The following is a 115,343-nucleotide window of genomic DNA, read 5'->3' on the forward strand; positions in this document are numbered from 1 at the left end:
TCCTGCTCCAAAATAATAAATTGACATTTCATAAAGCAATTTAATAATTACTAATGCAGGAATTGCAGAAATAATTAAACTTGTACCATTAATTGCTGAATCTTTTCATTTTTCTTTATTTTTAGCGGCCAGAATTCCTAAAGGAACTCCTAATAAATATGATAATAATACTGCTAATCCTCCCAATTTAAATGATACTGGGATAGCTTCTTTAAAAGCGTCTTGTACAAGACTTCCTTGTTGTAAACCTGTAGCTTTTCCAAATATTACTCCAAGATAAAATCACATAGTTGTTGGATCACCAGTTACATTACCTGCTGAATCAATTACTGGATTTAGAATAATTTCTTTTGGAATAAATGGTGTAATATTTCTTAAATATATAAATATTTGAGAAATTAATGGTCCATAAGCTCCATATATTTTTTTTCTATTATCAATTAAAGTGTAATACTCATCAGAACCAACTTTAATACCTAACTTACCTAAATCTAAGTCAGAAATATAAACAGTATCTGGAGTTACAAATCTTAGTAATGCATACATAACAATTACTGCAAGGTAAAGGGTTACAAATGCATACAGAATTCTTTTTATTGAATAGCTCAATAAAGGTGTTTTTTGAAGAAATTCAATTCTTGAACTATTAAACTTTGAAAAATTATATGAAATAGTTTCAAAAATAGATTTCTTACTACTTTTAACTTCATCGTCTAGCGATACGCTATCCATTAAACTTTCGAGGTCACCTGGAATTGCGTTTTTTGAATTGTTTTCCATAACAAGTCCTTTCTACTAATCATATCTCACCAATTTCTACTATAATATTTGTATAGAGGTGTAACATGAAACGAAATAATAAAGATTCTTTAAATAAACAATTGAAAGATCTTTCAAAACAGAATCGACTAGCCCATAAGCAAGAAGTTGAAGACATCGTAAAGGATGTCCAAACCGACTTTTTAAATCGTGAATACGATTATAATAATGCAAAGAGGCTTAACCTAATTGATTATATACTAATTGTTCTAATCAGTGCAACACTCGTTGGGTTGAGTTTTATCATCGCAATCTTTGGGTTGAAAGATATCAGTAAAACAGAGTATTTTACAACAGCTAGTGGAGCAATCTTATTGTTTACAGCACTCATTATGGGATTTATCAGAAATAATAATTCTGCTAAATTCTATAATGATTCACGTAGAAGATATCAACCAACTTTTACTGAAGAAGAGGCGAGAAATCGCCGTATTTCTAAAATAATTCTATTTACTAGTTTGATATTATTGATTGTAAGTATTATTTTTTGAATAGTATTATAAAAAAACAAAACGTTCCAATTTGAATAAGTACTCTTGCTTTGGGCTAGGATACTTATAAAATCAGAACGTTTTTATTATTTTTAAAATAAACTTATAACTAAATATCATTTTAAAATAGTTTCTTAACTTTTATAAATACCTATACTCTCATTCATAGTGTACTTTTTATCTGCTTTTTTAGCAAACATCATATTTGTTCAGTTTGTACGAGCTAAAAAATCATTAAAAAACTTATTTTTTAATGACAATGTAGGCACAGCAAAAAAAGGAGTTGAATTATTAAAGTTAATTGCGCTTAATAATTTTGTCATTTTTTTGGTCCTCCATCGCCTATTTCCATAGTAGCAAATAGAGTCAATAATTGCAATAGACAAAAAACCTTTATTTAAAGGATTAAATTAAACACTTTAAATAGGCCCCTTATTTAAAAGGTTTTATTGTCCCCAAAAAAGTGTATTTTTTTTAAAAAAATACAAAAAAACTTAATTTTTTTAAAATATCTAGTATTTATTGTTATTTTTCCTTATTTTATAGATGCAATTATTTATAAAAATCAAAATTCAGTGATTTAAACTCAATCAAATTACAAATACAATTGTTATTAAAACCATATATCCAATTATTGATGAACCCACAAATAAATTATCAAAATCTAAAAATGGATAAGGTCACTTCATTATGTTGATATTATCAGCACCATAGATCTTTCCTCTCGTAAAAACATAAATCATATATAAAAAAGAATAAATATATGTAATATAAATATCTCAATACTTTCACATATTTAAATATTTATATTGCTCATTTCCAGATGTAAAAAAATAAATTAATATTAATGATAAAGGACAAATAAAGTGGGTTACAACTGTACATATAATTTGCCAGTTAGTATATAGCTTCAAAAAATTAAGATCCTCATTCATGTAAACAATAATCCCTATTCAAAATATAATAAAAACTACTAAATTTAAATTCATAATTGTCATACGAAATCTATTAGAAGTTATGCCCCCCCCTGTTCTCTTATTAAAATTTATTAAATAAAAAAGTAATCACACAATTGTGGCTATATTTACTTGGACTGAGTAGAAACTCATTAAAATATCATAGTTTATTAAGGCTTCAGGCATATTATTGTTTTTAAAATATCAATGTTCAACAAATACAGCTAGATATAAACCTCATAGTAAAAATCCTAAAAACACACAAAATAGTAGAAAATGATAGTATCAAATTCATTCTTTATATCAGACTTGTTTTTTCATTCTTTCACTCACTTTTATTAACACTATAAGTTTATTAAAACAAAAATAAAAAAAATAAGCAATTACTCGCTTATTCAAAAATAATATACATTTGTATCAATTTTTTTATAATCTCCATTAAGTGCATACATTACTCCCAATAGAAAATCAATTAGTCTTCTTTTTTCTGATTTATCAATTCTTGAAAGATTGATTGTAACATGTCTAAATTTTAATAAACAATCTGCAATTTTGTTAGTTTCAGAATTATCAAGTGGTAAAAAATGAGTTACATGATTTGTATCAAAAACAACTTGGTCTGCTGTTGCTACATCACTTTGCTCATCTCGAATTTGATATACTTGTTCAGACTCGACATTTTTATTTTTTTTATTAAATAATGCCATAAATTATCATTTCTTTCTTAAGAAAGTTGGAAAATCACCATCTTCATCGTCAAGAGTTTCTTCAATTTTTTGAGCAACAGCTGGTTGATTATTTACGTGTGCTCCCTCTTTTCACTGTTCTACTCTATTTGAAACATTTTGCATTTCATTTTCTGATTGTTTCACATAACTTGGTCTTTTATCTTGGCCTTCCATAAAACTTGTTCTTTTTTCATAAGCAGTTTCTAAAGGAACAGTTAATTCATCATTACTTGCAAAATCATAATCTTGAATTGGTTCATTGTGAGTTTGTTCATTGTGACTATTATTTAAAACTGGGGGAACATATTCATCATCAAAACCAGTTGCAATAACTGTGACGATTAATTCATCATCTAAGTGCTCGTTTATAGCAATCCCAAAAATAAAGTTTACATCTTCTCCACTTGCTTGTTGAACGATATCAACTGCATCATATGCATCGTTCATAGTCATTTTAGATCCCCCAGTTACGTTAATAATGGCATCTTTTGCACCACGAATTGAAGTTTCTAAAAGTGATGAAGTAATTGCTTTATTAGCAGCTTCGATTGCTTTGTCTGGTCCTGAACCAATTCCAATTCCAAATAAAGCATTTCCTTTACCTTTCATAACAGTTCTTACATCAGCAAAGTCTAAGTTAATTACTGCAGGAACAGCAATTAAATCAGTAATTGTTTGAACACCTTGTTTTAAAATGTTGTCAGCTTCTCTAAATGAATCTTGAACAGGAATTCCACCAATTATTTCTAATAGACGATCATTTGAAATAATAATGATTGAATCAACATATTTTCTTAATTCATTTGTTCCTTGAACAGCATAAGAATTTCTCATTCTTCCTTCAAATCTAAATGGTTTTGTTACAATTGCAATTACAAGTGCTCCAGTTTCCATAGCAATTCTTGCAATTTCAGGTGCAGCACCAGTTCCAGTACCTCCACCCATTCCAGCAGCAACAAAGATTAAATCAGACCCTTTTAATGCTTTTCTAATTTCGTCTTCAGATTCAATTGCAGCTTGTTTTCCAACTTCAGGATTTGCACCAGCTCCTAAACCTTTTGAAAGTTCTTTTCCTAAAATTAATTTAGTTGGTGCAGCTGATGCTGCTAAAACTTGCGCATCAGTATTGGCAACGATAAACTCAACACCCTGTACGTTATCGTCAACCATTCTATTTACAGCGTTACACCCACCGCCACCAACTCCAATAACTTTAATATTGGCAAATTGGCTAAATTCTAAATTGTCAGACATGTTTATTTCTCCTTTTAATAATTTTATCTATTTGTTTGCGTATTTATAATACCACTTTGTTGTAAAAATTGATTATTGTTTTGTAAATTTTGCACACTCATTTGTTGATTCATTGGTTGAGCTGGAATGTTTTGATTAAACATTCTTGGATCCATTTGTTTTTGTTGATAAGGAGCAACTCCATTATATTGAGGTTGAACCATTGTTGGTATTGGTCTTTGATGAACAGGTGCTTGTTGTTGTCTTTGCATTTGTTCATTTTGTTGGCGTAACATCATTTGTTTTTGTTTTTCTATTAATGTTAATTTATCAACTTTTTCTGTACTTGTTGCAAGAATTGGTGCTATTTTATTTGCCATATGCATATATTTAATTGAACCGCATAATGCTGTTGTTCAAATTTCACTTGCACCAGTTACATGTGAAAAGTAAACAAATGATTGACTGTAATATTTACTTCTCGCTAAAAGTTTTTCAAACCCAGAAATGTTTGTAATTTTTCCATTATGAATGATTTTAAATGCAGATTGTAGTGATTTAAACTCATTGTTAATTTCTCAATCAACTTTGTCCATAACAGAATAAATCAATTCTTGAACCATTTCTTTAATTTGTTCAAATGTTAATTCAAAATTAATTTTTTTATCTGATAGATATTTGCGATAAATAACATTTTTATCTGTTTTATTACCATTAAAATTTATTAATTTAAATAAATATTTGCTAGCAACTTCTGTTTTACATTTCATTTTAATTGCTAACTCTTCAACAATATTTTTAACACCATATTTTAAATTTAATTTTTTCATTAATGTTTCTTTTGCAAAGAAACATAAATCGATGTTATCTCATTCTCAGTTTAGAATTACAAATGGATTTCTCAATTCACTGTCACCAACACATTGACGAGCAACAACATAGGCTTCAACATTTTTGGCCAGAATTTCTTTTTTGCATTTTTCAATTACAAGATTATGTGAATTAAAAACATTGTCTGGTACAGCATATACTCGTGACATCATCCTAATGCTTTTTGCATTAATTCCAACTTTAATTGTTGATTTTTGAATAGTTTGATCAATTACATATTGGTAAGGACGAATATTAATGATTTTATATCCATCTTTTTGACTCATTAATTTTGTATTATGAAGCAACATTTTGCGATCTTCATTTTCAAATCTTCCGTTTGTTGTTAAAACTTGAGCAAATCCATCAATAATTGCTGTTGATGAAGAAGGATAAACTATTAAAATACGTTCTAATTTTTGATTAAAGTTTTTTTCATAGTTGGCAATAAATTTATTAACATACCCTGCAACTTCAGAAATATTAATAACTTCATTTGCTTCATTTAATCACGCATTTCTTCCTGTTGCTTTTTTTCTATCTTTAGAAATAACAATTAAACCACGTTCATTTCTGTATTTTCCAACAATAAAACGAATTTCTTTTTTTGTTATTTGTAAAGCTGCATATACTTCATTTTTAATCATTTGCCTTCACCCTTTTAATTGCCCATAATTTTGCACTATGTGCCCTTCTGTTTTGTTCTAATTCTTGCTCACTTGCAACTATTGGTTTTTTTATTAATAATTGATATTCCTTTTCAATTTCCATGTTATTAAATGGAAGTTGTCTTAAAAATTTATCTTGATCATTTTGTGTTTTTGCCTTAAAAAGATCCTTAATTATTTTTTCTTCTAATGATTGAAAAGTTATTACTACTAATCGTCCATTAGGATTTAAAAGTTCTAATGATTGTATTAAAGACTTTTTTAAGACTTCAAGTTCATTGTTAACATACACTCTTAAAGCTTGAAATACTTTTTTAGCTGGATGTTTTTTTTGTTTTAACACTTTTTGAGGTAAACTAGCTTTAATAATATCAACCAATTCATAAGTTGTATTAATAGGTTGATTTACTCTAAATTTAACTATATTTTTTGCAATTAAAAATGAAAATTTTTCTTCACCATATTTTCAAAAAATATCTGCAAGTTGTTTTTCATCATATGTGTTTACAACAGTTTTTGCTGTTAAAAGATTGTTGATATTGTCCATACGCATGTCAAGAGGTGCATCATAGCGATAACTAAAACCTCTTTGTCCATTATCAAATTGAGGAGAAGAAACTCCTAAATCATATAAGATTCCATCCACTTTTTTGACATTTTGTAATGCCAATAGTGCCTTTATATCAACAAAATTACCTTCTAAGATAGTAAAATTTTTAGAAACTTGTTCTAATTTTTTTTGACTACCCTCGATGGCTTCAACGTCTTGATCTATTGCATATAAATGACCATTTTCTAATTTTTGTAAAATTTCAACACTATGTCCAGCACGGCCCATTGTGCAATCAACATATATACCATTTTTATTGATATCCAGCATTGCGATAGATTCATTTAATAAAACTGATATGTGCTCTTGTGCCATTTTACTTTACTCCGCCCAATTGTTCTGCAGCTTCATAAATTTCTGCTTCATCTTGTTCTTCAAGCAGTCTTTCATATGAAACTTTGTCTCAAATTTCAACTCTATCTCCTAGCCCTAGGATATAAACTTGTTTTGTGACTCCGATTTTTTCTAATAAGTTTGCAGGAATCTTAATTCTTCCTGCATTGTCGATTGATAATTCATCAGAATTTGATAATACCAATCTTTCTATTTTACGTGTGGCAGCATTAAAACTACTTTTTTGCCCTAAATCTGAAAGTAGTTTCTTAAATTCTTCAGGAGTTCTTAGTTCTAAACAATTTTCAATTCCTTTAGAAACAAAAATCATATCTCCTAACTTATTTCTAAGTTTTGAGGGTATTGTAAGTCTAGATTTATCATCTAAGTTATGTTCAAATGTTCCTAGTAGCATACAAGTCCCCCCACTTTCTCCCACACATTTACAATTATATACCACTTTTTTATATATGCAACCCCTTTTTCAGTTTTTTTCTCCCACAAATGTAAATAAAAAAATCAGGAATAATCCTGATTTAATGTTTTATCTTTGTCTCAAAATGTTTAGCAAGATCTAAATATAATTTTTGTTCTTTAATTCTTATTTGCTTTTGCATTGGTTTTGAAAATAAACACTTTAGTTCATTTGAAAAATTTGTGTAATGTAAATAAATTGAATTAATTAAATTTAAATTTGTAACTGGATCTAAACTATCTAATAAGACATTTAGTTTAAGGTTATTGTTTTTATCAATTGCATGTTCATAGTCAATATTATGTTCAATAAAAGCCAAACCAATTGATGAAAGTAGCACTTTATGTTGAATATCTTCAAAAATTCTTTCCATTTTATTCACCCCCTATTATAGTTATCGTCAAAAAAAATACGATTTTTACCGTATTTTTGCCTTTTTTAAATATTTTTAAGTTCATTTTTATTAAAATAATTACTTCCTATCATTGAGGAAATTAATAAGATTGGTACCATATAACAAATAATCAAAAAACCACTTAAGATTAAATTAACAATGGTTGCCAAATTATATTTTCTAGTATTAAAAATTATAAAACTAAGTGATAAGCCAATAATAAGTAACGATAATCCAATTGCCATAATAGTATAAAAAACAAAAATTGAATCATACATTTTTAAATTTTCATCAATGAATAATAAATTTCCATTAATAAAAATTATTTTAATTAAATATGCAATTGCTATTAAAGCTGCACATATTTTAATTAATTCTAAAACTAGTTCAAATATGGTTAATCTTTGAAAAAATTTTGGTTTATTTTCATAAATTTTAAATTGGCGATTAACAATATAATTTGATACTTTTAACCACATATATTGAACACTACTAATTAATAATAAACAGCCAATTGCTCCCCATAAAACCATTTGATTACCATGTGCAACATTTCAATTAAAGAAAAAATAAGGAGCAGCTAACAATTCTACTGTAACAAAATCTTCATTAATCCAAGTGGGTGCTTTTGAAAAATCAAGATTTTCATTGACAAAATATTCTAAGCCAAGTTGAGACATAGTAATCATTCTAAGCAATACAAATAAAACATAAAATAAGGGATATCATCACCCAATTAATAAATTTTTTTTATATCAATTATTTTCATTAATATGTTGTTTCTTAACAATAACTATAAAAAATATTAAACTAAAAGCAAAAGTATATAAATGAGTGTTACAAGTAATAAATCATTTTAAAAAAGTATCGTAATCATTTGAGTAAACATTTAATGGATTTTTATAGATATCTTTTTCTGAAATAACTCCTACTAAGGCTACTCAAAATAAAGCCATTGTTAATGTCATATAACTTAAAAAATAAATTCAAGCTCTAGCATTGGGTTTTCAAACTCCTCATTTGCCATCTAATGCTACAAATATAAAGAAAATATAAAACATTAAGTTAGTTTGAACTGTTCAAAAAGAAAAGTTTGCAAAAAATTTATTGATACTATCAAATATACGATATCTAGGAGCTGGATCAATTTGTGAGACATACTCTGACAATATTAAAAATAGTGTAAAGTACACAAAAAATAGAGTCCATCACATTCTCCTTATAATTATTTTATTCATCATTTCATTCACCTAATACATTAATTTTAGGTTTTTTTTTTTTTTTTGCAATAGTTAACACTTAAAAATGTACTAAAAATAAAAAAATAGGCTTTAAACCTATTATTAATTAATCAACTTTTTTAACTTCTTTATTTTTGTAATATCCACATTCACGACAAACTCTGTGTGGTTTGATCATACTTCCACAGTTTGGACATGAGATAATAGCTGAACTTACTAACGCAAGATGACTTCTTCTTTTGTTTTTAGCAGCTTTACTGGTCTTTCTAAATGGTACAGCCATGTTTACACCTCCGTTTATCTATTTTTCAAAATTAAATTCCTTTAATTTTTCCCATCTGGGATCTATCTTGTTATCTTGTTCTTGTTGGTATTCATCTTCTGACATTAATTTAAAGTCATTACCTACAAGAGAAATTTTACCATAGTTATTTGTTAAATTAACAGGAATATTTAAAACAATTTGTTCAATTGCATAGCTATAAATGTCAAATTCTTCACCCATTACAATATTGTGTTGGTCATCAATTTGAGATTCAAAGAAATATTCTTCATCTCAATCAAATGTTTGCTCTTTTAATTCAATTAATTCACCATCTCGTGCGTCAATTGCTTTAATGGTTGCTGTAATAATTGCATTAACATAAACACATTTGATATTTTCTTGATAATCAATTGTTCCCTTAACCTTTAAATCTAAAATTTGTTCAATTAAGTCATGAGCAAAATCATAGCGATCTTGATTTTCAAAACTAATATCTAAATCAATATGTTGTTTTAATTCAATCTCTTTTTTTAACATTATTTAACCTCAATCTTTGATTTTCCAATGTTATTTAACAATTTAGTTCACTGTTCACTAACTTCACTGTCAGTTAATTGTTTTTCAAAACTATTAAATTCAAAACCAACAGACACAGCACTACTATTTTTAGCTTTTAATTGCTCATCTTGATAAATATCTACTAGTTTCACATTAACAATATAGTCAACATCAATTTTAATTTGATTAATAATATCACTATATTTTTGATCTTGTTTTAATAACATAGTAACATCTCTTGAAGTTTTTTGGAATTTTGACAATTCTTCACTCATAACTTTGTCATTAAAAATATTGGCAATTCTTGTTAAACTCAATTCAATGACAAATGTTGCATCAATTTTATTTGCTTGCTCAAATCTTGGATTTAATTTGAAAATAAATCCAATTATTTGATTTTTATATTTAATTTCTGCATTAATGTATGGGTGAATATCTTCATTTTTAGTAGTAATATTATTTAATTCAATATCTAAATAACTAATTTGATAATGATTTAAAATATTATCTAAAATTCCTTTAATATAAGCATAATTTGCTTTAATATCTAAATCATATGCTTTTTGATTTAAAACTTCACCACTTGCAAGTACAGATAAATGTAATTCTCTAACATTGTCTAAATTATAAACATCAGCAAATTCATATAATTTAACATTTTTATTTCCTCTTGCATAGTTTAAACTTGCAGCTTCAATTGCACTACGTGCAATTGATAAACGATAAGTTTCACGCAATTGGCTTAATGGTGACATTAAGTTAATTGGCTTTTTAATATTAAATAAATCTCATTTTTCAACTTCGCTTGAATTCATTAATGAATAAGTTTTGATGTTGTTATACCCCATTCCAATTAAATATGATTGAATTTGGTTTTTTAAATTAAAATTCAATTGCTTTTCATTTGGAGTTGACTTAATTACTGGAGCCACTGCTGGAATATTGTTGTATCCATAAAGACGAGCAATTTCTTCAACGATATGTGCAGCATGACTAATATCAGTTCTGTATTTGTCAATTTTAAATGAAATAACTTCATCTTTTAAAGTTAATTCAAAATCTAAATTTGTAAATAATTCTTTAATTTGATTAAAGTTTAATTTTAATCCTAATAAATTATCAATAAAATCTTTTTTAACTTCAACAACAATATCTTGTTCTTGACTTTCAACTTGAATCTCTAAAGTACTTGAAGCCCCATAAATGTTGTATTGGTCAAATCAATACATGGTACGCAATGATGCTAAGTTATATAATCTTGAACTAATTGGTTTCATTCAACGTTGTAAAAAAACACTACTACTATTAAATGATTTTTGTTGTTGTCTCATTAAGATTGGATCTAATGATAAATAAACAGCAACAACTTGTTTTGAATCATCTGTAGGTAAAAATTGATCGCTAATATCAATTCCTAAAGTAGAAATAACTTCACCATTTGACATTAATTGTCAGTTTACTTTATTTTTATCTGTTGGATTATTTTTAATTTCTAATTGTGATTTTAATTTATCTGCATCTAAAAAGATAACTGGTTGACCTGTTTCAATTGCAATTGCATTAGCTAAATCTTTTCAAAAATTTAAAGTTGATTTTGATTGACTAAATTTTAGTCAAATATCTTGGTTTGAATAAATTTTATGTTCAATTTTTTCAATTGCCAAAACTTCTTTAATATCAAATAATTGCATCGCACAGCTGCGCACTAATTTTTGACTATCTTGATCTAATTTAATTGAAACTGGTACATTTGATTTTGAAACAATTTGTTCATAGCTTGTTGATAAATCATTAATATCTTTATTAAAGTAATTTGCCAACTCTTTTACCAATTGCATTGCTCCTAATGCATCACTTCTGTTTAAAGTTAAATCAACTTCTCATGTTGAATCTTTAAAACCAATTGCATCTAAAGCATCATTGTGACCAATTAATGAATATGTATCTGTTTTTGTGTGAACTGGATAAATTCAATCTTTTTCTTGCTCACACAAAGCGCTTTCTTCAAGGCCAAGTTCTGTTAAAGCACAAATCATACCTTCACTCATTTTGCCTTTAATTTCACGATTTGATAATGTTAAACCATTAGCAATTGTTTTTCCAGGTTCTGCAAGAATAATAAATTGGCCTTCTTTAACATTTGAAGCCCCGCAAACTACTGGTGAAACTAAATCTTCACCTTTATCAACAAAACAAAAATTTAAATGTGTCCCTTCAATTGGACTAACATTACCCACATGAGCAATTGTTAAATCATCGTTTAATTGGTTATAACTTTTATAAGCATCAACTTCAAATCCTAATGAATTAAGTGCAACTGTAATTTGATCATCAGTTACTCCAGTTAGGTCTAAAAAGTTTGCTAGTCAATTTCTTGTAATTATCATTTTTTTATCTCCTAACTAATTTCCAAAGAATTTAAATTGATTTAAGAATCGCACATCATTTTCATAGAAGTCACGAATATTTTTAATTCCAAATTTTAACATGGCAACTCTTTCGATTCCAATTCCAAAAGCAAGTCCCCCAACTTCATTTGGGTCTAAACCATTTAGTTCAATTACTTCTGGGGCAAGCATTCCAGATCCCAAGATTTCAATTCAACCTGTTAATTTACAAATCTTACATCCTTTTCCTTTACAAGTTATACAAGTAATATCAACTTCAACTGAAGGTTCGGTGAAAGGAAAGAAACTTGGGCGCATTCTAATTTGAGTATCTTGTGAAAATAAACGTTTACACATGTATTCTAAAACTCATTTTAAATTAGCAAAGCTAATTTTTTTACCAACTGCAAAACCATCAATTTGCATAAATTGATGTGAGTGAGTTGCATCATCATCATCTCTTCGATAAACGTTACCAAAACTAATTGCTGCAATATGTTTATCTTTATCGTTGCTTTGTGCCAATTGAGTCAACATTCTTGCTGTCATATTAGTTGAATGAGTTCTTAAAACTGTATTTTGATCAATATAGAAAGTATCTTGCATATCTCTTGCAGGGTGCCCAATTGGAAGGTTTAACTTTTGAAAACAATATTCATCTGTTTCAAATTCAGTTCCATCAACCATTTCATAACCCAATTCACGGAAAATATCAGATACTTCTTCAATTACCAAGTTTAATGGATGTTTAGAACCCATTTTAAAGTCCATTCCTGGCATTGAAAGATCAACTTTTTCATTTTCTAATTGTTTTTTTAATTCTTCAATTTTAAAGCTTTCAAGAGTTGTATTAATTTGAGCAAAAATTTCAGATTTAATATTATTAGCAGTTATTCCAACTTCTTTTTTTTCTTCAGGTGAACAAGATTTTAAGTTTTTTAATACTTCATTTAAGGGAGAATCTTTTCCAGCATAAACTTTTTTTAATTCTTCAATATCTTGTTTAGTGTTGACAGTTTTAATTTCTTGATTAAACTGCTTTAAAATCTCATTTAATTTGTTTACCATGTTTTTTCGTCCTTTTCTGTTAAAAAAATTAGTATATTTATTATACTAAATTATTATACTATAGTGGTATTTCTTTATATTAGATTTAAGAACAGATAATTGCTGTTTTTTAGCAAGAATCATTAAGTCAAATCCGTTAACTTTTCCATTAGCAGAAGTTAACATTTGAATATATAACTTTAAAAACTCAATTTCTAATGTTTTAAATTGTCACAAATAAAAGTCATCAATATCATATAAATTATTTTTAAATTTAATATCTTGATGAATATGTGAAAAGAAAATGTAATTAAATAATGTATTATTTATAAAGTTTTTAGTTAATGAATAGCTTTTAATAAAAAAATTATCCAAATTATTGTCAATATCTAATTTGTATTTTTCAATTTTGACAGTATATTTATCAAATAATTCTCTTAGTTGATTAATTTTTAAAGTCAAATCATCTTCTTGTACTTTATTTAAAGTAGCATTTAACTGATGATTTACAAAAGTATACAAATCATTAATATTGATAATATTGGGAAAACCAATAAAATGTCAATTAAATTTTAGATGTTCAACTTTTGTAGTATTAATTTTCTTTGTATATTTATTGTTGAAATGTAAATATTGCATTGTAAATTCTCTCTCTTGTTATTAATAATTATTTGTTTATATAAAACAAACACCAATTAATATTCTATTATAAATTGACGATATATTCAAAGAAAATCAATGTTTTTTAATAAAAAGTAATAAAAATAAAAAAACAATTCCCTAGGGAATTGTTTTTTTCTACTAAACTGGCAGCGTCCTATTTTTGCATTATACTATCGTCGGCGCAGCTGATCTTAACTTCTGTGTTCGACATGGGAACAGGTGTGACCTCAGCGCTATGACCACCAGATCTGTAGTTTTTTTTGAGAGAAAAGCTAAACAAGTTTAGCTAAATCATTCTCTCAAAACTGAATACTAGATGTTCTTTATATACTCTATATACAATATTGTATTGGATTCCCTTTTAGAAAGACTCTCGATCTATTAGTATTGGTAAGCTGAACACGTCGCCGTGCTTACACACCCAACCTATCAACCATGTGGTCTACATGGGATCTTACTTCTAAAAGAATGGGAAAACTCATCTTGAAGGAGGCTTCTCGCTTAGATGCCTTCAGCGATTATCCTTTCCGCACATAGCTACCCTGCTGTGCCACTGGCGTGACAACAGGAGCACCAGGGGTGCGTCCATTCCGGTCCTCTCGTACTAGGAACAGCTCTTCTCAATTTTCCTACGCCCACAACAGATAGGGACCAAACTGTCTCACGACGTTCTGAACCCAGCTCGCGTACCGCTTTAATGGGCGAACAGCCCAACCCTTGGAACCGACTACAGCTCCAGGATGCGATGAGCCGACATCGAGGTGCCAAACCTCCCCGTCGATGTGAACTCTTGGGGGAGATCAGCCTGTTATCCCCGGGGTAACTTTTATCCGTTGAGCGACGGCCCTTCCACACGGGACCGCCGGATCACTAAGTCCTGCTTTCGCATCTGTTCGACTTGTAAGTCTCGCAGTTAAGCACCCTTCTACCTTTGCGCTCTTCGTACGATTTCCAACCGTACTGAGGGTACCTTTGAGCGCCTCCGTTACATTTTAGGAGGCGACCGCCCCAGTCAAACTACCCACCAAACACTGTCCCTGGCCCGGATAACGGGTCTAGGTTAGAACCTCAATGTAACAAGGGTGGTATTCCAAGGATGACTCCATGATCACTAGCGTGACCACTTCAAAGTCTCCCACCTATCCTCTACATGTTACACCAAAATTCAATATTAAGTTATAGTAAAGCTCCACGGGGTCTTTCCGTCTAGTTGCGGGTAACCAGCATCTTCACTGGTACTAAAATTTCACCGAGTCTATAGCCGAGACAGCGAAGGGATCATTACGCCTTTCGTGCGGGTCAGAACTTACCTGACAAGGAATTTCGCTACCTTAGGACCGTTATAGTTACGGCCGCCGTTCACCGGGGCTTCAATTCAATGCTTCACCGAAGCTAACATCTCCTCTTAACCTTCCGGCACTGGGCAGGCGTCACCCCCTATACTTCGTCTTACGACTTTGCAGAGAGCTGTGTTTTTGCTAAACAGTTGCCCCTCCCTCTTCACTGCGGCTCACATAAAGTGAGCACCCCTTCTTGCGAACTTACGGGGTTATTTTGCAGAGTTCCTTAGCTATAGTTATCTCGCTTGCCTTAGGATTCTCTCCTTGACCACGTGTGTTCGTTCTAGGTACAGGCACCTATCAAATTAGCGCTAGAAGCTTTTCTTGGAAGCGTGGAGTCATGGACTTCGCTACTAGCCGAAGCGTTCACTCCCCATCATACTTCAAGGTTATAGCACGCGGATTTGCCAACGTACACCTCTTTGTATTTAGACCGGCATATCCAGCAGCCGGCATCCACTATCCTTCTCCGTCACTCCATCACTTTGATAGGTGGTACAGGAATATCAACCTGTTGTCCATCGACTACGCCTTTCGGCCTCGCCTTAGGTCCTGACTAACCCTGGGTGGACGAACCTTGCCCAGGAAACCTTGGTCAAACGGCATGGAGGATTCTCACCTCCAAACGTTACTCATGCCGGCATAATCTCTTCTAAGCGCTCCACCAGTCCTCACGGTCTGACTTCATCGCCCTTAGAACGCTCCCCTACCACTCACATTGCTGTGAATCCTAAACTTCGGTAATACGCTTAAGCCCCGGTACATTTTCGGCGCAAAGGCACTCGACTAGTGAGCTGTTACGCACTCTTTAAATGGTGGCTGCTTCTAAGCCAACATCCTAGCTGTCTGTGCACCTTCACATCCTTACACACTTAGCGTATATTTAGGGACCTTAGTTGTAGATCTGGGCTGTTTCCCTCACGAGCATGGACCTTATCACCCATGTTCTGACTGCCGAGTATGAAATTATGGCATTCGTAGTTTAATTGTAATCAGTACCCCTAGGTGGGGCCATCATACATTCAGAGCTCTACCTCCATAATCCTAAACCTCGACGCTAGCCTTAAAGCTATATCGGGGAGAACTAGCTATCTCCAGGTTCGATTGGAATTTCACCCCTAGCCACAAGTCATCCGCGGTCTTTTCAACGAACGTCGGTTCGGTCCTCCATTAGGTTTTACCCTAACTTCAACCTGCTCATGGCTAGATCACCTGGTTTCGTGTCTACGACATCATACTAAACGCCCTATTAAGGCTCGCTTTCACTACGGCTCCGCGTATTCCGCTTAACCTTGCATGATATCGTAACTCGCCGGCTCTTTCTACAAAAAGCACGCCATCACCCATTAACGGGCTCTGACTTCTTGTAAGCATATGGTTTCAGGGACTATTTCACTCCCCTCTCGGGGTACTTTTCACCTTTCCCTCACGGTACTGGTTCACTATCGGTAAAATGGTAGTATTTAGGCTTACCCAGTGGTCTGGGTGGATTCCGACAGGGTTTCACGTGCCCCGCCGTACTCAGGATACTCTCTCGAGGTTAGTGCATTTCGCATACGGGGGTATCACCCTCTACGCCGCTGCTTCCCAACAGCTTCTGCTATACACTAACTTTGTAACTCTAACAAGAGTCCTACAACCCCTGCCCGTAGACAGGTTTGGCCTGTTCCGCTTTCGCTCGCCGCTACTCACAGAATCACATTCGTTTTCTTTTCCTCTAGGTACTAAGATGTTTCAGTTCCCTAGGTTCCCATCACACAACCTATGTATTCAGTTGTGGACACTATGAGATTAATCATAGTAGGTTTCCCCATTCGGACATTTCCGGATCAAAGCTTACTTCCAGCTCCCCGAAACTTTTCGCAGGTAGTCACGTCCTTCATCGGCTCCATTTTCCAAGGCATTCACCATATGCCCTTACTATACTTTCTTAAAAAGAAATCCTATTGATATATAGATAATCTATAAATATATTGAAATTTTAGTTTTTCTTAGTAAATTTTAAAGTTACTAAATACGTTTAAATAATAAATTATGAAACGTAAGAAAAATAAAATGTCTATTTTCATCTAATATTCAGTTTTCAAAGAACGATTTTTCTTGTTCAGAAATTATCAGGGCCCAAAGGCCCGAAATAATCTCTGAAAACTAGATAGAACCAAATATAATCAAAAGCTGTTTTATCGATTCGCTCAGCTTTCTCTAATCTATGTTAACTCCATAGAAAGGAGGTGATCCATCCGCACGTTCCCGTACGGATACCTTGTTACGACTTCACCCTAATCGCTAGTCCTACCTTGGTACGCTCTCTCCTTGCGGTTAAGATACATGCTTCTGGTATTACCAACTCTCATGGTGTGACGGGCGGTGTGTACAAGACCCGAGAACGTATTCACCGCGACGTTGCTGATTCGCGATTACTAGTGATTCCGGCTTCATGAAGTCGAGTTGCAGACTTCAATCCGAACTGAGACTGGCTTTTTGAGATTAGCTCCCCCTCGCGGGATTGCGACTCTTTGTACCAGCCATTGTAGCACGTGTGTAGCCCAGGACATAAGGGGCATGATGATTTGACGTCATCCCCACCTTCCTCTAGCTTACACTAGCAGTCTCATTAGAGTCCTCAACTGAATGTTAGTAACTAATGATAGGGGTTGCGCTCGTTGCGGGACTTAACCCAACACCTCACGGCACGAGCTGACGACAACCATGCACCACCTGTCTCAATGTTGGCCTCCACTACATCTCTGTAGCTTTGCACTGGATGTCAAGCCCTGGTAAGGTTCTTCGCGTTGCTTCGAATTAAACCACATGCTCCACCACTTGTGCGGGTCCCCGTCAATTCCTTTGAGTTTCACTCTTGCGAGCATACTACTCAGGCGGAGTACTTAATGCGTTAGCTGCAGCACCGACTTATGCCGACACTTAGTACTCAACGTTTACGGCGTGGACTACTAGGGTATCTAATCCTATTTGCTCCCCACGCTTTCGTGCCTCAGCGTCAATAACAGGCCAGTAGACCGCCTACGCCACTGGTGTTCCTCCATATATCTACGCATTTCACCGCTACACATGGAATTCCATCTACCTCTCCTGCATTCTAGTTTGCCAGTTTTCAAGGCGAACCGGGGTTGAGCCCCGGGCTTTAACCTCAAACTTAACAAACCGCCTACGCACCCTATACGCCCAATAAATCCGGATAACGCTTGCCACCTATGTATTACCGCGGCTGCTGGCACATAGTTAGCCGTGGCTTTCTGATAAGGTACCGTCAGACTAAAAGCATTTCCTCTTCTAGCTATTCTTCCCTTATAACAGAGCTTTACAATCCGAAGACCGTCATCACTCACGCGGCATTGCTTCATCAGGCTTTCGCCCATTGTGAAAAATTCCCTACTGCTGCCTCCCGTAGGAGTCTGGGCCGTATCTCAGTCCCAATGTGGCCGATCAACCTCTCAGTTCGGCTACGTATCATCGCCTAGGTGGGCCATTACCCCGCCTACTAGCTAATACGCCGCATCCTCATCTTCTAGCGACCCAAACGGGCCTTTTAACATCTTCTCATGCGATAATGATGTCGTATGCGGTATTAGCAGTCGTTTCCAACTGTTATCCCCCACTAAAAGGTAGATTAGATACGTGTTACTCACCCGTTCGCCACTGGGTGCAAGCACCCCGTTCGACTTGCATGTATTAGGCATGCCGCCAGCGTTCATCCTGAGCCAGGATCAAACTCTCATTAAAAAATTAATGCGAATATTTTGATTCTTGACTATATCTGTTTGTATTCTCAAAAAATTGAACTTGTATATATTGTACAAATTTAATTGGTTGTTGTTGTTCTATCTAGTTTTCAAAGATCATTTCGCCGCTTCAATTAACGACATATAAAAATATAACTCAAATAAATTCAATAATCAATAGTTTTTTCAATTTTTTTTAAACTTTTTAAAGATTTGTTTCAGTTATTTTTAATATATCAATTCACATTCTGTAAAGCCCTATTTAAAGGCCAAACTTAACGGCTTTTTAATAATAGCATAGATATATTGAAAAAAACAAAAAAAAACAAAAAAATTTAAATTTTTTTGTTTTTTAATCATCTCAATCAATTGTTGGAGTTGCTGTGATATTTTCTTCATCACGAGCATTAATTGGATCAATAATATTGTCAATATTTAATTCCATTGTTTGAGTTTTTTCTTTTTGTAAACTATTTACAATATTTGAACTACTTACTAAATGATCTGTTGGTGCTTGTTTTGGTGATATTTGACGCTTTTGTTTTTTCATTGCTTCTCAAATACGATCACTATCTCCTAAAAACACTTTTCCTTCATAATTTGGATCATAACTTGCATTTCTGCGCTCTTTTTGAGTCATATTTCCATATTTACTTGCAGCAATATTTCCAATTGGTTTGTCATATGCTTGTGCCTTATTTGCAGCTCTTCTTGGCACAATTGTTTGCTTATAAGGATCAACTGGTTCAAGAACTTGATTATTATTATTATTATTATTATTATTATTATTATTTATTGGTTCATTTGATACTGCCTGAGCAGAAATATTTAATTCTTGGCTTAAAGTTGGGTCTTCATTTTGAATGTAATTAATTTCTTCTTCTGTTAAAGATTCAGATAAAGTTGCTTCATCAAATACTCCATTTGCTAAATCTTCTCTTAATTTTTGCAATTTATCTGCAATATTAAAAGTTTCATCATTTGGCGTTGAAGTAAATGAAGGATCATCTTCTGGCATTCTTTGATTATTATTTAATTCAATAGTTTTGTGATTTGCATTATTTTCTTTAGTTCGATAAGTATTTTCATTAAATTCTTTTGCAGCTTTTTTAAAAGTATTAATTACTGTTCCTAACATAAAGAAGAAATACAATCCCCCTATTATTGTTGAAGCTAACAATAAATAATATTCAGGTGTTATATTAACTGAATATCTATCTTCATCATTGCCATTTCATATAACATTACCATTTACAGCTGGAATTACTACAACAAATCATGTAAACAAAATTGATGCAATATAAATTAACGGTATAAATATTGACACAATTCCAAGTATTTCATTTTTAATAAAAATATTTCTCATTAATGCTATAAATGCTGCAATAACTATAAGTGTAAAGAAAATACCTTGGTGTGCTCCATATGGTTTAATTCAGCTTCCTGAGCCATTAATTCCTTGACCATGAAGTTTTATAACTCCAATTGTAAAAAATTCTTCTGTAGTCTCATTGTCAACATAAAACATACCAAAAGTTGAGAGAAATCCCATTACTAATATTAATATTATAAAAATATATCCAAAAAACTTAATTTTTTTCATAAGATTTACCCCTATCTTTGAAAGCCCTAAAATACATAACTATTTTAGCACAAAAAAATAAAATGCAATACATTTTATTTTTTTATTTTTCAAGATTTTTAGTGCGTTTTAAAAGTTTTCCATAAATAATAATTTGAGTTAAAGCAAATCAACCAATTACGCCAATTCCAATGTATGAGATCGGTGTAAATCCTAATGTAATTATACTAAAAAGTAAACATGGTACTAGAAGTAGACGTTTCTTTTTTATATATGCAAAAATTGAAAGAATAAAATAAGTAAAATATACAACTACTAATAATAATGAATAAACTAAATATTGCATTCCTGTAATAAAGTGAAGACCACTTATTAAAAGTATTAGATCAATTGAAAATGTGACAAAAAATAAGAAAAAAATCAACATTGATAAAATAAATGAAGCTTTTCATAATTTAGCACTTGATTTCACATGCATTTGATTTGTTTTAACTTTAGAATCTAATTTTTGTGCTCTTTTATTTTCTCTTTTATTAGCTTTTCCTCGAGCAATATACATAGGTCCTGCATTAGCATTTCCATGTTTATTGCGCTTATAAACTTTAGTTTTATTTGCATAAATTGCGCTTTTACCTATAGCAATTGTTGGAAAATAAATAATTGCTCACAAAACTGGAATTCAAATAAATAAATTCATTCAAGCAAAATGCTCTTTTCATTCAAAATATTCTTGATTAATTGATGAATGAAAATTACAAAAAACACCCATATCTTTGGTTTTGTCATTTTTTTCTCTTGTTAAAGTCATTGTTGCCATATTGCGACAATGACTTTCAAGACAAATATATTCTTCATCGTTTGCTAAATCAATCCTTTTTAAAACATACTTACTCATCATTAATTCTCCAATGTAGAAATTATAACAAATAAAAAAAATAGTTGTAAATTAGTAATTTACAACTATTCCTCTATATCTTGTCATGCTTAATAGTGACTCTCTAATTCCTTGAACCCCTTCTCCTGAATCTTTAATTCCTAAGAATGGAAAGCAATCTGGTCCTCTTTGTGATTTTGAATTAATATTGATAGTTCCAGTTTGAATTTTCTTTGCTACATTAATTGCTGTTGAAATATCTTGGCAAAATACACTTGCTTGTAAACCAAATTGAGATTTATTTGCAATTTCAATCATTTCTTCAACTGAATCAATTCTTAAAATTGGTAAAACCGGTCCAAATGGTTCTTCTCATGCAACTCTCATATCAACTGTTACATTATCAATTAATGTTGGTCACATTAAGTTTTTTTCTCTTTTATCTCCAGTTAAAATTACTGCTCCTTGTGCTTTGGCATCATCAATTAATCCTTGAATAAAATCTGCAGATTTTTCATCAATAACAGCTGTAATATTGGCATTTTCTTGAGGAGAACCTACAGTTAATGCTTCAACTTTTGCTTTAATTAACGGAATTAATTTATCTGCTATTTTATTTGGCACTAATACTCTTTTAATAGCAGTACATCTTTGTCCAGAATATCCATAAGCTCCAGCTACAATTTCTGATGCATATTTTTCAAGGTTAAGATCATCTAATACTAATGCTGGATCTTTTCCTCCAAGTTCAAGTACTAAATCTGTTGAACTTCCCATTTTTCTAATTTGATTTCCAACACCAACACTTCCAGTAAATGAAATCATATTGATTTCTGGATTTGAAGTAATGATATCTCCAACTTCTCTTCCTCTTCCAGTTACAATGTTGAAAATTCCTTTAGGTAAATCTGCATTAATTGCTAAATTTGCCATGAATGCACCAACTAAACTTCCAGCAGTTGCTGGTTTAAATACAACTGTATTTCCCATCACTAATGCAGGAATAATTTTTGCTAATGCTAAATTAAATGGATAGTTAAATGGTGAAATTGCCAAAACTACTCCTTTAGCAACTCTTGAAAAGACACCAATTTTGTTTTTAGCACCCATTCCTTCGCCTGTCATTGCTAAAGGATCAATTCTTTTTGCTTCTTCAAAAGTATAATCAATAATTTCAATTGTTCTTTCAACTTCTGCTAAAGATTCTTTTAGACCTTTAGCAATTTCTTCACTCATAATTTGAGCAATTTCTTCTTTATTTTTTTCAATTTCATTTCTAAAACGTTTTAGAACTTCAATTCTTTGTAATAGTTCAACTTCTTCTCAATTCTGTTGAGCAGATCTTGCAACTGAATATGCTTTATTAATATCATCAGCAGTTAAAGCAGTTACTTTTCCAGCTACTTCAAGAGTGGTTGGGTTAATTATTTCCAATCATTGTCCATTATCAATTAATTGGTTATTTATTAATGCTTTGTATGTTCTCATTATTTCCACCTCACATAAATTATATACAAGAATTATTTAAATAAATTTTTAGTTTGCTAAGTTATACATCAAGATTGAACCAGCAATTGCAACATTTAAACTTTCCACTTGTGAATCTAAATTTAAAATGCAATTATAATCACTTAATTGATAGATTTCTTCACTGACTCCATTGCCTTCATTGCCCAAAACTAGAGCATATTGATGCTCTTTTTGTTGATAAATAATGTCTAAATCATTTTTTTGACCTAATTTTGTTGTAATAATTTTAAATTTTGATTTAAGATTATTTAACATTGTCTTAATATCGCCATATTCAATGTGCATTCCTAAATGGTTTGCTTGAACAGCACGCAATACTTTTGGATTATATAAACTTACAGTATCTTGGGAACACAAAATATTTTTAAATCCAAAAGCCTTTGCGCTACGAATTAAAGTCCCAAGATTTCCTGGATCTTGAATATTATCTAAAACTAAAAGATTATTTTGTTCAAATAAACTGGTATTTTCAAATCGACAAATTGCAAATACTTCTTGATTTGTTTTAACATCACTTAATTTTTGAGCAACATTTTCAGAAATTAAATACAGATTTTCAAAATTTTTAAAGTCATCAATATGTTTTTTAGTACAAAAAATAACTTCAACAACATTGTGGTCAAGTGATTCTTTGACAATATTTAACCCTTCAGTTAAATATTTTTGCTCACTAAATTGCGATTTTTTTTCTTTTAATTTTAAAGTGTCAATAATTAAATTATTTTTAATTGAAGTAATTTCATTCATAATTTATTCTGCATATGCAAACCCAATTTCATACAATTTATTTTCAGGTTTGTCATATTCCTTCCCTTTATATTTTGGATTTCTTACAGGATAGCCAAAAACAAATTGTGCTCTTCTTGGAGGATCTAAAAGTTTAGCTTGAATTCCTGCTAATGGATTAATTGCTTCTCCTGCTGCACGTTTTGCTTTTGTTTCGTTCATAAGATCTTCATAATCTCTTACATTATCTTGTTTTACAAGAATACGAATTTTATTGCTTTCTCATCATTTAATAATTTTTTGATATTCTTTAAATTCAAACTTCTTTGCAACGTCTCCTGCAATAAAACGATTAGTTTTTTCATTTCACCCAGTCACAAAGTCTTTTCAAACAATATCTCCAGTTCTTCCAAATTCCATTAAATCATGGGCTTGATTAATTGTTTCTTCTAAAGTTGGGTGACCATAACCTATAAAAGTATTACCACTTCAAAATGAAACAAAAATAGTTTTTTTAGGATTTCATATTTCTTCAAAACATAATGCTGTTACTCATCAACGATTATCAACATTATTAAAATAAATTTCAAAACCATATTTTGAATTTTTCAAAATTACTTCTGTTTTTGTGATTTTGACAACTTTATATTTAAATTCATTTACAATTTTTTTTACCTGTGCTTCAGTTAATTTTTGACGTGATTCACGATTAACATTTAACATTTTAGTTTTGGCATCAATTTGTACTTTTGACTTTGGTGCTAAACTTGGGCGCATTCCAAATCTTAGACGATTTTCACTATTTGGATCAGGCATTACAACTGTAGTTTGGCCTTCATCACTTTCTTTAGTTTTTGTTTCATTTTCTTCTTTTTCTAAAACTTGTTGTTTTAATTTAGCAATTAAACTCTGAGCACCACTCTTCTTTTTCTTAGAACCATTTGTTAAAAGTTCTTCAGTACGATCTGGTTGAAAATCCATAAAACTTGTTTTTGGATTTTGACTATCTATTGATTCTTCAATTGCAATAGTTCTTGTTGACGATTTAAAATTATCTTCAAATTCTTCATTATTATTTGTACTATTTGAAAAACCTATATCATCACTTAATTCAAGTGTTAATGATGGCATCTTTGGATCTCTTGGATTTGATGGTTTATATTTAAATAAATCATTATTTTGATTTGATTTTGCCATGATTAACACCCCCTTTTATAAATCTTGGTTTAATTAATAATTATTATCTTGTCTTTCAAAATTTTTTTCATTTTTTTTATTATAAGCTGCAATTAATTCATCTTCTTGAAAACCAAGATTGTAGCCCATATTTAAAAATGAATTTAAAACATCACTATATTTTTGTTTTACTTTATCTTCATTAAAAATTGATGCATCACGATAAGTATCTAAATAAATTTGAATAATATCGCCTTTTTCTTTTGCTTTAAATGTAAATTGATCAAATTCAAATTCAATATTGTTTCCTAAAGAAACAATAAAATGAAGACCATCAATATATTCTTCTAATAAAATACTTTTTTCACTACTTGCTTTATTAGATCAATATTTAAATGAGCGTTCTTCATTGATAAATTCACCCAATTCTACTAAAAAAGCGACCATTTTCTTTTGAATAATATCAGTTGTATCTGTAAAATTCTTTGCTTTGCGAATATAATTATCTAACTGTTCTTGTTTTTGTGACAAATATATTAAGTGTTTTGTTTGTAACATTATTTTTATCCCTCTTACTCTAATTTTAAAATAAAAAAACAATAGTTCAACTATTGTTTTTTTATTTTTAATAACCAGGTTTTTTTAATAGTTTAAACATATTTTCTTTATAAACTTCAACCCCTGGTTGATTGAACGGATTAACTCCTAACAAATATCCACTAAATGCACAAGCTTTCATAAATCAATAGCCTGCATAGCCAAACATTTCTGCATCCATTTTATCAAATTCAAGAATAATATTTGGTACATTTCCTGTATTTGAGTGAGCATCAATTACCCCCACTAAAGCTGTTGCATTAATTTCATGGAATGTTTTTGTTGTTAAATAATTTAATCCATCTAAATCTTCTTCAGTTGAAGGAATATTTAAATCAACTGTTGGATTTTTAACATCAATTACAGTTTCAAATAAAACATTTTTTGTTCCTTCTTGAATAAATTGTCCCAATGAGTGTAAATCTGTTGAAAATACTACACTTGTTGGAAATAAACCTTTTCCATCTTTTCCTTCTGATTCACCAAATAATTGTTTTCATCATTCAGTAAACATTTGCATTTGTAACTCGTAAGATACTAATGTTTCTGCTTTATAACCTTTTTGTTCGTGGAAAATATATCTTGCAACTGCATATTGGTAAGCTTGATTATCTAATGATTTTAGATCATTTAAAGCTTTTTGTGCACCTCTAAACATTGCATCAGTATCAATTCCAGCAACCAATAAAGGAAAAATTCCAACTGGAGTAAAGACACTAAATCTTCCTCCAATATCATCTGGAATTGTAAATGTTTGATAACCTTCTGCATCCGCCAATTGTTTTAGCGCTCCGCGAGCTTTATCTGTAACTGCAACAATCCTATTTTTTGCAACTTCTTTTCCTTTTTTATCAATTAAATGCTTTTCAAATACTCTAAATGCGATTCCAGGTTCAGTTGTTGTTCCAGATTTTGAAATATTGGCAATGGCAAATTCTTTATCAGCAATATAATCTAAAACTTGTTTTGTATAAGTCGAACTTATAGTATTTCCAATATAAATTAATTCAACTTTATCATTTGGATAAAGCCCTCTGATCATTTCATCAGCAGCTCTTGCTCCTAAATAACTGCCCCCAATTCCAACAACTAATAAAACATCAATTTCTTGTCTTAATTTGTTGGCAACTTCTTTCATTTTTTGATATTCATCTTTATTGAAATCTTCAGGTCAAGTCAATCACCCCAAAAATTCATTCCCTAATCCTGTTTTGTTTTCAATAACATCGTGAATTTCTTTCATTTTTTCTTTACTAAAATTTTTAATATCATTTTCTATCTTTGAATTTGAAAAATTTATACTTATCATATTACTATTAGCTCCTTTTGGATTTGTTTTATTTTGATTCTACTATATTTTTTAAATTATCAAAACCATCACCAGTCTCTTTAATTTTTGACTGATTTTCTTTTAATAATTCTGGTCGGATTTTTTTGTAACTTAATTTTACTTGATTTTTATCTGTAATAATTTCAATTACTTCAACTTCAACTTCATCTCCAACATTTACAAATTGCGAGATATCGCTCACAAAATAGTCAGAGAATTCTGAAATGTGAATTAAACCTTTGATAGTATCATCGCCATCAACAACTTCACAAAAGGCACCATAGTTAACTAAGCTTGTAACTTTAGCTGTAACTTTTTCACCTTTTTTTACCATTTTTCTTGCTCTCCTTACGTATTTATTTTAAACTTATTTTGAAAAGAAATGAATATGTTTCAAAATAATTTTCACAATGAGGAGAAACAAATGGAAAAAAATACCTTAGAACAAAAAGTCAAAGAAATCATCGCACAATTGCGCATGTATGTAACTCAAGATGGTGGTGACATGGAATTTGTGGCAATTAGAGATCGTCATGTTTACATACGATTATTAGGAAATTGTGTTGGTTGTGGCTTAACAGAATTAACATACAAAGAAGGTATTGAAAGTATCCTTTTAGAAGAGTTTCCCTACGACATCGATGGTGTTGAATTAGTAATGTAATAAATAGATAAAAAGTGGGTGAAAAATAATGTATTTAGCAACTTGAACAGAAGTTACAAATACAATTATGACTTGTATTTCAACTGTCACAATTGTAAGTGCTTCATTAATTATTCCTTTTTTATTAAGAAGATTTAATGATAAAAAAATGAGAATGGAAAGTGGCGAAAAATTACTTGCAGATGCCTTTGATAAGTATTTTTCAGATGAATATCCAAAAAATAATTTTGAATGATATGTAGCAGAAATAAAATCAATTCAAATAAAGTTTGATATTAACTATGTACACTGCAAAAATTGTAATAAACATTGTAAAACAGATAAATATATGGAGTTTTTTAAAGGTTATCCAAAAAACATTCCTGAATTAAATAACTTTTATTTTACTACAAGTAGATTTTCATTTAAATTTGAAATGAATGTCTTAATGTGTTACAAATGTGGAGGAAAACCAAAAGTTAAAAAAATAAAAAAAGAGAAAACTAATTAGTTTTCTCTTTTTTTAAACGTTAAATAGTCGGTTCAACGTTTAGTGTCATAAACTAGATTAATCTAATTTATTTTCCCGACTTCTTGACTATACAAAAAAAAAAAAAAAACAATCAAGTGTTTTTTTAAGAAAAATAATCATTTTTTCAAAAAAATGATTATTTAATTATCCTACAGAACCTTCCATATCCATTCTAATCAATTGGTTTAATTCTACAGCATATTCTAATGGTAATTCTTTTGTAAATGGTTCTAAGAAGCCCATAACAATTAATTCTAATGCTTGTTGTTCATCAATTCCACGACTCATTAGATAAAATAATTGCTCTTCACTAACTTTCGAAACAGTTGCTTCATGTTCAATTTGACTTTGATTATTATGTACTTTATTTTGAGGAATAGTATCTGAATGTGATTGGTTATCTAAAATCAAAGTATCACATTCAACTCTTGCTTTTGAATTAATTGCATCTGGTCCAATATATGCCAATCCTCGATAATTGGCAGTTCCCCCTTGAAAAGTAATTGATTTTGAAATGATTTTTGATTTAGTTTCTTTTCCCAAATGAATCATTTTACTTCCAGCATCTTGATAAACACCTTTTTTGGCAACTGCAATTGAGATAGTATCTCCTTGTGCTCGATCACCTTTTAAAATACAACTTGGATACTTCATATTAATTTTTGAACCAATATTGCCATCAACTCATTCCATTCTTCCATCTTCTTCAACAAGACTTCTTTTTGTAACTAAGTTTAAAACATTATCACTTCAATTTTGTACAGTTGTATATCTTACATGACTTCTTTTCCCAACATAAATTTCAACAATTGCTGCATGTAAATTATTTTTTGAATATACAGGAGCAGTACATCCTTCAATGTAATGTAATTCTGCATCATCTTCAACAATAATTAGAGTTCTTTCAAATTGTCCTGATTGTTGATAATTAATTCTAAAGTAAGCTTGTAAAGGCATTTCTACTTTAACACCTTTAGGAACATAAATAAAAGTTCCCCCTGATCAAACAGCACTATTTAAAGCAGCATATTTATTATCGTCATTATCAACAATTGATGCAAAGTATTTTTTAAATAGTTCAGGATATTTTTTTAATGCAGTATCACAATCTGTAAAAATTACTCCTTGATCTGAAATCTGAGTTTGCAATTGTTCATAAACTGGAGTTGCATCTCATTGAGCATTAATTCCTACAAAGAAGTTTTTTTCAGCTTCAGGAATTCCTAAACGATCAAATGTTTTTCTAATATTTTCTGGTACTTCATCTCAAGATGATGCAATACTATCTGTTCCTCTTGTATAGTAATAATAATCTTGAAAATCCAAGAAATTCAAATCTGGTCCAAAACTTGGTTGAGGTCTATCATTAAATTTTTTTAAAGAATCAAGTCTAAAATTCAACATTCATTCTGGTTCTTCTTTAATTGCAGAAATTTGACGAATTGTTTCTTCTGTTAAACCTTTAGGTACTTTATAACTTGAAACTTCTCCTTCGTTAAACCCATATTTATAGGTACTTATTTCTTTAATTTCTTCTTCTTGTTTTAACTTTTTCATTATTTCACCTCATTTTCTAAAATATGTCTTAATCCATCAGCACCTAATAAAGCACATTGGATTCTATTTCCTTGTTTATTAATTTCTCAAAAGGCAATTAATTCATCCAACATAGCTTCATCATAATCATTGCCAATAATCATTGCATGATAATTTGTTAATAATTTTAATGCTTCTTCCTTAGTTTTATTTTCAATTTGGCCACATAGTATATCAATTGCAGCTCCAGATATCGCACAAGTTACTCCATCAAAATTTGATTTTTCAATTTTTTGATGATCATAAATAATTTGGACATTGATTTCATCAGCACATGTTGGTGAATCTTGATACTTAATAAAACTATTATTTTTATCTTCTTCTAAGCCTTTATGTTCTGGTTCTGTGTAATGTTCCATTATAATCTGTCTTAATTGAATTCTGTCATTTTTATCTATCATTTTGTATATCACCTTTTAAATCAATTCATCAATTCAAGCATCACTATCGTTTAATGCTTCAATAAAGTATTTTAAATCTTTTTTTGTTGTATAAATTCCAAAACTTGCTCTAATTGTTGAATCAACAGCACTAAAATCTTTTGCTAAACGTGCACAATGTTTTCCAACTCTTACTGAAATATTGTATTTTTTATTTAAAAATATTCCAAAATCTTGAGCATTAACTTTATTTACATTAAATAAAACAATTGGTTGATTTGATTCTAAATTATAGAATTTTATTTTATTTGGATCTAATGTTTTTGTTAATTTAACAAAATATTTTTTTAACATACTTTCATAAGTATTAATTTTTTCAATTGAAATTTTATTAATAAAATTTAAAGCTTCTTTAAAACCTGCAATGGCACTTAAATTTAAAGTTCCTGCTTCAAATTTATATGGGATTTTAGCTAAACTATATTCATTTTTTAAAATTTTTGAATTATTGCCCCCACCATAAAAGATTGGGTCCATAATTTCTAATCAATCTTTTTTGGCTCACAATATTCCTAATCCAAATGGACCATACATCTTATGAGCAGAAAAAGCTAGAAAATCAATATCTCAATCTATAACATCTGTTTTAATATGAGCAATTGACTGGGCACTATCCACAACAACTTTAACATTTTTGTTAATTTGGCGAATATTTTTGACAATAGTTTTAACATCGTTTCATCCCCCATAAGTATTTGAAACTGAAGCAAAACTAACAAATTTAGTTTTTTCATTAATAACATCTTTAATATGATTAATATCAATTGTGCCTTCATCTTTTAATTTAAAATATTTAATCGCTAAACCAAGTTTTTCAGCCAAAACCATTCAAGGTAATAAATTTGATGAATGTTCCAATTCATTTAAAACAATTTCATCTCCTTGTGATAAAGTTTTTTGCATTCCAAAAACAATTTGGTTAATTGAATGAGTTGCTCCACTTGTAAAAATTATTTCTTCTTTATTCTCAACTCCAATAAAAAAACCAGTCAATTTTCTTGTTTCTTCTAAGATTTGATTTGCTTTATAAGCATTGTTAAATAAAGTATTGTGTGTATTTGCAGCAATTTTCACATTATATTCATATTCGGCATCTAAAACTGACTTTGGTTTTAAACTTGTTGCTGCTGTATCTAAATAAATTTCTTCTTTATTATATTTAAAATATGGAAAGTTTTCTTTGTAACTCATTTAAATCATTCCTTTTAACATTTTTTTCATTTCAGTTTCAAGGTATTCATTTTCAAAATTTAAAAAGATTGGTTCAAAGTATCCATTAACAATTAATTCTTCTGCTTGCTCTTTTTTTAACCCTCTTGATGAAAGATAAAATACTTGATCTGGGTCAAGCATTCCAATAGCATTGGCATGACTTGCAACAATATCATTTTCATCTATTAATAAAACAGGATCTGAATCTGCTTTTGCTTCTTTGTCTAATACTAATAAACGCAGTTCTTGATGAGCTTCACTTGAACTTGAACCATGACGAATGTCACTTACACATCTAATAAATCCTTGTGATTTATTTTTTAATACCTCATATGCTTTAATATCCGAAGTTGTTGCTCTTTGTAAATGGCGAACTGTAATTACAGAATTCTTTTTTAAAGTTTGATTTAAAATTGAAGCACTGTAATATTGAACTCCTGAGTTTTCTTCATTTAAATTAACTGTGATATTGTCATCACAATTATAATCTCCAAGATTGGCAATATATAACTTTAATTGAGCATATTTTTTTAGATTAAAATTAATATCAAATTTCTTATTATTTTGTTTATCTTGTAAAAAGATAATTGTTAAATCAATTGCAGCATTTTCTTGAATATTTATATCCATTTGACCATCAACTGATTGTAAAAGAATAATTGTCTTTTGAGTTTGTGACAAATCAATATTTGAAAGTGGTTGTTCTCTTAAATCAATAAGGTTATTAATTTTTGATGTATCAATCATTAAATTAACTCCTTAACTCAGTTATAACCTTCACTATTGATTTTATCAACAATCTCAACACCCCCACTTTTAACAATTTTTCCATCAATTATTACGTGTGCATGAGTTGGTTTAACTTTTTTAAAGAAACGATCATAGTGACTTACAATAATCATTCCTTGATCTTTAAGTTCTGCATCATTTAAATTTTTTGACACAACTTCAAGGGCATCAACATCAAGTCCAGAATCAATTTCATCAATTAAACTAAATAAAGGATTTAGCATTTTTAATTGTAAAATTTCATTCTTTTTCTTTTCTCCTCCAGAAAAACCATCATTAACAAATCTTTTTAACATATGTAAATCAAAGTCTAAATCAATTGCCTTAGCTTTAATGTCTTTAAAAATTGCTTGTAATTTTTGCTTTTCTTCACTGTGAGCATTAACAACATATTTTAAAAATTCTAAATTACTTACACCAGGAATTGTTTGTGGATTTTGCATTGCTAAAAATAAACCAGCTTTACTTCTTTCATCAACTGACATTTCTAAAATACTTTCTCCATCCAATAAAATATCTCCTTGTGTAATTTCATATTTTGGATGACCCATAATAGCCATAAGAAGAGTAGATTTACCATTTCCATTTGGTCCCATTAGAGCATGAATTTCACCTGAATTAACAGTTAAATTTACTCCTTTTAAAATTTCTCTTTCCTCAATATTTACATGTAAATCTATTATTTCAATTTTATGCATATTCTCAAATCTCCTAACTAAATTTAATTATAAATAGTTAATAATGAAAAAACTTTTTTTTGTGAATTAAATTTAATTAAAATAAGAAAAACCTATATTTTTCTTTATAATTATTTTGATAAATGAAAATTCAAGGAGTGAATAGTGTGAAAAAGTTAATAACACTACTAGGTAGTTTGTCTCTAACAGCTAGTGCATCAACAATGGCAGTAGCTTGTGGAACAGATTATGATCAAAAAAAAGACGGGAACTCTATTTTAATCAAATTCTTGAACTCTTTAAATGGTACTGCAGAAATTGACGCGTCTGACGTGTTATGACAATTAATTAATACAGATGGTCCAGCTAACAGAAGTCAATTCTTATTAGAAATGCTTCAGTTATTTAATGTTTCACTATTAGCAAATAGTGAAACAAACTTTGCTGGTGAAGATAATATTTTAGATGAAGATAATGAATATGTTAATAAAGAACTAGGAAATAACTTAATTAATAAATTCAAAGCTTTAAATACTGCAGTCGATTTACAAATTCAAAGAGAAAAAGATGATTATAAAAGAACAAACGGAAAAAAATGAGAGAAAAAATGAAAACAAATGCTTGTAGATAAGTATTCAGTTTACCAAGAAGACACAGACGATATGGATTACGCCTTCTTAGAAGCTAAATATAAAGCAGATATTTTGATGACAGATTCTACAAACAATGCAACAAAGGCAATTTTAGACGTATTGTTAAATACAGACAGCTATGGAGTTGTTTGAACTAAAAAAGAAGATGTAAGAAAGAAATATACAAATTTAAATAACGTAAAAAGTGATAATACAAAACTTATCCAAGCATATAATGCTGATAAATTAGCACTTGATCAAATTATTAACTCTACAACAGATGAAGTTGATTCATGAGATAAAAAATATAACAATATTGATACTTCAGCAGAAAATGTAGAACAAGCTGCTAAAGAAATTAAAGATGCTTTAGCAACAATTACAAAATTGGAAGACATTGCAAATGATGTTCCAGAAGATATAACTCAATGATCTACTTTAGGTAGTGAATCAAGAGCAGGAATGTTAAGTAAATCTCAATTATTTTTCTTAAACAAATATTTTCAAACAAATGCGCCATTAGCAATCAGTGAAATCGTTGTTTCATTTTCAGATAATGGTAAATTTGATGATGGAATAAGTATTGAAGATTTTAAAGGTGATCAAAGTATTGATGCGAAGGCTTTAATAAAACTTTATAATACTATTTCTTCAGATACATCAGGATGATGAACAACAGCTTTAATAGATTCTTCATTAGCTACAGGTCTTGCACCAAAAGCAACTGTTAAAAAATATGATAACCTTTTAACACTTTCATCTAGTTCAGAAACATTTTCTGATACATTAAAAACTGTTGTTTATGACCATGTATTAGGTACAGAGACAGGAAATAGTATTGAATTAGCTAAAGATTTAAATGATGAAACAGCGTTAGAAACAGTAATTACTAATCTTAATAGAGCAGCAACTAATACAACTGCTTTCTATGGTACATTAGGCGAAAATAAACTTGTTTATATTGATACTGATGGAATGCATTTTGTTTCTCTTGATGGTTATAGTAAATTTAACACAACACGAAGTGAAACTGATGAAACAACAACTGATAGTGATACTCTTAAACAATTAAAATTATTCAATGAATTTCACTCTTTAACAGATAGACAAAAAGTTATTAAATTAATGACTGATTCAAGTAGTACTTATATGACTGACTTAAATAGTTCAATTAATAATGAGTATTTACAATATCTTGTAAATACTTCACTTTTAAAAGGTATTTCAAGTAGTCCAGTTAACTATGATATTATGAGTGAAGTTAAAAGTTGAGCAACAGTTTCAAGTTCTACAGAATCACAAACTTATTGAACAACAACAGTATTTGATTACTTTAAAACTACAACAAATTTAACTAAAAACAACGAATTATTATCTCAGTTTATCATTTTTGGTGAAGGTGAAGAAGCACATAATCCAAATGGAGAAGAAATTGCTATTGCAATGCAAGGATGAACAGTTAATGCAATTGGATCATCACAAGAAAATACTGAAGATAACCCTTCTATTCTATTTGTTGAAAATCATAAAAATTGAAAAGAAACAATTGAAAAAAATACTACATTAAATTATCCAATAAAAACAATGACAAATACTAAATTTAATGCAGATACTCTTTCAGGTACAATTAGTGAAAAGTGAAATCCAAATTCCACTTTAATTAAATATGATTTAAGAAATAGTATGAGTTATACTTCATACTTGTTTAATACATTAGGAGGTGAATTGTAATGAAAAAACTACTTAGTTTATTAGGTTCAGTTTCTCTTCTTACAACTGCTGGAAATGCTGTTGTTGCATGTACAAATGACAGAATTACAAGTCCTAAATTAGATCCTGATTTAGCAAAACAAATTATTGCAAAATTAGCTGGAACTGATGTGGCAAGTATTGATTTTGGTGATTTATTTTCAAGTGCTGATGTTACAACAGTTGTTGTAAATATTATTAATGACTTAATATCAAAACAATATAGTTATGATTCAACAAATAAGTTATTATCTCAATTAGGGCTTAACCAATATGCAAAACCTGGAGAATCTAATCTATTACCTGAAGATTTCTTAAATTTCTTTAATCAAAATGCTTCTACTATTGCAGAAGATATACTATTTACAGAATATACAAAATCAATTTCTTCTGGTATTAGAATGGACTTTACACAAGCAAATTCTTTATATGCTTTAAATCCAATAAGAGAAACTACTGTTAAATCATTTGATGGTGAAAGCGATATTAAAGTAAATATTCAAGATAAAATTTGATTCAATGGTAAGATCTGAGCTAAAGGTTCAGAAAGTGTTGATGGAAATAAAGAACTACCAAAATTAGAAGATTTAACTGAAGAATATGCTTCTAAAAAAGCAATTTTTAAAATTGGTGCCACTGAAAGTAGCGCAAATGAAATAACTGCAAAAACTGCTTTAAAATTAAGATTCCAAGATTATTTTGAAAATAAATTAATGAAAGATATTATTTCTAACTTACTTACAACTTCATTTATTGAAGCAAATATGTTCAATATTTCTTCACAAGCTGGAGAAAATTCAAATAAAAATGGGGCATATTTAAATATTTCTAATACATTATTTTCAAAAACTCAAAGTTGAAATACATCTTCAACTGCAGATTGAAAAACAAATGTAAAAATGGTTTGAAGTTATAAAATTGATAATACAGATCAAAAAGCAGCAGCACAAATTAAAACAGCTTTTAATGCTTTAAATAGTTTTATTGATACTTCTACAGGTGAACTAAAAGACGACACTTCATTATTTAAATTAATGGAAGATTTTAAAACTAATTTAGGAAGCGAAACACCTATTTATAATGGTGATGGTTCAAATGCTTATGATTCTTTCTTTGGAAAAGAAGGATTTAAAGGAATAACTATCTATGAAAATGGTGTTAGCATTGGAACTAGTCCAATTGCAAATAAGGCATATGAAGATGCAGTTAAAACTTCAACTAAAGCTGGAATATTATTAAATAGTAATACACTTCCATTCTTTAATGATACAGATAACTCAAACATTGCAGAAGTTGTATTTGTGTTACCAATTTACATGATTGAATTATTGGGTGCAAGTATTGGTAGTGAAAATGATGTTTACAAAATTAATGGAGCCCCTTCTTCAACAATTGATGAAGAAGAAAATTCAGTTGCTATTAATTTTGGTCCAACATCTCAAAGTTCTACAAGATATAGTGATGTTTGAAATAATTTAAATAACATGAAATATCATTCAACTGATGTAAGAACTATTGCAAGTAATGAGGCAAATAGACAAGCTATGATAAACCAAATAAAATATGTGGTTTCTCAAGATACTTCAGTTTCAGATCTTGCAAAAACAGTATTGTATTCACAATACTTAGATGTAGATGAAATCTATTATGCAGGTTTATTTGACCAAATTGGTAGATACATTAAATCGGATGAAGACGAAGATGATTAAAAACTAAAACTATGTTTTAGTTTTTTTATTTATTTTGTAAAATAACTATGTGAGGTAAAAAATATGGAAAATTGTATATTTTGTAAAATTATTAATAAAGAAATTCCTTCAAAAGTAATCTATGAAAATGAATTTACAATAGCATTTTTAGATGTATTTCCAAATTCTGATGGTCATTGCTTAGTAATTCCCAAAAAGCACTTTGAAAATTTTGAATTAACAGATGATCAGTATGCTTTTGAAGTTTTAAAAACTAAAAAAGAAGTTATCAAAATTTTGAGAAATAAACTACCTGTTGAACCAACTGGTTTTAACTATATTTCTAATCAAGGAGAACAGGCTTTTCAAACGGTATTTCACTATCATGAACATATAATTCCAAAATATGTCAAAGAAGAAGGATATACTTTTGTTATTAAAAAAGATGAAGCAAAAATGACTGATTTAGAAAAATTACATCAATTATTTAAATAAAAAACTCAATTTAAAATTGAGTTTTTTATTTATTAAAATGTTTTAAAAAGCTTTTACCCTCTTCTGTAAAGATTTTTGAAGTTCACCCTTCACCCTTTACTTTAGATAATTCATCATTGATTTTATAAATTCGTGCATCAAGTGCATCTAATGAAGAGACAATTACTCCTTCGATCATAATTGGTTCAATTGGTGAACCAAATTCATTTTTACCATGACTTGATAAAATAATATGTTGTAATTTAACAGCTTCATTTCTTTGTTCTTCATTTAATTTTAATTGCTCAATTAAGCTTGCAATAAAAGTATTTCCAATTGAAATGTGACCCAATAGTTTACCTTCATCAGTATATTCTGTTGCAGTTTTACCCTTCATTTCAATTACTTTTCCAATATCATGTAATGTAGCTCCACAATAGATCAATTCTCAATCAATATCTGCATAATTGTAAACTTCTTTTAAACCCATTGCTCCTTTTACAAGAGAATAACTATGTCAAATTAATCCCCCAATTAAGTTATGGTGAATTGAAGTTGCAGCTGGATAAGTTTTAAATTCTTCTTCATATTTTTGCAAGATTGTTTTTGTAATTTTTTGATAAACTCCATTTTGTAAACCATCAATTAAAGTTATCAATTCATCATAAATTTTATCAACATCAATTGGAGCACTTATTGCAAACTCTTCTGCTAAAATTCCAAATGTAGAGTAATCTTTTTCTTCTATTATTTGATAGTGATTAATTTTTAATTGCAATTGTTGGCGATATAAATTAACGTTTGCATCAATTTTAATGAGACTATCCACTTTAATTGTTTGTACATCCTTTTCATCTGCATTTCATAATCTTGCTTCGATTCTTCCGGTTTTATCCACTAAATTGACAATTAAATAATTTGAACCATTATTACCTGTTGATAAAATGACTCTTTCAACACGAGCAACAAGTTCTAAAGATTTGATTTCACTATTTATTTCAAAAATTTTCATAAAATATTTCCTTTTCAATAAAATTATTTTATCAAAAAAGCACTTATGAATTAAGTGCTTTTTAAATTAATAATCCTGGGTTTTGAATTATGTCATTAAATTCTTTTGTAAATTCAATTGCATCTTTAATATCAATTAAAGTAGTATCAAAGTTTACACAAACATTAACATAATTTGATAATATCATTTCACCTTTTAATTTTGAATGAACTGCACCAACTGATAATGAAATAATTGATGATTCATCTAATTGGATTGATGAAGATAAGACATTAAATTGAGATAAATCAATTAACATAATGTTTTTTGCACTTTCAATTTCTTGATTTGTATCAACTTGTTTTGCTATATCAATGATTGAAGTTGAATTTTCAACAACAATATCAACAAAACCAAATTTATTGCCAATACTTCTTGCAAGTGAAATAGTTGAATTATTATTATAATCAAATTCATCAAATTTATTTAATACCATTTTTAATGCTTTTAAATAAAAAGTATTTAAATTTAATTCAACCCCTTTTGCTTTATAAGGATCAAACATTAAAGTATGTAAATGTAGTAATGCTGTTACATCAACTTCAAAGTTAATTGAACTTGTTTGTTTTGAAGTAATATTTACATTTGCTGGATCAATTTTATTAAATTTCATTTCTGAAAGTTTTTTATTTAATTGATCATGTTTTTCTTCTAATTGAGCTAATTGTGATTTAATTGAAGAATCATCATATTCTTGATTGATAACTTTAATTTCTTCAACTGTTTTTTGCTCAACATCAGAAGGTTTTTCTTCTGTTTGTTCTGGTTCAACTTCAAGAGAATCAATAACAACATCTTCAAGAGATATTAAATCTTCATTTTCATCACTTGCAAATTTTGATAGAAATTGAGATTCATTAACTGTTTTTAAAATTTGTGTTTCTCTAATTTCAGGATTATGATTTTCAAAAATCTTGATATCTTTTTCATCTTCTAATTTTAGGGCTTTTAAGTTAGTCAATTCTTGAGTAATTGAATCACTTACAGTAATTGGTTGAGGATATTCATGTTCATTTTCAATCGGACTTGATTGTGGTTTTGCAAATACATTTAATTCTTCAAAGTTTAAATGAGCATTATTTTGTTCTAAAGTTTCAACTGATTGAGAAGAAGTTGTAGCTTCATTTAACTGAATATCAAAATCTTTTGCCATTTCTTTAATTGAAACTTCTTTATCAACTTCGTGAGCACCTTCAGCAGTTAGATGACTTAATAATTCAAGTTCTTTTGTAACACTATCATCTGAACTAATAGCGTTTGCACCTCTTTGTTCTCATAAATCATCATGGTGATCACTTATTTTTTCACTTCTTTCAATTGATTGTTGACCAATACTTGTAGGCATTTGGTTACTAAAATCAATTGTTTTAGTTGTGGTTTGTACAATTTCTTCTTCTACTTTAATTTCTTCAACTGGATGTTCAGCTTCAACTGATTGTTTTTCATTTTGAGATAAAAATTCTGGTTTAATATCTGTATTTAAATCAAAATCATCAGCTGGTTCAAAACTTATAGTTTCACCGTTTTCATCATTTAATGATTCTAAAAAACCATTTTCAGTCAATGCTTCTCTTAAAGTATCTCCAATATTTTGAGGTTTTTTTAAGACACCTGCTAATTCTTTTTGATTCATAACATCAAAAATTACATCTCCATGTGAAACAATTAATGATTCAATGATGTAAATATTGCGAATAACTCCTTCAATTGGAGATTCAATTTTAAATCTTTCTAATTGTGTTGAAATTTGGGCAAGAACTTGTCCTTGCTCTACTGCTTGTCCATCTTTAACAAACACTTTTTCAACAATACCCTTATATTTTCTGGGATTTTTAAATTTTATTTTTTCCATGTTTAGCCCCTCTACTACAAAAATGTGTTTTTGCCCTAAAACACTACATTTTTATTTTACATTATTTTACTTAATAATCTAACTTTTTTATTATTTATACTTAAAAGCATGTGCTTCTACTCATAAACTTGAACTTTCTTCTCATGATTTAGCAACTCTTTTAAAATTAAACAATTTTGGTCATTCTGTATAATCTAAATTTTCAGTATCATTTTTTAGTTTTTCAATTACTTCAAATAATTCTCAAAATTCATATTCTTCTATAAATAAAACTGGTCCAAATCCTTTAAAAATAAACATTGCTTGAATTAAAAATCAAATATAATCAAGTGAAAGCTCATCTAATGGCATTAACTTTAAATAATCAACATACGCATATAGTAAATATTCACATAATGTACATAAATCATCATATGAATACATTCTTACTCATATGTATTCAAGAATTTCATAGAATTTTTTTGATTTTTCAGTTTTAAATTCAAATACGTCTAACTTTTGGCCGCTTGGATCAAAAGCAAGATAAATATTTTTTAAATCCTCAATATTAATTAATTTATCTTCTGTTTCTTTTTTATTAACCCCTTTAGTCACAAGTGCTCTAACGAGATCTAAAGCTTTTGCTGTATTTATTAAGATATCTTCATATGTATTTTTAGCATCTTCATCTAAATAGTCTTTTTCTTCTACGAAATCTGCAATTTCATCTGAAGAAATATTAATTTTTTTAAACAGAACCATAGTATTTATATAATCTATATAGAAATCTGTTCAAAATTGTTCCTTTTCATATAACATTATTTCACCTAATTAATTTTCTTTAAATAAACCTTTATATTTTCAAGACTTTGTTTAAAAATATATTCGTTTTTCTGCATTTTATTTTGAAATTTATCATTATGCACTTCTATTATACCCATATTTGCTTTCATTGGTTTAAGTTTTTTTATTTTTTCATTAGTTATATAGTTAATTAAAGAGCCTAAAATTGTTTCTTTTGGAAAAGGAATAAATTTTCTATTTTCTTTTAAAGCTTTTAACGCAAAGAAAACAATAAATGATGAAGCAAATGATTCAATATATCCTTCAACTCCAGTTATTTGTCCTGCAAAATAGATATTTTTTTTGCGCATTACTTGTAATTTTTTATTTAAGATTTTGGGTGAATTTATAAAGTTATTTTTATGCATTACACCATATCTTACAAAATGCGCATTTTGTAAACCTTTTAAACTTGAAAAAATACGTTTTTGTTCAGTTCATGTTAAATTTGTTTGAAAACCAACCATATTATAAAGTTGTTCCAAAGCATCATCGCGACGTAATTGAATCACAGCATAAGACTTTTGATTATTATTTTCTAAATTATTTGGCGATAAAGGTCCATTCAGTAATGCCTTTTTGCCCATTACAGCAATTTGTTCAATTGGTTGACAACCTTTAAAAAAAATCTCTTTTTCAAATTCCTTTAATTTAACAGTTGATCCTGTAATTAATTTATTGTGAAATTCTTCAAATTCTTCTTGATTCAAAGGAATACAAATATAACTGTTATCATCACCATGTCTTGATTTGAAATATACTTGATTAAAATCGATTGATTCCTTAGTTAAAATTGGTGCTGAAGCATCAAGATAAAATAATTTTTGATTTCCTATAACACGATTAATTTCAGTTTTAAATTCTTCGCTTACTAAAGGACCACATGTAATCACAGTTAATTTCTTTTCATCAATATATTTTAATTCTTCTTCAACAACTTCAATATTTTTGTGTTCACGAATAGTTTTATCAACTAATTGTGAAAATAAAACACGGTCAACTGCTAAAGCATCATCTGCAGGAATAGCTGTTTTGTAGGCACAATCCAAAATAAAAGAATTAAGTAATCTTAATTCTTCTTTTAAGATTCCTACTGCATTTTGTGTTGATTTACTTCTAAATGTATTTGAACAAACCAATTCAGCAAAAGTATTTAAAGATTGAATTTCATTCTTATTGACATTCTTCTTTTCATATAATTTGACTTTAAATCCAATTTCTGCTAATTGATATGCCAGTTCACACCCAGCAAGTCCAGCACCAACAATAGTTACTTCCATAATTATTTTTTAGTTAACTCCTCAATTTTATCAAGATCAATTTGTCCCTCAAAAGTTCCATTATCTCTAACAGCTGTTCCAACATGAATATAATTAGATATTGTTTTACATTTATCAAAATTTGATAATTTAACTCCCCCACCAATTAAGATTTTAGTGTTTAAGTTAAGATTTTTTAAACGTTCTAAGATTTCAAAACCTTTTTCAATATCATTTCCCCCAGAAGTCAAAACACAATCAACATTTAAATCATTTAATTTTTTGTATTCAGTTACAAAATCTTCAACGCAATCAAATGCTTTATGAAAAGTTATTTGTAAATGTCCTTTTAATGCAATTACTTGTTTTAAAAATTCAATATCAATTGTATTATCTTGATTTAAAATACCATAAACAATACCATTTGCTTTTGTGGTTTTAATGAATTCAATATCTTTTAAAATTTGTGCTTTTTCTTCAGGATTTGAATAAAAATCTTTATGAGTATGTCGCACAATTACATTTACAGGAATTTGTGAAATTTCACAAACATCTTTAATTGTTTGATAATCTGGAGTATAACCTCCAAATTCAAGTTTGTCACATAATTCAATGCGTGAAGCTTGAGTTTTATTAATTGCAATTGCGTCTTCAACATTTTTGCCAATTACTTCTAAAAAAATCACTATAAATATTTCTCCAATTCTCTTACTTTATCTAATTTTTCTCAGCTAAATTCTGATTTCCCAAAGTGTCCATATTTTGCAGTTCTAAAGAAAATTGGTTTTCTTAAATCTAATTTCTCTAAAATACTTGCAACTTTAAAGTCAAAGTTTTCTTTCAATGCTTTTTGTAAAACATCCATTGGTACTTTATTAGTTCCAAATGCTTCAATAAAAATTGAAACTGGCTCTGCCATACCAATTGCATAACTTACTTGAATTTCAATTTGATCGGCAAGTCCTGCTGCTACCATATTTTTAGCAGCATAACGACACATATATGCCGCACTTCTATCCACTTTTGTTGCGTCTTTTCCAGAGAAAGCTCCCCCACCATGACGAGCATAACCTCCGTAAGTATCAACAATAATTTTTCTTCCAGTTAAACCAACATCACCAAGTGGTCCCCCAATTACAAATTTACCTGTAGGATTAATTAAAACTTTAAAATCTGTATTTAATCCATGTCTTTTAGCAACAACGTCCATGATGTTTTTCTTAATAAATGTTTCAAATTCTGTTTTGTTATAATCTTCATCATGTTGAATTGACATTAAAATTGTAGCAATGGTTGGATTTTTCATATTTGTATAATCCATTGTAACTTGAGATTTCATATCTGGTTGAGCATATTTAAATGCCCCTGCTTTTCTTAATTTACTTGCTAAATGCACTAAATCGTGAGCAATTTGAATTGAATAAGGCATATAAGTATTTGTTTCATTATTTGCATAACCAAACATGATTCCTTGATCTCCAGCTCCCAATTCTGCACCATCAACTCCCATAGCAATATCTGGTGATTGTTCTTTTAATTTAACTAAAACTTCACAAGTATTTGCATCAATTCCTGTAGCAGCATTATTGTATCTTACTTTTGCTAAAATCCTTCTAACTTGTTGTTCATAATCCACTTTAGCAATGGTTGTAATTTCTCCTGAAACTATTACTAAATCTTTTGTTGCCATAGTTTCACAAGCTACTCTAGAATTGGGATCTTGTTCTAAACAAGCATCTAAAATAGCATCAGAAATTTGATCACATAATTTATCGGGATGTCCTTCTGAAACTGATTCGCTTGTAAAATATCTTTTCATAATATATATTTCTCCTTCTTAATTTATATAAAAAAATGACCTTTAGAGGGGTCATTACTAATAAGCATAGCGTCTTATTGATGGTTTCCCCCTAATTTAAGCACCTAACTAAATAGGTTGCTACTACTTCAATGAGTTTTTTCTCTCAGTAGTTCTTAATAAGATTTATTAAGTCTGTACTTATATACTATCAAATTTTAAATTGATTTGAAAAGCAATTCAAAACTTTTAACATCATTTTCCATAAATCATTTATGCTTTTTATTTTTAAGTACTACTAAATTATACTTATTCTTATCAAATTTAGTTAAAAATTTTGCTGTTTTTTTGCGATTACAGTATAAATCATCAGTTGGTTGAAAAATAGTCACTTTAACTGGAGCTTTATTAATATTTTTTGCTAAATATTTTACAGCTTTTTTATTTTGAAAATATTGTCTTACTGAAAAAGAGCCATATTGTAGATTATTTTTCGTGATCAAATCAATTTCATTTTTGCCTTCAACCATATCTTCACCATGAAGTTTTTCAATTACTTTTAAGTTCATATTAAATAAAGTACCAAAAAAGACAGTAAAATTAAATGATTTTGAATTTTTATATGCTTTGTTAACTCTTAAATTTAGAGCAACCATTTGGCTAATAGTATTATCATGCAAAATTTTGCTCAAAACTGCTAAATTAAATCCACTTGATATCAAGATAATTTCTTTATCTTGATATCGTTCTTTAATTGATTCAATCATTTCTTTAACATCAGATAATAAAGTTCCTTGATTTTGTTCTAAATCATGTTGATTTTTAACTCCTCTTTGATCAAAACTAATAAAATCATATTTAAGTTTATTATTGCTTATATATTTATATAAATTATCAAATTCCTCATATGTACTGTGAAAATCTGGAACACATAACAATAAAGGATCATTATTTTTGTTAATTGCTCCATTTATTTTTAATTCAAAACCATCTTTTGTTTTAAAAATATTATTATTGATAAATTCACCTCTTTGAGAAACTACTGGATTAAATTTATAAGAATTAAATTTAACAGTTCTTGCTATTAAATAAATCAAAACAATAAATAAAAGTGTTCCTAAAACAACATAAATAATTAATGAAATCATGTCTCATACCATTGGTAACATAGTTTAATTCACCTCAACTATAAAATTGATTTTAACATAAAAAAAATACAACCTATAATGTTGTATTTTATATTTATTTAAATATTAATCTCCATGAGACAAGTCAAGTGCATAAACATCAAATTGACCCATAAATCAGAATGCAAAGATGACATTTTGTTTTCTAACTATAAATTCGTCATTTCCCATAACATTTATAGCTTCATAAATAACGTTACCTGCATCTTGCTCTAAATTAATTCTCATTCTTTCAAAGTCGTAAATTGTAGATCTACCATACATTTCATTCTTACGTTCAAATTCTACTTCAGTTAAAATTCTTTCATAAGTATCTCTATATTTAGCAGCACTTTTTAAACGTTGTTCTAATCCCCTACAAACGTTTTTTACTTCTTTGTCTAATGCGAATAATGCTTCATGTAAATTTCTAAGTTTGTCATGTCTTTTCATATCGTCATCTCCCGCGAACTCTCTAAATATCTCTGAGAATTTATCTCATTAACAATAATATTATAACACAAGTTTTGCTTTTTTGTTATGCATATTGTTAATGTAAAACCCCTAAATAACTATGTTATTATCTCATATTTTAACTAAATTTACAATTGAAATTGCTTCTTGGGTTGAAGAAAAATCACTATTAGATAGTGATTTTTTAATTATTAAATTTTAACTATAAAACTCATTCATATAGTAATCAATAAATTGTCAATTAGTATTTTTATCTCAATTGATTGATCAAGTCATCATTCCTTTTAAATAAATATCTTTTGCAATTAAATAATCAGTTGCCTCTTTAATATCATTTTCTTTAATTTGACCATTGGCAGCTGCATCAATATTTGATGGTAGACCTCATAATAATTTGTCTGCATCAATTTGATAAAAATCATCTTTTCCTTCAATAATATATTTTGCAATTAGATATAAAAATTCTGATTTTAATTCTTCAACATTTTGAGGTAATCAATAAATATCTAAACCAAGTTCTTGACGATCTTCATCTTGAAGATTGATTCCATCTCCTGCTTGATTATAGAATTGGGGACTTATGTAATCATAATATCCTTCTAATTGTTCAAGATAAGGAATATAACTGGCACCAATTCTATTTACTTTTAAATATGGAAACTCTGGTGCCATTGAAATAACAAATTCTCTATCTTGTTTTGCTAAAGTTTCTTTGACTTCTATTAAAGCTTGAGGAATAACTTTTTGATTATCAGCTGCATTAATTGCAGTTTGTTCTAAATCAATATCAACTCCATCAAAACCAAATTTATCAACCAATCTTAAGATTTCTGCTACAAATTCTTCTTTTTGATGTTCATATAAATTAATATGAGCATCAGCTCCTCCAAGAGATAAAATTACTTTTTTACCCTCTTGGTGTAATTGTTCAACTTCATTTGCAAAGAACTCATCTTTTTGATCTTGATCCATTTCTGGATGAGTTGCTACTAATGGAATAAATGTTGGAAGTTGACCATCTTCATATGATTTGAAGAATGATACATGAATAACATTATATTCATTTGGTGTTTCTGTTAAATCAATATATTTTGCAAGTCCTCCTTTATAACCAACTGCATCTTCAAAATTATGTCAATAACCAATTAAAATATTTTCTTGTTCAGTTTGATTATTTGTTTGAACAAATAAGGTTGAAGTATTTGCTCCAGCTAACCCTGTTGAAGCTATAAGTGATAATAATACTTTCATAATTTATTTACCTTTCTTTCTCAAACCCACCCTGCCATCCTTAAAATAGAGTTATTTTTTTCATCCATTCAATTCATTTAATATTAATTTTATCTTAACTTATTGATTTTTAAACTACTATCACTTGAAAGTGTTATTTCATGTAACATTTAAAAATAATAAAAAACTGCTTTTAGCAGTTTTTTTAACTATATCTATATCATTGATAATCCAATGTATTTTAATGCTGTTGATAATGCTTGAATAGCATCTCCAACATAATAATTCATTGTATCTGGATTTCCTTGTCTTGCAGCTAGATCAATAAGATCTGCTCCATCCAATAATAATTTTTTAGCTTGAACTATTTCTTGTGTATGTTCTACATAATTTAAATAATCATAAGCTTGACTTACCATTGGATAAGATCTTTGGATATATACTACTTTTTCAAATATACTAGTAAATTGTACAGAATAAGCTAACTGATGAATTGATCCATCTGTAAAATTCATCGCTTGATTCTTATAACCATCATTTGTATTATATGCAATGTATTTTAATGCTGTTGATAATGCTTGAATAGCATCTCCAACATAATAATTCATTGTATCTGGATTTCCTTGTCTTGCAGCTAGATCAATAAGATCTGCTCCATCCAATAATAATTTTTTAGCTTGAACTATTTCTTGTGTATGTTCTACATAATTTAAATAATCATAAGCTTGACTTACCATTGGATAAGATCTTTGGATATATACTACTTTTTCAAATATACTAGTAAATTGTAAAGAATAAGCTAACTGTTGAATTGATCCATCTGTAAAACTCATTGCTTGGCTCTTATAACCATCAATATAATTGTTTTCATTAATAACTTCAACATTATTTTCATTTGAAACTAATGTTGGACTAATAGCTGAACTCCCCATTGAGAGTGCTCCAATTAAACTCAATAATTTAAACATATAAAAATTTCCTTTCTTCAACTTTCCCACCCTACCATCCTTTTTACTTGATGTGATATTCATTTTCATTAATTCTTTTTATATAACTTTTAGTATAACTGTTCATATTAAAAAAAACTATCAACAAAAAGTGTAATTATTAATGAAATGCCACTAATAGGGAATAATATTTTAGTGGATATAAAAAAATCTACATTCCTTTTGTATTGAATGTAGAATTTATTTTTTATCTTTAGAAAATATTAATTTTTTTCAATTCTTTCAATTTTAATTGCTTTATTATTTTTAAATTCAATTTTAACAGCTCTTAAAATTCCAGAATTTTCACTTGGTTTAAATTTAGTTGGTAAACCTGTTTTTTCTTTATGAATAACTTCATCAGGATTGGCACCAATTATTGAATTTTGTGCACCACTCATTCCAATATCTGTAATATAAGCTGTCCCTTTAGATAAAATAGTTTCATCTGCAGTTGGTACATGTGTATGGGTTCCTACAAGTGCAGAGATTTGTCCATCATAATTATAGGCAAAAGCCATTTTTTCTGCACTTGCTTCTGCATGAAAATCTACAATATGAATATCACTATTATCTTTTTCAAGTAATTGATCCATTACTTCATAGGGATTATTAACATGTTCCATAAAAGTTTTACCCATTAAATTAGTAACTCGAATTTTTACATTATTTTTTTCAACTAAAATTGTTCCTTTTCCTGGAAGATAAGAATTTAGATTCATTGGTCTTAATAAATCACTAGTTTGACCAATAAATTCAATTGTTTCTTTAACCTTGAAAACATGATTTCCTGTTGTAATAACATCAACATTTAGTGCTTTTAAAAAATCATAATGATTCTTATTAATTCCTTTTCCATGTGAAATGTTTTCTCCATTGGCAATTATAAAATCAATATTGTGTTCCACAACAATATTTTTTAATTCTTTTTCTAAAACATCTCTTCCTGGTTTTGAATAAATGTCTCCAATTACTAAAATATTCATTAAAATTCTCCCTCTATAGAAGAAATCAATGTATTTACATCAATTTTTGCTTGTTTATATTCTCCAATTTTATCTTTAATAAAATCTGCTTTTACTTTTAATTTAAGTTTTGTTTCAATGTCTTCCAAAGTATTTACTGTTTTTGAAATGCTATCGTGAATTGCTGCTCTTGAAACTCCAGCTTCTTCTCCAATTTCTTGAAAAGTTAAATCTTCAAAAAAATATAATTCAAAGTAATGTTTTTGTTTTTCTGTTAATAACTCTTTATAGTAATCATAAAGCTCAGTGATTTCGATTGTTTTTTCAATATTATTCATCGTCATCCTCTTCCATAAAGTCACTTGTCAATTCTCATAAGTAGTCATCAATATCAAATTCTTTTAAATCATCAACTTTTTCACCAAATCCTACAAGTTTAACGGGAATATTTAAAATATCTTTAATTGCAATTGCAATTCCACCTTTACTTGTACCATCCATTTTAGTTAAAACAATTCCTGTAACTTGAGTTGCTTCTGAAAAAGCTTTTGCTTGGTTAACTCCATTTTGACCAGTTTGAGCATCAATAACAAGAAGTCTTTCATGAGGTCCATCATCAACAGTTTTTTTGACAATTTTTGTCATTTTTTCTAATTCTTTCATTAAATGTTCTTTATTTTGTAATCTTCCAGCAGTATCAACTAATAGTAAGTCATAATTGCCTTCAATTCCTTTTTTAACACCATCAAAAACAACACTTGCTGGGTCTTTTGAATTTCCCTTTACAAGATCAACTCCTGTTAATCTTTTAGTACATCATTCTTCTAATTGTTCAACTGCTCCAGCCCTAAAAGTATCTGCAGCTGCAATTAAAACTTTTTTACCCATTTTTGAATAATAGTTAGCAATTTTAGCAATACTTGTAGTTTTTCCTACTCCATTTACTCCAACCATCATAAAGATGTTTAAACGATTATCTTTTCAGTTTAAACCAGTTTTATATTTTCCTGAATCTAAATAAATATCATATAAAGCTTCTACTAAAATTTCTTTAATATCATTAAAACTAGCTTTTGGTTTTACTTTTTTTTGTACCTTATTTGATACTTCTAAAACCATTTTCATGCCCATATCTGTTTTAATTAAAACATTTTCTAATTCCTCAAAAAAATCACTATCTGGTTCTTTGTATTTTTTACTTAATTTTTTAATATCACTAGAAAAAGTAAGAGTTGATTTGTGTTCTTTTTTATGTATTTTTTCTTGTTTTTTAATATTTCTTCGTTCTTTTAAATTACTTCAAAAACCCATAATTTTTCTCCACTTCTAAACAATATAATTGTATAATAAAAATGATTGATAATCAGAATGTCGGGTGAAAATAAATGAAAAAAATGCTAAAAATCATGTTTGCTTTAAGTTTAAACGTTGTGCCTTCAAGCATAATTCAAAGTTATACAAGAGTTGATGATAATAAATTTAAAAAGTTTTTACAAGAAAATAACATTGATTTATATTTTAAATTTGATTTATCATTTAAAAATAATGTTTCTGGATTTATTTATAAGAATATTGAAAATATTTTAAAAGTAAATTTAGAAGATTATGATTGAGATCCAAGTGTTTTAGATCACTTAGATATTGATATTTTAAAATATGAAGATTATAAACTAACTTTAAATTTTAAAGATAAAGAAGGTATTAGTTTTTTACATGAACAGATCAATAAAGAATTTGATTTATTCTTATATAATTATGACAATTTTTCAACATTACAAAAAGAATTAGATAAACATGACTTTAATTTAAAAGATCTAGATTTTACTTTTAAAGACACTTTTAACCAATTGTGTAGTGAATACATTTACTTTAATGGTGAGCATGATTTTTATGATTATTTAGATTTTGAATATATTTCAGATGAATCAGATACATTAGTTTCTAATTTCTTGGGTTCAAATCAAATTTATGTCAAAATTAAAGATACAAAATAAAGCAGCAATTAAAATTGCTGCTTTATTTTAGTTAAAAAACAATTAATACTATTGTTATTATAATGACAATAAAAATTAATGAATAAGCACCATTTTTTAATCACATTTTTTTCATATCTTTTTGTTCTTTTTTACTTTTTCAATAGTTAATTATCATAAATAACAACCAAAGAAATATTAAAAGCCCTATAGAACCTCAAATGTAAAAATCTAAATCATTAACCTTTGCAAAAACTAATGAACTTATTTTAAATAGAATATTTTCTTTCATTTTTATACTCTCCACTACTATAAAACTTTTTTTATTCTTCATTTTCTAATTTTTTATTCTCATCAGAGTTTTGATTTGTACTATTTTTACTTTTTTTTGAAACATTTAGCATTCTTGGTGATGAACTAAATAGCTTCATTAAAACCATTAAAATAATAGGAACTACCATTAAAATTCCAGTAATTATAAGTACTCATTTTAATATTTTTTTCTTCTTACCTTCTTCTAATTTTTTTCACTTATCTAACGTTCAAAAATAGCACCCAAAAAGTACAAGTGATACTATTAAGCCAAACCCTAATCAGAATTCTAATGCATAGTTAGTTTTCTTGCTCACAAAATTTAACAATATTATTGTAAAATCATTCATTTCTTTTTAACTCCATCAATTAAATAAATTTTAACCTTTTATTTATGTTTTAAAATTATAAAATTCTTTATCTTAAAACTATTTTACTATTAGATATATGATGTAAGCACTAATCATTACAACTGCAAGAATAATTAATATTAATGCGATTATTCTTTCTGCATTAGATAATGTACGACTGCGATAACGATAATTTACTGGAAAAAATCTTTCCCAACGTTCATTAAAACTACCTTCTTTAACTAAAAATGCTCCAATAAAACATGCAAGTATTGATATAATACCTGTAATTATTAAAAGAATTTTTATAAATCCTTTTTTAGGAGTCTCTCTCATTGCTCTTCATTTTGCAACAAATATATATTGTAAAATACCTAATATTGTAGAAATTACTAGAACTGTAATTAAAATTACTATTCAACCCCAGCTTGTTAATCAATTAGTATCCATTTTAAAAACACCTTTCTTTTTAAATTCAAGTTCAACTAAATAATCCAATGCAAGTAACAATTGCTATAAAGATAATTATTACTACTAAAATTTTTGTTACTTTGGAATGTTTTTCACCTTTTTCTCTTTCACTTGGATCAATTTTAGTTGGAAAAAATAATTCTCCTACTCACATGTGATAGTCATCCATAATAAAACCACCAACTAATATTCCAATAAACGATATTATTCCGGTAATTACTAAAACCACTTGTAAAGTTTTTTTCCTTTTTCCTTCTGCTAACTGTCTTCATTTAGAAACTCATATAAACTGTAAAAATGTTAAAACACAAATAAAAATTACTATTCCAAATGTAACTGTTATATATATTCAACCATCATTTTTAATTCAGTCAATAAACATTTTATTTCTCATACCACTTTCTATTTTTTTATTATACCTAGAAAAAAATAAAAAAATATCTCTGCTAGAAATAACAAATTTAAAGGGGAAATGATTAACTAACTAATCATTTCCCCTTATTTATTCATATATAAAAATGATATCAATATATTTTGACATCATTTTTTGTTTTTTTAATTTACTTCATTTAAAAAAGATTGTGCATATTCTTTAAATCAAAAATAACTATCTTTAAAAATTCGTTTTTTTGAACCATTTCCTTCATTATCTAAATCAACATAAATTAAACCATATCGTTTTGTCATTTCATTTGTTCCACTTGATATAACATCAATTGGTGTTCATAATGTATAACTAAATATATTAACACCTTCAGCAATTGATTCTTTTAGTAAATCTAGATGTTGCTTAATATAGGAAATTCGATAATCATCATGAATTTGATTATCTTTTGTTAAAAAGTCATCTGATCCAAGTCCATTTTCAGCAATCATTATTGGCAAATTAAATCTTTCATGCATTTCATGAACTAATATTTTAAGTCCAATTGGATCAATTTGTCATCCTCATTCTGATGCTTGTAAAAAAGGATTTGCCCCAGTAGTTATTAAATTTGAATCTAACTCTTTAATATTTTCAGTTGATGTTGTTCCAGAAGAGTAATAACTTAAAGCAATCCCATCAATTGGATTATTTTTAATTAATTCTAATTCACCATCTAAAATATTTAAAGTTATTTTTTTTGCTTTAAAATAATTTTTTATATAAGTTGGGTATTTCCCTTTTGCCATAACTTCATAGTAAAAATAATTTTTTATTTGCATTTGTTGTTGATTAAATAATACGTTTTTTGGATTACAATCAATTGGATAAGTTAGGAATGACGCTGTCATTCCTAAAAATTGAAAGTCATTAGCAATTGTTTTTCCAAATTCTATTAATTTAGCCAATGCAACAAATTGATTATGTAATGCATTATAACAAACACTTTCAAGATTTTCAAAAGCATCATCAACGATTCCAGCTCCATGTCATGAAGTAAAAAGTGTAGCATTAATTTCATTAAATGGAATTCAATATTTTACATATTTCTTAAAACGTTCCACTACAAATTTAGCATATTGTAAATAACCATCAATAAATTGTTTATTATGTCATCCCCCATACTTTTCAATCATTACATATGGAATGTCGTTATGAATTATGGTTACTATTGGAGTGATATTATTTTCTTTTAAAGTTTTAAAAATATTTTCATAATATTCAACTGCTTTTTGATTTATAACACCATCACAATTTGGCATTATTCTTGATCATGCAATTGAAAACCTAAAACAATTCATATTTGCTTCTTTAAAAAATTTTATATCCTCTTTATATGTATTATAGAAATCAATTCCTTCACGCTTAGGAAAATATAATTCTTTTTCATGTTCAATTGCAAATTTTAATTTTTCAGTTGTCATTCTGCGATCTTTTGCAGTTATATCTTTTGGTTTATTGTTTTTATCAAAAAAACGTAAATCTGCAACTGTTAATGTTTTTCCATCAATATCAAAATTGCCTTCTGCTTGAGCAGCACAAATTGCTCCACCTAACAAGAATTTATTATTTTTATTATTCATTTATTTGCCCTCTTCTATAATCGTTAATAATTTTTTTATATCCTTTTTTAAATTTTGCATTAAACATATTATTTTTTTCATCAATATTTCCAAATGTTATTTCTGTTTGTCATAAAGCATTAAAAAGTTCATTTTTAAATTCTTCAATACCTTTGATGTCATAGAGATTTACATATTTTTCAAAAATATTATCTTTAATTTTTGTTAATTTTAAATCTAAGGCATTAAAATTATTTACTATTTCAGTATTTTGTTTTTTATAATCATTAATTTGTTTTATTAAAATATCTTTTTGATTATCCAAATTAAATTGATTATATTTATCTATCGCTTGATTAATTTTAACTTCCTCTTTTTTATTTGCTAATTTTTCAGCTTTAATAGCTTTTTTATAAAGTGAATTTCTAATTCGTTCTTCTTTTTGAATAATTTTATCCAACTGTGTAGTTAATTTTGTTTCATATTTTATATAGTTAAAATAATCTTCAATAGTTTTTTTATTGTCTACTAAAATTTGAATATATTCATTATTAATTGTTTTTACTTTTTCTTTAATTGTTTTTTTATCTTCACTTGTAGAAGCACTAATAATTTGTGCATATAAGTTTGTAATACTGTTAAATATTTTTTTAGTATACTTAATTTCATTTTTCTTTTCTTGATAAATCAAAAGTGTAAATATCAATCCACTACCAATTGCAATAATAGCTGCAACTAAGAAAAGAATTTGATTAGTTGTTCCATCCATTCCAGTTGTATTAAATACTCCTAAACCAGCAGGTCTAATTTGTTCAATTTTTAAAAGTCCAATAAACAATCCAGCAACTCCAGCACCAGCACAACCAGCTAAAAATGGTTTTACTCTTGGAAGTGTTGCTCCATAGATCATTGGTTCTGAAATTCCAAATATCCCTGTAGCAATTGTTCCAATTGAATATGTTTTTAACTGATAATTTTTGGTAATTATTATAATTGCAATAATTGCTCCAAGTTGTCCAAAGACACTAATTCTAAAAGCTGTCATCATGGCAGTTGGAACTTGGGGATCTGCAAAGATTGTTGGAATACTTATTGTTAAACCAACAGCAACGTGAACACCTGTTAATACCAAGATTTGATATAAAAAGGCAAACAACATTGGGCCAATTCCTAATGGTCATTTTTCAACAAATAGCACTATATTTGCAAATCCCAATTCAATAAAACCAATTATTGGTCCAAATAAGAAAAGGATTGGAATTAATGCTAGTGTATATACAATTAATGGTCTAAATAACAAATCTATCAATGAAGGTATCCATTGTTTTACTCATTTATCCAATAAGGCAACTAATATTCCCGCCAAAATAAATGGCAAGATACTTCCTTCATAAGAACGAATCAAAATCGGAAAATCTCCCAATTTAAAAAGTAGTCATCCTTCTGATCCTTTTCCTTGAACTCAATCTCCAAATTGTGCATCTTCAATTGGCACAATAGTTGCACCATATAGCATTCTAGATGTAAGTGTTAAACCAACACCAATTGCAATAATGGTATTGCCCTTAAAATATTTAGCTGTAGAATAACAAAACATTACCCCTAAAAGATTTATAGAGACTTTTGAAAAAATAAAAATTAATCCTTCAAAAATTCCATAATCTCCAGGAAGAGTTGCTACATTTTCAATTACTTTAGTTTCAACTAAAATAGATTGTAATGCTGCAATCAATCCAACTGCCATCAGTATTGGTAAAAGTGGAGTCATAATTCCAGAAATTGTTTGTAAAATTTTTTTACCAAATGATTGATCAATTGATGGAGCTAAATTATTTTTTAAATTAAAATAAGCACTTCCATCTAATACTTTATCGATCTGTTCTTTTACTTTAGCAACTTCATTTCCAATAATTATTTGTAATTCATTACCATTTCAATTTATTCCTTTGACAAGTTCTATTTTTTTAATCTCATCTATTTTTACTAAATCAGGATTTATAATTAAAAATCTAATTCTTGTAACACAGTTATATACCTTACTAAAATTTTCTTGTTTTCCAACTAGTTCAATTAATTTTTCACTTGTAATTAAAAATTTAGATTTATATCCTTTTATTTCATGAATATTTTTTCTTTCTTCCATTTTTTATCTCCTTTCCAAAAAATTATATTATTTGGATTTAATATGAATCATAATAAACATAGAAGTGGAATGGAATTTTTAAAAGTACTTTTAAAAATTTAAAAATATTGATAAAAATAAATAGGTAAATGCAAAATGTCTAATAGAAAATAATGAGTCATCTTTTTCATAGTCTAAAATAAGCTTATTATTAAACAAGTCACTATCAATTTCTTTTACTTGATTTAAGGTCGTGATTAAAAATTGCCCTCTTTGATATTGATATTCAAATAGTTTCAAAAAATATTTTTTTAAACTTTTACAATCTCGACCACAAATTATAAATAAATTTATTTTAAATTCTTTTTTATTAATATATTCAAAATTATCAATATAACTACAATTAACAATTTCAACAAGAATATTTTTTGATCTTAAAATTTCTTGAAAATATAAACAAGCCATATAAGATTGATAACTTGAATAAATTCTAATTTTTTTATACTTTAATATTTCTTGGCAAATATTTATTATAAAATTTATATTATTTTGTAATCAACGATAGATATTAAATGTAAAATCATCAATTTTAATTACTTGATTAACATTCTTATGAAAATGTTCTCTTTCATTTTTTAATTTAAATATTAATTCTCTATATCCAGAAAACTTTAATGATTTACAAAAATAAGTCACTGTTGATTGACTTACAAAAGATAATTGAGCAAATTCTTTTAATTTTAAAAAAATATTATCTTGAAAATTTGTTATTAAATTTGCAGCCATTACTTTATATGTCGATAAGCTAGTAGTTTCATAAAAATCTTTTAAAAAAGATATTAACATAATTTTTCCTTTCATTAAAATACATTTATATTTAAATTTAATTTAAAATTTTTGATAATTGGCAATTTTATATTTGATAACGTTTTATTATACATAATCTCAGAAATTACTATTATCTAATTTTAAATTAAAAAAATAATGTAAATTGGTAATTTAAACCAAATTTACATATCACATTATACCAAATAAGAATTTTAAATATTCTCAAAATCTTAAAGAACTCTTAAATAAAAAATAGGTTTGTTACAAAATTTGTAACAAACCTATTTAAACTTATTATTCTTTAATTTTTTTAATATAGATAAAGTACCCTCCAGTTAATAGTATAACTGAAATCAAAGTATAAATTAAATATATGTAAGCTGTATTAATAACTCGTTTTGATAATTCAACTCCAATTATTGGTCGCTGTTCAAAACTAGTATACTGTTCTGTATTTTGAGATGCTAAAGGATTTTCTAAAATTTTAGCAGATCTAATATCAGGAGCTTCAGTTATAAAAAACTCATTCATATATAAATCTTGAGAAAATGAACTATTTACTCCAGAAAATAACGACATATAAAGAAATGAGGTAAATGGATTAATTAGATAATGCTTCATATATTTTAAATCATTATTTTGAATTTGCTCATATATTTCATCTCCTGAGCCTATTGGTGCTTGATAAAAATCATTAATAATACTAAATAAAATTGTTATTCAAAGTCTTTGGCCATTATTTACTTTTAAACTTTCATAAATTGTTTCTTCTACTGTTCTATCAGCTTTAGTGTCAAATGTATTTTTACCAAATAGCATATATAAATTTTCAAACTGACTATTATAGTAATCTTTTTGAGAAAAATAATATAGATAATAATTTTTAATTAGTTTATTAATACTTTTAAGTTCATTTGTATTAGTGATAATTTTCAAATCTTTATTTATTTTTTCAATTGTTGTGTCACTTTCCAATCATTTCATATAATCGATAAGTTGATTTTTTCCAATTATATTTTTATTATTTTCTGAAATAAAATAATTGTCTTGCCTTATTCCAATTGAATTATCTTTAATAGTTGACTTAAAAAATCAAATACTTTTTAAGTCTTTTGCTTCATCACTAATTGTGAATTTTGTATTTCAGTTAAAAGTAACTGAGTTATTTAAATATATATCAAAATCTAAACCAAGACCAACATTTAAGAAAAACTGCATAAAAGAAGTATTCTTGCTAGTGCCCAATTTGATCACATTTTCAATTTCTTCAAACGATAATGAACCTTGTGGTCTAGATGATTCATTTGCAGCTTTTTCTGTAATATCTACAATTTTATTTAAATCATTTAATTCTTGAATATTTTGCAAAAGATACATCATTAGACCTGAAGAATTTTTTTCGTCTTTTACAATTGTATCCAAATCTTTTAAATGAGCAATTCTTTCACTTGAAGTACCATAGGTATCATTTGTTAATATAAAAGTAACAGCTCCTGTTACAGGTGAAAAAATAAATAAAGTGGCAAAAAATGAACTAAGTCCAATTAACAATTTTGGTTTGTTAAAAGAACCAATCAAAATTATAAAACCTGTAATTAATAAATCATAAATAAATAAAGAGCACATCCCTGGAATTAAAGAATTAAATCACAAGCTCTGATTTATAGGTTTAAAAATTGAAGTCAAAATAACTAAACTTATAAGCATTATTGAAACACAAATTGTGGAAATTAATTTTAGTGCTATTAGCTTTAGTGGTAGTAATCATTTAAAGTTAACACCTTTTCTAATCTCAAGACTTTGAATTCCATTTTCAATATCAGAAATCATTATATTTGAAATAAAAGCAATGTTGTAAAAACTTAAAAATATAATTCAAACAACAACTAAAAGTCAAAATAGAATCTGAGATGTTAATTTAAAATTTACCATGCTACTACTCATTTGAATTGAAGCAAAAATAATCGTTAATATTATTGAAATAGTCATTGAAATATAAATAAATTTTGTTTTTAGAATTCTGCGACAATTAAACTTAAAAATTGTTAGCAATTTTTAATTACCAAGAATTGAACTAAGAGATTCTTTTTTAATTTCAAAGTTATCTATTTGTTTTTGAGTCGCATTTTTATAAATAGTAGTAATATCATCTTCTGCATTTAAATATCTATCATATATTAAAGTACCTTCATTTATGATAATTAGCTTATTAATTAATCCTTGTAATTCATTTATTATATGACTTGTAATTAAAATTATTTTATTATCTGCTGCTAATTCTTTTAATAATTCCATGAACTCAAGTCTTGTTTTAATATCAAGATTAGCTGTAGGTTCATCAAGAACAATAATTTCAGGATTTGAAATCATTGTTATTGCTAATAATGCACGTTTTTGCATACCTGCAGATAGAACTTTAAATTTTTTATTTTTATACGCTGATAAATTTAAAAAATTCAAAAGTTGTAATGTCCTTTTTTTACACTCTTTTCGTGAAATATCTGCTAACATCCCAGAGTATATACAATACTCTTCAATTGTAATATTGTTTGGATATATACTTTGGTCTGGAAAAAATGCCATATTTTTATAGTCTTTTCTTGAGATTTCTTTATCATCAACAAATATTTCTCCAAGATCTTTACTATATTCATTAAATATTGTCTTAATAATTGTTGATTTACCAGCACCATTGTCACCAATTAAACCAACAATATCTCCTCTTTCAAAGGAAAAAGAAATATCATGTATTCCTTTTCCTGTTTTAAAAATTTTTGTTAAATGTTCAATTTTTACCATGATTTATATTCCCTTCTAAATAAATGATAAATTTGTCAAAATTGTTCTTGCTTCAGCTCTTGCTCAATAAGCATTTCATGCTGAGGCATAAGCTTGAACTCAAGTATTAAGATTGAAATTTAATTGATTTGTACTTCAACTGAAGGAAAATGTTGATTGGCCTTTCATTCAATTAACACTACCACTATATTTAAATGAATATATTGTTCTATTACCAGTACTTTGAGATAATGATAAATTATATGAATAACTTAAATCTTTATGTATTCATCCATTTTCATTGTCATATGCTCATTCTCTTGTTGAAATTTTAATGTTTGAAAAACTTTTAATTAAAGCATCTTTACCAAGTCCAGGTGTATAGTAAATATTTTTATTATCTCCATCATATTGAGTTGAATTATATGCATCAACTCTTTGAACTCCACTATCATGATAGATTCCTGTTTCTATTGTTCCTGTGTAATTGACATTAACAGAACCAAAATATTTTGAATCTTCTTTTGCATAAATTTTTGCAAATTTATATGTTTTACTGCTTTGATCGATTAATATATCATTTTTTGAAAGATCTTTATTTATATTAATGATCGCATTTAAAATAGTTGTGTCAGTAGGATTTTTAAAAACTCCTAAACTTGTATTTTTTAATACTTCACTCAGATTTATACCAACAATAAACATAACTTGAATAGATCCAGTGTATTTTTTTGAATTTTCGTTTGCATTGATTATTGCAGTTTGTTCTTTCAAATCAATTTCATTAACGTATACATCTTTTGTATCTAATTTATTATTTTTTAATTTTGTGTGCTCCAAAATTGAGGCTTGATTAACAGCTTTTATTATTTTACCAATAACAACATTATTAACTACATCTTTAATATGTTCTCCAATATAAAATGTGACAATTGTTGAACCAGTATAATAAAGTGATCCTTCAACTGATGAAATCAAAGCTTTTGTTTCTGTTATATCAGAAATTCATAATTGACTTCAAATAATATCTTTACTATTATTTTTTAATTTAATTCCCTCTTGAATACTAGATTCATCGGTATTTAAAAGCACACCAAGAATTGTATTTGAAATAACATTTGAAACATGTTCTAAGCTGCTTGTTAAATTTGTTAATGTTACTTTGAAACTTAATGTTCCTGTAAAATATGGGTTTTGAATTGCTTTAAAAGAAATTCTTTGTGTTATTGAACCCCCTTTATTTGGGACTTCTAAAGTTAAACCCTTAATTTCTCATTGTTCTCTATTATCTATTATTGAATCTCAAACATCAAATAAAAGATCTTCATTTTCCAAATTTGAATCAATCATTGGTCATTTAATTTCTTCAAGATATTCTTCTTCTGTAAATTCTTTTCCATCAAACATAGAAATGTCAGATGTAAAATCATTAACTCTAATTCTTGATAAATTTTCTTGTTGTGCTCTATTGTTATACACAACTACATTATTTTCATTATAAGATTTAATATTTTTAGTAACTCCAAAACTTGAAAATGCTAATGTCATCGGGAGTATAACTGCTAATATTTTTTTCATTCTTCTCTCCTTTTTATTTTGCAGAATTATTTCCAAATTTTTCCCACAAAAACAAAAAAGTTTTCCTACAAACCTTTTATATAACATAAAAAATAAAAAAGCAACACTTATATTGATTAAATTTAAAAGTTTAATCCTCATTAGTGCTGCTTTTTCTCTAAAACATTATCTAAAATTTTTTATTTTTTAGCTTCTAATTCATTTCCAACAGTTTGTTCAAGTTCTTCAAATTTTCCAGTTCTAATAAACTGTAAAGTTTCTTCCACGTTAATCAAATGTTCTCCAGCTCTTTCTAGATTTTTCATTTGTCTAACAATTGTAATAACTTTTTTAGCTTCTGCTTGATCTTTTGAAGTTCTCAATTTTTCTGCTAATGTTAAACTCAATTCTGTAAATTGATGATTTAATTCAGTTTCCATTTTTAAAACTTTTTTATGTTGATCATTGTCATAGTTTTCAATGATTGCAGAAATAATGTTTAACATAACATTAACTAAGTCAAACATTTTTGAAATATAATCAATCTCTATAGGTTCTGGATTATATTTTACTGTAAAACTACAAATGTGTTTTGCCACATCGGCAATTCTTTCAATCTCTCTACTAATCAAAACTCCCCCAACTGCTAAACGTAAATCTCCAGCAACCATTTGTTGTTTGGCGATTTTTCATAATGCCATTTTTGTAAAATTATTTTGCATGTCGTTAATTTTAACATCACCTAAAACTACTTCTTGTGCAAGTTCTAAATTTCTATTTTTTAATGCATCAAAAGTTTTTGCATATTGAGATTTGGTTGATTCAACTAAATTAATTAAATCTTTTTTAATTGCTTTTATATCATTATCTAAAATTTTATTGTATGACATATCTTTTTTCCCCTATCCAAATCTTCCTGAAATATAATCTTCTGTTTTTTGATTTTTTGGGTTAGTGAATATTTTTTTAGTTCTATCGTGTTCAATTAATTGCCCCTGTAAAAAGAACGCTGTAAAATCACTTACCCTTGTTGCTTGTGCCATTGAGTGTGTCACTATTACTATTGTATACTCTTCTTTTAATTTTAATATAAGTTCTTCAACTTTTAAAGTAGCAATTGGATCAAGCGCACTTGTTGGTTCATCCATTAATAAAATTTTTGGACGCATTGCAATTGCACGAGCAATACATAATCTTTGTTGTTGTCCTCCACTCAATCCAAGAGCTGAATCTTTTAAATAATCTTTAACATCATCTCAAAGTGCAGCTTTTCTTAATGAGTCTTCTACAATTTGATTTAAGGCATTCTTATCTGTTACTCCTTGATTTCTTGGACCAAAAGCAACATTGTCATAAATTGACATTGGAAATGGATTGGCTTTTTGAAATACCATTCCTACTTCAGTTCTCAATTTAACAACATCAGTTCCTGATTCATAAATGTTTCTTCCATTAACAATTATTTTTCCATCAATTGCAGTGTTATCAACTAAATCATTCATTCTGTTAATTGATCTTAGTAAAGTTGACTTACCACAACCCGAAGGCCCAATAAAAGCAGTAACAGTATTTTCTTTAATTTTCATATTAATATCAAACAATGCTTGTTTTGCACCACTATTGTAATAAAAATTTACATTTTCAATTTCTATAACATTATCTCTTTTTGAGAATGCAACTTTTTTTGGTTTGCTTAAGACTTTTTCTTCACTAATAATTTCTAAATCATCTTCTTTTATTTCTAAATTATCTATTGTCTTTGTGTCTGCCATTTTCTTTTGCCTCCTTTGTAATATTTTTAATAATTGAGTTTCTTGTTTTTGAATTTTTCATATGAATTTTTAAACGCTTAAAGTTAAATGCATTTTTAATTTTTCTTGCTCTTGCTCTAAATCAATGACCAATTGCAATAAAGTCACCTTTATAATTGTGTTTTACAATTTTTGTATATTGTAATTTTCAATATGCTCTAAAGCCAATTTTCTTATATCCAGGATCTAATTTTTTAGCAACATATTTACTAAATCAATTTAATCCCAATACCATAACAATTGTAACTAGAGCTAATTGATATGCAACTCCCAAAGTTGCTGGATCGCTTCCTTCAGCTGCCATCATATAAATTTGAGTTGTCAATGTTGCACCAGAAGAGAAGAATCCTTCTGTTGGCATTCTTACAGATGTACCCAAAGTTAAATAAACAGGAGCAGATTCACCAATAATTCTTGCAACAGCTAAAATAGTTCCTGTCATTAATCCTTGCATTGCATTTGGAATTACAACTTTCATAATTACTCCAGTTTTTGTTAATCCCATTCCATATGCAGCTTCACGATATGCATCTGGAACATTAGTGATTGAATCTTCAAATGAACTAATTAATGAAGGTAAGATAACGATTGTCATTGTTAAACTTGATGCAAAAATTGACATTGGAATTCCCATCAATACAACAAATAAACTTAAACCAAATACCCCAAAAACAATACTTGGAGTTGAAGCAAGAACGTTAATTGCAAAACGAATTGTCTTTGCAAAACGACTTCCTTTTTGAGCATATTCTGCTAAATAAATTGCCACAAACAATGCTAAAGGAATTGCAAATAAAATAGTACCAACAACCAACATCATGGTTGTTAAGATAGTTGCAAATATTCCAGCACGTTGTCCAGATATTTCAATAAATGCTCCTGGATCAAAGCCAATTATTCCTTTAACAAAAACTGTTAAAATAATTCAACTGGTGAAACCAACAATGATAGCTGTTGAAGTTATCATTAATGTTTTTAAAATTCCACTTTCAAGTTTTTTTCGAAATCTTTTTTCTGTATGTGTCTGAACTAAAACAGTTAACTTATAAGAATCAAATTTATAATGATTTTTAATTCCCTTAACTTTTTTATGTTTAATATTTTTAATACTTTTTGTTTTTTTATTATTTAAACTTCCAATTGCAATAATTAATAAGTTAATAATAATAACCACAAAGAATAAAATTAGACCAATTGCATAAAGTGCTGACTCATGTTGAGTTCCGTGATTTTCTAACATTTCTAATCCAATTGTTCCAGCCAAGGTTCTAATTGAAGAGAAAATAAAACCTAAGAAACCATCATTTGTGTTTAAACCTTGTGATGAGTTTCCAGCAATTAAAATAACTGCCATAGTTTCTCCAATAATTCTTGCAACTCCAGTAATGATTGCTGTAATAACTTTTGGCATAGCACTAACTAAAACAACTCCAAAAGTTGTTTTTTCTTTTGTCATTCCTAAACCTAATGAAGCTAAACGATAACCTTCACTTACTCCTTCAATTGCATTAATTGAAAGTGTAATCATTGTTGGTAAAGCCATGAATGCAAGTGTGAAACTTGCAGTCATCATGTTTCCCCCAGTTGGTGCACCCATCTTTACAAAGATTGGACCAATTTGATCAAGTGCAAATAAACCAAAAACAACTGAAGGGATACCTGCTAATAATTGAATAATTGTAATTACAAATTTTTTTAATTTTCCAGAAAGATATTCTGTAATAAATAATGAACTAAAGATTGTTAATGGAATTGCAAATAGTAATGCAATAAATAGCATCATAATCGTTGATAAGATTATTTTAAATATTCCATAATTTCCAGCATTATCTTTTCCTGGTGCTCAATTTGATCCAAAAATAAATTTAAAGAATCCAAAGTATTGAAAAGCAGGAATTGATTTATATAAAATAAATGAAACTAAAATTGCAAGAATAAGTAATGTCACGGTTGTAATTGTAATAATACTTCATTTTGAAGTCATATCAATTTTTGACAGCTTAGTCTTTGGCATACTTTTAATTTGTTTGGGGTCAACAGTTTTTTTCATGTTACTCACCTTGCCCTTGCTTTAATTTAAAAGTTGCTACAAGTCCTTCATCTTTAAAGTCTTGTTGAATTGCTTGATAAAAATTATTTGATGGATTTTTTGGATCAAATGCCATTATCATTTCTGCAAAGAAGTCTACTAATGAATTAAAATGTTTACTATGAGTATTGTAAATTGATACAAATGGTCTTTTAAATTCATAACCATCTTCATCTTTTATAAATTCTTCATTTGTTTTACTCATATCAAATTCAAATTGATCACCATTTAGTTTCATAGCAAATTCTCATTCACCATTTTCCTCTGCATCAGCTGGATTACCTAATTTTTTATCATTGATCCCAGCAACTCTAACTCCAGATTCTTTTGTTATTTGTTTTATAAAAGCATATGAAACATATCCAATAGCATTTCCACTACTTGAAATATTTTCAAGCATAGCACCATTTGAATTTACTACGTTTGATGTGTCCATAGTCTTAATACCAGTTAAATCACTAAAAGCACTTCGTGTTCCTGAACCATCTTCTCTTGTAAAAGTTGTAATTCTTTCATTTGAATTTGGAGGAACATTTGCTCCACCATCAATGTCTCTTGCAAGTTGTGCTCAAGTATAACCACCATTATAAATTTCTTTAAGTGCATTTTCAGTTTTATTCTCTAATTTAAAATTAAATTTATCTTCATATTGTTCTGTAAATCAAGTTGGTGCTTTATAAATAATTACAATAGCATCTAAAGCAAATTCAAAGCCAACATATGAATTATGTTTTCCTTGTTCAGAACCTAAAATTTCTAATTTATTCATAGTTTCTTTAAAATTTTGTGCTTCTGAAAATTCTGTTTCAATACCTGTTGCATCTAAAAATGTGTATCCATCAGTTAATGTTGCATCAGTTACATCTTTTGAAATGAAACCAGCTCCATACATTTCTTTTTCAACACCACTGACTCCAGCTTGACTACCTGTTGAATTATAAATAAAGTCTTGACCAGTCTCTTCGTAATAAGTTTTTGTATAATGCTGCATAAATGGATTGACACTTGTACTTCCACCTAAAATTACATAATTTTTAGGTGCAACAAAAGATCAAATCCATAAACCCACCATTACAGAAAAGATTGAAATTAAAATGATACTTAATTTCTTGCTCATCATTGTCTCCTTATTAGTACATTTAAACTAATTTGAATTACTCATTTGTTTTGCTTCTACTAATTTAATTTGTACAAGCTTTGTAATTCCTTTTTGTTGCATTGTTGCTCCAAATAGGATGTCACAATTTTCCATTGTTCCAATTCTATGAGTTACGATCATAAATTGAGTTCCTGTTGTAAATGTTTTAATATATTTTGCAAAACGTTCAACGTTGGCAATATCTAATGGGGCTTCTACCTCATCTAAAATTACTAACGGTATTGGTTTTACTTTTAAGATTGAAAATAGAACAGAAAGTGCTACCATTGATTTTTCTCCCCCAGATAATAAATTTAAATTACTAATTTTTTTACCAGGTGGTGAGATTTTAATATCAATTCCAGAATTTAAAATATCATCTGGATTTGTATAAATTAAGTTTGCACTTCCTCCCCCAAATAATGTTGCAAATGTATTTGGAAGAGCATTATTAACATCTTTAATAATTTTTTTGAATTGAACAATCATTTGTTCATCCATATCATTAATTGCTTCTTTTAAATTATTAATTGATTCAAGAACATCATTTGTTTGTGAAACATATGTTTCATATCTTTGATTTTCTTCTTCATATTCTTCGATTGAATCAAGATTAACATTTCCAAGAGACTTAATTTCATTTCTTAATTTATTAATACGATCTCTTGTTGTTTGTTCATCTTCAATACTTGTTGATTCTAATTCAAGAGCTGCCTCATAAGTTAAATTATAATTTTGAGCCAATCTCTCTTGAGCTGATGATTGTTTTTCAAACATTAATAAACCATCAGTTGTAATTTTTGAATATTGGTCTTTTAAAGCAGAAAGCATTATTCTATCTTCATCGATCACAGAGTTTAATGTATTTTGTCTATCATTTGATTTATCTTTAATAGAACGTAGAACATTAATTTGTTGTTGAATTTCTTCTTTTAAGCTTTCTTGTTTTGAAATTTGTTCAATGATTTCAATAATTTGTTCATCAACTGATTGGAAACCTTGTTCAGAACCATTTAATTCTTTTCCAGTTAAAATACGATATTCTTCTCTAACTTCTGCAGTTTCACGTTCAATAATTTCAGTTGATTGTTTTGAAGCACCAATTGCAATTTGAATTTCTTGAATTTCTTCACGATGAATTTCAATTTTGTCACTTAACTGCGCAACTTTTTCAATTAATTCTTTTTCTAATAAATCTAAATTTTGTTTTTGAATTTCTAATTCAGAAATTTTTACAGATTCATTTAATAAATTATTTTTAACTTTACGACTTCCCCCAACAATTGCTCCATGTGGTAAAACTCTTTCACCATCTAAAGTCACAATGTGGAATTTGTAATTTGTCAATTTTGCAATTTCAATTGCATTATCATATTTTTTTACAACAATATGATTTGCCAGTAAATAATCTAAAACTATTTGATATTTTTTTTCTGTTTTGATCAATTCATTTGCAAAACCAATAAAACCATCTGCTTTTTGAATTGCAAAACGCATATCACTTGAAATAAAATTTGCTTTTAATGTATCAAGTGGTAAGAATGTTGCATAACCTGCTTTATTTGATTTTAAAAATTCAATTGCTTGTTTTACATCAGAAGAATTGTTGGCAACAATATTTTGTAATGAGTTTTGTAAAATACTTGAAGCTGCAATTTCATATTCTTTATCAACATTAATTACATCTTGAACTGTTCCAATAATTCCAGAAAGCACTTTTTTATTTTCTAAAATATTTTTAACACCTTCAAATAAACCTTCATGAGAATTTTTTCTCATATTTAATGTTTCTAAACTTGTTTCAATTTTTGCTGCATCTTTTCTTATGTAGTCTAATTTTGAATTGATATCAAATCTTTCTTTACTTAAACTATCAAGATTAGTTCTTTTTTCTACTTTATCTGCAAGTAATTTTGATAATTTTTGCTCTTCTGAATTAAGTTTAATTTCAAGCTCTTTTGCTTTATTTTTTAAATCACTAATTCTAAATTCTTTATCATCAATATCAACTTTTGATTTTTTTGATTCTAAACTAATTCTTGAAACTTTAAGTTTTCCAATTTCATCAACAATTTTTGTATATTCACGGTTTAATTTTGAAAGTTCTTTTTCTTTTTCAAAACTTGATCTATTGATATTATTAAATTCATCTGACTTTGTTTGAATTTCTTTTTCTAATGAAGAAATTTTTGTTTTCATTTCAATTTTTTCATCATTTAATTCATTAATTCTTTGTTTATATAATTGAATATCTTTAACTAAAACTGCAACTTCAATTTGCTTTAGTTCATCAAACTTTGTTTGATATTCTAAAGCCTTTTTAGATTGTCTCTTTAAACTTGGTAATTTTCTTTCAATTTCATTAATAATGTCATTTAAGCGATCCAAGTTTTCTTGACTTCTAATTAATTTACGAATTGCTTCTTCTTTTCTTTTTTTGTATCTTGCAACTCCAGCAGCTTCGTCAAATAGTCTTCTTCTTTGTTCTGGACTTGATTCAACAAATGTTGAAATTGAACCTTGTGAAATAATTGCCAAACTTGACTTAGTTAAACCAGTTTCAAGAGCAACATCTTGAATATCTTTTAATCTAACTTTGGCACCATTAATATAATATTCAGATTCTTTTGTTATTTTAAAATACTTACGTGTAATTGATACTTCATTATAATCTAAAGAGCTAAATGCTCGTTTACTATTGTCAAAAACAAGAGTGACTTCTGCCATATTTAAGCCTTTGCGATCACTACTTCCAGAAAAAACAATGTCTTCCATTGAATCTCCACGAAGTGATTTAGAAGATTGTTCTCCTAAAGCTCACATAATTGCATCAGTAATATTTGATTTACCCGAACCATTAGGACCAACAATCCCTGTCATAGCAAAATCATAGTTTAAAGTGGTTGGTTCAGCAAAAGACTTAAAACCAAACGCTTCAATACGTTTTAAAAATATCATAATTTTTTACCTCTTGTTTTTGTATATAGCCGTCCTATATAACTTACATTTGTTATTATATAGATTTTTGAAAATAATCAAACTTTTAACATATAAAAAAACCCTTTATACAAAGGGTTTAACAATTAATTTTATTTTATTGAACTTTCTTAATTTTTGACAATGCATTCTTGGCAGACATTTGTTCTGCTTGTTTTTTGTTATAACCTGTTCCAATTCCATAAACCATTCCATCAAGTGTACAATGAACAGTAAATAAGGTTTTATTGTCCTCAATTTTTTCTTGACTAACAGTAATATATGAAAGTTCATTGCGCATTTCAATTTGAATTAGTTCTTGTAACTCAGATTTGTAATCAATAATTGATTCTAAAAATATTTCAGTATTTTCATCTTTAAAGATTGTGCCATTAAGTCAGTTTTCTAAAGCTTGTGCTCCAGCATCTAAATAGATGGCAGCTGTAATTGATTCATAAACATCTGATAGGATAGAATCTTTTTCATATCCTTTAGATTCAAGTTCTCCTACACCAAGACGAATAAATTGTCCCAAACCAATTTTTTGAGCAAATTTAGCCAAAGTTTCTTTTCTAACTATTGAACTGCGATATTTTGTCAATATTCCTTCATTAGATTTTGGATACTTTTTAAACAAAACTTCACTAACACGCATTTGTAAAATAGCATCACCTAAAAATTCTAATCTTTGATAGTTTTTTGTTAATCGATGCTCATTTGAATATGAGTTATGAGTTAAAGCTTCATTATAATAATCTAAACTATTAACTTCAATATTAAATTGTTTTAAAAAGTTTTTCACAATTATTTAACCTTTAATGCTGTTTTAACTCTATTTAAAACATCATTTTTAATTGCATTATATGTCATTTTTAATGTTGCATAAAATGATTTAACATCACTTGATCCATGAGATTTAAAAGCAATTTTATTTACTCCAAGTAAAATTGCTCCAGCATGATTTTTATAATCAAATTTAGCAGCAACTTCTTTAAATGCACCTTTTAAACGTAAAGCTGCCAATTTTCTACCAAAAGTTTTTGTAATAGCACTTTTAATTTCTGTTAATAAGTTTTTGGCCATTCCTTCTATTGCTTTTAAAGCAATATTTCCTGTTAAACCATCAGCTACTATAATATCTGCTATTCCTGAAGTAATATATCTTGATTCAATATTACCAATAAAATCAAGTTCACTATTTGCTTCTAATAATTTATAAGCTTCTTTATGAACTTCTAAACCTTTTGATTTTTCTTCTCCAATATTTAATAATGCAATTTTTGGTGTTTCAATTCCTCTTACAGCTTTTGAATAGGCATTTGCCATAATAGCAAATTTCTCAATATCTTGGGGATCACATTCTAAGTTAGCACCAACATCTAATAATAAAGTAATTTTATCTTTTATTAATGTGGGAATTACAGGCATAAATGCTGGTCTTTCCACACCTTCCATTTGTTTTAAAATGAAAAAACTTCCAGCAATAAATGGAGCAGTTGCTCCTCCTGTTGTAATAGCATCTGCTTTTCCTTCATTTACAAGTTCAAGTGCTCTAACCATTGAAGAATCTTTCTTTCTTCTAATTTCCATAATTCCATCAGTCATTTCAATAACTTGACTAGTATTTAGAAAATCTACTTGTTCTGGGTTATATTTCTTTTTCAATAAAGCCTCTTTAATTGTAGCTTCATCTCCAACAAATATGATTTTTAAGTCTTTTTGCTCACCTAAAAGTTTAATAGCAGCATCAACTGCTGGAATTAAACCATTATCTGAACCCATCACGTCAAACGCAATTGTTTTTAATTCCATATTTATTTATCTCCAATCTATTCTAAATTATATAGTATTTTATTTTTTAGAAAAATAATTTGTAAATAAAAAATACATTACTAAGTAATGTATTTTTTATTTATTGTATTTTGCTTTATTTTCTTGTTGTTTTGAACTTCCTTTAGAACAACAAGGACATTGTTTTGTCAAACAAACTTGACAACTAATACACTTTAAACAACTTTGACATCCATGAAATGAACCACTGCAAACTCTACAAGTATAACAGTTATGTGCTCCTCCAGGACAACATGCATCATTTTGTGCATTATTATTTTTTGGTAATGGCATAATTTGGGCCCTCCTATTAATAATAATAGGTTTATTATATCAAATTTTATTTTAACTTACCAAGTATGTTAATGGTTGCTTTTTGATTTGATACATGGCAGCAATTCAACCAGCAAACATTATTCCCCCAATAGCAATAAATGATACTACTGGCAATCAAAGTACTGTTGGAATAGTTACAAGAACTGTAAATTTATTTCATACAATCATTTGAATAATATTTCAAGTCACAACTGATCCAATATATGCAGTTATAAATGCTATTAGTGAACCTGTAATATATCGTCCCATAACCATTCAATTGATTTTGCGATCATTATATCCAAGTGACCTCATAATTGTAATAATATTGATTGAATCACGCACAATAATATTCATAATAACTATCAATAGAACTGTTAATAATAGAATATCAATTAAAATATACATTACCATTGAGTTTGTCATTGCAGACATTAATGAATCAATTGCAGCTTTTATTAGTGGAAATACCATTATATTTCCCCCTAATACATTTCCATCCATAAAATAATTAATTTTTTCATCTTCGACAAATGATTCTGCTTTTAATTCTTTAAATCATTTTAAAAACTTTTCAATTGGATCACGAATAGGCTCAGCTCAGTCAGGTAAAGGTAAATTTTCAATATCCATGTCATCAATAATTGGTGAATATAAATCTAAAATTGTTCCCATTCACGATGTATCAATTCCAGTTCAAATTGAAGTTGATTCTAATTTACCTTTAAATGAACTTGCTAGATTTTGAATATTTTTTAAATCAAATTTACCTTCAAGACTTGCTCTTGTGCTATACATTGAAGTAAATTGTGGCTCTAAATTCATAGTTTTTAATTCATCAGAACCAATGTGATTTATTAAAGTTTTATAATCAAATCAAATTGATTGAGTCATATTTGCAGCTTCATTAATAGCTGCAACTCTAACTTTTAAAACTTGAGATCCTTTATTACCTAAATTAATTTGAAATATATCTCCAACATGTAAATTTAATAATTTTGCTAATCGATAAGCTATGACACCATTAATAAATTGATCATTTTCATCTGTTAACTCTTCTAATTGACTTGAACTTACAGAAGTAAGATTAAAAATAACACTTGGATCACCATATTTTTTACTTGCAAAATCCATTGCGGTAAAAGTTGAAGAATCTCCTATTTCTGAATTTCCTTCTATAAAGTAAGGCATATCAAATGCAAAACTATCAGTTTTTGAATTAAAGAATACAGTATTTGCAGCAACAAATTGATCTCTTGAAAAATCTTTAAAGTAAACTTCTTGTAAAAGAGAAGAAAAAATTGGACTTGCTCCTGCTTCAGCTGCTCTTGAATTTTCATTATTATTGCTATAGTTATTATTATTATTATTATTATTTGATTCTAATAAATATTTTTGATATCCTTCAATATCACTACATGAATTATAATTTAGGTCAGTTGAAAAACAACTGTATTTAGCAATATCACTTAATCATATTCCTGAAATTTGATCTTCATTTTCTCCAGTTGGGGCTCGTAATGTAAATACATTATTTAAATTATCACTTTTTTCTCAGTTATTCATAGTTTGAACAAATGAATCATAGTTATAATATCAACCTTTAACTTGATTTACACTTAGTTGTCCAACCAAGTCTAAAGGAGCTAATAATGCAGTAAGATTTGAAACAATTGGAATTACTGCTTTGATTTTCTCTGCATTTGCAGGTGCAATGTTTTTTATTTCTTTAATTGCTAGGTCTCTTGCTTCTGCAATAGTGGCAAATAAAATATGAATATTGTCATAATGTATAAATGAATCTGAATTATTTTTAATATAATTTTCTACACTACCTTCTTGTGCAAAATCTATATATTTAATATCTGGTTGTTTAACTTCATCTCTATATACTAATTCATCATCTTTATTAAACTTTAACTTTGAAGTTGAAGACATATCATACTTGTGATTTACATCACTTGTAAAGAAATTAAAACCACCGTTAATCATGTCATTTATTACTGGTAGTGCTCTTAATTGAAGTGAAAATAGAAATGAACTAAATCCAATTAAAGTCATAATTAAAACATATTTACCTTTTGAAAACTGCACAAAAGATTCTTGCATTTTATAGGTAAATCCAATGTTTTTTTTCTTCATAATATGCAAAATTAATTTATTAATACCCATAAAAATAAATGATGGGAAAAATAAAATGTAGGCAACATAAACCATTCACGGTTTTTTCTGTTTTGGTCCAAAACTTAATAATTGTAATGCACCCTCATTTAAATATTTAAAGATTGTTATATAAGCTACTAATGCAAATAAAGCAGGAATAATAATAAAAACAGTTAATAAAAATATTGGATTTAAATAAATTGATTGATAATTAAAAATTACCATGCCTCTAAAAGTATTTTCAGCAGCATCTATTTGGAAAGGAATTGATGCTAAATATCCAAGAATTATACCTATGGCCATTGTAATAAATGTTTTAAGAGAAAAAATTCATGTTAATTCACTAGTTTTATAACCCATAGCTTTAAAAACTCCAAGTTGTTTTCTAGTTGAATTAATTTCTTTTTTCAAGACAAATATAATAAAGAAAAATGAAAGAAATAATAAGATTCCCCCAATTACGGCAAAAATTCAAGTCATAATTGTTAAATTAGTTAAAGTTGTAATTTGCAAATGATATTTCATTGCAGTGAAAGTTGAAGTACCTGGTTTAAAAATACTTTGTATGCCATCATTATCTGAAGATGAGAAATATTTATTTAAGTCAGCATTAAAATTTTTAATCATTCTATCTTGATTAAAATATAAACTTGATGAAGAAACAAATTTTTCTCCCAAAATTTTTCCAAATAAAATTTCATCATTAAAGAAAGATTTTTCAACAAATATTTGACCATAGTTTGTAATTGAATCAAAGATTGAAGTATCTATAGGTGCAATTGTTGAATATTTATTTGCAATTCCCACAATTTTAAACTTTACAGTTTTTGAAGTTGTGCTTGATAAGGGCATATCAATTTCAAAAACGTCACCAATATCTAAATTGTGACTCTCTGCATAGAGATCATTTATATAAGCTTCATATTCATTAGTATCTTTTGTATATTCTGCAATTTCTTTTTGACCTTTATCAATAATTAAGTTATTAAGTTTTGCACCTTTTTCATTTGAAAATGATGGATTATACGATTCAATTTTATAAGTATAACCATCTGATCCTTTTGTAGTTTTTAATTCTAACTTATCAAAAACTGCAAACTCTGCTGTTGAATTTTGTTCTGTCATTTTCATAAGTGCATTATTAACAATATATGATTGAAGATTATTTAAACTATGAGTATTATCGGCTGTATTTAAAAATTCACCTTTAAATACGTCTTTTACTAAAATAGTTTGTTCTTCATTACCAATGTTAATAGTCAGTTCAACTTCTGGACCATTTCTTCTATATGATTGTAGAAAAAAACTTGTAATCCTTTGAACTGCTTCTTTATAGTTTTCAGATTCTTCTTCAGTAGCTAAAATTGATTTTTGACTTTGATTAGTAATATCAGAAATTTTGGCCATTTCTTCTTCCTTATTTTCTGCATAAGCTTTAATAATTTCTTTAGCTGGATCTGTAAATCAACCATTTTCTTTTTCTTCTAATAATAATAGTTTCTCACCTTTATATTCAATTGAAAATTCGCCACCTAAATAAATATTGTTATATAAAAAATCATCATCGTATGATTTATTATATTGCATTTGTTGATCTCATGTATTTGTCTTAGATTTTAAACTAGATGCTTTAAAAGAAAGTTGCAAAGGAGTTGCCAACATTCCCAAAACAACCATAGTGAAAATAAGTAAAAAAACAATAGTTCCTATAGTTTCTACTCATGACTTAATAAATAATTTAATATAAGACTTAAAAATATTTTTCATTTGTTAGTTTCACTCTTTTTCTCTTGAATATTTAATATTATTTTAAAAAATCCCCCTTATAACTATACATGGGGCACCAATAATTAAATAATGTTTCTTCTTTTATTAAGAAACATTAAAACACATATCTATACTTGATTTTAGCATTTTTTTTTTTTTTTTTAGAAAATTTAATTTTTTCCACATTATCAGTTAACTTTTAAAAACATTTTAAAACTATTCACTTTTTTTCTTGTTTTTAGTTAAATAATGTTGTAATATATTTTAGTCCGAGGTGAAATTAATATGGCAAGAAAAGACGGTTTAACAGGAAAAGGTCCATTATCAGGTAATTCTAGATCACATGCTATGAATGCTAACAAAAGAAAATGAAACCTTAACCTACAGAAAGTTCAAGTAATGGATGAAAACGGAAAAGTTATGACTTTAAAAGTTTCTGCTAGAACACTTAGAACTTTGAAAAAAAACAATCAATTAGCTAAATAAAACAATCGAAAGAAGCAAATGCTTCTTTTTTTTATTATTAAATTTCACTAATAAAAAAAGAAAAAGAACCAATAAATTGGTTCTTTGTAAATTATTCAATACCCATAATGAATGAGTAAACTTCTTGTCCACCATCAACAACTTCATATTCAACGTCATGATTTTCATCTAAATATTTACGTAAGTCATTGATATCTTTAAATGAAGCATCAGCTCCAGTAAATACTGTGATAATTTCTGTTTTTGATGTAATGAATTTTGCTAAAGATCTTGAAAAGATTTCTGTTAAAGAATTTGTAGCAATTGTCACTTTTTTATCAACAATCATCATGTATTGTCCTTCAACAATTTTTACTCCATCAATTGTTGCATCACGTGCAGCTTTATTAATTGATACTGAAGTAACTGATTTAATTGCTTTTGCAATATTTGATTCGTTTTTCTTAGTTGATTCTTCTGGATCAAGGTTTAAATAACCTGTAATTCCTTGAGGAATTGTTTTAGTTTCTAAAACAATAACTTTTGACATTTTTTCTAAATCTTTTGCTTGTTTTGCAGCTAATAATACATTTCCATCATTTGGAAATACATATACAGTTTTTGCATTAACAGCTTCGATTGCTTGTAAAAAGTCATTTGTTGATGGGTTCATTTTTGGACCCCCATCAATTACATAATCAACATTTAATTCGTCTTTAAAGTAATTTACCATACCTCTTGATCTTACAACAGCAATTGTTGCAACATCATTTGATAATGTTCTTTGTTTTTGTGCAGCTTCTTTTGCTCCACTTCCTGTTTCACCAGTTGTATCGCTAACATGTCTTTCTGCTTGTAAAGTCATGTTCTCAACTTTAATTGTTTTAAATTCACCAAATTGTTGTAAATAAGTTAGGATTTGCCCTGGCATTAATGCATGTGTATGCACTTTTAAAATGTCATTATCCATTACAGCTACGATTGATGTATTTCCATATTGTTCAAAAGTTGTTCTAACTGTTTCAACTTTTAATTTCCCTATCAAATCATCATTTAGGAGAACAATAGCTTCTGTACAATATCCAAATTCATCTTCAATTGCCATTTCTATGTTTCCACCAGTGTTTTCCTCTAATTTTTTAAGTTTTTCAATTGGTTTTAAATTTATTGCAAAATGTTGGATTCCTTCAAGGAATTTAACAAGACCAAATCCACCACTATCAACAACTCCAACCTCTTTTAATGGGGGTAAAAGTTCAGGTGTATTATCTAAAGAAACATTAGCAGCTTCAATTACTGAATTTCAAAATGCTTCAGTATCCATTTCTGATTCAATTGAATTTACATATTCGCTAGTTTGGCGAATAACTGTTAAGATTGTTCCTTCAACTGGTTTCATAACAGCTGCATAAGCAACTTCTTTTGCTTGTGCAAAAGCAGCCTTTCAAGTTGCTAAATTCAATGTTTCTTGGTCTTTCATTCCATTTGCAAAACCTTTTATAATTTGAGAAAAAATAACTCCTGAATTTCCACGAGCACCCATTACAAGTCCTCTTGCAAACTTAGTCATTAATGATCCGATACTATCAAAGTCTTCATTTTCAATTTCTGAATAACCGTTTGTGCATGTCAAATTCATGTTTGTTCCTGTATCTCCATCAGGTACAGGGAAAACATTTAATTTATCTATATGTGGGTAATTATTATATAAATTGTTAACCCCACTAGTAATCATGCCTTTTAAAATTTGCACTTCTTTCATAGTATAGTCACCTTCTAATAATTCTATTGTTTTTTTATTTTAATGAATAATAAAAAATTGCAAAAATATTCTTTTTGCCAGATATATAACAGATCTGTTTTATTTTAAAAAACGGACTCAGAAATTAAATAATTTCTAAATCGTCTACAGCAATATCTACTATATAATTTCGCACGAATTGTTCTATTTTTTCCAATTCATACTTTACACGTATTTGAACCTCATTAACAACGTCTCTAATATTAACACCATTGATTAAAATTATATGGACTTTAACCCTTGAAGTAACATCAGTTGACAACACTTCAACAGCTCTTGTTATATCACTTGTTTTAATCTCTGCTTCTGACTTAGCAGAACAGTTAGCAAATGAAATAACCCCTGGAACTGTAACAACAGCATTATTAATTGCATCATATGCAGCTTGATCTAACATTGTGATCCCCCTTTAATTTAATTCAGGTAATAGTAGAAATCATGAAGTTACGATTTCAAATTAGTACAAAATTATTTTAGCACTTTATTGCTTTTTTAAAAAGCATATTTATAATATTTTTTCATTTTTTTATCCATATTTTGCCTTGGATTATAAACAATTTCCTATATTTTTAAAAATGTTGTATATAATAAATATGTATTGCCCTCTTGGCGGAATTGGTAGACGCAGCAGACTCAAAATCTGCCGAGGAGACTCATGTCGGTTCGACTCCGACAGAGGGCACCATTTAAGAAATTAAAAAATGGTTTGGAACTTATCCAAACCATTTTTTTATTTATTAAATATTAAAATTATTGGTTTATCAGTTTTAATAAAACCATTTTTTTGATTATCAAAGCAATTTGAAAATGCTCTTGTAGAATGAGGCAATAAAGAAAGATTTTCAACTTCATATTTTAAACCCTTGATATCAATAACAGTTTGATGAACTGGAAATAATGAAATATATGTGTAATCTTGATAACGATTAAAATCAATTTCAAATTCACCTTTTGAAATTAAAAACATAATTGAATCATCATTTAATATTGTCACTTTATCTTTTGTACAAATTTCAATTAAACTTAAATTCATATCCACTCTTTTTGTAGGTTTTGCTATAAAAAGAATTTCTTGTGCTCCTCTTTGATATGCAATGTTAATTGCTTCTTTGCCATCAAGAAAGTCTTTTTCTGGATTTAAAACAATTGTTTCTTTTGCTTTTGATTTAATTAACTCTAATTCTTCTGCAATTACATGATCAAAATCTGCAAGAGCAAGATCAATTGTTATATTTTTATCAATTAAATCTAAACATCCTCTTTCAACACCAATAATAAAATAATCTTTATAATAATCAAAATTTAAATTATTTTGGCAAGCAACAATCAAGAATTTTGTTTTCAAGTTTAAACACCCTTTCCTTGACCAATTCTGCATCAACACCCACTAGATAACTTCCAGCAACAATCATATCAACACCATGATTTTGAACTAAACGATATGTAGCATCATTTATGCCCCCATCAACTTCAATTGAATAATCTAAGTTTTTTGCTTCTCTAATTTCAACTAATTGTTTAATTTTTTCTCCAGCTTCAGGAATATAACTTTGACCCCCAAATCCAGGATACACTGTCATTACAAGAACATTTTGAAGATCTTTTAATTTATCTTGAATTGCTTCAATTGAAGTATCAGGATTAATTGCTAAAGAACAAATTATATTATTTTTTTGACAAACTTCTTTAAATTGCACAAATTGTTCTTCATCGATTGCTTCAAAATGTAAAGTTATTTGAGCAACTTTTGCTTCAATAAAAGGTTTTAAATATTCTTCAACAGACAAATTATTAATTTTAACCATTAAATGAGCATCAATTTTAAAATCATAATTATCTGTAATATCTTTTAAAATTTTTGGACCAAAACTAAGATTTGGTACAAAATTATAATCCATAACATCATAATGAATTCACTTAATATTGGCATCTTTTAAAATATCTAAATCATTTTTTAAATTAACAAAATTTGCAGTTAATATACTTGGAGCAACAATAAACTTTTCCATTAGTATTTTTTCCTTCTTTCTTGATCTTCTAATTCATGCAACATTTTTAAATAGTCATCATAAATAAATTGAGGAAATTCTTTAGTTTCAACAGCAAGAAGAATTGCACAGCCTTTACTTTCTGGTGTATGAACACAATTGTTAAATTTACATTCATTTATTTTTGATTCAAAGAATTTAAAACTATGTGCTAATTGATTTTTATCAATATCTTTTAATTCAAATGAAGAAAATCCAGGAGTATCTCCAATTAATCCATTTTCATATCTAAATAATTCATTTTTAGTTGTTGTGTGTTTTCCACGATTTAAAGCCTTTGAAATTTCTTGAGTTCTTTCAAAAGCTGTTGGAATAATATGATTTAAAGTTGTTGATTTTCCAGCTCCAGTTTGACCTGTAAAAACAGAAACTCCAGTTTGAAGTTTCTTAATAAACTTCATTCATTCTTTATCTGTTTCAATCATGTTATTGATTAAAAAAATTTCATACCCAACTTTTTCATATTGTTTTACAATTTCAATAGTTTTATCTTTTGCTGTTAATAAATCCACTTTTGTAAAAGCTAGTAAAGGCTTTAATTTTAAATATTCAACAAAAGCTAGATATTTATTTAATGTAAAAGTATTTAAATCAGGTTCTTTAACAGAAGTGATAATAACTACTTGATCAATATTGACAATTCTTGGGCGATACAATTCATTTTGACGTTCTTCGATTGAAACAATACTTCCTTTAAAATTCTTTTCATCAATAATTTCAAAATTTACATAATCTCCAGTTGCAGGTGCTTGATTTTTGTGCCTAATTTTTCCTTGTGCTTTGCATTCATAAATTTGTTCTTGAAACAAAACATATGAATATTCACTAACAATTTTTAAAATAATACCTTTTTTCATCTTAAATAAATATTAAGGCAGCAAAGAAAGTAATAACTAACAATAAAAGCAAAATTGAAAATGTGATTACATATTTACTTCTTGCAATTGCAGGAAGTTTTTCATAAGTTGATCCAATTTTAAATACCTGTTTTTCATGTTCTGCACCATAATTTACTTTTAAATGGTAATTATATGGTTTTGGTGAATCTGTAATTTTGACATTCATTAAATCTCTTCTGATTTCATTCATCGAAGCATAACGATTTTCTGGGTTTTTTTCAATCATTTTTAGAATTATATTTTCTAAACTTTGAGGAATCATTGGGTTGATTAATCTTGGTGAAGTTGGCTTTTCTTTAACCTGTTTTGCAGCCACTTTTTTACCATCACTTGCAATAAACGGCGCTGTTCCAGTTGCAAATTCATACATCATGATTCCCAATGAATAAATATCACTTCTTGGAGTTGCTAGCTTTGATTCAATTATTTCTGGGGGCATATAACGTGGTGTTCCAATTGCTTTTTTTGCTTCAGAATCATAACCTTCCATAACAGAGATACCAAAATCTCCTAATTTTACTTCTCCACTTAAAGTTAATAAAACATTTTCTGGTTTAACATCCCTGTGAACAATTTTTAAATCATGTGCTGCTTGTAAAGCATCACATAAATTTGAAAAGTAATATTTAATTTCTTTTAAAGTCATTGCACCAAATTCTTGGAACCTATCTTTTAAAGTTCCTCCTTCAACACACTCTAAAATAATTAATCATTCTGACCCTTGTTGAATAACATCATGTAGCTTAATAACATGGGGATTTTCTCCTAATTTTGCAAAAGCTTCATTTTCAATTTCAAATCTTTCTTGACCAGTTTGTTTAAGTAAAATTTCAGGGGAAGCCACTTTAATAGCCACAATTTGGTCTGTAATAATATCGTGCGCCTTAAAAACCGAAGCCATTCCACCTTTTCCGATAGCAGAAATAATTTCGTAACGTTCTTGAATTATTGCACCTGGTTCATATTTATTCATTTGTCTTGCCCCTTTTTACAACATTATAATAACAAAAAAAGCAAAGTAAATATATTACTCTGCTTCAATAATTAAAATTGATAAATTATCTGTTGAGACATTATCTTTTGCATCTTCAACAATCATATGTGCTTTTTCTTTTAATTTCATTTTTGGATTAACTAGAGTTGCAGCTGTTACATCTTCATCAATATAATCGTGAACTCCATCTGTTGTTAAAATATAAATTCCAGCTGGACTTTCAATGTAATAAGTATCAATTCTTAAGGTTTTTTGAGGCCCAAGTGCACTTGTTAAAACCTTTCAAAAAGTAACTTCATTAGCACGTTCATACATTCCAGACATTTGAATATCTTTTCTTTCAGCCTCTGGAGTTGAATTTCACAAGTTTTGATCTTGAGAAATTTGAAATAATTTATTGTTAACAACTTTATAAGTTCTTGAATCTCCAATATTAATTACAAAAGCAGCTCCTTGTGTAAATAAGATTGCAGTTAAAGTTGTTCCCATATCTAAAGTTTCTAAATGTTCATGTGAATGATCCACCATTTCATTTAAAACTTCACTAACACAATTGCGCAATCATCTATTAATTGCTTTTTGATTTAAACCTTCAAAAGTAGTTGCTTTAAATAGTTCCATAAATTTTTCAACAGCTATTTTTGATGCCACTTCTCCATGAGCATGACCACCCATTCCATCACAAACAATTCCAAAAGCGTCTCCTGCTTTGTTAGTTGCAAAGTCTAAATAATCTTGATTGGCCTTACGATAATTTCCAATATCTGTTAGTAATGTGTGTTTAAATTTCATTTCCAATGACACCTTCTCTTTTTGCTCTTAATTGTCCACATGCAGCATCAATATCTGCACCAAATTCTTTTCTTACTATAGCATTAATACCTTGTTTTTTTAAAATTTTAAAAAACTGTTCAATCTTAGTTGATTGTTTATAAGGATTTTCTTCAACTTCATTGTATGGAATCAAGTTGACATATCCATTAATTCCCCTAATTAATTTAGAAAGTTCTAAAGCATGCTCTGGCAAATCATTAACATTATCAATCAAAATATATTCAAAAGTAATACGACGATTTGTTACTTCAATATAGTATTTAACTGAATCAATTAATTTTTCAATTGGAAATGCTCTATTGATTGGCATCATTTGATTTCTAACTTCATTATTTGGAGCATGTAGTGAAATCGCAAGGTTAACTTGTGTTTTTAAATCTGCAAATTGTTTAATTTTTGGTACAACACCACAAGTTGAGATTGTAATGTGACGTGCTCCAATTTGAAATCCTTTTTGATCATTTACAATATTCACAAACTTCATTACATTATCAAAGTTATCCATTGGTTCACCAATTCCCATAACAACAATGTGGCTTACTCTTGCTCTTGGATTTTCTGGATCATAGCTATATTTATCTTTTAATAATTTATTCATTGTAAAAATTTGTCTTACAATTTCATCTGTTTCTAAATTTCTTTCAGTTTTAATTAAACCTGAAGCACAAAACTTACATGCCATTTTACATCCAACTTGTGTTGTTACACATACAGATTGTCCATATTTTTGAGGCATTAAAACTGTTTCAATTGTTCTTTTATCATCTAACATGAATAAAATTTTAATTGTTCCATCAGTTGACTCTTTGACAACTAAATCTTTTAATGGCTGTGCTGTGTAGTTTTCAATTAAAAATTCTCTTAATCCTTTACTCAAATTTGTCATATTATTAAAATCATTTTCAAGTTTTACATAAATTCAATCATAAATTTGTTTTGCAGCAAATTTATTAAATCCATTTTCACTTAAAATATTTTCAAGGTCTTCAATTGTGTATTTAAATATACTGTTTTTTTCCATACAAAAAATCTCCAATGTTTATTTTATCATATATTAGGTTTAAAAAAATAATACCCTTGGTATTATTTTTTTCTTTTTAAGTAGACAAATATAAATCCACAAATACTTAAAACAGTTGGAATAAGAACTATTGGAATTAATCATGATAATTTATTATCTTTAGTTTTTTGAGTTTCTGGGCTTAATGGATTTTGCTCATTACTAAACTTTAAAGTATTAAATGTTCCTTCTTTATAAAGAATGATTGTTTGTTCTAACTGATTAACTGTACCCATAATTTTATTTTCAACAATATTAAACTCTATTAATGAACTTTGATGATATATTTTTTGATCTTCTAATAAGTATTCAAATTGATTTTGTTCATCTAAATAGATTGTTGTTTCTTTGTAATTTAAATTATTAGTTAAAATAATTTCATGAGAAAATTCATAATTAAAATATTTAAACTTAACAATATAACTCCCAGGTTTTGAATTATAAAAATTAAATGTCTCATTTACTAAATCAATATCTAATTCATCACTTTGAATTTCAAGTTTTGAAAAATTAATTTGTGCTTTATTTTTAAATTGAAATGTATTAACCTTATTAGTTTCAAAAACTTCAAAGTTATTTTCAAATATAGGTTCAATAACTTTTAATAATGTATTTACTGTAATTTCTAATTGTTTTTTTGTTAAATTTGAAAAAAGTTTAAATTTTTGTTCTTCAAGAGAATTTGATTTTATTAATAATTTATTTCCAATTAATTCAACTTCTAAATTTTTATTTGTATTAATAACTGCAAGATTATCTTTTGGATCAATAAAATCAAATTTTATTTCTTTTGTAATCCCCTTCTCAAGTTCAATATTATTTGTAATTTCAAAATCTTTAATTGTGTCACTAACTACTTCAATCTCTAATTTAAAAATTTCATTGGCATTAATAGCATCAATTTCAATTTCTCCTTTTCAAACTTCAAGTGCTTCAAGCATTATTTTATCTTCTGCAATTCTTGTAAGCTTAACTTCTGGGGGTGTTTGAAAATATAAATTTAAAAAATATTTATAATTTTTAAAATAAATAATTTTCTTATCACCTTTCATAATTACAATATTTTTATCTGATAAAGAAATGCTAGTTGGTTTTATAGGTTCATAATATTTGTCATCAAAATCTGTATATTCAAATTTAATGTCATCTTTAAAGTTTGGCAAAAATTTATAATCAACATCATCTCAGGTTTTGCGTTTACCTTTATCTTCTAATCTAAAAACATTATTACAAACTACTTGGATACTATTTTTTATTCCGTCATTTGAAGTATATAAAAATTCTAAAAGACTAGTAGCATATTTTGCATTGAATTGTTTAATTCCCTCAATATTAACAGTTGAATTTTTAACAAATTTAAAACTTCCGTCTTTAATATCAAAAAGTTTTTTTGCAATCTCATAAACTTGCTGGGAAAAATGATCAATGTCATTTGTTGTTCTGTCAAAATTCAAAAATTTAATAGTATTTAATTTAGGCATTGTCAGTCTTGTTAAAAAAGTATATTCGTTCTGATTATCTCTAAGAGTTAATTTTACAACATCATTATTTTTAAAACTAGCATATATTCCTTGGGCATTAATATCAACAAACTTATATTTTTTAGTTGAATTCAAACCTATTTCATTTAAAAATTCTTTATCATTTCTAAGGGCTCTTTCAATAATACTTTTAATATTAGGTCCGTTAATATCACTATCTAATTTTAATATTGGCAATTGTAAATCAGATTTTTCTAATTCTTTCTCTTTTGTTTGAAAAGCAATCTCAATATTACTTAAATTTAAACCTTGATTTTTAGAAAGAATTGCTCCTGTGTATTGATAATGTTCTTTTCAACTATTGATTGGGTCTATAATTATTTCTTGTTGAATAATTCCATTAAAGTTTAAACCTCATTCTCCATTTTGTTTAACTCTCTCAATTCTCATAGTAATATCAACTTGAATAAAAGAATCAGCATTATTATTTTGATATGAATAAACATTATTGAATTCAATAAATTTTTGACGTTCATTTAAAGTTACTTGAAATTCATTTTCAGTAATAAAATTGTTATTAGCAGCTTCTATTTGTCCAATTGAAGTTGATGTCCACCTTCTAAGTGAACTATCAAAGTTAAAAGTTAATTTAGAATTTTCAAAATATTTTTCATATTGTTCCATTCTTAATTTTTTAATTGAATAAAATTCATTAAAACTTTTTTTAACATAGTTTGAATTATCTTTATATTCAAACTCATCATAATTTCTAGAATATGAATCTGGATATGCAAAACTAATATTGTTTTGCACTTTATCTTTATATTCATGAAACTTATAATTTGATTTATTTTGTTGTATTGAGTCTTTTACAATTTTACCAGTGATAAACGTTGGTGAAAATGATGACCCTACAAATAATAATTTTAATAATATTTTCATTTTTTTCCTCCCAATATAGTAATCGTCAAAAAAAATGACAAAATGACAAAAAAAATAAAGAAATTAAAATTTCTTTATTTTACAAATATAAAATCCATTATTGTTGCCTTCAAAACCAAAAAATTGTTTTTCAAATATAATTCTAAAAGTATTATGACGAGTTAAAAATTTTTGAATTTGATCTTGATTTTCTTTTTTATTAACTGTACAAGTTGAATATAAAATTGAGCCCTCCGCATTTAGTAAACTTGCAGCATTATCTAATAATTTTTCTTGTGTTAAAAGCAATTGTTCAACTTCTTCATTTGAATATTTTTTTAATTTAATTTCTGGTTTTCTTTTTAAAACACCATAACCTGAGCAAGGAGCATCTAACATTATTGAATCATATTTTTTTTGTGAGTTGAATTTTATTCCATCACCAAAATATAAATTAAAATTTTTTAAATCTAAACGATTTAGATTCTCTAAAATAATTTTTTCCTTTGAATTATTAATTTCATTTGCATCAATAATTGTATTTTTGTCCACTATTGCACACATATAAGAAAGTTTTCCTCCAGGTGCACAACATAAATCTAAAATATTTGTATTTGATTTTAAATTTAATTGTTCAACAGCTAAAATACTAGTTTCATCTTGAATATAAATTAATCCTTGAGTTATTAAATCACTTGCAATAATATTTTTATTTGCAATTAAACAGTTAGAAGCAATCTTGGATTCTTCTAATTGATAGTCATCTTTATATTTCAAATATAATTCTTGTTTTGAAATTTTAGTTTCATTTACTCTAAATGAAATTCTTTTATCTTGATTTGATGAGAGAACAATTTGATTTGCAATTTCAATTCCATAATCATTTTTAATTTGTTGAAATAATCAAAATGGAAAACCATTTTTTAAAGGAAAAATATTTTGCTTATTTTTAATATCAACAATTCACAATTGTTGATTTAATAATTGTTTTGAAATTGCATTTACAAAACCACTACTATTTTTATCAATTAACTTTGCAGCTTCTACACTTTCATTGACAATACTATAATCTGGTTGATTTAAAAATTTCATTTGATATAAAACCATTCACAAAAGAATTTGAATTTTCATATTTGTTTTTGATGCATCAATTATTTTATTCACAACATATTCTAAATAAATTTTGTATTGAATTGTTCCATAAACTAATTTAAAAATAAAAGCTATGTCAGATGATGACATAGCTTTTTGTTTTGCTAAATTATTTAAAAGTTTATTTGAAAATTGATTTTCCACAATTACTTTATAAATAATTTCTCACGCCTTAAATCTTGAATTCATTCTATAAAGCATGTTGTTCAATACTAAAGAAGTTAACATCAATCATGAAATGTTCAACAATTGATTCAACAAATTCTGGATCTGTTAAGATTGAAAGTTCTTCATTTGCTAAAACATGTGAATATATTTTATCTGTTAAAATATCAATTAAGTAATTTTGGAAATCAAAGTTTTCTTCGATTTTTTGTCCACCTACTTTTTCAACATTTTCTTTTCAGTTTTCAACAAAGAATGAATATTGACCAATTACAATTTTTTTAACTTCATTTCTTAATTTTGCATATAAACTTTTTTCAGGTCCAACTGCAAGAGTATTTTCTTTTGTTAATACATCTTTTACTTTTGCAACAGCATTTTCAATGCTATCAATTTCAATTACATATTGATATTGATGTTTCAAAGGAATTTCTAATAAAGCTTTGTCTAATCTTTGTTTGATAATGTCTTCTTGTTCTGTTCCTCTTGATCTTAATCTTTGTTCAAGAGATTTTAAACTTGGAGGCATTAAGAAGATTGAAACTAAGTTTTCTTTTTTTTCTTTTTTCAACACTTGTGTTGCACCAATTACTTCAATTTCTAAAATAACATTTTCACCTTTTGTAATTTTATCGTGCACAGTTTTTCTTGGAGTACCATAATAGTTTCCAATGAATTCTGCATGCTCAATTAATTCGTTATGTTGAATTGCATCTTTAAATGTATCTTTATCCACAAAGAAATAATCTACTCCGTCAACTTCACCAGGTCTAGCCTGTCTTGTAGTCATAGAAACTGATTGAACTAAGTTTAAACTTTTATCTTGTCTTAAAGCTTTGTTAACAGTTCCCTTTCCTACTCCTGATGGTCCTGAAAGAATAATAATTTTACCTTTTTTATTCATCTTGATCGCCCTCTTTTTCATTTCGTAAAACATAAAGATGTTTATTTTTATATTCTTTATATTTTAATAATTCAAGAAAATCCAATTGGGTTAAATCCAAAGGACTCTCTGATTCTGTTATTACTATACCATAATTATTTAAAATTTTGGAATCATTAATATAGTTGAAAAAATCATAATAGTATTGTACCTGTGCAAATGGGGGATCTAAATAAATTAAGTCAATATAAATATTATTTGATTTTAAATATTTTAAAACTTGTCCATAATCTAAATTTAATAATTGATATTCATTGCTATCAATATTGTATAAATTTTCTTTAATAATTTCTAACGCTGGTTTATAATGATCGTTAATGTAGGCAAATTTAATTCCTCTTGATAAACCTTCAATTGATAAAGCACCACTTCCACCAAATAAATCTAAACTAGTTTTATTTTCAAAAATAAAATAATTATTTAAAATATTAAACATGTCTTCTTTAACTCTTGCAGTTGTTGGTCTTGTGTTTTGACCTTCAAGAGTTTTTAAATGTCTTCCACGATACTTACCACTAATTACTTTCATAAATTAAACCAACCTTTCAATTATTTCTATAATTAATATAAACTAAATAAAATAATTTTTGAGATATAATCAAAATTGAGGTAAAAAAAATGAAATTAGATATTACAAAAGACTTATTACAAACTGAAATTCCAACTAACAAGTGATTATGAAAAGATAGTCAACCAGAAGTGATTCGCAATCAAAGTGTTGATGTAGCTTTACCACTAAATGAAGAACATACTCTTGTAATGCAAAAATTAATTGATTTTGTACGTTATTCACAAGATGGTGAACTAAATCAAAAAACTAATTCAGATTATTTACGCCCTGCTGTTGGACTTGCAGCTCCCCAAATCGGAAGCAATACAAATATGTTCTTTGTTCGTTTTGAATGAGATGAAGAAAATGGAGATGTTGAAGAGTTTGCAATGATTAATCCAAAAATAATTGCACAAAGTGAACAAATCACCTATTTGAATGGTGGTGAAGGTTGTTTGAGTGTTGATGTTGATCAACATGGAATTGTACCAAGAAGTTATAAAATCCAAGTAACAGGTTATGAATGACTAACTGAACAAGAAGTGACATTAACTTTACGTGGTTATCAAGCAATTGTTTTTCAACATGAAATTGAACACAATCATGGAAAACTATATTATGATCGAATTAATCAAAAAGATCCCCAGCTTACAGAAGAAAATTGAATCATGATTTAAAAAGGCAAAACTATCGCCTTTTTTATTTATTTTTTTTATATTTTTAAATCTTTATTTGATAAAATATAACTAACGAAAATTCTGTTCTAAAATTAGTGATTGAATAATATTTAAAACAATTTAATAATTAAAAAAATTATTTTTTTTAGAGCAAATTTTTTGTACCAAATAGGAGAAATATAATGGAAAAGAAAGATTCAAAGGTTGTAAGCATTGTTGCTGATCTTGAAGCAAAAATCGAGATTAAAAAAATGCCTAGCAATTCTGATCCAATAAAGAAAAAGTTAGAATCTGCACCTCATCCAACTAAAGTATTTGCTTTAGGAGGTCTTGAAGAGGTCGGAAAAAATACTTATTGTATTGAATACGATGATGAAATTATTATGATTGATGCTGGGGTCAAATTCCCTGATGCAACTCAACTTGGAGTTAGCGCTGTAGTGCCTGATTTTAGTTATTTAGTTGAAAATAATTCAAAACTAAAAGGACTATTTATCACTCACGGTCATGAAGATCATATTGGTGGAATCCCCTATTTATTACAACAAGTTGATGTACCTGTAATCTATGCCCCAGAATTAGCTGCTGCATTGATTCGTGATAGATTAAAAGAATATAAATTACAAAATAAAACAGTTGTAAAAGAATATGTTGAAAATGATGTTTATGGAACAAAAAATTTCACAGTTCAATTTGCAGCAGTTAACCACTCAATTCCTGATGCATTTGGAATTCATGTTTCAACTCCAAATGGAGCAATCTTCTCAACAGGAGATTATAAATTTGACTGAACTCCACTTGGACATAGCGCCAATATTTCAAGATTAAGTCAATGAGGAAATGAAGGAATTGAATTATTAATGGCAGATTCAACAAATGCTGAAGTTGAAGGTTATACTTTAGGAGAAAGAAAAGTTATTCAAAATATTGATACACATTTCTTAAAAGCAAAAGGAAGAATTATTATTGCTTCATTTGCTTCTAATGTTCACCGTATTCAACATATTATTGAATTGGCAAACAAATATGGTAGAAGAATTCTTGTTATTGGAAGAAGTTTAGAAAGAATTATTAAAATAATTCGTCAAATGGGTCATTTAAATATTAATGACAAAATGTTCATTAAAGCAAATGACATTGAAAACTATCCAAAAAATCAAATTATGATTTTATGTACAGGAAGTCAAGGTGAACCAATGGCTGCTCTTTCAAGAATTGCACGAATTGAACACCCAACAATTAAATTAATTCCAGGAGATACAGTTATTATGTCTTCTTCTCCAATTCCAGGAAACAGAGCTGATGTTGAAAATGTTGTCAACAAGCTAACAAAAATTGGAGCAATTGTAATTGAAAATAATACAGAACAAAAAATTCATACTTCTGGACATGCAAGTCAAGAAGAACAAAAATTATTATTTACATTATTAAAACCAAGATGTTTTATGCCAATGCATGGTGAGTATCGTATGTTAAAAGTTCACGGAGATACAGCAACAAAAGTAAATGTTAAACCACATAATGTCTTTGTTGTTGCAAACGGTGATCAAATCTTATTACATAATGGTCAATCAGAAGTTGGTAAAAGAATACCTGCTGAAGCTGTCTTTATTGATGGAAAAGACATGACAGGAAAAGCAAGTAACGTTATTCGTGAAAGAAACATTCTAAGTCGTGATGGGCTAATGGCTGTAATCATCTCAATTGATTCACAAGCTAATAAATTGTCTGCACCTCCAAGAATTGTTTCAAGAGGAAGTTTCTATGTAAGAGACAGTGGAAACGTTATTGCTGAATCAATTAATATCGTAACACAAGCTGTTTTGGGAGTTTTAAATTCATCAAAACCAACTTTTGGAGCAATCAAAGCAGCAGTTAAGGAAAATCTTTCTCCTTTTATCTTTAGATATAAGAGAAGAAATCCTTTAATTATTCCAGTTATCTTAAATAAAAAAATTGAAGGGAAATAGAAAATGAAAACAAAAAGTGAACAACTAAGTTTATTTAATATCATTTGAATTGGATTTTGTTTTATTGCAGGAATTACATTTACTGCTAGTTTTGCAGCCATTCTTGGAAATGATGGTGTAGGACTACATATATACTGAATATTTGCTGTAATTGGTGTTATTGCTTTTATGTGTGCTTGATCTTTTGGAAAATTAGTTCAAGTTCACCCTGAAGCTAATGGTGGAGGAAGCCAATATACAAGAGTTGCCTTTGGTAAATTCTGAGGTCTTGTAATGGGATTATTAAATTATGCAGTAATTCCAGTTATTGGTATGGCCTTATTAGTTTCAATGATAAGAGCAAACTTTGATGGTGGAGAATTTAACCTTGTAGGTTATAAAGATGGTGAATGAGGTCAATGAGGATCATGAGGTAGCTTATACTTAGATTTAATTTCATATGCTTTATACATATTTGCTATCACAATCATTTTTTTAGGATTAAAAAAATATAAAATATTTTCAACAATTATTGGATATTCAACTTGAGGTTTAACTATCATTTTAATGATTTTTGGATTAGTTGGAGGTTCAATGAACCTTATTGATGGAAACAATGGTTTCGAACACCAACAAGGTGCACAATTAGGTTTTGACAACTTTGCATCAACATTTACAACTTGTTTCTTTGCATTCTGTGGAATTGAAACTTTTATTACTACAGGAAAAAATATAAAAGATAGAAACAAAAATATGCCCATTGCAATTATTGTAATCTTAATCTTAACAACATTGTTCTACATTATCTTTACTGCAATTATAATGATGGCAGTAACAGTCGATTTTGAAGGAAATCCAAATATGCAAATATTTGATGCCTTTAATAATGATTTCTTAAAAACATTTGGACCAATTTTAGTAGTTGTATGTACAATTTTAATGAGATTTAACTCTTCACTACAAATTACATTATTTGGTGGAGCAACACTTGAACCACTTGCAAGTCAAAAAATGTTGCCAGGTGCTTTAAATAGAGAAAATAAAGATAATATTCCTGTAGCTGGAGTTTTAGCAACTGGATCATTATTTACATTTACATTTATTTTATTTATCTTAATCCCTGATTTAATTCAAGGATTTAGAGGTGAACCAACACCATTTAACTATGGTACACTTGCAAGTTGTGCTTCAATTATCTTGATTTCAATCTACTTATTAATAATTGCAGTAGTTATGGTACAAGGAATGCGTAAAAACATTAAAGTTCGTGTTTGAGAATACATTGCTTGAACATTAACAACTATCTTCTTAATCTTCATTTTAGCTTTATGAGCAAAAGGTGTTGTTGAAGGATTTATAAGTAAAGAACTTACAAGTATTATTGCTGGAGCTTTCCAATTATTTTACTTAGTATTAATTGCTTGTGCTGCAATTGGAATCTACTTTGGATACCATAAAAAACAAATGGTAAAAATTCAAGAAAATAAAGAAGAATTAAATAAATTACAAGAATACGAAAAAGTATTTACAATTATTAAATAGTTATAAAAACATTCACATAGTGAATGTTTTTTCTTTATTTTAAAGATATAATTATACAAATAAGTGTTAAGGGGGATATGATTTTTATGAAAAAATTACTTTATGTATTATCAAGTGTTGCACTAACAACTAGTGTTGCTGCTCCAATCGTCATTTTTTCATTACGCGATGACGAAAATGTTCCTGAAACCATAATTGCTAAAGAATTTTCATACTCAAATGATCTTTCAAAAATAAAAAATGATGGTAAACCCTTAATAGGTTCACATGATATTGAAGTTGAAGGATTGCAATCTGTAATTAATGATATTAAAAAAACAGGTGCAGATCTTAAATCAAACAAATACAAATTAACTTATGTAGAAACAAAGTTAGATACAGTTACTTTCCCTTCAATTAATCCTCACTTTGATATCAATCGTTTTAATGAAATTCTAAATAAAGATAATAAATATATAAAAGTTATTAATCATCGTTTTGAGATTTCACAGATTTCTGCAGGAAATGGAAATGCTCAAGAAGAATATTCAATTACTTTACTAGCTGATTTTGAAGTTAGAAATAATGAAGATGACGATCCTAAGTTCTTTAGAAATGTTAGAGTAACTGAAGTGCCTTCTTATAGACCATATACAGATATCGAAAAAACTTTAAAAGTACACAAAAATACTTTAACAGTTGAATACACTATTATCATTGATATTAGTCATGTTGATAATGGTCCATATATTGGAATAAAAATGCCTGAAGAAGGAGTAGTATACTATGTAAGTCAGGTCTTACAACGTTTTAATGGTAATGCACAAAATCCTCCAAACCCAGAAGATCAACAAATAGCAAAAGAACTACAAGCTAAAATCTTGAAATATATCAATGAAGTTCATGATATTAAACTAGCTACAATTGATACACCAATTGTAGAAGTTTGAAGTGCTATTGAAAATGAAAAAGGCAAATATGAACTGGGTCGTAAATTAGAAAACAATTACGAATTAGACTATGATATAAACCCCTACTTCTACCTTGCAATTACAAGCAAAAATGAAGCAATTGGAACTCATTATGTATTAATTGGTAACTCTAAATCAGCCGTTGACTAAAAATTACACACTAAGGTGTAATTTTTTTTATAAAAATATTTTATAGAAATAATATATATAATATCTTTGAAGGGGGGTCGAAAATATGTCAAACCCGATCGGTAGAGTCAAAACAATGGCATCTTTATTTAACTGATTTGGATTAATTGCCTCAGTATTCTTAGCAGCATTCTTAATCTTTGCATTTTCAAGTCCAGATTGATTAAATCTTAAAGATCAAAAATTTGAATTTGCATTATGATCTAGTGTAACTATGTTTTTTGCAACTATGAGTATTGCTTTCCAAGCTTACATTATTCACTTCATCAAAACTAGCGATGATGTAACATTTATAAACAATAGATACATCTTAGTATTGTTCTCATTATCAGTTGGAGGATTATTTACACCATTCATTTTAATGAGTTTGCCAAATATTAATGTTAAATCAAGTGTTACTCCAAAAATTTCTATATCTAGAGGTTATGGAATCTCAGCTGCATCATCAGCTGGAGTTGCTATGCTTACATTCGCTTCTGTTTTAACAGATGGAAATGGTTGAGATACTCTAGCTGCTAATTCAACTGCAAATATTATTTTATGATCTGTTCTTGGAACAATTTTATTCTGAGGTTTAATCAATATTATTTTATTTGTTGGTAAAAATGCTCTAGTAAGATACGAAAACTCAAACGGTTCAAGAGCAATTATGAACTTTATAGCATTCTTCAATTTAATTTTTGCAACTATTGTATTAATATGAATCTTAATTTGATCTGTATTAACAATCTTAAATGCAATTGCGTCATTATTTGATAGACAACGTGGTTTCTTTAGTTCATTATTTAACTTTATGTATGTTTCAATGATTATTACAAGACAATTATTTATCATGTATACAGCTTGACATTGTATTAAAGGAATTTGAGCAAAACAAGGCGAATTTGAATACAATGCTTACTCAAAATTGAGTGAAAAAGAAAATAGCTTCAATAAAGCTTAAAAAATAAATTAAAAAATTTTCATAAAAACTCTTCTATAAAACTAGAAGAGTTTTTATTTTAAATTAATTTTTTTAAGATAAAATCTTTATCAAGGAGAGAAATAATATGAATAAAAATATTGATAATAGAATACTTGATTCATTAAAAAATGAATTGAATAGACAAAAAAACCACATTGAATTAATTGCCTCTGAAAATTATGTTTCTCCAGCAATTTTACAATTAAATGGTTCTGTTTTAACAAATAAATATGCTGAGGGTTATCCTGGAAAACGCTACTATGGGGGTTGTCAATTTATTGATGAAATTGAAAGTTATGGAATTGAACTGGCCAAGAAATTATTTAATGCAGACCATGCAAACTTACAACCTCATTCAGGTAGTCAAGCAAATGAAGCAGCCTATAAAACTCTTCTAAATCCAGGGGATAAAGTTTTATCAATGAGTTTAGATGCTGGAGGCCATTTAACACATGGATATAATATTAATTTTTCAGGTCAACTATATGATTTTGTATTTTACAAAGTCAATCGTGAAACTGAAGAAATTGACTATAATGAAGTTGAAAAATTAGCTTTAGAACATCGACCAAAATTAATATTGGCTGGAGCAAGTAGTTATACAAAAATTATTGATTTTAAACGTTTTAAAGAAATTGCCGATAAAATTGATGCTTACTTTATGGTTGATATGGCCCATATTGCTGGTTTGGTTGCTGGAGGAGTTCATCCTAACCCCTTCCCCTATGCAGATATTGTAACTTCAACAACTCATAAAACTCTTAGAGGTTCACGTGGAGGAATTGTTTTATGTAAAGAACAATTTAGCAAAAAATTAGATAGTGCAGTTTTTCCTGGAATTCAAGGTGGTCCTTTAGAAAACCAAATAGCAGGTAAAGTACAAGCTTTAAGTGAAGCATCAAGTGAAGAATTTAAACAATATGCTCAACAAGTTATTAAAAATGCAAAAGCACTTGCAGATACTTTAATGGAAAATAACATTCGTTTAATTGCAAATGGAACGCAAAACCACACAGTTATTGTTGAAGTGAAAAACTCATTGGGAGTTACTGGAAAACAAGCTGAATCTATTTTAGAATCAATTGGAATTGTTGTAAATAAAAACATGATTCCCTTTGATAGTGAAAAACCAGTCAACACTTCTGGAATTAGACTTGGAAGTGCAGCAATGACAACTAGAGGTTTTAAAGAAAAAGAATTTAAAGCTGTTGCACAAATCATTGCAAAAGCTCTAAAAGATCACAATGACCAAAATTTAGATCAATTAGCTCAAGAAGTTAAACAATTATGTGATAACTTTCCAATTTATACTGATATTAAATACTAATAATAAAATAAAAAGTTTAATACTCATACAAATTTGTATGAGTATTTTTATCTTTTAACAAAAAAATGATTTTCGTGTGAAAATCATTTAAATTTTATATTAATTATTGAGCAGCAGTTTGTGCTTCAGTATAACCATCATATTTTGTTGCTTCTTTATTTACAACTTTTCTATGAGTTCTAATACTTGTGTTAATTGTAAATGGAACTACTGCTTGATTTTTAAATTGTTTAATAATATATTTGTATTCTGCTGGTTCTAAATTTGGTTCAGCTAATTCTTCAATTTTCTTAATCATTTTTTTAAAGATTTTTGATCATCAAAGTCATCCTAAAGCCATTAATAATAAACCTAAGCCACATAATGATGAATAAATATATGCCAAGTTGTAAATATCTGTATATCCAACAGAAACAACTGTTGCTGCAATGAAAGCTCCTCAGTTTAATAAAACTCCAAATGCAGCTAAAATATGACAATAAATTGATCTACTTCAAAAGTTTGTTGCTTGTTGACGAATATCTAAAATATTTGTAAAGTTGTACAACATTAACATTGTACCTTTTTGACTATTTGTATCTTCATATCACTTTGGTAAGTGTAATTCTTGATATGCAGATCTATAGTTAAAGTGATTGTTAAATCTTTTTCTTTGTCCATAATATAATTTAATATCGTTGTACCCTGTTTGTCTTGAAAGTTTTTCAAATAACTCTTTTTGGTTAATTGATGATTCCCTTTTTTTTGAACTTAGATATACTGAAATGTTGATAGCTGTTGCCAAAATTACAATAATTGTAATAAAAGTACAACTTGCCAATATGATGTATCTTGCTCAATCTGGAAACATACCATTTTGATCGTTTCAAATTCCGTTCATAAAAATATCTCCTATTTATTTGTTTATGCTAGCTTATCACGTTAAGTAGTATAGTCTCTAATATAATATCATTTTTTTGAATAAATGTTTTAGTTAATAATGTATTTTGTTCTACTAAAACAGCAATATTAATGTAGAAATCAACAAAATCAACTTCTTTAAAGGTATTAATATTAAATAAAGTTGACTTATATTGGTTTCGATAACTTATTAAAACGTTATTTTGATTTAAATAAAATATATGTTTTGGTTCTTGTGAATCAACTAGGGTTTCTACTAATTGCCAATTTAGATCATATTTTAATATTTGAAAATCACTATTCAAAACTATATATAAATCATTAAAACCAATAATTTCAAGGGCTTTAAAATTTAAAGTTTTTACTATTTGAAAATCACTATTCAAAACTATTACTTGTTCATTCTGATTTAATGCAATTATTTGATCATTAATAACATTCAAAATTTTTGCTTCAACTTTTAAAGTTTGAGATTCATTAATTAATAAATATTGTTTATTTTCATAGATTGTATAAATTAATTGATTATTATATTTAAAAACATTAATAATTTCACTTTCTAATTTGGTTACAAATTCACATTCTGTTAAGTTGATGTTATTTTGGTCTCTATTTGTAAAGTCAAAAGGATAAGCTAAAAAATATCGACTTAAATCAGCTTTATTTTTTAAATTTTCAATTACTTGTTCAATAGCTATTTTAAAAATTTCCTTATTTACAACTAAATAAAGATCTTGGTCAATTATAAATAAGTTTTTTATTCATCCAGTATTGTCAATTGTTCTTATATTTCTTTTCATATTGTAAGTATAAAATAAAATACTGATATTTTTAATGTATTTACTAAATAAGGTATGATAAGAATGATTAAAAGGAGTCTTATTAAAAAGAAATGATAAATCACATTGAAATCTATATATTAGATTATAAAAAAGAACTAAATTTTTGACAAAAGTTGGCCCCAATTTTGCAATTGCCAATAATTGATACTTGAATTACAGGTTTTAGAGTTGGTAATCTTTTAACTGGATATATTGCCTTTAATGAAACTAAAATTAACACAATTAATTTTAAGAGAACTAATGTTGGTATTAATCATTTAGCCTTTAAAGTTAATAGTTCAAAAGAAGAAATTTATCAAAAATTAAAGAATCAAAATTTTAAAATTCTATATTTAGATAAAAACTATCCAAATGTTTATGTTGAAAATGAATGAGGTTTAAAAATTGAAATAATTACTGTTGATAAATAAAAAAATCACTCATAATGAGTGATTTTTAAATAAATTTAAATTAAGCGTTTTGGATTGCTTCAACACCAGGAAGAACTTTTCCTTCCATGTATTCTAATGAAGCTCCCCCACCTGTTGAAATGTGAGTAAATTTATCTGCATATCCTAATTGAATTGCTGCAGCAGCACTATCTCCTCCACCAATTAAAGTAAAGGCATCACTCAAGTTAGCGATTGCTTCACAAACACCAACTGTTCCTTTTTTGAAGTTTTCAAATTCAAAAACTCCCATTGGTCCATTTCAAGCAACTGTTTTTGCTCCTTTTAATGTTTCTTGGAATAATTCAATTGATTTTGGTCCAATATCTAATCCCATAACATCATCTGGTAAATCAACACCTGAAATTGTTCCTTCAACATCTTTAAATTCAGCACAGTTAGCAGAATCAATTGGTAAAATGATTTTTCCATTTGATTTTTCTAAGTATTCTTTTGCAAGAGCCACTTTATCTTCTTCACATAATGATTTTCCAATATTGTGTCCTTGTGCTTTGAAGAAAGTATATGCCATACCTCCTCCAATAATAATTTTGTCAGCTTTTGTTAATAAGTTATCAATAACTCCAATTTTGTCAGAAACTTTTGCTCCTCCAATAATTGCTACAAATGGATGTTCTGGTGAATCAATCCCTTTTGATAACATTTCTAATTCTTTTTGAACTAAGAAACCAACACAACTTTCTGAAATGTTTGATGCAATTCCAACGTTTGAAGCATGAGCACGGTGTGCAGTTCCAAATGCGTCATTTACAAATACATCTCCTAAGCTTGCTCAGTATTTTCCTAAGTCAGCATTATTTTTTGATTCAAATTTAACAACTTCACCATTTTGAACATCTTCAAATCTAGTGTTTTCAAATAATAAAATTTGACCTGCTTCTAAAGATTTAATTGCATTTTCTAACTCTTCTCCTCTTGTTTGAGCAACAAAAGTAACTGGTTTACCAGCAATTTCTTCTAATCTTTTTGCAACTGGTGCTAAAGATTTTTTTGCTTTATCTGCTTCTTCTTTAATTCTGCTTAAGTGTGAAAATAATACAATTTTTGCACCATTTTCTAATAAATAATTAATTGTTGGCATAGCAGCTTTAATACGGTTGTCATCACTAATAACTCCATCTTTAATTGGTACGTTAAAATCAACTCTAACTAAAACTGTTTTGTCAGCAACTTGAACGTCTTTTAATGTTTTTTTCATTGTTTGTGTCTCCTTATACTTTAATATTTTAAAACATTTTTACTATTTTTGTTGTTATTTTACTTATTTATTACAAAATCTAGATATTCAAAAAAACCATTTGGATTATTTGCATAAAATTTTAGTATATCTTGATCAGTAATCAAAATATTTTTATTAGGTTTATATAAATATCTTCATGGAGTCTGTTTATGACAAATATCTACAATATTTCATGAATCTAAACTCATCATAAAACTTACAATCTTTTCAACAATAATTGATTCTTTGTATGTATCATATTTTAAATCAATATTTTCTTGAAATAATAGTGGAATATTATTAGCTTTGAAAATTGTTTGTTGTTTTCAAAGATCATAAATAACAGGTCCTCACTTTCAAGTTTCAAAATCAATTTTTGTGATCGGCTTTTTATAAATCAAAAAATACGCATATATAATATAAATTATTTTTTGAATTTGGATTTGAGTAACTTTCTTTTTGACTTTTAAATTAACTTTTGCCATTTTGTTAATTACAAAATCAATGTACTCTTCGATTGAATAAAAAAACATATTTTCCCTCCAATATAGTTATCGTCAGAAAAATATGTAATTTGTCATTTATTTTAAAATTATAAACCTAACATGTAGTTAATTGTACGGATAAATTGTGAAGTAAATGAGTTTTCGTTATCATATCATGAGAACACTTTAACCATTTGTTTTCCTTCAACTTCCATAACTCTTGTTAATGTTGCATCAAAAATTGACCCATATGTTGATGAAATTACATCTTGTGAAACAATTTGTTGTGTGTTATATTCTAATGCTTTTCCTAAGTCAGCATCAGCTTTAACAGCTTTTTCAATTGCTCCATTGATTTCTTCAACTGTTACATTTTTTGATAATTCAACTGTTAAGTCTACGATTGATCCAGTAATTGTTGGAACACGTAATGCTAAACCATCTAATTTACCGTTTAAACTTGGTAACACTTTTCCAACTGCTGCTGCTGCACCAGTTTTTGAAGGCACGATGTTTCATGCAGCTGCACGTCCACGACGTACGTCAACATGTGGTAAGTCTAATAAAGTTTGGTCGTTTGTTACAGCATGAATTGTATTCATTAATCCTTTAACAATTCCAAAGTTTTCGTCTAAAATTTTAGCAACTGGTGCTAAACAGTTTGTAGTACATGATGCTGCAGAAACAATTACGTCATCTGCTGATAATGTTTTGTGGTTAACTCCAAATACGATTGTTTTTAAGTCACCTGTTGCTGGAGCTGAAATAATTGTTTTTTTAGCTCCTGCATTAATATGAGCTTGCGCTTTATCTTTGTCAGCATAGAAACCTGTACATTCAACAACAAGATCAATTCCCATTTCACCTCAAGGTAAATTGTTTGCATCTCTTTCTGCTAAAATTTTAATTTCTTTACCATCAACAACGATAGCTCCATCTTTAGCTTTGATTTTTCCTCCCATGAATCTTCCATGTGCTGAATCAAATTCTAATAAGTATGCTAATGTATTAGCATTTGTTAAATCGTTAATTGCAACGATTTCTACATCTTTTGATAAGAATAATTGTCTAAAAGCAAGACGACCAATTCTACCAAATCCGTTAATTGCGATTTTTTTCATTTTTACCGTTTCCTTTCACATTTTTATTTTATACCTAATAAAGACTTTTTAAATTATGTAATTCAATGTTTTTTTCTACTTTTTTTCTAAAAAAAGATATTAATTGGAAAATTTTCCAATTAATATCTTTTGTTGTCGCCTTCTAATTTAAGTGCAATTGCTAAGCCTTTTATTCTTTCAGTAAAACGTATTGTCTTATTTTTATCAAAATTACGTTCAGCTTGTTTTGTTAATTTCTTATTTAAATAATACTCTTCTAATTCAGCAATTGAGAAATTTGAAGTAAAAAATGTTATTTTTTTATTTTCTAATCTTGTGTTTAATACTCCAAATAATAATTCATCTCGACTTCAATCACTTACAATTTCTGCACCAATATCATCTAAGATTAATACATCAATATTTGTACATAAATCTAAAAATTTATTATAATCATTTTCAAATGTTTTATTAAATGTTTCTTTTACAGTTTGAATTAATTTATTAACTGTAACAACAACAACTTTTTTATCATTTTTAGCAAAAGTATTTGCAACTGTCTTCATTAAATATGTTTTTCCAATTCCAGGAGCTCCATATAAATAAATACCTTTTCATTTTGAAGGATCTAATTGCATTTTTTTAACATGGTTTAAAAATTCAGGAAATCCCACACTTAACTTTGGATTTTCTTTTTTATAATCATCAATTGTATTTGTATATTCCTTAACATCATACTGTGCAAAAACAATATTTTTTTGAATTTTATAATCTTGATGTTCAAATTTTCAATGATTACAATTTTCACTCTTAATATAAAACTCATTATTAACAAATGAAAGTTTTTGTTGTACGCCTTTAATAATTTGATGACACTCACTCATTGGTTCATTTTCTTTGCAAATTATAATTTGCTCAATAACTCGAGTTAATAGTAAATTATTTTTTTCTAAAATTTCATCACTAATATTGTATTTTTGAATAAAAGGTTTAATAATTTGATTGTTTTTTATCTCATTTAAGGTTTTTTGCATTAGTTATCACCTCATAAAGACTCATCTAATTTAGCATCAGCTTTTGTTTCAACTTCGTAAGTTTTTTTCTTAACTGTTTTTGATCAAGAATCATCATTAATAAAGTCAAATGAATTTACTGTATTTTTTGGTTTTTTAGATTTTTGATTTGCAGCTTTTAAATATTCCATTGCTTCTTTAGCTGTTTTAATTGATTTATCTTGAAATGTTTTGGCAATTTTATATAAATAATTGGCCACAATTTTTTCATCATTTTTAAAATATGAAAAATCCATTAAACAGTTAATAACTCCATGACGTAATTTATATTCAGAAGATAATTTTTTAATTAACAAAATCATATCATCATTTAGTTTATTTATTCTTAACAATCCTTGTAAATAATCAACTGGTTCAATTGTTTCAAGCTCTTTTAATTTAATATTTGTTTGTTCAATCATATTTTGTTTTGGATCAAATACATCAACTGTTGTTTGAAATGCTTCATCACCAAAGTAAACCTCACTAATATAGTTATAAAATTTATTTTTACTAATTTTATAAGTTTGACCATCATATGCAGCTTTTAAAGCTTTCAAAATCTCATCTTGAGATACACTATATGCACAATAAACATTTTGTAATTCTTCTTTTAAAGAATCAATATTATTTGTAATAATAATTTGTTCTCTTTCAAGTTGAACCATTAAATTTTCAAAGTTAAATCCTTTTAATAATGGTGAAGATCTTTTTGGTTTTGGTTTTAACCCCTTAGTAAATTTAATCTCTGAATTTTCACTTAACTCTGCAAATACTTCAAAGAATTTTGAACTAGTGTTGTTATAACCACTGGTTTGTGAAAAATCACCTTCATCACGGAAAATAAATCTAGCAATTTCATAGTTTTTTTCATCAATCTTTTTCATCAAAGCATTATTAAATAATTCATTTTCAAAAAATGCTTTTGGTTCCAAAGGTGCATATATATTATAAATAACTGAGTTTTTTTCTTGATTATAAAGTGTTTCAATAAGTCCCATTGCTTCTAATCTTTTAATTCATTTTGACATTTTATCATGTTTTAAATCACATAAAGTTAATATCCTTTCTTCTTTAAATTCAGCTGTTTTTAAATCTTTTAAAATTTCTGCTTCATGAATTAACAATTTATATAGGTTAACGCTTCTCATTCCAATAATTGGTTGATAAAGATAAGCAAGGATCTTATCATCAAATGAACTTATACTGTTTTTTATTATTACTTTATAAACAAAATTTTTCATCAAAAATAGTTCTCCTTGTTAAATGGTATGTGTTATTAATAATATTGCAAATTATAAAAATTAAAATAGATTTGAAAATTTTTAATAAATCTATTTTAATTTGTTAATTATTTTTATTAAAAAACACCAATAAATTGGTGTCATTTTTGATTTATCCACATATTAATTTCTTTCTTGGCACTTAAAACACAGATAAGTTCCACGACCATTTACCTTAATTTTGATAATGACATTATTACAAGCATAGCATTTTTGGTTTTTTCTAGTATGTACTTGCAACTCATTTTGAAATTTACCATCAATTCCTTGTTCAGGTTGATAAGTATCAATTGTTGAACCTCCTAAACTTATGGCTCAGTTTAAAATTTTAATTGATGAGTCTAAAATCCTTTGATAATCATTAATATTTAAGTCTTTTGCAAGTGTTAAAGGATGAATTTTAGCATCATACAAAATTTCATCAGCGTAAATATTGCCAATTCCTGAAATCTTAGTTTGATCTAACAAAACTGTTTTAATATGCTTACTTGATTTAGCCATTTTGTCATATAAATATTGAGCTGTCACAATTGGATTAAATGGTTCTGGTCCCACTTTTGAAATTGGCAATTGCTCTTTATAATCTTTTGCTTTTTGATAATGAAAAGTTCCAAATCTTCTTGTATCGTGATATGCCAAGATTTTATTATCACTTAAAATAAATTCAGCTAAAATGTGTTTTTTATCATAAATATCTTTAGAATCATAAACAAATCATTTTCCTTCCATGCGTAAATGGCTAATTAAAACCATATCGCCAAGTTCAAAAATAATGTGTTTTGCAATTCTTGAGATGTGCTCAATTTTGCGATTTTTAATTGATTTTTTAAATTCTTCAATTGTTCCTTCACCTTTAAAAAGCTTTAAATAATACATTTTAACTTCTAAAATTGTATAACCAACCACTCTTTTTCTAAGCGAATTGACAACCGTTTCAACTTCTGGTAATTCAGGCATTTTATATCATTTCTTTCTATTTTAATTCATATCAGTTTTTAGCACATGACACATTTACATCTAATTTCACTTTTGAAATACGATTCTTATTTGATATTGTCAATAATTGATTATAAGCATTATTCATAATATCAACAATTGTTTGTTTATATGTTTCAACTTTGTCTTCTTGAACCAATAAAATAATTTCATCGTGAATTTGAGCCACTATTTTAATCTCACTATTATTTAGCAAGATTTTTTTATAAATTTCAACCATAGCAACTTTTAAAATATCTGCAGCAGTTCCCTGAATTGGTGCATTAATAGCTGCTCTTTTACCAAATTCTTGGACCATTTTATTGCTATTTTGTAATTCATAAATATATCTTCGTCTATTGGCCATTGTTTCAACATAGCCTTGTTTTTTACAAAATTCTAAGATATCTGCCTTGTAATTAATAATTTTTGGAAATGTTTTGTTGTAAGCTTCAATGTAATCTGTGGCTTCTTTATGACTAATTTTTAAGTCTTTTGCAAGTCCAAACTTGGTTAGACCATATAAAATTCCAAAGTTAAAAACTTTTGCCACTCTACGTTGCTCTGCACCAACTGGTTTTGAAGCATCTAAATTAAAGATATTTCTTGCAGCAAGCTCGTGAATATCGATGTTATTTTCATAGGCATCAATTAATACTTCTTCATTGGCAATATCTGCTAGAACTCTCAATTCAATTTGTGAATAGTCAATACTCATAAATGAATATCCTTTTGGAGTAATAAAGATTTTTCTAACCTCTTTTTGTAATTCATCTCTAACAGATATATTTTGTAAATTAGGTTCAACTGAACTTAATCGTCCAGTATTTGTTAAAGTTTGATGATAAATAGTGTGCACTTTATTATCACTGTAAATGTATTTTTCAAATCCACTTAAATAAGTACTATATAATTTTGAATATTTTCTAAATAATAAGATTTTTTCAATGATTGGGTGATCATTAATCAATTCATCTAAAACTTCTTTATCTGTACTTCCTTTTTTTCAATTGCGTAAATTTAAATTATCAAATAAAAGCTCTTTTAATTGTTTTGGACTTGCTAAGTTAATCGCTTCAAATCCTGCTTCTTTGATTATATCTTGAGCTTCGCTTTCAACTTTTTCTAATGCTGTTAAAACATTAGCAGTTTGAATTTTTAATTCATCGCGATCAATCAAAACCCCTTCTTGTTCTGCTTTTAATAATACAAAACTTAAAGGTAATTCAATTTGTTGATATAGTTCATATTGATTAGTCTCTTTTAACTGAGTAATAATATCTTCATAAATCTGTGAAATTATCATGGCTTTTGAAATTACATATTCAACTTTAATTTTTTGATCAATATTTTTACTTCGTTTAACCCCTTTACCAAAAATTTCTTCACTGGTTGCAATTAGTAATTCGGAATTCACTAAATTTAAATGTGATTCAAAATTTGATTTAACATTTGAATTTAAAACATAACATGCAATCATCATATCAAATACAAAATTATCATAATTTAGTTTATATCCTAAATCTTCTAAAACATAAATAGTTTTTTTAACATCATATGTATAAAATTTTGAGTTTAATAAGAATTTTGCCAATGCTTCATCCACATTTGATTCTTGTCAATTAAAAATATTGACCTCTTCTGCATTATTAAATGTGTAAAAGAAGTTTCCTTTCGAATTGACAATTGCAAATCCTACAATATCATAATTGTGATAATTATCATTTAAAATCTCTAAATTAATAAAATTAATTTCAGCACTAAAATTTGACTCTCATTTATCAATAATTTGATATTGAATTTGGCTTTTAACGTCAACTTCACTTTGAGCTACATCATTACAATATTTTCGAATCATTGAATTCATTTCATATTTTGTAAAGAAATCTTTTAAAGAGTCAAAATTTACTTGAGTTTCTCTAAACTCAAAGTTATCAATTTCAACTCCAGTATAAATTGTGGCAATTTCTTTTGATAAAAAAGCATCTTCTTTACCATCAATTAATTTTTGTTGTTTGGCACCTTTAATTTTGTCAACATTTAAATATAAATTATCCAGGTCCCCAAATTCTTGCAATAATTCTTTTGCACTTTTTTCACCAATTCCAGCAACACCTTTGATATTATCTGAGCTATCTCCTCTTAGACCTTTATAATCAATTACTTGTTCAGGGCTAATTCCTCATTTTTCAAATAATTTTTGTTTATCATAAACTAAAATATCGCTTGTTCCAGTTTGAGGTGAAAGTACAAAAGTATTTTGTGAAATTAATTGATACATATCTTGATCACTTGTTAAAATGTCCACTTGATAATCAAGATTATCTTTTAACATATAAGAAATAGTTCCAATAATATCATCAGCTTCATATCCTTCATATTCATATCAGTCAATATTTGCTTGAGTTAAAAATTCTCTTACAATTGGAAATTGTTTAATTAATTCAGGAGGAGTTTTTTTTCGACCATCCTTATAGCTTTCTAATTTATCATGTCTAAAAGTTTTTTTGCCTTTATCAAAAGCAACTTTAATATCAAAATAATTATTTTTATTCATAATGTTAAAAAGCATATTGATAAATGAAAAAACAGCATTTGTGGGAGTTCCATCACGAGTAGTTAAAGTTGCTCTTCCAAAGGAACTATAAAATGCTCTAAATATTAAAGCATTTCCATCTACTAATAAAATTTTTTTTGTCATAAATTTTTACCGCCATTCAATAAAATGATAACAAAAAAAGTATCGGTGATACTTTTTATATTATTTAATATTTTTCTTAAATTCTATTAAGATTGCCGATATTTTGTTATTAAACAATTGGGTTTTAATTTTTAAAATTAAATATTTTCCAATAGCAATCTCATTTTTAATTTTTTCATAAGTTGAAGCAAAAATAGTCATTACCATACTTGCGCTTTCATCACTGATATCAACAAAACACATTTGTCCCCCATTTTTATCAGTTTTTGTAACAATATTTTCAACCATTACTAAAACATCACTTGTCATATTATCCTTATTTAAATTTGATAAATAAATTAACTTATCATTATTAACAATTTTTTTGCGAAAAATACTTAATGGATGAGAACTGACATAAAATCCGAGATATTCTTTTTCAAAAGCTACAATTTCTTCTAAATTATCTTTTGATTGACGAATATCTAAGCTTAATTCACTTGCATGTAACGTATGTTTAATATTGGCAAGATTTAAAATGGCTTCACGGTTTTCAATTAATTCTTTTCTAGAATAGCCATAAATATCAAATGCACCTGAATAAACTAAAGCATTATACTTTTGTTCTCCTAATCCAAATTGAGACAATTGTGAAAGTAAAATTAAAATATTGTCAAAAACAGCTTTATCTGTTTTAAAGATTGTTTGAATATTTTTAATAAATTCAGGTCCAATTGTTTTAATAGTATTTAAAGGCATATTAATTGTATTATTTGTAAAATAATAGCGTTTATTTGGATTTTTTATACTTGGTCCATTAATTTTATAACCATAGTTTTTTAATTCATTTAAATATTGTGATGTCCTAACTTCATTTCTTAAAACTCCGTTTAGTAATGAACAATAAAATTCAACTTTATAATGAGTTTTTAAATAAGCCATTCAGTAACTGATAATTGAATAAGAGATAGCATGTGACTTATTAAATCCATACTCTGCAAATTTTTCAACATAATGTCATAATTCCTCTGCTTTGTTTTTTTCATACCCAGAATTAAGTGCACCATTCATAAATTCACTTTTAAACTGATTCATTAATTTTTGATCTTTTTTCCCCATAGCTCGTCTAACAATATCAGATTTACTTAAACTAAAACCAGCAACTCTTTGTAATAATTGCATTACTTGTTCTTGATAAACAATAATTCCATAAGTGTAACCTAAAATATCTTCCAAATTATTATCAATTATATAATCGGCTTGTTTTTGATTTTTTCTTTCAATATATAGAGGGATATTTTCTTGAGGGCCTGGTCTATAAAGTGATGAAGTAATTGCTATATCATCAATTGATGTAGGATTCATTTTTCTTAAAACTTCTGTCATTCCACTAGATTCAAGTTGAAAAATTCCACTAGTTTGACCAGTCTTTAATAATTCAAATGTCTCTTGATCTCTATCTAAAATATGTTCTAAAGCAAGAGTTTCATTTCTTTGCGTTTGAATTATTTTTAACACTTCTTGAATAGTTGTTAAGTTTCTTAAACCTAAGATATCAGTTTTAATTAAACCAATATCTTCTAAATAGTTCATTGAAAATTGAGTTTGAGATATTCCATTAATTCCCATTTTAGTTGGTACTACTTGATGCATTGGTATATCACAAAATACAACTCCAGCAGCGTGGGTTCCAGTTTGACGTGGCAATCCTATAATATTTTTAATAACCCCAAAAATTCTTGGATACTTTTCTTGATATTTTGTCAAAATTTTTGATTCAGAAAGTGCTTTATCTAAATCTTTAATATTTCCATCATAAATTTGCTTTGTCATTTGATTAATTTCATCATTTGGAATATCAAAAACACGTCCACAATCTCTTAAAGCATTTTTAATTCCAATTGTTTGAAAAGTTGTAATTGTTGCAAAATGATCTTTGCCATATTTTTCAAATAAATATTCCAAGACTTCTTCTCTTCGGTCATCTTGAAAATCAATATCAATATCGGGCATAGTAACTCTTTCAATATTTAAAAATCTTTCAAATAATAAACCTCATTTAATTGGATCTGGTTGTGTTATGCCTAATAAATAGGCTACCAAACTTCCAGCAGCACTACCTCTTCCTGGACCAACTAAAATATTTTTTTCTTTAGCAGCGTTTACCATATCTGCAACTATTAAAAAATAATCAGCAAATCCCATTTTCTTAATAACATCTAATTCATAATTTAAGCGCTCTAAATATTGATTTTTATCAATTTCATAATTTAACTCACTCAATTTTTCATAACATATTTTTTCCAAATAACTATCTGAAGGCATTTTTTGAGCATTTGGATAAGTTAAAAAGTGTTTTGCTTGATAATCAATTACTTGATTTTCAATTTGACTAGCTATTAAATCAATATTTTGATTATGTAAGTTCATGTCCATATATTGATTTACTTGATTTGATGTAAAATAAAAATTTTTTGAAACAGTATCAACTTCATTTAACAGTTTAGCTTCACCAATTGCTCTTAAAACTTTAAAATCAAAGTAATCATCTTCATATAAAAAATTTATTTCATTAGCAAAAACTATATTTTGATCTTTTTTTAAATATTCATAATTTACTTTTGTAACTCCATAAAATAAATTGGCTTTAAATAAAGAATTAATTTTTGATTTAAAATTATCAAAATTTTCAATTGTTGGAATAAAAATAACAATATTATTGTCATAGTTTAAGTTAAAAATTTCTTTTTCAATTTTATTAATATCATAGCGATCTAAATTAGAAATATAAGAAGAAATATAAGATACATTTTGATATCCCAAATTATTTTTAGCAAATAGCAAAATTCTTCCATAGGAAATATCAACGTTTACTCCAATTACTGGTTTTATATCATTCTCTTTTGCTAATTGTAAAAATTCAGCAACTCCATACATAGTATTATTTTCTGCATAAAAACCCAATTTAAAATCATTTCTTTTTAAGAAATTGATATAGTCTTGAGGTCTAATTGTGGAATTTAAAAAATTATAACTTGTTTGTAAATTTAATAAATTTAAATATTCCATATAAACCACCTCTTTAACAAATATATTTTACACAATTATATTAAAAAAGGTTGTTCTTGGAGGACAACCTTTAAGAAAGCATATCTTTAATAATCAACAATATAATCATCTATCGTTTGAGTGGGTTAATGAAATATCATTAACACCTTTATGATAACACTAAAAGTATAAAAAACAATATTTTTTTTATTTTTTTAAAAAATATTAGAAAATTTTCTAATTAATGTTTTCGACTTTCCATAATAGTTTCATAAGCATTATTTATCTTTGTCATTTCTGCTTGTGCTTCAATGCTTGGGTTTCTATCTGGGTGATATTTCTTTGCAAGTATGCGATATTTCTTTTTAATTTCTGTATCTGTTGCAGATTTTGTTAAACCAAAAACAGAATATGCTTCATCTACAATTGAAGTTGAATTTCTATATGATGAATAATCTTCGCTATTTCTTTCATAAGAACCTTGGCTATTTTGATTTCCCCCAAAAGTATCATCATTAAAAGTTTGATGACCTTGTTGTTGATCATAGCTATTATAGTTTCTTTTTCTTTTTCTATTAAAAATTGAATCAAATATTAAATCCATAATTATTCAAATAAACATATAGTAAAATATACGTCCAATTATTCTTAATAAATCATCCATTATCTCACCGATTTCTACTTAAATTATATAGAAATAAATACAATAATTCCTACAATAATTAACAGAACAATTACATATGCAATTATTTTAAAAATTAATGTATTAAATTTTCTTTTAGATTTTACTTTAACATCATTTTTAAGTTCTCTTTTAGATGCTAAACTTGCTTTATCAATTTCTGAAATTGTTAAAGAATCATCGCTATATTCTTCAACAACAAATTCTTGGTCATATGCTAAAGTATCTGAATTTATAACAGAGCCATTAAATACACCAAATTTGTTTTCACCCTTAATTTTTTTCTTCTTGTTTTTCAATTAACTCACCATCTCTATAAATAAATTTTTGAATGTTATTTTTCAAACAATAATCTATCATTTCATCTAACATTAAATCTTTTTCTTGTTCTTGTGCTACAAACGATTTTGGTTTTGTAACAGGTTTTTTTGGTACATACAATGAACATACATCATCAAAAGGCAAAATTGAAGTTTCAAAAGTATCAATTTTTTTAGCAATTTCAATAATTTCTTCTTTATCATAAGTTAAAACTGGTCTTAAAATTGGCAACTTTGAAGTTTCATTAATAACATTAATTGATTCAATTGTTTGAGAAGCAACTTGGCCCAAACTTTCTCCAGTAATAATTGCTTTAGCATTAATTTCTTGTGCCAAAGCATTTGCAATTCTCATAAAAATTCTTCTCATTAAAGTAATACGATATGACTCTTCTTTAATATGCATTAATTCTCTTAGAATCATTGAAAAATCGCAAACATATAAACTAAAGTTAGACATGTTAAACCTTTCAAGTTTTTTTGCTAAAGTAAATACTTTATCTAAAGCTTCAGGCGTTGTATGTGGAGGTGTCATAAAATGTAAAAAATCCACTTGCATTCCACGTTTTAAAGTTAAATAACTAGCAACTGGAGAATCAATTCCTCCACTTAGAAGTGAAATCCCTTTACCACTAACTCCAACTGGTAGCCCTTTAGCAGCATTAATTCTTGCAGTAAAAATATAGGCACCATCGCTTTTAATAACAACAGTAATTTTATTATCAGGTTTATGGACATCAACTTTTAAATGATCTGTATTTCTTAAAATATTGCCAGCAATACTTGTTTTTAAATCAACAGAACTCATTGCAAAACCTTTATCTTTTCTTTCAACTTCAACTTTAAAACTTGAAGGAGTAAAACTTTTGGCAATTTCTAAAGTTTTGGCCAAAATTCTTTTCTCATCTTTTTCAACAACATCAACTAATGATATTGAATAAATTCCAAAGATATTTTTCAAAATTTCAATTACTTCATCTAATACTGATTCATCAACTGCTAAAGTTAAACTATTATAATCTTTAATATATTCAACTTTTTCTTTATAAGGCTTTAATTTAAATTTAATATTTTGAATTAACTTAGCTATAAAAACATTTTTATTATTTCCCTTTAAAGTTAATTCTCCATATCTAACTAATATTTTTTTCATCTTATACACCTTTCATTTTTTTAGTAGCTTTTATTCGCGCTAAAATTGGAATTGAATAACCAATTAGATTTTCAAGTTTTCTTTCTTGGAATAAAGTTTCACACGTTACGATTAAATCTTCAATTTGGCCAATGACTCCTACATATCTTTCTAAATAAATAATAATTTCTTGTGAAATATAATCTAAAAAGATTAAATCAGTTAAATCTCTTAAAATATTTCATGCTTGATCTGAATATGCACCAACTTGTTTTGCCACTTGATTTGAAGTATCAACAGAAGTAATTTTACTAATTGATTCACGTGTAAATTTTCCAAGATTATTATGCAATTCTTGGATTGGAGTAATAAAACGGTCTAACTCGGCAATTGACTTATATTGATTAATTTTAACTTCACATTGATTTAGTAAAGTTTGTACAAAAATAACTTGGTTAATTAATGATTCTGTATTTGTAGCATTTTTATCAAAAATTCTTGAGACTTTATCTAAAGCATCAATATCATTGACAGCCTCTTTTAAAGAAACCAATAATTCTTCTTTTAAAGATGCAAGATCTAAATCTTGATTTGTAGAGATATTTAAATCTATTTTTGAAAAAATAGCATCTGATTTTGCTTTATGTCTAAAGTAATTTGCACGAGCAATTTCAAAAGAAGTTTTTTCTTGATTTGTAGAGTTATTAATAAAATCCATATTTTTGGCAGCTCTTTCAATTGATCTAAAAGCAGCATCAATATTATCAAAGTATGTTCTAATATCATCAATATTATTTTCAAAGTAATCTTTTAATTTATCATCATGTTCAACTGAATCTCTAAAATTATTAATTAAATCAAAGGCTTGATTTAAAATTCTTTGAGCTTTTTTGTATTGTAGTTTTCTAATTTCAGTATCAACACCTAGTCTTAATTTATCAATATTTCTTTCTAATATTGCAAATTTTTCAGCATTTCGACTAAGTTTTGTTCTATCGTTACTAAATGTAACATGTTTATTTTTAATATCAATTAATTGTTCTGGAATAAAAGTTGATATCACAGAGATAATATGGGGAATTGAATCTAATAATTCGATTAAAAAACGTAAAGCAGCATCTACTTTTGTTAATGAATTTCAACTTTCTTTATATTTTCCTTGTTCTAAATTACTAAAGAATTCAACAAAAATTTCTTCTATGTTTGAGATGATACCTTCTAGCTTAAGTTTGTCAAAATCTAAACCAAGTAATTCTAAAATAGTCACTTCTTTTTTAAGTTCTGTAAATAATTCTCTTTGATAAGTTATAAAGTCTCTTTGAATAAATTCAATTTCAATTGATGAAATAATTTGAGTTAAAATATCATGAATTGTTGAATTAATATCTGTTGCTCTTTTAAAAAGAACATTGATTTTCTTTAGATTTTTAATGGTAGGACGAGAATTTTTTTTATCTTTTAATAAAGTGGCCAATTCTTGCATTGCTCAAATTAATTGTTTTTCATATAAAATTTCAAATTTAGTTCTTCAAACACTAAATTCAGTTATTAAAGTTCCTGAATCTTCTGAGATAATTGAAACTCTTTTAATTAATTCTTTTAATGGTGATTTTTGAATTGCATCAAATAAATCAATTGTTTTTGCAAATGTTTGAATAATATGTTTATAAATATTGATAAAAATTAAAATCAAAATAGCAATAAATAAAGCAACACAAAAAACACTAAAACAAATTAGTGTCACTGGATTTGAAAACAATGTATTTAAATCTCAAGCATACAGCATCTTTATTTACCCCTATAAAACAAATTTATTATAGCACATCATTAAAATTAAAGATTTTATATACATCTAGTTTTTGAGAAATTTTCTTGTACAAATTGTCAAAAAACATATATAATTATTCTTGGTTAATCTGCAAATGAACATAATAAAATAATTAGTCTATTGTTCTTTAAATAGTAACCCTTGCAGATAAGGGCGAATTATAGACTTCCTTTATTAGGGTTCATCCGTTTTTAGATTTTCCACATAATAATATCAATTAAAATATAGGAGAATAGATTATGTCAAGATATACAGGATCTACTTTTAAGAAAGCTAGAAGATATGGTTTCTCAATTTTAGAAACAGGAAAAGAGTTTTCTAAAGGTAAAAAAAGAACAACAGCTCCAGGACAACACGGAGCTAGAAGAACTAAATTATCAGGTTATGGACAACAAATGCAAGAAAAACAAAAAGTTAAATTCATGTATGGTCTAACTGAAAGACAATTTAGAAATACTTATGCAAAAGCTAAGAAAATTTCAGGGATTACAGGTACAAACTTCTTACAAATGTTAGAATCAAGATTAGACAACATTGTTTACAGAATGGGATTAGCATTAACAAGACAAGGTGCAAGACAATTAGTTTCACACGGTCACATTTTAGTTAATGGTCAAAAATTAGACATTCCTTCATACATTGTGAAACCAGGTGAAATAATTGCTGTTAAAGATAAAATGCAAAAAAACGATAAAATCGTTGAAGCATTAGCATCAAACGCAGCAACAGTTGAATTTGTAAAATTTGATAAAGCTAAATTTGAAGGTACTTTTGTAAGATTACCAGAAAGAAAAGAATTAAACCAAGAAATCAATGAAGCGTTAATCGTTGAATGATACAACCGTTTAATTAAATAATAAACAAAAAAACTCGTATGAATAATTTCATACGAGTTTTTTTAATCTATTAAGTGACTCATTTTTCCAAAAATAAACAAAAAAATAGAAATTTTTTTAAAAAATATTCTACATTTTAAATATAATTATAAAAAGGAGAATAAAATGAAAAAAATACTAACAGTTTTAACAAGCATTAATCTGATTGGACCTGTAGTTTTGCCTATTCAAGCTTATGTCATTAATAAGATAGATTACAACATACTATTTCGAGATATAATCTCATCTAGTTTTGCCTATTCAGGTGCATGAGAAAATGCCGATAATGATCCAAATATTCCATATTGAGCTTACACAAATTTGGATACAAATTATTCAAAGGTATTTTCAAAAGTTATTAAAAATAATTCATATCAACAAAAAAATCATACATTTCTTGAATTTAACATTGATTTCACTTTGCT

At 27.4% G+C, this 115,343-nt stretch carries 102 protein-coding genes, 1 tRNA gene, 3 rRNA genes and 1 riboswitch (2 of these 107 running past the window's edge); of the genes, 18 read left to right on the forward strand and 88 right to left on the reverse strand.

From position 1 onward, the window contains the following. Window positions 1-780: the 5' portion of an oligopeptide ABC transporter permease OppB gene (gene oppB, locus SCULI_RS03970; protein WP_025363349.1), read on the reverse strand. Its footprint begins 441 nt before the window's first position; only the first 780 of its 1,221 coding nucleotides appear in the window; it begins with the start codon at window positions 778-780; its stop codon lies beyond the left edge, outside the window. 65 nt (window positions 781-845) lie between these two features. Between oppB and SCULI_RS03975 the strand changes: the two genes are divergently transcribed. After that, complete coding sequence (locus SCULI_RS03975; RefSeq protein WP_025363350.1) at window positions 846-1,322, forward strand: hypothetical protein; 477 nt, start codon at window positions 846-848, stop codon at window positions 1,320-1,322. Between the two features lie 122 nt (window positions 1,323-1,444). Here SCULI_RS03975 and SCULI_RS03980 read toward each other — a convergent pair whose 3' ends face one another. The 24 genes from SCULI_RS03980 to SCULI_RS04100 all read right to left on the reverse strand — a co-directional run bounded on the left by SCULI_RS03980 (window position 1,445) and on the right by SCULI_RS04100 (window position 26,970). Further along, window positions 1,445-1,633, reverse strand: coding sequence for a hypothetical protein (locus tag SCULI_RS03980; protein ID WP_025363351.1), 189 nt, complete (start codon window positions 1,631-1,633; stop codon window positions 1,445-1,447). 1,016 nt (window positions 1,634-2,649) lie between these two features. Continuing rightward, window positions 2,650-2,973: a cell division protein SepF gene (gene sepF, locus SCULI_RS03990; protein WP_025363353.1), complete on the reverse strand. Its 324-nt coding sequence runs from the start codon at window positions 2,971-2,973 to the stop codon at window positions 2,650-2,652. A gap of 3 nt (window positions 2,974-2,976) precedes the next feature. Then, on the reverse strand, window positions 2,977-4,248 hold the full coding sequence (ftsZ, locus tag SCULI_RS03995) for a cell division protein FtsZ (protein WP_025363354.1): 1,272 nt from the start codon (window positions 4,246-4,248) through the stop codon (window positions 2,977-2,979). 23 nt (window positions 4,249-4,271) lie between these two features. Next, window positions 4,272-5,744 carry a hypothetical protein gene (locus tag SCULI_RS04000; protein ID WP_025363355.1) on the reverse strand — a complete coding sequence of 491 codons (1,473 nt, stop codon included), beginning with the start codon at window positions 5,742-5,744 and terminating at the stop codon, window positions 4,272-4,274. Further along, window positions 5,737-6,690, reverse strand: a complete 954-nt coding sequence (gene rsmH / locus SCULI_RS04005; protein WP_025363356.1) for a 16S rRNA (cytosine(1402)-N(4))-methyltransferase RsmH — start codon at window positions 6,688-6,690, stop codon at window positions 5,737-5,739. The genes SCULI_RS04000 and rsmH overlap by 8 nt, the downstream gene beginning before the upstream one ends. 1 nt (window position 6,691) lies before the next feature. Continuing rightward, on the reverse strand, window positions 6,692-7,123 hold the full coding sequence (gene mraZ / locus SCULI_RS04010) for a division/cell wall cluster transcriptional repressor MraZ (RefSeq protein WP_025363357.1): 432 nt from the start codon (window positions 7,121-7,123) through the stop codon (window positions 6,692-6,694). 121 nt (window positions 7,124-7,244) lie between these two features. Then, a complete protein-coding gene (locus SCULI_RS04015; protein WP_025363358.1) occupies window positions 7,245-7,556 on the reverse strand; it encodes a hypothetical protein in 312 nt (103 codons plus the stop codon). Between the two features lie 65 nt (window positions 7,557-7,621). Then, window positions 7,622-8,770, reverse strand: coding sequence for a hypothetical protein (locus tag SCULI_RS04020; protein WP_025363359.1), 1,149 nt, complete (start codon window positions 8,768-8,770; stop codon window positions 7,622-7,624). A 154-nt stretch (window positions 8,771-8,924) separates the two neighbouring features. After that, window positions 8,925-9,101 (reverse strand): 50S ribosomal protein L32, encoded by a 177-nt coding sequence (gene rpmF / locus SCULI_RS04025; RefSeq protein WP_020836573.1) that lies wholly within the window; start codon window positions 9,099-9,101, stop codon window positions 8,925-8,927. An 18-nt stretch (window positions 9,102-9,119) separates the two neighbouring features. Then, window positions 9,120-9,620 (reverse strand): YceD family protein, encoded by a 501-nt coding sequence (locus SCULI_RS04030; protein ID WP_025363360.1) that lies wholly within the window; start codon window positions 9,618-9,620, stop codon window positions 9,120-9,122. Next, window positions 9,620-12,028: a phenylalanine--tRNA ligase subunit beta gene (pheT, locus tag SCULI_RS04035; protein WP_025363361.1), complete on the reverse strand. Its 2,409-nt coding sequence runs from the start codon at window positions 12,026-12,028 to the stop codon at window positions 9,620-9,622. Before pheT ends, SCULI_RS04030 begins: the two co-directional genes overlap by 1 nt. A gap of 15 nt (window positions 12,029-12,043) precedes the next feature. Beyond that, complete coding sequence (pheS, locus tag SCULI_RS04040) at window positions 12,044-13,096, reverse strand: phenylalanine--tRNA ligase subunit alpha (RefSeq protein WP_025363362.1); 1,053 nt, start codon at window positions 13,094-13,096, stop codon at window positions 12,044-12,046. 45 nt (window positions 13,097-13,141) lie between these two features. After that, a complete protein-coding gene (locus SCULI_RS04045) occupies window positions 13,142-13,714 on the reverse strand; it encodes a hypothetical protein (protein WP_025363363.1) in 573 nt (190 codons plus the stop codon). Window positions 13,715-13,879: 165 nt separating this feature from the next. After that, a 5S ribosomal RNA gene (gene rrf / locus SCULI_RS04050) occupies window positions 13,880-13,985 on the reverse strand. A gap of 114 nt (window positions 13,986-14,099) precedes the next feature. After that, window positions 14,100-17,009, reverse strand: a 23S ribosomal RNA gene (locus tag SCULI_RS04055). A gap of 293 nt (window positions 17,010-17,302) precedes the next feature. Further along, a 16S ribosomal RNA gene (locus SCULI_RS04060) occupies window positions 17,303-18,822 on the reverse strand. Together the 16S, 23S and 5S rRNA genes form the textbook arrangement of a ribosomal RNA operon. Window positions 18,823-19,173: 351 nt before the next feature. Beyond that, window positions 19,174-20,424 carry a hypothetical protein gene (locus SCULI_RS04065; protein WP_025363364.1) on the reverse strand — a complete coding sequence of 417 codons (1,251 nt, stop codon included), beginning with the start codon at window positions 20,422-20,424 and terminating at the stop codon, window positions 19,174-19,176. Window positions 20,425-20,506: 82 nt separating this feature from the next. Further along, window positions 20,507-21,298 (reverse strand): hypothetical protein, encoded by a 792-nt coding sequence (locus SCULI_RS04070; protein ID WP_025363365.1) that lies wholly within the window; start codon window positions 21,296-21,298, stop codon window positions 20,507-20,509. 51 nt (window positions 21,299-21,349) lie between these two features. Continuing rightward, window positions 21,350-22,765 carry an NADP-dependent glyceraldehyde-3-phosphate dehydrogenase gene (locus SCULI_RS04075; RefSeq protein ID WP_025363366.1) on the reverse strand — a complete coding sequence of 472 codons (1,416 nt, stop codon included), beginning with the start codon at window positions 22,763-22,765 and terminating at the stop codon, window positions 21,350-21,352. A 48-nt stretch (window positions 22,766-22,813) separates the two neighbouring features. Next, entirely contained in the window at window positions 22,814-23,554 is a 741-nt protein-coding gene (locus SCULI_RS04080) for a TrmH family RNA methyltransferase (protein WP_025363367.1), read from the reverse strand. Window positions 23,555-23,557: 3 nt separating this feature from the next. Next, complete coding sequence (locus SCULI_RS04085) at window positions 23,558-24,730, reverse strand: RNA-binding protein (protein ID WP_025363368.1); 1,173 nt, start codon at window positions 24,728-24,730, stop codon at window positions 23,558-23,560. A gap of 33 nt (window positions 24,731-24,763) precedes the next feature. Next, a complete protein-coding gene (locus SCULI_RS04090) occupies window positions 24,764-25,267 on the reverse strand; it encodes a dUTP diphosphatase (RefSeq protein WP_025363369.1) in 504 nt (167 codons plus the stop codon). A 67-nt stretch (window positions 25,268-25,334) separates the two neighbouring features. After that, window positions 25,335-26,615 (reverse strand): glucose-6-phosphate isomerase, encoded by a 1,281-nt coding sequence (locus tag SCULI_RS04095; protein ID WP_025363370.1) that lies wholly within the window; start codon window positions 26,613-26,615, stop codon window positions 25,335-25,337. A gap of 28 nt (window positions 26,616-26,643) precedes the next feature. Continuing rightward, complete coding sequence (locus SCULI_RS04100) at window positions 26,644-26,970, reverse strand: S1 RNA-binding domain-containing protein (protein WP_025363371.1); 327 nt, start codon at window positions 26,968-26,970, stop codon at window positions 26,644-26,646. Between the two features lie 90 nt (window positions 26,971-27,060). Between SCULI_RS04100 and SCULI_RS04105 the strand changes: the two genes are divergently transcribed. Together SCULI_RS04105 and SCULI_RS04110 are read left to right on the forward strand one after the other, a co-directional pair. After that, window positions 27,061-27,300 (forward strand): NifU family protein, encoded by a 240-nt coding sequence (locus SCULI_RS04105; protein ID WP_025363372.1) that lies wholly within the window; start codon window positions 27,061-27,063, stop codon window positions 27,298-27,300. 28 nt (window positions 27,301-27,328) lie between these two features. Continuing rightward, window positions 27,329-27,790, forward strand: a complete 462-nt coding sequence (locus SCULI_RS04110) for a hypothetical protein (protein WP_025363373.1) — start codon at window positions 27,329-27,331, stop codon at window positions 27,788-27,790. Window positions 27,791-27,955: 165 nt separating this feature from the next. On the opposite strand, the gene sufB is transcribed toward SCULI_RS04110, so the two are convergent. The 5 genes from sufB to sufC are packed head-to-tail and all read right to left on the reverse strand — an operon-like array spanning window position 27,956 to window position 32,546. After that, window positions 27,956-29,368, reverse strand: coding sequence for a Fe-S cluster assembly protein SufB (gene sufB / locus SCULI_RS04115; RefSeq protein WP_038648117.1), 1,413 nt, complete (start codon window positions 29,366-29,368; stop codon window positions 27,956-27,958). After that, a complete protein-coding gene (locus SCULI_RS04120) occupies window positions 29,368-29,808 on the reverse strand; it encodes an iron-sulfur cluster assembly scaffold protein (protein ID WP_025363375.1) in 441 nt (146 codons plus the stop codon). The genes sufB and SCULI_RS04120 overlap by 1 nt, the downstream gene beginning before the upstream one ends. Window positions 29,809-29,823: 15 nt before the next feature. Continuing rightward, on the reverse strand, window positions 29,824-31,038 hold the full coding sequence (locus SCULI_RS04125; protein WP_025363376.1) for an aminotransferase class V-fold PLP-dependent enzyme: 1,215 nt from the start codon (window positions 31,036-31,038) through the stop codon (window positions 29,824-29,826). After that, window positions 31,039-31,806 (reverse strand): SufB/SufD family protein, encoded by a 768-nt coding sequence (locus SCULI_RS04130; protein WP_025363377.1) that lies wholly within the window; start codon window positions 31,804-31,806, stop codon window positions 31,039-31,041. It lies immediately after the preceding gene. Then, on the reverse strand, window positions 31,806-32,546 hold the full coding sequence (gene sufC / locus SCULI_RS04135) for a Fe-S cluster assembly ATPase SufC (RefSeq protein WP_025363378.1): 741 nt from the start codon (window positions 32,544-32,546) through the stop codon (window positions 31,806-31,808). The genes SCULI_RS04130 and sufC overlap by 1 nt, the downstream gene beginning before the upstream one ends. A 146-nt stretch (window positions 32,547-32,692) precedes the next feature. Here sufC and SCULI_RS04140 point away from each other — a divergent pair, with 146 nt between their 5' ends. From SCULI_RS04140 to SCULI_RS04150, 3 genes are all read left to right on the forward strand, one after another. After that, window positions 32,693-34,888 carry a lipoprotein gene (locus SCULI_RS04140; RefSeq protein ID WP_025363379.1) on the forward strand — a complete coding sequence of 732 codons (2,196 nt, stop codon included), beginning with the start codon at window positions 32,693-32,695 and terminating at the stop codon, window positions 34,886-34,888. Continuing rightward, on the forward strand, window positions 34,888-36,615 hold the full coding sequence (locus tag SCULI_RS04145) for a lipoprotein (protein WP_025363380.1): 1,728 nt from the start codon (window positions 34,888-34,890) through the stop codon (window positions 36,613-36,615). The genes SCULI_RS04140 and SCULI_RS04145 overlap by 1 nt, the downstream gene beginning before the upstream one ends. Window positions 36,616-36,678: 63 nt before the next feature. After that, window positions 36,679-37,089 (forward strand): HIT family protein, encoded by a 411-nt coding sequence (locus SCULI_RS04150; RefSeq protein WP_025363381.1) that lies wholly within the window; start codon window positions 36,679-36,681, stop codon window positions 37,087-37,089. 25 nt (window positions 37,090-37,114) lie between these two features. Here SCULI_RS04150 and SCULI_RS04155 read toward each other — a convergent pair whose 3' ends face one another. The 13 genes from SCULI_RS04155 to ftsY all read right to left on the reverse strand — a co-directional run bounded on the left by SCULI_RS04155 (window position 37,115) and on the right by ftsY (window position 49,982). After that, window positions 37,115-38,080 (reverse strand): 3'-5' exoribonuclease YhaM family protein, encoded by a 966-nt coding sequence (locus tag SCULI_RS04155; protein WP_025363382.1) that lies wholly within the window; start codon window positions 38,078-38,080, stop codon window positions 37,115-37,117. Between the two features lie 61 nt (window positions 38,081-38,141). Continuing rightward, window positions 38,142-39,971: a biotin/lipoyl-containing protein gene (locus SCULI_RS04160; protein WP_025363383.1), complete on the reverse strand. Its 1,830-nt coding sequence runs from the start codon at window positions 39,969-39,971 to the stop codon at window positions 38,142-38,144. 90 nt (window positions 39,972-40,061) lie between these two features. Then, window positions 40,062-40,769 (reverse strand): hypothetical protein, encoded by a 708-nt coding sequence (locus SCULI_RS04165; protein WP_025363384.1) that lies wholly within the window; start codon window positions 40,767-40,769, stop codon window positions 40,062-40,064. Between the two features lie 8 nt (window positions 40,770-40,777). Next, window positions 40,778-42,079 carry a methylenetetrahydrofolate--tRNA-(uracil(54)-C(5))-methyltransferase (FADH(2)-oxidizing) TrmFO gene (trmFO, locus tag SCULI_RS04170; protein ID WP_148294467.1) on the reverse strand — a complete coding sequence of 434 codons (1,302 nt, stop codon included), beginning with the start codon at window positions 42,077-42,079 and terminating at the stop codon, window positions 40,778-40,780. After that, window positions 42,076-42,738, reverse strand: a complete 663-nt coding sequence (locus tag SCULI_RS04175) for a copper homeostasis protein CutC (protein WP_053230336.1) — start codon at window positions 42,736-42,738, stop codon at window positions 42,076-42,078. The genes trmFO and SCULI_RS04175 overlap by 4 nt, the downstream gene beginning before the upstream one ends. Beyond that, on the reverse strand, window positions 42,738-43,871 hold the full coding sequence (gene metK / locus SCULI_RS04180) for a methionine adenosyltransferase (protein ID WP_025363386.1): 1,134 nt from the start codon (window positions 43,869-43,871) through the stop codon (window positions 42,738-42,740). Before metK ends, SCULI_RS04175 begins: the two co-directional genes overlap by 1 nt. A gap of 71 nt (window positions 43,872-43,942) precedes the next feature. Further along, window positions 43,943-44,036, reverse strand: a riboswitch (SAM riboswitch). 32 nt (window positions 44,037-44,068) lie between these two features. Next, on the reverse strand, window positions 44,069-45,019 hold the full coding sequence (locus SCULI_RS04185; protein ID WP_025363387.1) for a serine aminopeptidase domain-containing protein: 951 nt from the start codon (window positions 45,017-45,019) through the stop codon (window positions 44,069-44,071). An 84-nt stretch (window positions 45,020-45,103) separates the two neighbouring features. Further along, window positions 45,104-45,469, reverse strand: coding sequence for a hypothetical protein (locus tag SCULI_RS04190; protein ID WP_025363388.1), 366 nt, complete (start codon window positions 45,467-45,469; stop codon window positions 45,104-45,106). A 219-nt stretch (window positions 45,470-45,688) separates the two neighbouring features. Beyond that, entirely contained in the window at window positions 45,689-46,741 is a 1,053-nt protein-coding gene (locus SCULI_RS04195; protein WP_038648123.1) for a glycosyl hydrolase family 18 protein, read from the reverse strand. Between the two features lie 194 nt (window positions 46,742-46,935). Beyond that, window positions 46,936-47,688 carry a hypothetical protein gene (locus tag SCULI_RS04200; protein WP_025363390.1) on the reverse strand — a complete coding sequence of 251 codons (753 nt, stop codon included), beginning with the start codon at window positions 47,686-47,688 and terminating at the stop codon, window positions 46,936-46,938. A 242-nt stretch (window positions 47,689-47,930) separates the two neighbouring features. Continuing rightward, entirely contained in the window at window positions 47,931-48,692 is a 762-nt protein-coding gene (locus SCULI_RS04205) for a TIGR00282 family metallophosphoesterase (protein WP_025363391.1), read from the reverse strand. Then, a complete protein-coding gene (ylxM, locus tag SCULI_RS04210) occupies window positions 48,692-49,009 on the reverse strand; it encodes a YlxM family DNA-binding protein (RefSeq protein ID WP_053230337.1) in 318 nt (105 codons plus the stop codon). Before ylxM ends, SCULI_RS04205 begins: the two co-directional genes overlap by 1 nt. Continuing rightward, the gene (ftsY, locus tag SCULI_RS04215) at window positions 49,002-49,982 is read right to left on the reverse strand and encodes a signal recognition particle-docking protein FtsY (protein WP_025363393.1); all 981 of its coding nucleotides are present in this window, start codon (window positions 49,980-49,982) and stop codon (window positions 49,002-49,004) included. The genes ylxM and ftsY overlap by 8 nt, the downstream gene beginning before the upstream one ends. A gap of 74 nt (window positions 49,983-50,056) precedes the next feature. On the opposite strand from ftsY, the gene SCULI_RS04220 reads away from it, so the two are divergent. Next, a complete protein-coding gene (locus SCULI_RS04220; protein WP_025363394.1) occupies window positions 50,057-50,665 on the forward strand; it encodes a hypothetical protein in 609 nt (202 codons plus the stop codon). Window positions 50,666-50,696: 31 nt separating this feature from the next. Here the strand turns inward: SCULI_RS04220 and SCULI_RS04225 are convergent, their stop codons facing one another. The 19 genes from SCULI_RS04225 to SCULI_RS04315 form a co-directional block, all read right to left on the reverse strand. Continuing rightward, window positions 50,697-50,936 carry a hypothetical protein gene (locus SCULI_RS04225; protein WP_025363395.1) on the reverse strand — a complete coding sequence of 80 codons (240 nt, stop codon included), beginning with the start codon at window positions 50,934-50,936 and terminating at the stop codon, window positions 50,697-50,699. Between the two features lie 31 nt (window positions 50,937-50,967). Beyond that, the gene (locus SCULI_RS04230; RefSeq protein ID WP_025363396.1) at window positions 50,968-51,306 is read right to left on the reverse strand and encodes a hypothetical protein; all 339 of its coding nucleotides are present in this window, start codon (window positions 51,304-51,306) and stop codon (window positions 50,968-50,970) included. A 78-nt stretch (window positions 51,307-51,384) separates the two neighbouring features. Next, a complete protein-coding gene (locus SCULI_RS04235) occupies window positions 51,385-51,756 on the reverse strand; it encodes a hypothetical protein (protein ID WP_025363397.1) in 372 nt (123 codons plus the stop codon). 19 nt (window positions 51,757-51,775) lie between these two features. Then, window positions 51,776-52,159 carry a hypothetical protein gene (locus tag SCULI_RS04240; RefSeq protein ID WP_025363398.1) on the reverse strand — a complete coding sequence of 128 codons (384 nt, stop codon included), beginning with the start codon at window positions 52,157-52,159 and terminating at the stop codon, window positions 51,776-51,778. A gap of 173 nt (window positions 52,160-52,332) precedes the next feature. Continuing rightward, the gene (locus SCULI_RS04245; RefSeq protein ID WP_025363399.1) at window positions 52,333-53,784 is read right to left on the reverse strand and encodes a glycoside hydrolase family 1 protein; all 1,452 of its coding nucleotides are present in this window, start codon (window positions 53,782-53,784) and stop codon (window positions 52,333-52,335) included. Further along, window positions 53,777-55,906, reverse strand: coding sequence for a PTS transporter subunit EIIC (locus SCULI_RS04250; RefSeq protein WP_025363400.1), 2,130 nt, complete (start codon window positions 55,904-55,906; stop codon window positions 53,777-53,779). The genes SCULI_RS04245 and SCULI_RS04250 overlap by 8 nt, the downstream gene beginning before the upstream one ends. A 90-nt stretch (window positions 55,907-55,996) precedes the next feature. Continuing rightward, entirely contained in the window at window positions 55,997-56,731 is a 735-nt protein-coding gene (locus SCULI_RS04255) for a MurR/RpiR family transcriptional regulator (RefSeq protein ID WP_025363401.1), read from the reverse strand. A gap of 276 nt (window positions 56,732-57,007) precedes the next feature. Beyond that, entirely contained in the window at window positions 57,008-58,765 is a 1,758-nt protein-coding gene (locus SCULI_RS04260; RefSeq protein WP_148294468.1) for an ABC transporter permease, read from the reverse strand. A 3-nt stretch (window positions 58,766-58,768) separates the two neighbouring features. Next, window positions 58,769-59,512, reverse strand: coding sequence for an ABC transporter ATP-binding protein (locus tag SCULI_RS04265; protein WP_025363403.1), 744 nt, complete (start codon window positions 59,510-59,512; stop codon window positions 58,769-58,771). A 15-nt stretch (window positions 59,513-59,527) separates the two neighbouring features. Next, entirely contained in the window at window positions 59,528-61,069 is a 1,542-nt protein-coding gene (locus SCULI_RS04270; protein WP_025363404.1) for a hypothetical protein, read from the reverse strand. 179 nt (window positions 61,070-61,248) lie between these two features. Further along, window positions 61,249-61,938 (reverse strand): phosphate signaling complex protein PhoU, encoded by a 690-nt coding sequence (gene phoU, locus SCULI_RS04275; RefSeq protein WP_025363405.1) that lies wholly within the window; start codon window positions 61,936-61,938, stop codon window positions 61,249-61,251. 12 nt (window positions 61,939-61,950) lie between these two features. Continuing rightward, the gene (gene pstB, locus SCULI_RS04280) at window positions 61,951-62,820 is read right to left on the reverse strand and encodes a phosphate ABC transporter ATP-binding protein PstB (RefSeq protein WP_084656586.1); all 870 of its coding nucleotides are present in this window, start codon (window positions 62,818-62,820) and stop codon (window positions 61,951-61,953) included. Continuing rightward, a complete protein-coding gene (gene pstA, locus SCULI_RS04285; protein ID WP_025363407.1) occupies window positions 62,795-64,909 on the reverse strand; it encodes a phosphate ABC transporter permease PstA in 2,115 nt (704 codons plus the stop codon). Before pstA ends, pstB begins: the two co-directional genes overlap by 26 nt. A 1-nt stretch (window position 64,910) precedes the next feature. Next, a complete protein-coding gene (gene ptsS / locus SCULI_RS04290; RefSeq protein WP_025363408.1) occupies window positions 64,911-66,065 on the reverse strand; it encodes a phosphate ABC transporter substrate-binding protein in 1,155 nt (384 codons plus the stop codon). A gap of 27 nt (window positions 66,066-66,092) precedes the next feature. Further along, window positions 66,093-69,044 (reverse strand): chromosome segregation protein SMC, encoded by a 2,952-nt coding sequence (locus SCULI_RS04295; protein WP_025363409.1) that lies wholly within the window; start codon window positions 69,042-69,044, stop codon window positions 66,093-66,095. A 136-nt stretch (window positions 69,045-69,180) separates the two neighbouring features. Further along, the gene (gene rnc / locus SCULI_RS04300) at window positions 69,181-69,870 is read right to left on the reverse strand and encodes a ribonuclease III (protein WP_025363410.1); all 690 of its coding nucleotides are present in this window, start codon (window positions 69,868-69,870) and stop codon (window positions 69,181-69,183) included. Then, a complete protein-coding gene (plsX, locus tag SCULI_RS04305) occupies window positions 69,867-70,868 on the reverse strand; it encodes a phosphate acyltransferase PlsX (RefSeq protein ID WP_148294482.1) in 1,002 nt (333 codons plus the stop codon). The genes rnc and plsX overlap by 4 nt, the downstream gene beginning before the upstream one ends. Before the next feature lie 102 nt (window positions 70,869-70,970). Further along, complete coding sequence (locus SCULI_RS04310; protein ID WP_025363412.1) at window positions 70,971-71,186, reverse strand: hypothetical protein; 216 nt, start codon at window positions 71,184-71,186, stop codon at window positions 70,971-70,973. Window positions 71,187-71,237: 51 nt separating this feature from the next. Next, a complete protein-coding gene (locus SCULI_RS04315; protein ID WP_025363413.1) occupies window positions 71,238-75,137 on the reverse strand; it encodes an ABC transporter permease in 3,900 nt (1,299 codons plus the stop codon). 285 nt (window positions 75,138-75,422) lie between these two features. Between SCULI_RS04315 and rpmB the strand changes: the two genes are divergently transcribed. Next, window positions 75,423-75,623 (forward strand): 50S ribosomal protein L28, encoded by a 201-nt coding sequence (rpmB, locus tag SCULI_RS04320; RefSeq protein WP_020834659.1) that lies wholly within the window; start codon window positions 75,423-75,425, stop codon window positions 75,621-75,623. A 91-nt stretch (window positions 75,624-75,714) separates the two neighbouring features. Here the strand turns inward: rpmB and SCULI_RS04325 are convergent, their stop codons facing one another. Continuing rightward, on the reverse strand, window positions 75,715-77,364 hold the full coding sequence (locus SCULI_RS04325; RefSeq protein ID WP_025363414.1) for a DAK2 domain-containing protein: 1,650 nt from the start codon (window positions 77,362-77,364) through the stop codon (window positions 75,715-75,717). Between the two features lie 124 nt (window positions 77,365-77,488). Further along, window positions 77,489-77,800, reverse strand: coding sequence for an Asp23/Gls24 family envelope stress response protein (locus SCULI_RS04330; protein WP_053230338.1), 312 nt, complete (start codon window positions 77,798-77,800; stop codon window positions 77,489-77,491). A gap of 203 nt (window positions 77,801-78,003) precedes the next feature. Here SCULI_RS04330 and SCULI_RS04335 point away from each other — a divergent pair. Then, window positions 78,004-78,088: transfer RNA gene (locus SCULI_RS04335), tRNA-Leu, on the forward strand. A gap of 45 nt (window positions 78,089-78,133) precedes the next feature. Here SCULI_RS04335 and SCULI_RS04340 read toward each other — a convergent pair. The 10 genes from SCULI_RS04340 to rsmD all read right to left on the reverse strand — a co-directional run bounded on the left by SCULI_RS04340 (window position 78,134) and on the right by rsmD (window position 88,429). Next, complete coding sequence (locus SCULI_RS04340; protein WP_053230339.1) at window positions 78,134-78,748, reverse strand: thiamine diphosphokinase; 615 nt, start codon at window positions 78,746-78,748, stop codon at window positions 78,134-78,136. Beyond that, window positions 78,711-79,412, reverse strand: coding sequence for a ribulose-phosphate 3-epimerase (locus tag SCULI_RS04345; protein WP_025363417.1), 702 nt, complete (start codon window positions 79,410-79,412; stop codon window positions 78,711-78,713). The genes SCULI_RS04340 and SCULI_RS04345 overlap by 38 nt, the downstream gene beginning before the upstream one ends. Further along, a complete protein-coding gene (gene rsgA / locus SCULI_RS04350; protein WP_025363418.1) occupies window positions 79,412-80,308 on the reverse strand; it encodes a ribosome small subunit-dependent GTPase A in 897 nt (298 codons plus the stop codon). The genes SCULI_RS04345 and rsgA overlap by 1 nt, the downstream gene beginning before the upstream one ends. 1 nt (window position 80,309) lies before the next feature. Continuing rightward, a complete protein-coding gene (locus SCULI_RS04355) occupies window positions 80,310-81,323 on the reverse strand; it encodes a serine/threonine-protein kinase (RefSeq protein ID WP_025363419.1) in 1,014 nt (337 codons plus the stop codon). A gap of 54 nt (window positions 81,324-81,377) precedes the next feature. Then, complete coding sequence (locus SCULI_RS04360) at window positions 81,378-82,136, reverse strand: PP2C family protein-serine/threonine phosphatase (RefSeq protein ID WP_025363420.1); 759 nt, start codon at window positions 82,134-82,136, stop codon at window positions 81,378-81,380. After that, window positions 82,126-83,199, reverse strand: coding sequence for a 23S rRNA (adenine(2503)-C(2))-methyltransferase RlmN (gene rlmN / locus SCULI_RS04365; protein WP_025363421.1), 1,074 nt, complete (start codon window positions 83,197-83,199; stop codon window positions 82,126-82,128). Before rlmN ends, SCULI_RS04360 begins: the two co-directional genes overlap by 11 nt. 62 nt (window positions 83,200-83,261) lie before the next feature. Beyond that, window positions 83,262-85,661, reverse strand: coding sequence for a hypothetical protein (locus tag SCULI_RS04370; RefSeq protein ID WP_025363422.1), 2,400 nt, complete (start codon window positions 85,659-85,661; stop codon window positions 83,262-83,264). Between the two features lie 63 nt (window positions 85,662-85,724). Then, window positions 85,725-86,993: a 16S rRNA (cytosine(967)-C(5))-methyltransferase RsmB gene (rsmB, locus tag SCULI_RS04375; RefSeq protein WP_053230340.1), complete on the reverse strand. Its 1,269-nt coding sequence runs from the start codon at window positions 86,991-86,993 to the stop codon at window positions 85,725-85,727. Further along, window positions 86,983-87,861 (reverse strand): guanylate kinase, encoded by an 879-nt coding sequence (gmk, locus tag SCULI_RS04380; protein WP_025363424.1) that lies wholly within the window; start codon window positions 87,859-87,861, stop codon window positions 86,983-86,985. The genes rsmB and gmk overlap by 11 nt, the downstream gene beginning before the upstream one ends. Beyond that, a complete protein-coding gene (rsmD, locus tag SCULI_RS04385; RefSeq protein ID WP_025363425.1) occupies window positions 87,854-88,429 on the reverse strand; it encodes a 16S rRNA (guanine(966)-N(2))-methyltransferase RsmD in 576 nt (191 codons plus the stop codon). Before rsmD ends, gmk begins: the two co-directional genes overlap by 8 nt. 89 nt (window positions 88,430-88,518) lie before the next feature. Between rsmD and def the strand changes: the two genes are divergently transcribed. From def to SCULI_RS04415, 6 genes are all read left to right on the forward strand, one after another. Further along, window positions 88,519-89,127, forward strand: coding sequence for a peptide deformylase (def, locus tag SCULI_RS04390; protein ID WP_084656592.1), 609 nt, complete (start codon window positions 88,519-88,521; stop codon window positions 89,125-89,127). Window positions 89,128-89,378: 251 nt separating this feature from the next. Continuing rightward, a complete protein-coding gene (locus SCULI_RS04395) occupies window positions 89,379-91,097 on the forward strand; it encodes a ribonuclease J (RefSeq protein WP_201767146.1) in 1,719 nt (572 codons plus the stop codon). 3 nt (window positions 91,098-91,100) lie between these two features. Continuing rightward, complete coding sequence (locus SCULI_RS04400; protein WP_025363428.1) at window positions 91,101-92,618, forward strand: APC family permease; 1,518 nt, start codon at window positions 91,101-91,103, stop codon at window positions 92,616-92,618. An 86-nt stretch (window positions 92,619-92,704) separates the two neighbouring features. After that, entirely contained in the window at window positions 92,705-93,718 is a 1,014-nt protein-coding gene (locus SCULI_RS04405; RefSeq protein WP_025363429.1) for a hypothetical protein, read from the forward strand. Window positions 93,719-93,803: 85 nt separating this feature from the next. Further along, window positions 93,804-94,700 carry a hypothetical protein gene (locus SCULI_RS04410; RefSeq protein WP_025363430.1) on the forward strand — a complete coding sequence of 299 codons (897 nt, stop codon included), beginning with the start codon at window positions 93,804-93,806 and terminating at the stop codon, window positions 94,698-94,700. Window positions 94,701-94,806: 106 nt separating this feature from the next. After that, entirely contained in the window at window positions 94,807-96,048 is a 1,242-nt protein-coding gene (locus SCULI_RS04415; RefSeq protein ID WP_025363431.1) for a serine hydroxymethyltransferase, read from the forward strand. Window positions 96,049-96,151: 103 nt separating this feature from the next. Here SCULI_RS04415 and SCULI_RS04420 read toward each other — a convergent pair whose 3' ends face one another. Then, on the reverse strand, window positions 96,152-96,928 hold the full coding sequence (locus SCULI_RS04420; RefSeq protein ID WP_025363432.1) for a hypothetical protein: 777 nt from the start codon (window positions 96,926-96,928) through the stop codon (window positions 96,152-96,154). Between the two features lie 28 nt (window positions 96,929-96,956). Next, window positions 96,957-97,748: a hypothetical protein gene (locus SCULI_RS04425; protein ID WP_025363433.1), complete on the reverse strand. Its 792-nt coding sequence runs from the start codon at window positions 97,746-97,748 to the stop codon at window positions 96,957-96,959. 92 nt (window positions 97,749-97,840) lie between these two features. Here SCULI_RS04425 and SCULI_RS04430 point away from each other — a divergent pair, with 92 nt between their 5' ends. Continuing rightward, complete coding sequence (locus tag SCULI_RS04430; RefSeq protein WP_025363434.1) at window positions 97,841-98,200, forward strand: VOC family protein; 360 nt, start codon at window positions 97,841-97,843, stop codon at window positions 98,198-98,200. A 40-nt stretch (window positions 98,201-98,240) separates the two neighbouring features. Here SCULI_RS04430 and SCULI_RS04435 read toward each other — a convergent pair whose 3' ends face one another. The 12 genes from SCULI_RS04435 to SCULI_RS04490 form a co-directional block, all read right to left on the reverse strand. Beyond that, a complete protein-coding gene (locus tag SCULI_RS04435) occupies window positions 98,241-99,437 on the reverse strand; it encodes a phosphoglycerate kinase (protein ID WP_025363435.1) in 1,197 nt (398 codons plus the stop codon). A gap of 59 nt (window positions 99,438-99,496) precedes the next feature. Further along, window positions 99,497-99,991 carry a type II toxin-antitoxin system antitoxin SocA domain-containing protein gene (locus SCULI_RS04440; RefSeq protein WP_025363436.1) on the reverse strand — a complete coding sequence of 165 codons (495 nt, stop codon included), beginning with the start codon at window positions 99,989-99,991 and terminating at the stop codon, window positions 99,497-99,499. Between the two features lie 59 nt (window positions 99,992-100,050). Next, window positions 100,051-101,064, reverse strand: a complete 1,014-nt coding sequence (gene gap / locus SCULI_RS04445; RefSeq protein ID WP_025363437.1) for a type I glyceraldehyde-3-phosphate dehydrogenase — start codon at window positions 101,062-101,064, stop codon at window positions 100,051-100,053. A gap of 119 nt (window positions 101,065-101,183) precedes the next feature. Continuing rightward, window positions 101,184-102,077 carry a DnaA ATPase domain-containing protein gene (locus tag SCULI_RS05550; protein ID WP_025363438.1) on the reverse strand — a complete coding sequence of 298 codons (894 nt, stop codon included), beginning with the start codon at window positions 102,075-102,077 and terminating at the stop codon, window positions 101,184-101,186. Beyond that, window positions 102,077-103,339 carry a DnaD domain protein gene (locus SCULI_RS04455; RefSeq protein ID WP_025363439.1) on the reverse strand — a complete coding sequence of 421 codons (1,263 nt, stop codon included), beginning with the start codon at window positions 103,337-103,339 and terminating at the stop codon, window positions 102,077-102,079. The genes SCULI_RS05550 and SCULI_RS04455 overlap by 1 nt, the downstream gene beginning before the upstream one ends. Window positions 103,340-103,501: 162 nt before the next feature. Next, a complete protein-coding gene (gene mutM / locus SCULI_RS04460) occupies window positions 103,502-104,335 on the reverse strand; it encodes a DNA-formamidopyrimidine glycosylase (protein ID WP_025363440.1) in 834 nt (277 codons plus the stop codon). A 16-nt stretch (window positions 104,336-104,351) separates the two neighbouring features. Beyond that, on the reverse strand, window positions 104,352-107,054 hold the full coding sequence (polA, locus tag SCULI_RS04465; protein ID WP_025363441.1) for a DNA polymerase I: 2,703 nt from the start codon (window positions 107,052-107,054) through the stop codon (window positions 104,352-104,354). Between the two features lie 60 nt (window positions 107,055-107,114). Continuing rightward, window positions 107,115-110,102: a DNA polymerase III subunit alpha gene (dnaE, locus tag SCULI_RS04470; protein ID WP_025363442.1), complete on the reverse strand. Its 2,988-nt coding sequence runs from the start codon at window positions 110,100-110,102 to the stop codon at window positions 107,115-107,117. Between the two features lie 220 nt (window positions 110,103-110,322). Beyond that, entirely contained in the window at window positions 110,323-110,745 is a 423-nt protein-coding gene (locus SCULI_RS05810; RefSeq protein ID WP_025363443.1) for a J domain-containing protein, read from the reverse strand. A gap of 23 nt (window positions 110,746-110,768) precedes the next feature. Continuing rightward, window positions 110,769-111,062 carry a hypothetical protein gene (locus SCULI_RS04480; RefSeq protein WP_025363444.1) on the reverse strand — a complete coding sequence of 98 codons (294 nt, stop codon included), beginning with the start codon at window positions 111,060-111,062 and terminating at the stop codon, window positions 110,769-110,771. After that, complete coding sequence (gene thiI, locus SCULI_RS04485; RefSeq protein WP_025363445.1) at window positions 111,037-112,236, reverse strand: tRNA uracil 4-sulfurtransferase ThiI; 1,200 nt, start codon at window positions 112,234-112,236, stop codon at window positions 111,037-111,039. Before thiI ends, SCULI_RS04480 begins: the two co-directional genes overlap by 26 nt. A gap of 1 nt (window position 112,237) precedes the next feature. Then, window positions 112,238-114,001 (reverse strand): septation ring formation regulator EzrA, encoded by a 1,764-nt coding sequence (locus SCULI_RS04490; protein ID WP_025363446.1) that lies wholly within the window; start codon window positions 113,999-114,001, stop codon window positions 112,238-112,240. A gap of 281 nt (window positions 114,002-114,282) precedes the next feature. Here SCULI_RS04490 and rpsD point away from each other — a divergent pair, with 281 nt between their 5' ends. Both rpsD and SCULI_RS04500 read left to right on the forward strand, forming a co-directional pair. Next, entirely contained in the window at window positions 114,283-114,900 is a 618-nt protein-coding gene (rpsD, locus tag SCULI_RS04495; RefSeq protein ID WP_025363447.1) for a 30S ribosomal protein S4, read from the forward strand. A gap of 144 nt (window positions 114,901-115,044) precedes the next feature. Then, window positions 115,045-115,343: the start of a hypothetical protein gene (locus SCULI_RS04500; protein ID WP_025363448.1), read on the forward strand. Its footprint extends 376 nt past the window's final position; 299 of the gene's 675 nt are visible here — the first part of the coding sequence; it begins with the start codon at window positions 115,045-115,047; its stop codon lies beyond the right edge, outside the window.

Origin of the sequence: Spiroplasma culicicola AES-1, assembly GCF_000565175.1 — a bacterium.
GTDB classification, from domain to species: Bacteria; Bacillota_I; Bacilli_A; order Mycoplasmatales; family Mycoplasmataceae; genus Spiroplasma_A; species Spiroplasma_A culicicola.